The sequence below is a fragment of the Streptomyces sp. NBC_00440 genome (genome assembly GCF_036014215.1).
Taxonomy (GTDB): Bacteria; Actinomycetota; Actinomycetes; order Streptomycetales; family Streptomycetaceae; genus Streptomyces.
Genome location: NZ_CP107921.1, coordinates 1,608,654 through 1,723,430, shown reverse-complemented (window position 1 = coordinate 1,723,430; position 114,777 = coordinate 1,608,654). Strand labels below are relative to the sequence as shown.

98 protein-coding genes and 1 pseudogene (2 of these 99 running past the window's edge) are annotated in these 114,777 nt (G+C 70.4%); 55 read left to right on the top strand and 44 right to left on the bottom strand.

Going from position 1 to position 114,777, the window contains the following annotated elements; translation table 11 throughout:
* The 3 genes from OHB13_RS07755 to OHB13_RS07745 form a co-directional block, all read right to left on the bottom strand.
* Window positions 1-927, bottom strand: the 5' portion of a protein-coding gene (locus OHB13_RS07755; RefSeq protein ID WP_266858049.1) for a branched-chain amino acid ABC transporter substrate-binding protein. The gene continues 303 nt to the left of window position 1, outside the view; only the first 927 of its 1,230 coding nucleotides appear in the window; the start codon lies at window positions 925-927; its stop codon lies beyond the left edge, outside the window.
* 503 nt (window positions 928-1,430) lie between these two features.
* A complete protein-coding gene (locus OHB13_RS07750; RefSeq protein ID WP_266858050.1) occupies window positions 1,431-1,904 on the bottom strand; it encodes a PaaI family thioesterase in 474 nt (157 codons plus the stop codon).
* A gap of 90 nt (window positions 1,905-1,994) precedes the next feature.
* Window positions 1,995-4,274, bottom strand: a complete 2,280-nt coding sequence (locus tag OHB13_RS07745; RefSeq protein ID WP_328376468.1) for an FdhF/YdeP family oxidoreductase — start codon at window positions 4,272-4,274, stop codon at window positions 1,995-1,997.
* 123 nt (window positions 4,275-4,397) lie between these two features.
* Here OHB13_RS07745 and polA point away from each other — a divergent pair, with 123 nt between their 5' ends.
* The 4 genes and pseudogenes from polA (at window position 4,398) to OHB13_RS07725 (ending at window position 9,932) form a co-directional block, all read left to right on the top strand.
* Window positions 4,398-7,109, top strand: a complete 2,712-nt coding sequence (gene polA / locus OHB13_RS07740) for a DNA polymerase I (protein WP_328376467.1) — start codon at window positions 4,398-4,400, stop codon at window positions 7,107-7,109.
* Window positions 7,110-7,294: 185 nt separating this feature from the next.
* Window positions 7,295-8,389 (top strand): annotated as a pseudogene (locus OHB13_RS07735) (lytic transglycosylase domain-containing protein); the annotation flags it as partial.
* Between the two features lie 333 nt (window positions 8,390-8,722).
* Window positions 8,723-8,863, top strand: coding sequence for an SPW_0924 family protein (locus tag OHB13_RS07730; RefSeq protein WP_266858054.1), 141 nt, complete (start codon window positions 8,723-8,725; stop codon window positions 8,861-8,863).
* Window positions 8,864-8,933: 70 nt separating this feature from the next.
* On the top strand, window positions 8,934-9,932 hold the full coding sequence (locus OHB13_RS07725) for a DUF3068 domain-containing protein (protein WP_266858055.1): 999 nt from the start codon (window positions 8,934-8,936) through the stop codon (window positions 9,930-9,932).
* Between the two features lie 97 nt (window positions 9,933-10,029).
* Here OHB13_RS07725 and OHB13_RS07720 read toward each other — a convergent pair whose 3' ends face one another.
* Window positions 10,030-12,663 (bottom strand): ATP-dependent RNA helicase, encoded by a 2,634-nt coding sequence (locus OHB13_RS07720; protein ID WP_328376464.1) that lies wholly within the window; start codon window positions 12,661-12,663, stop codon window positions 10,030-10,032.
* Between the two features lie 4 nt (window positions 12,664-12,667).
* A complete protein-coding gene (locus OHB13_RS07715; protein ID WP_266858059.1) occupies window positions 12,668-13,507 on the bottom strand; it encodes a class I SAM-dependent methyltransferase in 840 nt (279 codons plus the stop codon).
* Between the two features lie 408 nt (window positions 13,508-13,915).
* On the opposite strand from OHB13_RS07715, the gene rpsA reads away from it, so the two are divergent.
* The 5 genes from rpsA (at window position 13,916) to OHB13_RS07690 (ending at window position 18,410) form a co-directional block, all read left to right on the top strand.
* The gene (rpsA, locus tag OHB13_RS07710; protein ID WP_266858061.1) at window positions 13,916-15,430 is read left to right on the top strand and encodes a 30S ribosomal protein S1; all 1,515 of its coding nucleotides are present in this window, start codon (window positions 13,916-13,918) and stop codon (window positions 15,428-15,430) included.
* A 167-nt stretch (window positions 15,431-15,597) separates the two neighbouring features.
* On the top strand, window positions 15,598-16,536 hold the full coding sequence (locus tag OHB13_RS07705) for a PAC2 family protein (RefSeq protein ID WP_266858063.1): 939 nt from the start codon (window positions 15,598-15,600) through the stop codon (window positions 16,534-16,536).
* 45 nt (window positions 16,537-16,581) lie between these two features.
* Window positions 16,582-17,181: a dephospho-CoA kinase gene (gene coaE, locus OHB13_RS07700; protein ID WP_266858065.1), complete on the top strand. Its 600-nt coding sequence runs from the start codon at window positions 16,582-16,584 to the stop codon at window positions 17,179-17,181.
* A gap of 100 nt (window positions 17,182-17,281) precedes the next feature.
* On the top strand, window positions 17,282-17,650 hold the full coding sequence (locus tag OHB13_RS07695; RefSeq protein WP_164267220.1) for a tetratricopeptide repeat protein: 369 nt from the start codon (window positions 17,282-17,284) through the stop codon (window positions 17,648-17,650).
* Between the two features lie 58 nt (window positions 17,651-17,708).
* Window positions 17,709-18,410 carry a class I SAM-dependent methyltransferase gene (locus OHB13_RS07690; protein ID WP_328376460.1) on the top strand — a complete coding sequence of 234 codons (702 nt, stop codon included), beginning with the start codon at window positions 17,709-17,711 and terminating at the stop codon, window positions 18,408-18,410.
* A 119-nt stretch (window positions 18,411-18,529) separates the two neighbouring features.
* Here the strand turns inward: OHB13_RS07690 and OHB13_RS07685 are convergent, their stop codons facing one another.
* Together OHB13_RS07685 and OHB13_RS07680 are read right to left on the bottom strand one after the other, a co-directional pair.
* Entirely contained in the window at window positions 18,530-18,865 is a 336-nt protein-coding gene (locus OHB13_RS07685; RefSeq protein WP_266858070.1) for a hypothetical protein, read from the bottom strand.
* 97 nt (window positions 18,866-18,962) lie between these two features.
* A complete protein-coding gene (locus tag OHB13_RS07680; protein WP_328376457.1) occupies window positions 18,963-19,361 on the bottom strand; it encodes a RidA family protein in 399 nt (132 codons plus the stop codon).
* 152 nt (window positions 19,362-19,513) lie between these two features.
* Between OHB13_RS07680 and OHB13_RS07675 the strand changes: the two genes are divergently transcribed.
* The 5 genes from OHB13_RS07675 to OHB13_RS07655 all read left to right on the top strand — a co-directional run bounded on the left by OHB13_RS07675 (window position 19,514) and on the right by OHB13_RS07655 (window position 27,862).
* Window positions 19,514-21,022, top strand: coding sequence for a carboxylesterase/lipase family protein (locus OHB13_RS07675; RefSeq protein ID WP_443062933.1), 1,509 nt, complete (start codon window positions 19,514-19,516; stop codon window positions 21,020-21,022).
* Window positions 21,023-21,137: 115 nt separating this feature from the next.
* Complete coding sequence (locus OHB13_RS07670; RefSeq protein WP_443062932.1) at window positions 21,138-24,104, top strand: DEAD/DEAH box helicase; 2,967 nt, start codon at window positions 21,138-21,140, stop codon at window positions 24,102-24,104.
* Window positions 24,101-25,267, top strand: coding sequence for an SWIM zinc finger family protein (locus OHB13_RS07665; RefSeq protein ID WP_328376454.1), 1,167 nt, complete (start codon window positions 24,101-24,103; stop codon window positions 25,265-25,267). Before OHB13_RS07670 ends, OHB13_RS07665 begins: the two co-directional genes overlap by 4 nt.
* Before the next feature lie 80 nt (window positions 25,268-25,347).
* Window positions 25,348-25,773: a hypothetical protein gene (locus tag OHB13_RS07660; RefSeq protein ID WP_328376453.1), complete on the top strand. Its 426-nt coding sequence runs from the start codon at window positions 25,348-25,350 to the stop codon at window positions 25,771-25,773.
* A 7-nt stretch (window positions 25,774-25,780) separates the two neighbouring features.
* Entirely contained in the window at window positions 25,781-27,862 is a 2,082-nt protein-coding gene (locus OHB13_RS07655; protein WP_328376452.1) for a tetratricopeptide repeat protein, read from the top strand.
* On the opposite strand, the gene OHB13_RS07650 is transcribed toward OHB13_RS07655, so the two are convergent.
* The 8 genes from OHB13_RS07650 to OHB13_RS07615 all read right to left on the bottom strand — a co-directional run bounded on the left by OHB13_RS07650 (window position 27,852) and on the right by OHB13_RS07615 (window position 39,240).
* Entirely contained in the window at window positions 27,852-29,708 is a 1,857-nt protein-coding gene (locus tag OHB13_RS07650; RefSeq protein WP_328376450.1) for a hypothetical protein, read from the bottom strand. The two genes, OHB13_RS07655 and OHB13_RS07650, sit on opposite strands and share 11 nt — an antisense overlap.
* A 118-nt stretch (window positions 29,709-29,826) precedes the next feature.
* Window positions 29,827-31,776, bottom strand: coding sequence for a cellulase family glycosylhydrolase (locus OHB13_RS07645; RefSeq protein WP_328376449.1), 1,950 nt, complete (start codon window positions 31,774-31,776; stop codon window positions 29,827-29,829).
* 18 nt (window positions 31,777-31,794) lie between these two features.
* Window positions 31,795-32,790 carry a LacI family DNA-binding transcriptional regulator gene (locus tag OHB13_RS07640; protein ID WP_328376448.1) on the bottom strand — a complete coding sequence of 332 codons (996 nt, stop codon included), beginning with the start codon at window positions 32,788-32,790 and terminating at the stop codon, window positions 31,795-31,797.
* Complete coding sequence (locus OHB13_RS07635; RefSeq protein WP_266858090.1) at window positions 32,787-33,614, bottom strand: carbohydrate ABC transporter permease; 828 nt, start codon at window positions 33,612-33,614, stop codon at window positions 32,787-32,789. The genes OHB13_RS07640 and OHB13_RS07635 overlap by 4 nt, the downstream gene beginning before the upstream one ends.
* Window positions 33,615-33,638: 24 nt before the next feature.
* Window positions 33,639-34,565 carry a carbohydrate ABC transporter permease gene (locus OHB13_RS07630; protein ID WP_328376446.1) on the bottom strand — a complete coding sequence of 309 codons (927 nt, stop codon included), beginning with the start codon at window positions 34,563-34,565 and terminating at the stop codon, window positions 33,639-33,641.
* Between the two features lie 12 nt (window positions 34,566-34,577).
* Window positions 34,578-35,870: an ABC transporter substrate-binding protein gene (locus OHB13_RS07625; RefSeq protein WP_328376444.1), complete on the bottom strand. Its 1,293-nt coding sequence runs from the start codon at window positions 35,868-35,870 to the stop codon at window positions 34,578-34,580.
* Window positions 35,871-36,107: 237 nt separating this feature from the next.
* Entirely contained in the window at window positions 36,108-38,276 is a 2,169-nt protein-coding gene (helR, locus tag OHB13_RS07620; protein ID WP_328376442.1) for an RNA polymerase recycling motor ATPase HelR, read from the bottom strand.
* Window positions 38,277-38,706: 430 nt separating this feature from the next.
* On the bottom strand, window positions 38,707-39,240 hold the full coding sequence (locus OHB13_RS07615) for a hypothetical protein (protein ID WP_266858096.1): 534 nt from the start codon (window positions 39,238-39,240) through the stop codon (window positions 38,707-38,709).
* 60 nt (window positions 39,241-39,300) lie between these two features.
* Here OHB13_RS07615 and OHB13_RS07610 point away from each other — a divergent pair, with 60 nt between their 5' ends.
* Entirely contained in the window at window positions 39,301-41,436 is a 2,136-nt protein-coding gene (locus OHB13_RS07610; RefSeq protein ID WP_328376440.1) for a tetratricopeptide repeat protein, read from the top strand.
* A gap of 25 nt (window positions 41,437-41,461) precedes the next feature.
* On the opposite strand, the gene OHB13_RS07605 is transcribed toward OHB13_RS07610, so the two are convergent.
* The gene (locus OHB13_RS07605) at window positions 41,462-43,138 is read right to left on the bottom strand and encodes a translation initiation factor 2 (RefSeq protein ID WP_328376439.1); all 1,677 of its coding nucleotides are present in this window, start codon (window positions 43,136-43,138) and stop codon (window positions 41,462-41,464) included.
* A gap of 323 nt (window positions 43,139-43,461) precedes the next feature.
* Between OHB13_RS07605 and OHB13_RS07600 the strand changes: the two genes are divergently transcribed.
* Window positions 43,462-44,205 (top strand): DUF7873 family protein, encoded by a 744-nt coding sequence (locus tag OHB13_RS07600; RefSeq protein WP_328376437.1) that lies wholly within the window; start codon window positions 43,462-43,464, stop codon window positions 44,203-44,205.
* A 396-nt stretch (window positions 44,206-44,601) separates the two neighbouring features.
* Here OHB13_RS07600 and OHB13_RS07595 read toward each other — a convergent pair whose 3' ends face one another.
* Window positions 44,602-44,988, bottom strand: coding sequence for a nuclear transport factor 2 family protein (locus tag OHB13_RS07595; protein WP_328376435.1), 387 nt, complete (start codon window positions 44,986-44,988; stop codon window positions 44,602-44,604).
* Between the two features lie 39 nt (window positions 44,989-45,027).
* Between OHB13_RS07595 and OHB13_RS07590 the strand changes: the two genes are divergently transcribed.
* Window positions 45,028-45,669, top strand: a complete 642-nt coding sequence (locus tag OHB13_RS07590; RefSeq protein ID WP_328376433.1) for a uridine kinase — start codon at window positions 45,028-45,030, stop codon at window positions 45,667-45,669.
* A gap of 111 nt (window positions 45,670-45,780) precedes the next feature.
* Here the strand turns inward: OHB13_RS07590 and OHB13_RS07585 are convergent, their stop codons facing one another.
* Window positions 45,781-47,229: a WGR domain-containing protein gene (locus tag OHB13_RS07585; RefSeq protein WP_266858108.1), complete on the bottom strand. Its 1,449-nt coding sequence runs from the start codon at window positions 47,227-47,229 to the stop codon at window positions 45,781-45,783.
* Window positions 47,230-47,441: 212 nt separating this feature from the next.
* Here OHB13_RS07585 and OHB13_RS07580 point away from each other — a divergent pair, with 212 nt between their 5' ends.
* Window positions 47,442-47,804 (top strand): cupin domain-containing protein, encoded by a 363-nt coding sequence (locus OHB13_RS07580; protein WP_266858110.1) that lies wholly within the window; start codon window positions 47,442-47,444, stop codon window positions 47,802-47,804.
* 196 nt (window positions 47,805-48,000) lie between these two features.
* On the opposite strand, the gene OHB13_RS07575 is transcribed toward OHB13_RS07580, so the two are convergent.
* Window positions 48,001-48,552: a methylated-DNA--[protein]-cysteine S-methyltransferase gene (locus tag OHB13_RS07575; RefSeq protein ID WP_328376430.1), complete on the bottom strand. Its 552-nt coding sequence runs from the start codon at window positions 48,550-48,552 to the stop codon at window positions 48,001-48,003.
* Window positions 48,553-48,636: 84 nt separating this feature from the next.
* On the opposite strand from OHB13_RS07575, the gene uvrB reads away from it, so the two are divergent.
* The 4 genes from uvrB (at window position 48,637) to OHB13_RS07555 (ending at window position 55,028) form a co-directional block, all read left to right on the top strand.
* Complete coding sequence (uvrB, locus tag OHB13_RS07570) at window positions 48,637-50,769, top strand: excinuclease ABC subunit UvrB (RefSeq protein ID WP_328376428.1); 2,133 nt, start codon at window positions 48,637-48,639, stop codon at window positions 50,767-50,769.
* A 283-nt stretch (window positions 50,770-51,052) separates the two neighbouring features.
* Window positions 51,053-51,619: a TerD family protein gene (locus tag OHB13_RS07565; RefSeq protein ID WP_266861166.1), complete on the top strand. Its 567-nt coding sequence runs from the start codon at window positions 51,053-51,055 to the stop codon at window positions 51,617-51,619.
* Between the two features lie 150 nt (window positions 51,620-51,769).
* Window positions 51,770-53,746 carry a TerD family protein gene (locus tag OHB13_RS07560; RefSeq protein WP_328376426.1) on the top strand — a complete coding sequence of 659 codons (1,977 nt, stop codon included), beginning with the start codon at window positions 51,770-51,772 and terminating at the stop codon, window positions 53,744-53,746.
* 292 nt (window positions 53,747-54,038) lie between these two features.
* Window positions 54,039-55,028 (top strand): TerC/Alx family metal homeostasis membrane protein, encoded by a 990-nt coding sequence (locus OHB13_RS07555; protein ID WP_266858117.1) that lies wholly within the window; start codon window positions 54,039-54,041, stop codon window positions 55,026-55,028.
* A 54-nt stretch (window positions 55,029-55,082) separates the two neighbouring features.
* On the opposite strand, the gene OHB13_RS07550 is transcribed toward OHB13_RS07555, so the two are convergent.
* Window positions 55,083-55,739 (bottom strand): MBL fold metallo-hydrolase, encoded by a 657-nt coding sequence (locus OHB13_RS07550; protein ID WP_266858118.1) that lies wholly within the window; start codon window positions 55,737-55,739, stop codon window positions 55,083-55,085.
* A 76-nt stretch (window positions 55,740-55,815) separates the two neighbouring features.
* Window positions 55,816-56,439, bottom strand: coding sequence for a maleylpyruvate isomerase family mycothiol-dependent enzyme (locus OHB13_RS07545; RefSeq protein WP_328376422.1), 624 nt, complete (start codon window positions 56,437-56,439; stop codon window positions 55,816-55,818).
* A gap of 188 nt (window positions 56,440-56,627) precedes the next feature.
* Between OHB13_RS07545 and uvrA the strand changes: the two genes are divergently transcribed.
* Window positions 56,628-59,633 (top strand): excinuclease ABC subunit UvrA, encoded by a 3,006-nt coding sequence (gene uvrA, locus OHB13_RS07540; RefSeq protein ID WP_328376420.1) that lies wholly within the window; start codon window positions 56,628-56,630, stop codon window positions 59,631-59,633.
* A 139-nt stretch (window positions 59,634-59,772) separates the two neighbouring features.
* Window positions 59,773-60,615 (top strand): alpha/beta fold hydrolase, encoded by an 843-nt coding sequence (locus OHB13_RS07535; RefSeq protein ID WP_328376418.1) that lies wholly within the window; start codon window positions 59,773-59,775, stop codon window positions 60,613-60,615.
* A 129-nt stretch (window positions 60,616-60,744) separates the two neighbouring features.
* Here the strand turns inward: OHB13_RS07535 and OHB13_RS07530 are convergent, their stop codons facing one another.
* Window positions 60,745-61,662 carry a carbohydrate kinase family protein gene (locus OHB13_RS07530; RefSeq protein WP_266858122.1) on the bottom strand — a complete coding sequence of 306 codons (918 nt, stop codon included), beginning with the start codon at window positions 61,660-61,662 and terminating at the stop codon, window positions 60,745-60,747.
* A gap of 123 nt (window positions 61,663-61,785) precedes the next feature.
* Here OHB13_RS07530 and OHB13_RS07525 point away from each other — a divergent pair, with 123 nt between their 5' ends.
* The 11 genes from OHB13_RS07525 (at window position 61,786) to pgi (ending at window position 73,232) form a co-directional block, all read left to right on the top strand.
* Window positions 61,786-62,211, top strand: coding sequence for a Rieske (2Fe-2S) protein (locus tag OHB13_RS07525; RefSeq protein ID WP_328376416.1), 426 nt, complete (start codon window positions 61,786-61,788; stop codon window positions 62,209-62,211).
* Between the two features lie 53 nt (window positions 62,212-62,264).
* On the top strand, window positions 62,265-64,256 hold the full coding sequence (gene uvrC / locus OHB13_RS07520; RefSeq protein ID WP_328376414.1) for an excinuclease ABC subunit UvrC: 1,992 nt from the start codon (window positions 62,265-62,267) through the stop codon (window positions 64,254-64,256).
* Window positions 64,249-65,193, top strand: coding sequence for an RNase adapter RapZ (gene rapZ / locus OHB13_RS07515; RefSeq protein WP_266858125.1), 945 nt, complete (start codon window positions 64,249-64,251; stop codon window positions 65,191-65,193). The genes uvrC and rapZ overlap by 8 nt, the downstream gene beginning before the upstream one ends.
* Complete coding sequence (locus OHB13_RS07510; RefSeq protein ID WP_266858126.1) at window positions 65,190-66,218, top strand: gluconeogenesis factor YvcK family protein; 1,029 nt, start codon at window positions 65,190-65,192, stop codon at window positions 66,216-66,218. Before rapZ ends, OHB13_RS07510 begins: the two co-directional genes overlap by 4 nt.
* Entirely contained in the window at window positions 66,209-67,198 is a 990-nt protein-coding gene (gene whiA, locus OHB13_RS07505) for a DNA-binding protein WhiA (protein WP_266858127.1), read from the top strand. The genes OHB13_RS07510 and whiA overlap by 10 nt, the downstream gene beginning before the upstream one ends.
* Before the next feature lie 286 nt (window positions 67,199-67,484).
* A complete protein-coding gene (gap, locus tag OHB13_RS07500; protein WP_266858128.1) occupies window positions 67,485-68,489 on the top strand; it encodes a type I glyceraldehyde-3-phosphate dehydrogenase in 1,005 nt (334 codons plus the stop codon).
* 107 nt (window positions 68,490-68,596) lie between these two features.
* On the top strand, window positions 68,597-69,808 hold the full coding sequence (locus OHB13_RS07495) for a phosphoglycerate kinase (protein WP_328376411.1): 1,212 nt from the start codon (window positions 68,597-68,599) through the stop codon (window positions 69,806-69,808).
* A gap of 7 nt (window positions 69,809-69,815) precedes the next feature.
* Window positions 69,816-70,601, top strand: coding sequence for a triose-phosphate isomerase (tpiA, locus tag OHB13_RS07490; RefSeq protein ID WP_328376409.1), 786 nt, complete (start codon window positions 69,816-69,818; stop codon window positions 70,599-70,601).
* 105 nt (window positions 70,602-70,706) lie between these two features.
* Window positions 70,707-70,943 (top strand): preprotein translocase subunit SecG, encoded by a 237-nt coding sequence (gene secG / locus OHB13_RS07485; protein WP_266858131.1) that lies wholly within the window; start codon window positions 70,707-70,709, stop codon window positions 70,941-70,943.
* A gap of 133 nt (window positions 70,944-71,076) precedes the next feature.
* A complete protein-coding gene (locus tag OHB13_RS07480) occupies window positions 71,077-71,412 on the top strand; it encodes an RNA polymerase-binding protein RbpA (protein ID WP_164263395.1) in 336 nt (111 codons plus the stop codon).
* A 164-nt stretch (window positions 71,413-71,576) separates the two neighbouring features.
* Window positions 71,577-73,232, top strand: a complete 1,656-nt coding sequence (gene pgi, locus OHB13_RS07475) for a glucose-6-phosphate isomerase (protein ID WP_328380235.1) — start codon at window positions 71,577-71,579, stop codon at window positions 73,230-73,232.
* Window positions 73,233-73,320: 88 nt separating this feature from the next.
* Here pgi and pgl read toward each other — a convergent pair whose 3' ends face one another.
* Genes pgl through tkt form a run of 5 tightly spaced genes read right to left on the bottom strand, consistent with a single transcriptional unit; the run spans window position 73,321 to window position 79,894 of the window.
* Window positions 73,321-74,103, bottom strand: coding sequence for a 6-phosphogluconolactonase (gene pgl / locus OHB13_RS07470; RefSeq protein WP_328376407.1), 783 nt, complete (start codon window positions 74,101-74,103; stop codon window positions 73,321-73,323).
* Window positions 74,100-75,128, bottom strand: coding sequence for a glucose-6-phosphate dehydrogenase assembly protein OpcA (opcA, locus tag OHB13_RS07465; protein WP_266858136.1), 1,029 nt, complete (start codon window positions 75,126-75,128; stop codon window positions 74,100-74,102). Before opcA ends, pgl begins: the two co-directional genes overlap by 4 nt.
* Entirely contained in the window at window positions 75,125-76,648 is a 1,524-nt protein-coding gene (gene zwf, locus OHB13_RS07460; RefSeq protein WP_328376405.1) for a glucose-6-phosphate dehydrogenase, read from the bottom strand. The genes opcA and zwf overlap by 4 nt, the downstream gene beginning before the upstream one ends.
* Window positions 76,649-76,652: 4 nt before the next feature.
* The gene (gene tal / locus OHB13_RS07455) at window positions 76,653-77,771 is read right to left on the bottom strand and encodes a transaldolase (protein WP_266858140.1); all 1,119 of its coding nucleotides are present in this window, start codon (window positions 77,769-77,771) and stop codon (window positions 76,653-76,655) included.
* A gap of 35 nt (window positions 77,772-77,806) precedes the next feature.
* Window positions 77,807-79,894 (bottom strand): transketolase, encoded by a 2,088-nt coding sequence (gene tkt, locus OHB13_RS07450; protein ID WP_328376403.1) that lies wholly within the window; start codon window positions 79,892-79,894, stop codon window positions 77,807-77,809.
* A 337-nt stretch (window positions 79,895-80,231) separates the two neighbouring features.
* On the opposite strand from tkt, the gene OHB13_RS07445 reads away from it, so the two are divergent.
* From OHB13_RS07445 to OHB13_RS07435, 3 genes are all read left to right on the top strand, one after another.
* The gene (locus OHB13_RS07445) at window positions 80,232-81,179 is read left to right on the top strand and encodes a heme o synthase (RefSeq protein WP_328376401.1); all 948 of its coding nucleotides are present in this window, start codon (window positions 80,232-80,234) and stop codon (window positions 81,177-81,179) included.
* Between the two features lie 131 nt (window positions 81,180-81,310).
* Window positions 81,311-81,661: a hypothetical protein gene (locus tag OHB13_RS07440; protein WP_266858146.1), complete on the top strand. Its 351-nt coding sequence runs from the start codon at window positions 81,311-81,313 to the stop codon at window positions 81,659-81,661.
* A 79-nt stretch (window positions 81,662-81,740) separates the two neighbouring features.
* Entirely contained in the window at window positions 81,741-82,835 is a 1,095-nt protein-coding gene (locus tag OHB13_RS07435) for an amidohydrolase family protein (protein ID WP_328376400.1), read from the top strand.
* Between the two features lie 6 nt (window positions 82,836-82,841).
* On the opposite strand, the gene OHB13_RS07430 is transcribed toward OHB13_RS07435, so the two are convergent.
* Genes OHB13_RS07430 through OHB13_RS07420 form a run of 3 tightly spaced genes read right to left on the bottom strand, consistent with a single transcriptional unit; the run spans window position 82,842 to window position 85,582 of the window.
* Window positions 82,842-83,840, bottom strand: coding sequence for a COX15/CtaA family protein (locus OHB13_RS07430; protein ID WP_266858150.1), 999 nt, complete (start codon window positions 83,838-83,840; stop codon window positions 82,842-82,844).
* A 51-nt stretch (window positions 83,841-83,891) separates the two neighbouring features.
* On the bottom strand, window positions 83,892-84,659 hold the full coding sequence (locus OHB13_RS07425) for an ABC transporter permease (RefSeq protein ID WP_328376397.1): 768 nt from the start codon (window positions 84,657-84,659) through the stop codon (window positions 83,892-83,894).
* The gene (locus tag OHB13_RS07420; RefSeq protein ID WP_328376394.1) at window positions 84,656-85,582 is read right to left on the bottom strand and encodes an ABC transporter ATP-binding protein; all 927 of its coding nucleotides are present in this window, start codon (window positions 85,580-85,582) and stop codon (window positions 84,656-84,658) included. The genes OHB13_RS07425 and OHB13_RS07420 overlap by 4 nt, the downstream gene beginning before the upstream one ends.
* A 165-nt stretch (window positions 85,583-85,747) precedes the next feature.
* Between OHB13_RS07420 and OHB13_RS07415 the strand changes: the two genes are divergently transcribed.
* The 9 genes from OHB13_RS07415 (at window position 85,748) to OHB13_RS07375 (ending at window position 93,957) form a co-directional block, all read left to right on the top strand.
* Window positions 85,748-86,494, top strand: coding sequence for a helix-turn-helix transcriptional regulator (locus OHB13_RS07415; protein ID WP_328376393.1), 747 nt, complete (start codon window positions 85,748-85,750; stop codon window positions 86,492-86,494).
* A complete protein-coding gene (gene sufB, locus OHB13_RS07410; protein ID WP_164263422.1) occupies window positions 86,491-87,912 on the top strand; it encodes a Fe-S cluster assembly protein SufB in 1,422 nt (473 codons plus the stop codon). Before OHB13_RS07415 ends, sufB begins: the two co-directional genes overlap by 4 nt.
* A gap of 59 nt (window positions 87,913-87,971) precedes the next feature.
* Window positions 87,972-89,153 carry a Fe-S cluster assembly protein SufD gene (sufD, locus tag OHB13_RS07405; RefSeq protein WP_328376391.1) on the top strand — a complete coding sequence of 394 codons (1,182 nt, stop codon included), beginning with the start codon at window positions 87,972-87,974 and terminating at the stop codon, window positions 89,151-89,153.
* Window positions 89,153-89,473: a bifunctional 3-phenylpropionate/cinnamic acid dioxygenase ferredoxin subunit gene (locus OHB13_RS07400; RefSeq protein ID WP_266858160.1), complete on the top strand. Its 321-nt coding sequence runs from the start codon at window positions 89,153-89,155 to the stop codon at window positions 89,471-89,473. The genes sufD and OHB13_RS07400 overlap by 1 nt, the downstream gene beginning before the upstream one ends.
* Before the next feature lie 7 nt (window positions 89,474-89,480).
* Window positions 89,481-90,245 carry a Fe-S cluster assembly ATPase SufC gene (sufC, locus tag OHB13_RS07395; RefSeq protein WP_266858162.1) on the top strand — a complete coding sequence of 255 codons (765 nt, stop codon included), beginning with the start codon at window positions 89,481-89,483 and terminating at the stop codon, window positions 90,243-90,245.
* Entirely contained in the window at window positions 90,242-91,498 is a 1,257-nt protein-coding gene (locus OHB13_RS07390) for a cysteine desulfurase (protein WP_328376390.1), read from the top strand. The genes sufC and OHB13_RS07390 overlap by 4 nt, the downstream gene beginning before the upstream one ends.
* Window positions 91,499-91,573: 75 nt before the next feature.
* Window positions 91,574-92,029, top strand: a complete 456-nt coding sequence (gene sufU / locus OHB13_RS07385) for a Fe-S cluster assembly sulfur transfer protein SufU (protein WP_266858166.1) — start codon at window positions 91,574-91,576, stop codon at window positions 92,027-92,029.
* Window positions 92,026-92,364 carry a metal-sulfur cluster assembly factor gene (locus OHB13_RS07380; protein ID WP_164263434.1) on the top strand — a complete coding sequence of 113 codons (339 nt, stop codon included), beginning with the start codon at window positions 92,026-92,028 and terminating at the stop codon, window positions 92,362-92,364. The genes sufU and OHB13_RS07380 overlap by 4 nt, the downstream gene beginning before the upstream one ends.
* A gap of 255 nt (window positions 92,365-92,619) precedes the next feature.
* Entirely contained in the window at window positions 92,620-93,957 is a 1,338-nt protein-coding gene (locus tag OHB13_RS07375; protein WP_328380234.1) for a hypothetical protein, read from the top strand.
* Here OHB13_RS07375 and OHB13_RS07370 read toward each other — a convergent pair.
* On the bottom strand, window positions 93,941-94,957 hold the full coding sequence (locus OHB13_RS07370) for a DUF7847 domain-containing protein (RefSeq protein WP_328376387.1): 1,017 nt from the start codon (window positions 94,955-94,957) through the stop codon (window positions 93,941-93,943). The genes OHB13_RS07375 and OHB13_RS07370 overlap by 17 nt on opposite strands.
* An 11-nt stretch (window positions 94,958-94,968) precedes the next feature.
* On the opposite strand from OHB13_RS07370, the gene OHB13_RS38720 reads away from it, so the two are divergent.
* Both OHB13_RS38720 and OHB13_RS07360 read left to right on the top strand, forming a co-directional pair.
* Window positions 94,969-95,508, top strand: a complete 540-nt coding sequence (locus tag OHB13_RS38720; RefSeq protein ID WP_443062931.1) for a DMT family transporter — start codon at window positions 94,969-94,971, stop codon at window positions 95,506-95,508.
* Entirely contained in the window at window positions 95,508-96,095 is a 588-nt protein-coding gene (locus tag OHB13_RS07360) for a TetR/AcrR family transcriptional regulator (RefSeq protein ID WP_328376385.1), read from the top strand. Before OHB13_RS38720 ends, OHB13_RS07360 begins: the two co-directional genes overlap by 1 nt.
* On the opposite strand, the gene OHB13_RS07355 is transcribed toward OHB13_RS07360, so the two are convergent.
* Window positions 96,085-96,957 (bottom strand): winged helix-turn-helix transcriptional regulator, encoded by an 873-nt coding sequence (locus tag OHB13_RS07355; RefSeq protein ID WP_328376384.1) that lies wholly within the window; start codon window positions 96,955-96,957, stop codon window positions 96,085-96,087. The genes OHB13_RS07360 and OHB13_RS07355 overlap by 11 nt on opposite strands.
* A 159-nt stretch (window positions 96,958-97,116) precedes the next feature.
* Between OHB13_RS07355 and dapD the strand changes: the two genes are divergently transcribed.
* The gene (gene dapD, locus OHB13_RS07350; RefSeq protein ID WP_328376382.1) at window positions 97,117-98,115 is read left to right on the top strand and encodes a 2,3,4,5-tetrahydropyridine-2,6-dicarboxylate N-succinyltransferase; all 999 of its coding nucleotides are present in this window, start codon (window positions 97,117-97,119) and stop codon (window positions 98,113-98,115) included.
* Window positions 98,116-98,145: 30 nt separating this feature from the next.
* On the opposite strand, the gene dapA is transcribed toward dapD, so the two are convergent.
* The 4 genes from dapA to OHB13_RS07330 all read right to left on the bottom strand — a co-directional run bounded on the left by dapA (window position 98,146) and on the right by OHB13_RS07330 (window position 102,829).
* Entirely contained in the window at window positions 98,146-99,039 is an 894-nt protein-coding gene (gene dapA / locus OHB13_RS07345) for a 4-hydroxy-tetrahydrodipicolinate synthase (RefSeq protein WP_328376381.1), read from the bottom strand.
* A 131-nt stretch (window positions 99,040-99,170) separates the two neighbouring features.
* Window positions 99,171-99,767 carry a COG4315 family predicted lipoprotein gene (locus OHB13_RS07340; RefSeq protein ID WP_328376379.1) on the bottom strand — a complete coding sequence of 199 codons (597 nt, stop codon included), beginning with the start codon at window positions 99,765-99,767 and terminating at the stop codon, window positions 99,171-99,173.
* A 154-nt stretch (window positions 99,768-99,921) separates the two neighbouring features.
* Window positions 99,922-100,830 carry a signal peptidase I gene (gene lepB, locus OHB13_RS07335; RefSeq protein WP_406072333.1) on the bottom strand — a complete coding sequence of 303 codons (909 nt, stop codon included), beginning with the start codon at window positions 100,828-100,830 and terminating at the stop codon, window positions 99,922-99,924.
* A gap of 154 nt (window positions 100,831-100,984) precedes the next feature.
* Complete coding sequence (locus OHB13_RS07330) at window positions 100,985-102,829, bottom strand: endonuclease/exonuclease/phosphatase family protein (protein ID WP_328376376.1); 1,845 nt, start codon at window positions 102,827-102,829, stop codon at window positions 100,985-100,987.
* 236 nt (window positions 102,830-103,065) lie between these two features.
* Here OHB13_RS07330 and OHB13_RS07325 point away from each other — a divergent pair, with 236 nt between their 5' ends.
* Complete coding sequence (locus OHB13_RS07325) at window positions 103,066-104,556, top strand: hypothetical protein (protein ID WP_328376375.1); 1,491 nt, start codon at window positions 103,066-103,068, stop codon at window positions 104,554-104,556.
* Window positions 104,557-104,679: 123 nt separating this feature from the next.
* On the opposite strand, the gene OHB13_RS07320 is transcribed toward OHB13_RS07325, so the two are convergent.
* Complete coding sequence (locus OHB13_RS07320) at window positions 104,680-105,450, bottom strand: SDR family NAD(P)-dependent oxidoreductase (protein ID WP_266858188.1); 771 nt, start codon at window positions 105,448-105,450, stop codon at window positions 104,680-104,682.
* A gap of 105 nt (window positions 105,451-105,555) precedes the next feature.
* On the opposite strand from OHB13_RS07320, the gene OHB13_RS07315 reads away from it, so the two are divergent.
* The 3 genes from OHB13_RS07315 to OHB13_RS07305 all read left to right on the top strand — a co-directional run bounded on the left by OHB13_RS07315 (window position 105,556) and on the right by OHB13_RS07305 (window position 106,923).
* Window positions 105,556-105,786 carry a CarD family transcriptional regulator gene (locus OHB13_RS07315; protein ID WP_266858190.1) on the top strand — a complete coding sequence of 77 codons (231 nt, stop codon included), beginning with the start codon at window positions 105,556-105,558 and terminating at the stop codon, window positions 105,784-105,786.
* A gap of 238 nt (window positions 105,787-106,024) precedes the next feature.
* Entirely contained in the window at window positions 106,025-106,612 is a 588-nt protein-coding gene (locus OHB13_RS07310; RefSeq protein WP_266858192.1) for a TetR/AcrR family transcriptional regulator, read from the top strand.
* Complete coding sequence (locus OHB13_RS07305) at window positions 106,609-106,923, top strand: DUF6011 domain-containing protein (RefSeq protein WP_328376374.1); 315 nt, start codon at window positions 106,609-106,611, stop codon at window positions 106,921-106,923. Before OHB13_RS07310 ends, OHB13_RS07305 begins: the two co-directional genes overlap by 4 nt.
* 75 nt (window positions 106,924-106,998) lie before the next feature.
* Here the strand turns inward: OHB13_RS07305 and OHB13_RS07300 are convergent, their stop codons facing one another.
* Both OHB13_RS07300 and OHB13_RS07295 read right to left on the bottom strand, forming a co-directional pair.
* On the bottom strand, window positions 106,999-107,154 hold the full coding sequence (locus tag OHB13_RS07300) for a hypothetical protein (RefSeq protein ID WP_266858196.1): 156 nt from the start codon (window positions 107,152-107,154) through the stop codon (window positions 106,999-107,001).
* Between the two features lie 122 nt (window positions 107,155-107,276).
* A complete protein-coding gene (locus OHB13_RS07295) occupies window positions 107,277-107,999 on the bottom strand; it encodes a winged helix-turn-helix transcriptional regulator (RefSeq protein WP_328376373.1) in 723 nt (240 codons plus the stop codon).
* 88 nt (window positions 108,000-108,087) lie between these two features.
* On the opposite strand from OHB13_RS07295, the gene OHB13_RS07290 reads away from it, so the two are divergent.
* Window positions 108,088-109,299, top strand: a complete 1,212-nt coding sequence (locus OHB13_RS07290; protein ID WP_328376372.1) for a pyridoxal phosphate-dependent aminotransferase — start codon at window positions 108,088-108,090, stop codon at window positions 109,297-109,299.
* A gap of 21 nt (window positions 109,300-109,320) precedes the next feature.
* Here the strand turns inward: OHB13_RS07290 and OHB13_RS07285 are convergent, their stop codons facing one another.
* From OHB13_RS07285 to OHB13_RS07265, 5 genes are all read right to left on the bottom strand, one after another.
* Complete coding sequence (locus tag OHB13_RS07285) at window positions 109,321-110,544, bottom strand: TerD family protein (protein ID WP_328376371.1); 1,224 nt, start codon at window positions 110,542-110,544, stop codon at window positions 109,321-109,323.
* 134 nt (window positions 110,545-110,678) lie between these two features.
* Window positions 110,679-111,677 carry a zinc-dependent alcohol dehydrogenase family protein gene (locus OHB13_RS07280; protein ID WP_266858203.1) on the bottom strand — a complete coding sequence of 333 codons (999 nt, stop codon included), beginning with the start codon at window positions 111,675-111,677 and terminating at the stop codon, window positions 110,679-110,681.
* Window positions 111,674-112,531 (bottom strand): carbohydrate ABC transporter permease, encoded by an 858-nt coding sequence (locus tag OHB13_RS07275; protein ID WP_266858205.1) that lies wholly within the window; start codon window positions 112,529-112,531, stop codon window positions 111,674-111,676. The genes OHB13_RS07280 and OHB13_RS07275 overlap by 4 nt, the downstream gene beginning before the upstream one ends.
* Window positions 112,528-113,481 (bottom strand): carbohydrate ABC transporter permease, encoded by a 954-nt coding sequence (locus OHB13_RS07270; RefSeq protein ID WP_266858207.1) that lies wholly within the window; start codon window positions 113,479-113,481, stop codon window positions 112,528-112,530. Before OHB13_RS07270 ends, OHB13_RS07275 begins: the two co-directional genes overlap by 4 nt.
* Window positions 113,478-114,777: the 3' portion of an ABC transporter substrate-binding protein gene (locus OHB13_RS07265; RefSeq protein ID WP_266858209.1), read on the bottom strand. The gene runs 68 nt beyond the window's last position; the window shows 1,300 of its 1,368 coding nt (coding positions 69-1,368); the start codon falls outside the window, past its right edge — the gene reads right to left on this strand; it ends in the stop codon at window positions 113,478-113,480. The genes OHB13_RS07270 and OHB13_RS07265 overlap by 4 nt, the downstream gene beginning before the upstream one ends.

Here is a 114,777-nt window from a genome sequence, read left to right as displayed (position 1 = left end):
GTCCTTGGCGGCGGGGAGGGACTCGACGGGGACGCCGACGGAGGTGGCGAGGTCGCCCTCGGCCGCCTTGCCCGCGGTCTTGATGTAGGTGGGTGAGAACATGCCGTCGCCGCCCATGAGCGGGATGTGGGCGCCGGCGTCCTTGAGCTGCTTGGTGATGATCTGGGACTCGTCGTACTGGCCGCCGTAGTAGAGGATGTCGGCGCCGGAGTTCTTGATCTTGGTGACGAGGGTGGAGAAGTCCTTGTCCCCGGTGTTGACGTGGTCCTGGCCGGCAAGCTTGCCGCCCGCCTTCAGGAAGTTGGCCTTGAAGAGCTTGGCGAGACCGGCGCCGTAGGTCTGCTTGTCGTCGACGACGAAGACCTTCTTCTTCTTGAGCGTCTGCCCGGCGTACTGCGCGGCGAAGCCGCCCTGGAGGGCGTCCGTGGTCGCGGTGCGGAAGTACGTCTTGTACGGGCGGACCTTCTTGGTCTGCCAGTTCTTGCCCTGGGTGAGCTCGGGGGCGGTGTTCGCCGGCGATATCTCGACCAGGTTGGCGGTGGCGAAGACCTGCTGCATGGTCTGTGCGACACCGGAGTTGAGCGGTCCGACGACGCCCAGGACGTTGTTGTCCGCGACCAGCGCGGAGGCGTTCTGCTGGCCGGTCGGCGGCAGGGCCTTGTCGTCGAGCGCCTTGATGCTGAACTTCACGCCGGGCACGGTGTTGTTCTTGTTCGCGTCATCGATGGCGACCTTGACGCCGCCCTGGATGCCGAGGCCGGTGGCGGAGTTCGCTCCGGTGAGCGGCGCGTCGACGCCGATGACGACCTCGGTCTTGCCGCCGCTGCTGCCCTTGCTGTCCTTGTTGTCGCGCGATCCACAAGCGGTGAGTGTGAGTGCGCCTGTGGTCAGCACGGTGGTGAGTATGAGCAACGAACGCTGTCGCACGATGAATCCTCTCCCTGGCGCCGCCGCCTCTGCTGAGGCGCCGTAGGTCTCGCCGGGCCGTACTGGATTGGTGCAGGGCCGTGCTGCAGACGCGCCCGGCGGCGCGGTGACTGGGCGTGACTCTAAGCGCAGGTGACGGAAGTGCGGACCATCGAAGGTCAGGATGTGACTGTCTTGTTATGACCGGAGCGGCGAACGGTAGGCGCACTGCGGACAGTTGGGAGAAATGCGGTCACCATGTATCTGCCCGGGATGTGAGAACGTGCAGTTCCGCTAAGGGGCTTGAGGCAATCATGGTGCTGTCGGCGGGTGCGCGGTGCAGGTGTCGCAAAGCCGCCGCCGGGCGGGCCGGCGGCGGGGTGCGGGGGCACCGCGGAATCTCTCATTCATTGCGGTTTTGTTACGCAGCGTGACATGGAAGTGTGACGGCCGGTGTTCTGCGTGACGGATACGGCCGCTGGGGCGTGTCCGCGACGTCGCCCGGTCGCGGAGAGCGGGTGGGGTCAGCCCGCGGAGCCGTCGGGGGCGGCGTCGCGCAGAAGGCAGGTGAGCCGGGCCGTGCAGACCCGCTTGTCCTGTTCGTCGGTGATGACGATCTCGTACGTCGCGGTGGACCGGCCGCGGTGGACCGGGGTGGCCACCCCGGTGACCAGCCCGCTGCGGGCGCCGCGGTGATGCGTGCAGTTGAGGTCGACGCCGACGGCGAGTTTGGAGGGGCCGCCGTGCAGCATCGAGCCGACGGAGCCGAGGGTCTCGGCGAGTACGGCGGACGCGCCGCCGTGCAGCAGGCCGTACGGCTGGGTGTTGCCCTCGACCGGCATGGTGCCGACGACGCGGTCGGCGGCGGCCTCGATGATCCGGACGCCCATCCGCTCGCCGAGATGGCCTGCGGAGAACAGCGCGGGCAGGTCGACGCCGAGCTCGGCGTACTCGTCGATGACCTCTTGAGGGAACTTCACGGTGGTCTGCTCGCCCATGGTGGTCCGGCTCCGATCGTCGTGGCGGCTGCTGCGCCGGCTTCCGGCAGCGGACCGCTGGCGGGCCCGCCCGGTGGCTTAAGCGAACGCTTAGGCCGTGGCGGATTGTTCCAGACGGACCACCAGGGACTTGCTCGTGGGGGTGTTGCTGACGTCGGCGGTCGCGTCCAGCGGGACCAGGACGTTCGTCTCCGGGTAGTACGCGGCGGCGCAGCCTCGGGTGGTCGGGTAGTGCACCACCCGGAAGCCGGGGGCGCGCCGCTCGACGCCGTCCTTCCACTCGCTGACCAGGTCGGCGTACGAGCCCTCGGCGAAGCCGAGCTCGCGGGCGTCGTCCGGGTTGACCAGGACGATGCGGCGGCCGCCCTTGATGCCGCGGTAGCGGTCGTCGAGGCCGTAGATCGTGGTGTTGTACTGGTCGTGCGAGCGCATGGTCTGCAGCAGCAGCCGCCCCTCGGGGAGCTCCGGGTGCTCGACGGGCGCTGCGGTGAAGTTCGCCTTGCCGGTGGCCGTGGGGAAGCGGCGCTCGTCACGCGGGGCGTGCGGGAGGGCGAAGCCGCCGGGTGCGGCGATGCGGGTGTTGAAGTCCTCGAAGCCCGGCACGACGCGCGAGATCCGGTCCCGGATCGTGGCGTAGTCCTTCTCGAACTCCTCCCAGCCGATGGCGGATTCGGCACCGAGGACCGCGCGCGCCATCCGGGCGACGATGGCCGGCTCGGAGAGGAGCCGCGAGCCCGCGGGGGCGAGGTTGCCCCGCGAGGCATGGACGAGGCCCATGGAGTCCTCGACGGTGACGAACTGCTTCCCGCCCGCCTGGACGTCCTTGTCGGTGCGCCCGAGGGTGGGGAGGATCAGGGCGCGGCTGCCGGTGACGGCGTGCGAGCGGTTCAGCTTGGTCGACACGTGCACGGTGAGGGAGGCGCGGCGCATGGCTGCCTCGGTGACGTCGGTGTCGGGCGTCGCACCCACGAAGTTCCCGCCCATGGCGAAGAAGACCTTGGCCTTGCCGTCGCGCAGCGCCTCGATGGCGCGGACGACGTCGAAGCCGTGGTGGCGGGGCGAGGTGATCCCGAATTCCTTGTCCAGGGCGTCGAGGAACGCGGGATCGGGCCGCTCGAAGATGCCCATCGTGCGGTCGCCCTGGACGTTGGAGTGCCCGCGTACCGGGCAGACACCGGCGCCGGTGCGGCCGATGTTCCCGCGCAGCAGCAGGAAGTTGACCACTTCGCGGATGGTCGGCACCGAGTGCTTGTGCTGGGTCAGGCCCATGGCCCAGCAGACGATGGTCCGCTTGGAGGCGAGGACCATCGCGAGGGCCTGCTCGATGTCCGTGCGGGAGAGGCCGGTGGCGGTGAGTGTCGCGTCCCAGTCGGCGGCGCGTGCGGCGGCTGCGAACTCCTCGTATCCGTGGGTGTGTTCGCGTATGAACAGCTCGTCGGTCGCGCCCTCGGTCTCGATGATCAGTTTGTTCAGGAGGCGGAAGAGCGCCTGGTCGCCGCCGATGCGGATCTGCAGGAAGAGGTCGGTGAGGGCCGCCCCCCTGAGCATGCCCTGCGGGGTCTGCGGGTTCTTGAAGCGCGCAAGGCCGGCCTCGGGCAGCGGGTTCACGGAGATGATCTTCGCGCCCGCGGCCTTGGCCTTCTCCAGCGCGGAGAGCATGCGCGGGTGGTTGGTGCCCGGGTTCTGCCCGGCGACGATGATCAGGTCCGCCTGGTGCATGTCGTCGAGGGAGACGCTGCCCTTGCCGATGCCGATCGTCTCCGAGAGCGCCGATCCGGACGACTCGTGGCACATGTTGGAGCAGTCGGGCAGGTTGTTCGTGCCGTAGGCGCGGGCGAAGAGCTGGAGCAGGAACGCGGCTTCGTTGCTGGTGCGGCCCGAGGTGTAGAAGAGCGCCTCGTCGGGGGAGTCCAGCGCCCGCAGCTCCTCGGCGATGACCTCGAAGGCACGCTCCCAGCTGACCGGCTCGTACCGGTCGCCGCCCTCCGGCAGGAGCATCGGCTCGGTGATCCGGCCCTGCTGTCCCAGCCAGTAGCCGCTGCGCGACGCGAGATCGGCGACGGGGTGCTCGGCGAAGAACGCGGGCGTGACCCGGCGCAGCGTCGCCTCCTCGGCGACGGCCTTGGCGCCGTTCTCGCAGAATTCCGCGGTGTGCCGTTTGTCGCCCTCGGGCCAGGCGCAGCCGGGGCAGTCGAAGCCGCCCTTCTGATTGACCTTGAGAAGGGTCCTCGCGGTCCGCACCACGCCCATCTGCTGCTGGGCGATCTGCAGGGTGTGGCCGATGGCGGGCAGCCCGGCGGCGGCATGATGCGGGGCCGTGACCTGCGGCGCGTCCTGAACCGGGTCACCTGTGGGCGGCTTGGCAGCCATGGCGCTCTCCTTCGAGCGGGCGGATCGGCGTACAGCCCCGATCCTGTCACGCGCCACTGACAGCCGTTCCGGTGAGGTGTGCGGAGGTCTGGATTGTCAGTGCTCCGTGGCAGGATCGGACCCGTGGCAAAGACAGCATCGAAGCAGACCGCAGACACCCGCCCCCGCCTGCTCCTCATGGACGGGCACTCTCTGGCGTACCGGGCGTTCTTCGCGCTGCCCGCGGAGAACTTCACGACCGCGAGCGGTCAGACGACGAATGCCGTCTACGGCTTCGCGTCGATGCTGGCGAACACGCTGCGTGATGAGGCGCCCACCCACTTCGCGGTGGCTTTCGACGTCTCCCGCAAGACCTGGCGCGCGGACGAGTTCCCCGAGTACAAGGCGAACCGCTCCAAGACCCCCGACGAGTTCAAGGGCCAGGTCGAGCTGATCGGCGAAGTGCTGGACACGATGCGGGTGGACCGCTTCGCGATCGAGGGCTTCGAGGCGGACGACGTCATCGCGACGCTCGCCACCCAGGCCGAGGCGGCCGGCTTCGAGGTACTGATCGTCACCGGTGACCGGGACTCCTTCCAGCTGATCAGCGACCACGTCACCGTGCTGTACCCGACCAAGGGCGTCTCCGAGCTCACCCGCTTCACACCGGAGAAGGTCGAGGAGAAGTACGGCCTGACCCCGCAGCAGTACCCGGACTTCGCGGCGCTGCGCGGCGACCCGTCGGACAACCTTCCGGGTATCCCCGGCGTCGGCGAGAAGACGGCCGCGAAGTGGATCAACCAGTTCGGTTCGTTCGCCGAGCTGGTGGAGCGTGCCGACGAGGTCAAGGGCAAGGCCGGGCAGAATTTCCGCGATCACCTGGATGCGGTGCGGCTCAACCGCCGGCTCACCGAGATGGTCCGCGATGTCGAGCTGCCGAAGGGCCCGGCGGACCTGGAGCGCGCCGCGTACGACCGGGAGGCGTTCGCGCACGTGCTGGATGTGCTGGAGATCCGGAACCCGAGCCTGCGCGAGCGGCTGCTGGCCGTCGACCCGGGTGCGGCGGACGAAGCGGACCAGGCTCCGGCCGCCGGAGTCGAGCTGGACGGCTCCGTGCTGGCCTCCGGGGAGCTGGCACCCTGGCTGGCCGAGCACGGCGGGCAGCCGCTCGGCATGGCCACCGTCGAGAGCTGGGCGCTGGGCACCGGCAGTGTCCGCGAGATCGCGCTCGCCGCGGCGGACGGGCCCGCCGCCTGGTTCGACACCACCCAGCTGGACGAGGCCGACGAGCAGGCCTTCGCCGCCTGGATCGCGGACCCGGAGAGCCCGAAGGTCATGCACAACGCGAAGAACGCGATGCGGGTCTTCCCCGAGCACGGCTGGAGCGTCGAGGGCGTCGCGATGGACACCGCGCTCGCCGCCTATCTGGTGAAGCCCGGCCGGCGCTCCTTCGCGTTGGAGCCACTGGCCGTGGAGTACCTGGGCCGGGAGCTCGCCCCGGCGGCCTCCGCCGACGGCCAGCTCGCCTTCGGTACGGATGAGCAGGCCGAGGCCGAGTCCCTGATGACCCAGGCCCGCGCGGTGCTCGACCTCGGCGACGCGTTCGGCGAGCGGCTCCAGGAGGTCGGCGCCACCGGACTGCTGCACGATGTGGAGCTGCCGACGTCGATCCTGCTGGCCCGGCTGGAACGGCACGGCATCGCCGCCGACCGCGCCCATCTGGAGGGAATGGAGCAGCAGTTCGCCGGTGCGGTGCAGCAGGCCGTGAAGGAGGCGCATGCGGCGGTCGGGCACGAGTTCAACCTCGGCTCGCCCAAGCAGCTGCAGGAGGTCTTCTTCACCGAGCTCGGTCTGCCCAAGACGAAGAAGACCAAGACCGGGTACACGACGGACGCGGACGCGCTGGCCTGGCTGGCCGCGCAGACCGAGCACGACCTGCCGGTGATCATGCTGCGCCACCGGGAGCAGGCCAAGCTGCGGGTGACCGTCGAGGGCCTGATCAAGATGGTGGCCGCGGACGGCCGGATCCACACCACTTTCAACCAGACGGTGGCGGCGACGGGCCGGCTGTCGTCCACCGACCCCAACCTGCAGAACATCCCGGTGCGTACGGACGAGGGCCGGGCCATCCGCCGCGGCTTCGTCGTCGGCGAGGGGTACGAATCGCTGATGACCGCCGACTACAGCCAGATCGAACTGCGGGTGATGGCGCATCTGTCGGAGGACGCCGGGCTGATCGAGGCGTTCACCTCGGGCGAGGACCTGCACACCACGGTCGCCTCACAGGTGTTCGGGGTGGAGAAGTCCGCCGTCGACCCGGAGATGCGGCGCAAGATCAAGGCGATGTCGTACGGACTCGCCTACGGGCTCTCGGCGTTCGGCCTCTCCCAGCAGCTGAACATCGAGGCCGGCGAGGCGCGCGGGCTGATGGACACCTTCTTCGAGCGGTTCGGCGGGGTGCGGGACTATCTGCAGCGCGTCGTCGAGGAGGCCCGCGCCACCGGGTACACCCAGACGATGCTGGGCCGCCGCCGCTATCTGCCCGATCTCAACAGCGACAACCGCCAGCGCCGTGAGATGGCCGAGCGGATGGCGCTCAACGCCCCCATCCAGGGCACCGCGGCGGACATCGTCAAGGTCGCGATGCTGAAGGTGGACCGGGCACTGACCGGGGCCGGGCTGGCCTCGCGGATGCTGCTCCAGGTGCACGACGAAATCGTGCTGGAGATCGCCTCCGGCGAGCGCAAGCAGGTGGAGGAGATCCTCCGCAGGGAGATGGCGGCCGCGGCACAACTGCGGGCCCCGCTCGATGTGTCGGTGGGTGTCGGCGCGGACTGGGAGTCGGCCGCACACTGACCCCGGCCCGGCCCGGGGTGCGGGCTCCGGGCTGCGCACCGCGGCAGGAAGACGCCCGGCGGCCCGGAGCTGAAGAAACGGTGAAAAGCGATCAGTGGCCGGTGTTGCGAGGGCGGTAGTTGTCGTAATGTCACCGGAGTCCCGCGCTGGGGGGCGCGATCAGTCGACGGGGAGGAACCACACCTATGGCACCGCACTTCAGCAGCCGGTTGCGCAAGGGGGCGACGGCGACCACGGTGGCCGCGCTGGCGGTGGCGGCGATGACCGCTTCGCAGGCGCCGGACGCCATGGGCAGCCAGTCCCCGGACAACAGCAGGCAGGCCGCTGACGCGACGCCACCGTCCGGTACCCCGGTGAGCGGCGACTCCCCGTACTTCACCGACCTTCCCCCGCTGAACACCCCCGCCAAGCCGGCAACTCCCGTCACCACTCCGGCCGGAGCTGACGCGGCGGGCATACCGGCTTCGGTGCTGGCCGCCTATCGGAAGGCGGAGCAGACCGTCGCGGGCACCGACCCCGGCTGCCATCTGCCGTGGGAGCTGCTCGCGGCGATCGGCAAGGTCGAGTCGGGCCAGGCGCGCGGCGGGCGGGTGGACTCCGGGGGCACCACACTCAGCCCGATCCTCGGCCCCGTGCTCAACGGCGCGGGCTTCGCCAACATCTCCGACACCGACAACGGGAAGTACGACGGCGACACGACGCACGACCGCGCGGTCGGCCCGATGCAGTTCATCCCGTCCACCTGGGCCACCTGGGGTCAGGACGGGAACGGCGACGGCAAGAAGGACCCCAACAACGTCTTCGACGCGTCGCTCGCCACCGGCCGCTACCTCTGCGCCGACGGCCGCGACGTCTCCGGGCAGCACGATCTCGACCAGGCGATCCTGGGCTACAACCACTCGCAGGAGTATCTGAGTACGGTCCTGTCCTGGTTCGAGTTCTACAAGAAGGGCACCCACGACGTCCCGGACGGCACCGGCGTGCTGCCCGCCGGTACCGGACCCGACGGCCAGGGGTACGGCGGAGGAGACCACGGCGACGCACCCCGTGCGGGCGACAGTCCCTCCCGTCCCGGCTCGACGCCGTCCCCGTTCCCGTCCAAGGCGCCCAGGCCCAGCCCCAAGCCGACGAAGACCGGCGCCGGGACGATCGCACCTGCGCCGGGCCCCAGCAAGAGCGGCAAGCCCTCGGCATCCCCGAGCCCTTCGGGCAGCCCGAGCGGTTCGCCCTCGCCGAGCGGCTCCGGCTGCCCGACCCCCTCGCCGTCGCCGTCGGACAGCGCGAGCCCGAGCCCCTCGCCGTCCCCCTCCGGCTCGGCCAGTCCCTCACCGTCGCCCACGCCGTCCCCGTCCGGCAGCGCGAGCGGTTCGCCGTCGCCGTCCCCGAGCAGGAGCGGCAGCCCGGCTCCCTGCGCCACCGGCTGACCCAGGTCCGTCCAGCCGTCCGAGTCACCGAGCCCGGCCGTGCACCGAAACCGGTGTGCGGCCGGGCTCCGTCGTGCCCGCCCGCATCCGGCCCGGACAACAGGTCGGCGCAACGTGTTCTCATCTCGCCGCCGCATTGCTACGGTGCCCCATCCCTGACGATGCATCAGATCCCGTAGGAGGCCGTGCATGCGCGCCCTCGTAGCCGCCGCCATCGGGCTGGCCGTGGCCTTCGCCCTCGTCCTCACGATCACGGCGGTCGGTTCACCCACCGGCAAGACCTCGCCCAAACCGTTGCTCACCACCGTCCCCGGCCCCAAGAGCCAGTAAGGCCGAGAGCCAGGCACCAAGAGCCGGGCCCAAGAGTCAGTAGGCCCCAAGACCCAGTAGGAGGACGGCCATGCGCCGTAAAGCCAGTCTGGTGCTGCTCGCCTTCGCGGTCTTCTGCGCCGCCATGTCCCCGCTGATGCGCTGGTACGCCTTCCCCCGGCTGGCGAAGATCCCGGCCAACCAGTACCAGGAGGAAGTCCTGCAGGCGAAGCCCGCGACCCTCCTCGACTACGGCACCATGCAGGCCAAGAAGGTCCCCGAGGTCACCATCGTGCAGACGCTCCGGGGCAATGTCGCGGAATCCAACCGCATCGAGCAGAGCGCCGGACGTGATGTCGTCGTCTGGGACTCGCTGTCCTATGTCGCCGGACCCGACGGCAAGATGGTCTCCGAGATCCCCGAGCGGTACATCTTCGACGCGCACACCCAGGCACCGGTCCACGCGACCGGCGAGATGGTCGACGGCGACCCGGTCAGCCGGACGGGCATCGAGTTCAAGTGGCCGTTCCTCACCCAGAAGCGCGACTACGAGTACTTCGACGCCCAGACCCACACCTCGGCCCCCATCCACTACCGGGGCACGGTGAAGTTCCACGGCCTCGACGTGTACTACTTCGAGGAGACCATCCCCTGGACCAAGGTGTCGATGCCGAAGAAGATGCCGGTCAAGGGCATCACCCCGGAGTCCGTCGCGAAGACCGGCACCACCCGCTGGTACTCCACCAAGCGGATGTTCTGGGTGGACCCCGTCACCGGTGCCCCCGTCAACGGCGAGGAGATCCACAAGGAAGAGCTGCGCGGCGGCACCCTGCTGGGCGGCCGGGCCAAGGTCACCGCGTTCGCCGGGGACGTGAAGATGCGCCCGGACTACGTCAACTACACAGTCAACCTGGTCAAGTCGAACCGGCTGCTCGTGCTGCTGCTTACCTCGTACCTGCCCTGGGGCTTCCTGGGCCTCGGCATCTGCCTGCTCGCGCTGGCGCTCTGGCTGGAGGCGCGCAGCCGCCGGCCGGGGGAGCCCGACCGGCCGGACGCCCGGCTGCCCGACCCGGAACCGGTCATCGTCTGATCCGTAACACCACGAGAACACCATGAGGTCGTGAGCGCTGAACCGGCGGCAGCCCGGCCGGAGGCGGGCCGGAGCGCGGTCTGCTTCCGGTTCTGGCCTACCCCCGGTTCTGGCGGGCCTTCGTGTACCGCGTCGGCGCCGCATCCGAAGGGTCCTCCGGCCATGGGTGCCGGGGATAGCGCCCGCGCAGTTCCGCCCGCACCGACCGGTAGCCCTCCCGCCAGAACGACGCCAGATCGGCCGTCACGGCGGCGGGACGCCCGGCCGGAGAGAGCAGATGGACCAGGACCGGCACCCCCGCTACCGCAGGCGTCTCGGCGAGGCCGAACATCTCCTGGAGCTTCACCGCGAGCACCGGCTGCGGGCCGCCGTAGTCCAGCCGGATCCGGGACCCGCTCGGCACCTCGTACCGCTCGGGCGCCAGCTCGTCCAGCCGCGCCGCCTCGCCGGTCGCCCAGGGCAGCAGCCTGCCGAGCGCCTGCCCGGCCTCGGTCCGTGCCAGGTCGCTCCGCCGCCGCGCCCTGGACAGTTCGGGCTCCAGCCACTCGTCGGTCCGCGCCAGCAGCGCCTCGTCCGACACGTCCGGCCAGCCGCCGCCCACCTCCCGGTGCAGAAAGGCGAGGCGCTGCCGCAACTCCCGTGCGTGCGGGGTCCAGCGCAGCAGCCCGAGCCCCTCGCGCCGCAGCCCGTCGAGCAGTGCTTCCCGTACGAGGGCGGGCGGCGGGCTCTTCAGCGGCCGTACCGCCAGCTCGACCGCGCCCAGCCGTTCCACACGCCGGGCCAGTACCTCACCGTCCGCCCAGCGGACCTCGTCGGCGGTGCTGAGCAGATGCCCCGCCGCAAGCCGTGCGGTGTCCTCGTCGACGACGGCGGCCAGCCGTACCCGCGCCGACGCGGCGGTCGCCGGACGGTCGGCCACCGCGACCGCGATCCACGGCGCACTGCGCAGCCGCGACCCGGCCGCCGTCTCCGCCCCGGTCCCCGACACCATCAGGAACGCGCCCTCACCCCTGGCCCGTGCCACCCGCTCGGGGAAGGCGAGGGCGGCCACCAGACCCGCCACCACGTCGTCGCTGTCATGACCGCTGCCACCGTCATGGCCGCCGTCACGGGCTCCGTCCCGCGCGCCCCGTCCCGTACGACCGCTGCCACCGCCATGACGGCTGTCACCGGCTGCTCCGTCCCGCGCGCCCCGTCCTGTCCGTGCGCCGTCCACCCCCGACGCCAGCCTGCGGACCTCCTGGCGCCAGCGGCCCGCATAGCCGTCGCCCCCCGCGCGTGCGGCGCGCCAGGCGGCGGTGAGATCGTCCCCGTAATCCCGGGGCGGCTCCTCGCTGAGCAGCGCCACCACCTCCGCCGCCCGGCGTGCGCCGACTTCGCGTGCACCGTCGAGGAGCGCCCGCGCGAGCCGGGGGTGCAGCCCGAGCCGTGCCATCCGTACGCCCCGGCCGGTGGCCCGGCCGTCCCCGTCCACCGCGCCGATCGCGGCCAGCACCTCGCGCGCCGCGCCCATCGCCCCGGCGGGCGGCGGGTCGAGCAGGGCGAGGCCCCCGGCCGACGGATCGCCCCAGCAGGCCGCCTGGAGGGCGAACGCGGCCAGATCGGCGACCTTGATCTCGGGCGAGGGGAAGCGGGTGAGCCGGGTGTCCTCGGCCTCCGTCCAGCAGCGGTAGACGGTGCCCGGCGCCTCCCGGCCCGCCCGTCCCGCGCGCTGCCGGGACGCGGCCTGCGAGACCCGTACGGTCGTGAGCGCGCTCAGCCCGCGCGCATGGTCGGTGCGCGGCTCGCGTGCCAGCCCGGCGTCCACCACCACCCGTACCCCCGGCACGGTCAGCGACGACTCGGCCACCGACGTCGCGAGCACCACCCGGCGGCCGGCCGATCCCGCGAGCACGGCGTCCTGCACGGCGGCGGGCGCACGCCCGTGCACCTGGAGCACCTCCACGCCGAGATCCGACAACGGCCCGGTCAACTGCCCCGCCACCCTGGTGATTTCACCGACCCCCGGCAGGAAGCAGAGCACATCGCCGGTCCGCTCGGCCAGCGCCCTCCGGACGACCGAGGCGACATGCGTGAGCAGGGCGGGATCCACCCGCATTCCGTGCGGCGGCCGCACGGGCCCGGCGGGCGGCGCCCACACCGTCTCCACCGGGTGGGACACGCCGTGCGCCTCCACCACGGGGGCGTCGCCGAGCAGCCGCGCCCACCCCTCGGCGTCGGTCGTCGCGGACGCCGCCAGCAGACGCAGCTCAGGGCGGAGCGCGGCCCGCACATCGAGGAGGAAGGCAGCGACGGTGTCCGCGTCGAGGTGGCGTTCGTGGCATTCGTCGAGCATGACCACGTCCACCCCGGCCAGCTCCTGGTCGCGCTGGAGCCGCTGGAGCAGAACGCCGGTGGTGACGACCTCCACCACGGTGTCCGGTCCCACGGTCCGCTCGCCGCGCACGGTGAATCCGACCCGCCCGCCGACCTGCTCGCCCAGCAGCCACGCCATCCGCCGCGCGGCGGCCCGTGCGGCGATCCGGCGCGGCTCGGCGACGATCACCTTCCGCACCGGGCCGTTCCCGGCCGCACCACCGACGAGCCCCGCCAGCACCAGCGGCACCAGCGTGGTCTTGCCGGTGCCGGGCGGCGCGCACAGCACGGCGGCGCCGTGCGCGTCGAGGGCCCGTTCAAGGGCGGGCACGGCGGTACGGACGGGAAGCACGTCGAGCGCGCCGGTACGGATCACCCGGTCAGTCTCGTACGTCGTCCCGTACGCAGACGAAAATCGCCGAGCCCGGAATGAGCTTCCCCCGCAGCGGGGACCAGCCGCCCCACTCCGACGTGTTCCACTCAGGCCACTGCGGCTCGACCAGATCAGCCAGCCGGAACCCGCCCGCCAGCACGTCCCGCACCCGGTCACCGAGGGTGCGGTGGTGCTCGACGTACACCGCGTTCCCCCGCTCGTCCTGCTCGACGTACGGGGTGCGGTCGAAGTAGGAGGACGTGACCGTCAGGCCCTCGGGGCCCGGCTCGTCGGGGAAGGCCCAGCGGATCGGGTGGGTGACCGAGAAGACCCAGCGCCCGCCGGGCCGCAGCACCCGGTGCACCTCGCGGAACACCTTCACCGGGTCCGCGACGAAGGGCACGGCGCCGTAAGCGGAACAGGCCAGGTCGAAGGAGCCGTCGCGGAACGGCAGGACCGAGGCGTCCGCCGCCACCAGCGGGACCTCGGCCACGCCGGGCCGGTTCTCACCGATCCGCAGCGCGTGCTGGAGCTGCCGGTGGGAGACGTCGAGGGCCACCGGGCGTGCGCCCTGGGCGGCCAGCCAGCGCGAGCACTGGGCGGCCCCGGCGCCGATCTCCAGGACGTCGAGTCCCTTCAGTCCCTCGGCCGGGCCCAGCAGCTCGGCCTCCACCTCGTCGAGGCCCTCGGGCCCCCAGACGAAGCGGTCGTCGCCCAGGAAGGAGCCGTGCTCGGTCTGGTACTCGTCGGCGTTGCGGTCCCACCAGCCCCGGTTGGCCCGGCTGCTCTCGGTGTCCCCGGCGTCACGGCGTGTCGCCTCGGGCTCGTTCTCGTACTCTTCGCTCATCGTGCCAGTCTGTATCGTCGGTTCCGGTGGCAGTCGTCGCGGTGGTCGTGACGGCACCGGAGGAAACGGCGCCGGGCCGGTGTCGGGGCCGATGTGGCCTCGTACAACAGAAGTTGTGCCGGGATTGGTGCGATCCGCCCTGGGTGTGCGCCTTCGCGCATTGACCGTGTCCGGCCGTCCCCGTATGCTACAAGTTGCGCTGCGAGCCTGCGCTCCTCAGACCTAGCAGGCTGCGCTTGCATCTGTTGCATGTCCCCTCGGTTATCGAGGCGCCACCGATGTGTTCGGCAACGAACACGGAATACCGGATCGGCGCTTCCTGGGCTGTCCGGCGTCTGCAGAGGCGATACGGGCTCCCGGCGTAGCAGTACCTACGACTTCAATGTCCGTACCGGAGCCCTTTCCCACATGACGAGCAGCACCGAGACCACCGCCACCACGCCGCAGGTTGCGGTCAACGACATCGGCGACGCGGACGCGTTCCTCGCGGCGATCGACGAGACGATCAAGTACTTCAACGATGGCGACATCGTTGACGGCGTCATCGTCAAGGTTGACCGGGACGAGGTTCTCCTCGACATCGGTTACAAGACCGAAGGCGTCATTCCGAGCCGCGAGCTCTCGATCAAGCACGACGTCGACCCCAATGAGGTCGTCAAGGTCGGCGACGAGATCGAGGCCCTGGTTCTCCAGAAGGAGGACAAGGAAGGCCGCCTGATCCTCTCGAAGAAGCGCGCTCAGTACGAGCGTGCCTGGGGCACCATCGAGAAGATCAAGGAAGAAGACGGGATCGTCACCGGCACCGTCATCGAGGTCGTCAAGGGTGGTCTCATCCTCGACATCGGCCTCCGTGGCTTCCTGCCGGCCTCCCTGGTCGAGATGCGTCGTGTCCGCGACCTCCAGCCCTACGTGGGCAAGGAGCTTGAGGCCAAGATCATCGAGCTGGACAAGAACCGCAACAACGTGGTCCTGTCCCGCCGTGCCTGGCTTGAGCAGACCCAGTCCGAGGTGCGCCAGACGTTCCTCACGACCCTGCAGAAGGGTCAGGTCCGCTCCGGCGTCGTCTCCTCGATCGTCAACTTCGGTGCCTTCGTGGACCTGGGTGGCGTCGACGGTCTCGTGCACGTCTCCGAGCTCTCCTGGAAGCACATCGACCACCCCTCCGAGGTTGTCGAGGTCGGCCAGGAAGTCACCGTCGAGGTTCTCGACGTGGACATGGACCGCGAGCGTGTCTCCCTGTCGCTCAAGGCGACGCAGGAAGACCCGTGGCAGCAGTTCGCCCGTACGCACCAGATCGGTCAGGTCGTCCCGGGCAAGGTCACGAAGCTCGTTCCGTTCGGTGCGTTCGTGCGCGTCGACGAGGGCATCGAGGGCCTGGTCCACATCTCCGAGCTGGCCGAGCGCCACGTGGAGATCCCGGAGCAGGTCGTCCAGGTCAACGACGAGATCTTCGTCAAGGTCATCGACATCGACCTTGAGCGCCGCCGCATCAGCCTCTCGCTGAAGCAGGCCAACGAGTCCTTCGGCTCGGACCCGGCCTCGGTCGAGTTCGACCCGACGCTGTACGGCATGGCCGCGTCGTACGACGACCAGGGGAACTACATCTACCCCGAGGGCTTCGACCCCGAGACCAACGACTGGCTTGAGGGCTTCGACACCCAGCGCGAGGCCTGGGAAGGCCAGTACGCCGAGGCGCAGGCGCGCTTCGAGCAGCACCAGGCCCAGGTCATCAAGTCCCGCGAGGCCGACGAGGCCGCTGCTGCCGAGGGTGCTGCCGCTCCGGCCGCGACCAGCGGTGGCAACGCCGGTGCGGGTGCATCGGGCGGTTCGTACTCCTCGGAGTCGGACGACAACTCCGGCGCCCTGGCGTCGGACGAGGCCCTGGCCGCCCTGCGCGAGAAGCTGGCCGGTGGCCAGAGCTGACGCTCAGGTCCCAGCTGGTGAATAGCTGAAGTCGAGGCCCGCTCCCTCCGGGGGGCGGGCCTCGCTCATGTCCTGGGGCAGGTGGTTGCCTGTGAAGACGTGGCTGCGGGGAATGCGCGGGCCGTACGGGACGTTCTCCCCGGTGAACACGAGGAGGAGCGGTAATCGTGCTTGATCCGCAAGATTTGTACGCATGGGAGCCGAAGGGCCTGGCAGTCGTCGATGTGGCGCTCGCGCAGGAGTCGGCCGGACTTGTCATGCTCTATCACTTCGACGGGTACATCGACGCGGGCGAGACCGGCGACCAGATCGTCGAGGGTCTGCTGGACACGCTGCCCCACCAGGTGGTTGCCAGTTTCGACCACGACCGGCTCGTGGACTACCGCGCACGCCGCCCCCTGCTGACCTTCAAGCGCGACCAGTGGACGGACTACGAGACCCCGACGCTCGACGTGCGCCTGGTCCAGGACGCCACGGGCGCGCCCTTCCTGCTGCTCTCGGGCCCCGAGCCCGATGTCGAGTGGGAGCGGTTCGCGGCCGCGGTCGAGCAGATCGTCGACCGGCTCGGCGTCCGTATCTCGGTGAACTTCCACGGAATCCCGATGGGCGTCCCGCACACCCGCCCGGTCGGGATCACCCCGCACGGCAACCGCACGGACCTGATGCCCGGCCACAAGTCGCCGTTCGAAGAGGCGCAGGTGCCCGGCAGCGCGGAGTCGCTGGTGGAGTTCCGGCTCGCGCAGTCGGGGCACGACGTGCTCGGTGTCGCCGCCCATGTGCCGCACTACGTCGCCCGGTCCTCGTATCCGGATGCGGCGCTGACTGCCCTTGAGGCCGTCACCGCGGCGACCGGTCTCGTACTGCCGAGCGTCGCGCACGCCCTGCGTACCGAGGCGCAGCGCACCCAGGACGAGATCGAGCGCCAGATCGGTGAGGGCGACGAGGAACTGACCGCCCTGGTCCAGGGACTTGAGCACCAGTACGACGCGCTGGCCGGATCGGAGACCCGGGGCAATCTGGTCGCCGAGGCGGTCGAACTGCCGTCGGCGGACGAGATCGGCCGCGAATTCGAACGGTTCCTCGCGGAGCGGGAGGGCGACGTCTGAGGCCCCGGCGGAAGGCAACGGCGTACAGGGCCTAGGCTCCTGGCCATGCTGAAAGTGGGATTGACCGGTGGAATCGGCGCCGGCAAGAGCGAAGTGTCCCGGCTGTTTGTCAGTTACGGAGCGGTGCTGATCGACGCCGACCGGATCGCCCGTGAGGTGGTCGAACCGGGAACTCCGGGTCTTGCGGCCGTGGTCGAGGCGTTCGGCGAGTCCGTTCTCGCCGGGGACGGCAGCCTGGACCGGCCCGCGCTCGGCGCGATCGTCTTTGCCGACCCGGACCGCCTGGCGACGCTCAACTCGATCGTCCACCCGCTCGTCGGAGCCCGCTCCGCCGAGCTGGAGGGCCTGGCGCAGGCGGATTCGGTCGTCATCCACGACGTACCGCTGCTGACCGAGAACGGCCTCGCCCCGCTCTACGACCTGGTGGTCGTGGTGGACGCGGCGCCGGAAACGCAGCTGGACCGGCTGGTACGGCTGCGCGGAATGCAGGAGTCCGAGGCACGTGCCCGGATGGCCGCCCAGGCCACCAGGGAGCAGCGCCGCGAGATCGCCGACATCCTGATCGACAATGACGGCCCGCTGGACGCCCTGGAACCGCAGGTGCGCTCGGTCTGGGAGCGGCTGACGGAGCGGGCCGGGGGCTGACCGCCCCACCGGCCTGTCCCACCGGACCGGCAGTGGTCAGGGCAGCCACAGCCACAGCAACCACAGCAGCCTCAGCTACGACGGAGAAAGGCCAGCACCGATGTCCCACAGCAACCCCGAGACCCACGTCATCGACTACCGCGCGGCCGAACAGCTGCTGGACGCCCGTGATCCGCGTGGTGCCGTGAAGCTGCTGGACGAGGTCATCGCGGCTCACCCGGAGAACACCGCGGCACGCCTGCTGCGCGCCAGGGCGTTCTTCGCCGCCGCGCAACTCCGTCCGGCCGAGCTGGAGTTCCAGCTGGTCCTGGAGCGTGAGCCGGACAACGCCTTCGCGCACTTCGCCCTGGCCCGCACCTTCGAGCGGGCCGGCCGCCCCGAACAGGCCAGGCGTCACTTCAGGCTGGCCGCTGCGCTCGACCCGCAGCCCGAGTATCTGCGGGCCGCGCGGTTCGACTCCGAGGACTGACCCGGGAGTTCGGGACGGCGGCGGGAACGACGGCCGGGGCACGTTCGTTCTGTACGGCATGAGCGTCAGGATGCGCGAGGGGTACGAAGGCACGGGGCCGGGAGCGAGGACGCCCGACGGGTGTTCCGTCGAGCTGTACAAGCGGCTGCCGGTCGGAGACGAACCGGATGTCGTGGCCGCTGCGGTCCCGGCCGGAGCGAGCGTCCTCGAACTGGGCAGCGGGGCGGGCCGGGTCACCCGTCCGCTGGCCGAACGGGGCTTCACGATCACCGCGGTGGACGAGTCACCCGGAATGCTGGAACAGATCGCGGGCGTCGACGGCGTCCGCACGGTCTGCAGCCCGATCGAGAAGCTGGACACCGGCGAGACCTACGACGTGGTGCTGCTGGCGTCGTTTCTGGTGCACGCGGGAGACCCGCGGGTACGCGAGGGGCTGCTGCGCACCTGCCGGCGCCATGTGAAGGACGACGGCTGTGTGCTGGTGCAGCGCGAGGGCCTGGACTGGCACGCGGACGTTCCGAGGGAGCGGCGCAACAGCGCGGGCGGGATCGTGCGCATCAAGTCCGCGACCCCGGTCGGTGACGGCGTCGACGCGATGCTCTGCGAGTACGTCTACCCCGACGCGACCTGGACGCAGACCTTCCTGTCGCGTCCGCTGAGCCGCGAGGAGTTCGAGCGGCACCTGGGGGAGGCCGGGCTCGTCGTGGACAGATATCTGACGGACGACGGCACCTGGGTCCGGGCGCTGCCCGCACAGTGAACACCCGATGCCCGGGGTACGGGCGGCCGCCGGTGGCGAACACTGTGACCCGCGGAGCGCCCCTCTCGGTGGACCAGGGTGTCCCGGTGGGCCGGGGCGTATCAGTGGACCCCGGTGCCTCAGTGGACCAGGGTATAGCTGCGCCAGGCCACGAGCGGTGGTGTCACCGTGTTCGTCATCGTGGTCGCGTTGTACATCGACGGCTTTCCGGTGCAGCCGGCGCCCGGGTACAGCCACATGTCGATCAGGGTGTTGTTGGCGACGGCCGCGGCGCCCCCGCGCGGCAGCGGGTGGCAGCCGGTCACGGACGGATTCGAGACGGTGACGACCTTCGAATCCGGCGTGGTGTACGAGATCGTGCCGACCGCCGAGCGGTTGAGACCGGAACACCCGGCCACGGCGAACGGCAGGAGCACTGCGCCGGCGATGAAGCCGAGGCGCCGGTGATCGGACATGCGCGGTCCCGTCTGTACGGAGAGTCACTGGTGGGAGCCAGCCTGCCCGCTTCCGGACTCCTCGGCATCCGGTGCTGGGCCGCGCGGGGGACGGTGCTCAGTCCACGACGGCGGTCGCGGTGATCTCGACCAGCTGGCCCGTGTACCCGAGGCAGCTGACGCCCAGCAGGGTCGAGGTGTGCGGCCCCGAGCTGAGGCCCGAGGCCTGTACGGCCTGCCAGACGCCGGACAGGACTGCCGGAGTGTCGCCCACGACGTACACGGTGCTGGCGACGACCTGCGAGAGATCGCTCCCGATCGCCCGCAGCGCCTCGTCCAGATTGGCGAGGACCTGTCCGGTCTGCACCACCGGATCTCCGGGACCGACCAGCTCTCCCGTCGCGTCGAGCGGTACCGAACCTGCCATGAAGGCGAGCCGCTGCCCGGCTTCGACCACCGCCGCATGTGCGTAGCCGGGAGGTGGGAAGAGTGTCGGAACCGTGGTGTGCCGGGCCATCAGGACCGCCTTTCACCCGGCATGAGGAGCCGGGATCTTTACGGGAAGATCGCGGCACGGTATCAGGGGGGAGGCGCCCGGCGCCGCTCCTTTTCCGGCGCCGCTCCCTGCTCCGGCCGACTCCGCCGGGCGGGCCGCGCGCCGGTGAACGCATGTTTCCGATCGAGCCGTTGGGGCCCGAATTGAAGAGTGGAGATCTGAACCAGATGGAACCGGTGTGCATGACGCGGCAGGGTGCCGTCCGCGGTCGGATGGACGACGCAGGAGTGGCGTCCTTCCTCGGAATCCCTTACGCGGCGCCGCCGTTCGGACCGCGCCGGTTCCGTGCGCCGGCGCCGCCCGCACCGTGGCAGGGCGTACGGGAAGCCCATGCCCACGGTCCGACCGCGCCCAGAGCGCCGTACGCGCCCCCCTTCGACGCGCTCATCCCCGAGGAACTCGGCAAGGACGGCGAGGACTGCCTCAACCTCAGTGTCTGGACGCCCGAGCCGGGGCCCAACGGCGGGCTCCCGGTCATGGTGTGGCTGCACGGAGGGGCGTTCTCGAACGGCTCGGGGTCGGCTCCCGCCTACGACGGCAGGGCGTTCGCCCGCGACGGTGTGGTCTGCGTGACGGTCAACTACCGGCTGGGCACCGACGGCTTCCTGAGCCTGGAGGGCGCGCCCGACAACCGCGGGCTGCTCGACCAGATCGCGGCCCTGGAGTGGGTGCGCGAGAACATCGCGTCCTTCGGCGGCTCGCCGGACCGGGTCACGGTCTTCGGGGAGTCGGCCGGCGCGATGAGTATCGGTGTGCTGCTCGGGATGGAGCCGGCACGCGGGCTGTTCCGGCGGGCCGTTCTGCAGAGCGGGGGCGCACATCACTTCCTGCGCCCCCGCTCCGCCCAGCTGATCGCCGCACATCTCGCCGAGCGGCTCGGCGTCGCCGCGACCGCCGAGGAGTTCGCCGCCCTGCCGCTCGCGACGCTGCTCGGCGCACAGGCCGAGCTGCGCGCGGAGATCGGGCGCCGTCCCGATCCGGAGCTGTGGGGGGACGCCGCGTTCAATGCGATGCCCTTCGAGCCGGTCGCTCCCGGGCTCGCTCTCCCGGGCCCGGACTGCGGTGTCGAGCTGCTCGTCGGCAGCAACCGGGAGGAGAACCGCCTCTTCATGGTGCCGACCGGACGGATGGACACGATCACGGACGAGCGGTTGCGGCTGGCGGCGACGGCGTACGGCCTCGACCCGGACCGGGCCCTCGCCGTCTACCGCGCGGGCCGCGGGCAGGCGAGCGCGGGCGAACTGCTCGACGCGGTGGCGACCGACTGGTTCTACCGGATTCCCGCCCTCCGCCTGGCCGAGGCCGTGCCCGGTACGCATGTCTACGAATTCGCCTGGCGCTCACCGCAGTTCGACGGCGGACTCGGCGCCTGCCACGCGTCCGAGCTGGGCTTCGTCTTCGACAATCTGCGCGATCCCACCTATCTCCCGATGCTCGGGAGCCACCCGCCCCAGGCGCTGGCGGACACGGTGCACAGTGCCTGGGTGGCCTTCGCGGAGACCGGGGACCCGGGGTGGCCGTCGTACGGACCCGACCGCACCACGATGATCTTCGCCGACGAGTCCGGCCCCGTCGACGATCCACGCCCGGCGGAGCGGGCCCTGTGGGAAGGGGTGCGCTGAGCCGCTTCGGAGTTCGCCGAGAGGTTGCCCCCGCACCTGCCGCACGCCAGGGCCAGGCCGTCGGAATCCACTGTCGGACCCGGCTGTCAGACCCCGCACCTACACTCGCAGAGAGATGGGAACCACGGCGGAAAGGCAGGTGAGCGGGGTGCGGCGGACAGCGGAGACGCAGGGGACGAGCGGGGCCGGACCCATGGCGCTCACCCGGCAGGCCGTGGTCTTCCTGCCTGCCGCCCTGCCCCGCGAGGGCCGGTTCGCCTTCTGGGACCCGGCGGCGCCCCAGCCACCGGCCGCCGGACCCGACGAGCTCGTCGTCGTACGGCGGCACGGTGCGGCGGCCCGTCGCAGTACCGTGTCCGCCGTTCTGCTGCCCCTCACCGAGGCGCTGCCGCTGCTGGCCGCCGCCCGGCACTCCCCGGTCGCCCACCCCGCCGCCCGCTGCTGGGGCGCGGCGGCGCTGCACGCCCTGCAACTGGCCGCGCGCGGGCGGTTCCTGCCAGGACTGACCGCGGATGACCATGACGCCTGGCGGGCCGGACCGCTCGACGCGGAGGATGTCGCACATCTGCGCGCGGTGGCCGCCGCCATGCCGCCCGAGGCGTACGCCGTGCCGTTTCCCGGCCGCACGCCCCTGGAGCTCCCCGAGCCCGAAGGGCTGATCCGGTCGTTCTACGACGCCGTCGCCGACGCCCTGCCGCGCACCCCGGCCGCACCGCACGCGGCCGGGTCCGCCTACGCCGCCCGCGCACCGCAGCGGCTGCCGGGGCTGCGCGAGTGGGCGGCCGAGGTGGCGGCCGGGGCGGACGCGGGCGTACAGGTCTCGCTCCGGCTCGACCTCTCCGGTTACGAGCTGTTCGACCGGGCCGACGACGTGGCCGCGCCTGCGGACGGCGCCCCTGCGGGCAGCGCCTTTGCGGACGGTGCCCCGGCGGACGGCGCCGACGGTGACACCGGAGCAGCCGGTCATGTCGCGGCACGGGAGCGGCGGGCCGCCGCGGCCGTCGTCCAGGTGCACAGCCTCGCCGACCCGACGCTGGTGGCCGACGCGGGACGGCTCTGGGCCGGTGACGGCGACGAGCACTTCGGGCCGCGGGTGCGGATCGACGCCGTACTGGCGCTGCGGCGCGCAGCGCGGGTCTGGCCCCCGCTGACCGGGCTCCTGGAGCGGCCGGTGCCCGACGTACTGCCGCTGTCCGAGGACGAGTTGTACGAACTGCTCGGCCCCGCGGCCGCACGGCTCGCCGCGGCGGGCGTGGCCGTGCACTGGCCGAGGGACCTGGTCCGGTCGCTGTCCGCGGCCGCGGTCGTCAGACCGGCACCCGGCTCGGCCACGGACGGCACCGCGTTCTTCGACGCGGAACAGCTCTTCTCCTTCAGCTGGCAGCTGGCCATCGGCGACGACCGGCTGACCGAATCGGAGATGGACCTCCTGGCCGAGGCGCACCGCCCGATCGTGCGGCTGCGCGACCAGTGGGTCGTCATCGATCCGGCCCTCGTGCGGAAGGCACGCAAGCGGGAGCTGGGGCTCCTCGCACCGGTGGACGCGCTCTCGGTGGCACTGACCGGCAGCGCCGACGTGGACGGTGAGCAGGTCGATGCGGTCCCGGTCGGCGCGCTCGCGGCCCTGCACTCCAGACTCACGTCGGACACGGCGCCGCTGCCGCAGCCCGCGGGACTTGAGGCCACGCTCCGCGACTACCAGCTGCGCGGGCTCGGCTGGCTGGATCTGATGACCTCGCTCGGCCTCGGCGGCTGCCTCGCCGACGACATGGGCCTCGGCAAGACGATCACGCTCATCGCCCTCCATCTGCACCGCGCCCGGCCCGAACCCACGCTGGTGGTCTGCCCCGCCTCACTGCTCGGCAACTGGCAGCGCGAGATCCACCGCTTCGCCCCGGGCGTGCCCGTACGCCGCTTCCACGGCACGGACCGCTCGCTGACCGGCACCGAGGGCGGCTTCGTCCTGACGACGTACGGCACGATGCGCACCAGCGCCGCCGAACTGGCCGGGCACCCCTGGGGCATGGTCGTCGCCGACGAGGCACAGCACATCAAGAACCCCAACGCGGCGACGGCGAAAGCCCTGCGCACCATCCCGGCCCCGGCGCGGGTCGCGCTCACCGGCACACCCGTGGAGAACAACCTGTCCGAACTGTGGGCGCTCCTCGACTGGACGACCCCCGGGCTCCTCGGCCCGCTCAAGACGTTCCGCGCCCGCCACGCGAGGATCGTCGAGAACGGCGAGGAGGACGGCGCGGTCGAGCGGCTGGCCCGGCTTGTCAGACCGTTCCTCCTGCGCCGCAAGAAGTCCGACCCGGGCATCGCCCCCGAGCTGCCGCCCAAGACGGAGACCGACCACCCCGTCCCGCTCACCAGGGAGCAGGCATCGCTCTACCAGGCGGTCGTCCGCGAGTCGATGGCGGTCATCGAAGCCGGCGAGGGCCTCGGCCGGCGCGCCCAGATCATGAAGCTGCTCACCGCGCTCAAGCAGATCTGCAACCACCCGGCGCAGTATCTGAAGGAGGGCCCCTCCCGCCTCGCCGGACGCTCGGGCAAGCTCGCCCTCCTCGACGAACTCCTCGACACCATCCTCGCGGAGGGTGGATCCGGCGGCGCCGTCCTGGTCTTCACCCAGTACGTGGCGATGGCCCGGCTGCTCTCCGAACACCTCACCGCACGCGGCATCCCCTCACAACTCCTGCACGGCGGAACGCCCGTGGCCCGGCGCGAGGAGATGGTGGACCGCTTCCAGGCCGGCGAGTGCCCGGTCTTCCTGCTCTCCCTCAAGGCGGCCGGGACCGGGCTGAACCTCACCCGAGCCGGTCATGTCATCCACTACGACCGCTGGTGGAACCCGGCCGTCGAGGAACAGGCCACGGACCGTGCGTACCGCATCGGCCAGACCCAGCCCGTGCAGGTCCACCGGCTGATCACGGAAGGCACCGTGGAGGACCGGATCGCCGAGATGCTGACGGCCAAGCGTGCGCTGGCCGACGCGGTGCTCGGCTCCGGTGAGAGCGCCCTCACCGAGCTGGGCGACGCGGAACTCGCCGACCTGGTGTCCTTGCGGAGGGCCTCATGAGCAGCTGGTGGGGGAACGCCTGGGTGGCCGCCCTGGAGGCGCTGTCGCTCGACGCGGGCCGCCTCGAACGGGGCAGGAGTTATGCGGACGGCGGCCATGTCGCCGCGGTGAACGTCGCACCGGGCCGCATCCTCGCCTATGTGCAGGGAAGCCGCCCGCGCCCCTACCGGGCGGAACTGCGGCTGCGTACGCTCTCCGGCGCCGACTGGGACCACTTCCTGGAAGCGGCCGCGGCCCAGCCCGGCCATATCGCCGCGCTGCTCGACAAGGACATGCCCCACTCGCTGGTCGACGCGGCGGCCGAGGCCGGTGTCGCCCTGCTCCCGGCGCCGGGCGATCTCGTCCCGTCCTGCACCTGCCCGGACAGCGGCCGCCCCTGCAAGCACGCCGCAGCCCTCTGCTACGAGACGGCCCGGCTCCTCGACGCAGACCCGTTCGTCCTGCTCCTGATGCGCGGCAGGGGCGAGCGTGAACTCCTCGACGAACTGGCCCGGCGCAGCGCGGCCCACTCGGCACGGGAGCAGCCCCCCGCACCGCCCGTCCCCGGAGTCCCCGCCCGGGAGGCCCTCGCCCCGCGATTCCTGCCACCCCTGCCCCCGCCGCTGCCCGTCGGGCCGTACCCCGGGCGTCCGCCCGCCTATCCCGAGGCGCCCGGGGCCCCCGACCCCTCGGCCCTCGACGACCTCGCCACCGACGCCGCGGCGCGCGCCCACACGCTGCTCACCACCGGGGCCGACCCCGTCAGCGGCCTCACCCCCTGGCAGGACGCGGTCCGGCTGGCAGCGGCCCGCCCCACCGCCGGGCTGACCGCCACCACCCGCACGCTCTACCGCAGACTCGCGTCGGCCACCGGCCGCACCCCCACCGACCTGGCGCGGGCGGTGGCCGCCTGGCGGCAGGGCGGCGCCGAAGGCCTGGCCGTCCTCGAAACCCCGTGGGATCCGCCCGCCGGCCCCTTCGACCGGGCCCGTCCCGCGCTGGCCGCCGCCGGGCTGCCGCGCTTCCAGCCCTCGCGCAACCGGCTGACCGTGCCCGGCGGCGCGCTCCAGCTCCGCTTCGGCCGGGACGGTCGCTGGTACGCGTACGAATCCGACCCGGGCCGGGACGACTGGTGGCCCCGCGACACTCCGCACCCCGACCCGGTGGAGGCGCTCCGGCGCTAATCTTGAAGAGCGGTATGCGAACAGGATCCACGACCCGGCTCGCACGACCCGACGCAGACGATCCGAATCAAGGGGGCACGGTGGACGCGGAGTTGACGGCGCTGGTGACGGCGGGGGCGACCACGCTCGTACAGCAGATGGCGACCGACGCATGGGCGCGCACGCGCGACCGGGTGGCTGCCTTCCTGGCCCGCCGCGGCAATGTGGACCCCGCCGCGGTCTCCGCCGAACTGGACGCCTCCCGCGCCGAGTTGGCGACCGCCCGGGAGGACGGCGACGAGGAGGCCGCCGCCGATGTGCAGGGGGAGTGGCGGCTGCGGATGCGCCGTGCGCTGCTGGCCGATCCTGACGCCGCAGCGGAACTGCGCGAGCTCATCGATGAGTTGGCGCCACCCTTGCCCGTTCAGCGCACCGGCGACGTCTATAACAGCTTCAGCGGCGGCAGCCAGTACGGGATGATGATCCAGGCCGGGAACATCGAGAATCTGCACCCCGGCCAGGGCTGAGGGCCTTGTGCGCAACGACATCAGCGGTACGGTCCACGGCCCCACTGTGCAGGCGGAGCGGATCGGCAGTGTGAGCTTCCAGCAGGCCCCGGCGCCGTTCCTGGTGCCGGGCGCCCCGGTGCCCCGCGCGCTGCCGTCGCCTCCCCGGCACTTCACCGACCGGCGGCGCGAACTGGACGAACTGGAAGCCTTGTTGGCGCAGGACATTGACGCGCCCAAGGTCGTCGTCCTGTGCGGCTCCGGGGGCATCGGCAAGTCCGCGACCGTGCTGCACTGGGCGACCGGCCTCGCGCGGCGCTACGACGGCGGGCAGCTGCACGTGGATCTGCGAGGCGAGTCCACGGCCACCGCGCTCAGCCCCTCGGTCGTACTGGTGCGCTTCCTGCACGCCCTCGGGATGGACCCGCGATGGGTTCCGGCGGACGAGGGCGCCCAGGCCGAGCGGTTCCGCACCCTCACCGCGGGACGCAGACTTCTGATCGTCCTCGACAACGCGCACTCCGTACCCCAGGTGCTGCCCCTGCTGAGCGCCGCACCCGGCTCTCTCACTCTGATCACCAGCCGCAGGAGACTGCCCAAGCTCTTACGTGAGAAGGGCGCCCACCACATCGAACTCGGCCCGCTGGAGCCACCGGACGCCGAGCTGCTGCTGACCCGTATCGCACACGGCCGTGACGCCGCCGGGGTGCGGGCCGTCGCCGAGCGCTGCGCGGGGCACCCGCTCGCGCTCTGCATGGCCGGGGAACGGGTAGCCGTCAGACCGCATCTGTCCTGGCAACGGCTGGAGTCCGACATGGCACAACACCAGGAACCCGCCGCGGAGCACGGCCCGGCGGACCCTGTCCCCGGTATCGCGGACGCCTCCTACGCGGATCTGTCACCGGAAGCGGCCAGGCTCTACCGTCTCGCCGGACTGCGGCCCTGGCCCTCGGTCACCGTCGCCGCGGCGGCCAAGCTCACGGACGTACCGAAACCCCGTGCGGCGGAGCTGCTGGAAGAGCTCGCCGACATCCATCTGCTGCAGGAGACGGCGCCGGGCCGCTACCGCTTCCACGACCTGATCCGGGCCCACGCCGAACAGCGCGCGCTGCACGAGGAAGGTCCGGCCCGCTCGGCGGCGGCCGTCCGCCGGCTCCTCCTGCACCATCTGGACACGGCAGTGGCCGCGGACGCCTGTGTGATCCCCGGGCGCTGGCATCTGGGCCCCGCCTACCCCCGGATCACCGCCGCCCCGCCCGCGTACGCATCGCCCGCCGAGGCGCTCGACCGGCTGGCGGCGGAGCGGGAGAATCTGGCGGAGGCGGTGCGGACGGCCGCGGAGTACGGGCACGACGACCTCACCTGGCAGCTGTGCGAGGCGTTGTGGGGCCTGTATCTGCGGATGGGGTTCCACCAGGAGTGGAAGGCCACCCACCGGCTCGGGGTGGAAGCGGCGGGCCGTACTCCGCAGACACCTGAGGCAGCCGGGCGGATGCACACCCAACTGGGCTTCGCCCACCTCGGGTTGTCCGAATTCGCGGAAGCCGAGGAGGAGTTCCGGGCGGCGGCAGCGGCCGACAGCGCCTGCGGTCATACGCGCGGTGAGTCCACGGCCAGGGAGTCGCTGGGGCTGCTGCGGCTGCGCCAGGGCCGGTACGAGGAGGCGGAGAGCAGCTTCGCCCTGGCCCGCGAGGCGGCCGGGCAGGTCGGTGACGCACGGGCCCTCGCGCTCCTCGACCACCACATCGGCCGGGCACTCGCAGGACAGGGCCGGTTCGCCGAGGCCACCGCGCAGCTGGAAGCGGCTCGCGAGCGGCTCCGGTCCCTTCCCGACCCGTACAACGAGGCACGCGTCCTGATGAGCCTCGGTGAGACGGCGCTCACCGCGGGTGATCCGGCGGGGGCCGAGCGGTGGCTGGCCGACGCGGCGCAGCGGATGGCCGCCGAGGACGCGGTCGTCCAGCAGGCCGCCATCGCGGAACTGCGGGCGAAGGCGGCAGCAGTACCGGAGCGCGCGAAGGCATTCCTCCGTGAGGCCCTGGCTCTCCACGAGCGAACGGGAGCGCCGGGGGCGGCGCAGGTCCGGGCGGAGCTGGACGCTATGGAGTGAGCGTCACCCGCACCTGATGCCGGGCGGTCCCGGTGATCACGGTCAGGTGGCCGGGGTGATCCCCGGCGATGAGGTCGCCGATGACGTGGCCGCTCTCCAGCCAGGCGTGCAGCGCGGAGGCGTACACCGCCGGATCGGGGCCCGGTCCGGTCCCGGTGGGAGCCCCGGTGAGTGTGAGCAGGGTCCCGTCGGCCGTGCGGACCAGACAGCTGTCGCGCCCGGTCACGGCCACCGCCATCGCCGCGCACCTGAACCGTTGCGACACAGCGGTGGCCCATGCGACGGCCGGGCCGGGCGCCCAGGCGCCGGTCCCGTCACCGGCGCCGTCGGCCGGGTCGTCCGGGCCGTGACTCAGTACAAGATCGGCGAGCGCGATCCGGCTCGGGTCGGGGGTCTTGTCGGGCACCACGGTGTGCGCGTCACCAGAGGCATCCGGCTCCGGATCGGCCGCCGGCTCCGCGTAACGGGTGACGGAGACCTCCCGGTCGCCCAGCATCCGGGTCACCACCCGCAGCGGGGACAGGACCCGGGCGGGCCCGGAATCCGGCGCCGGCAGCCGGTCCAGCAGCGCGGGCCACGGCGGTTCGTCCCGCCGCAGCAGCCGGTAGAAGGTCCGCCGCAGCAGCGTGCCCGACTCACCGGGTGCCGCTGTGGTCTGCGCGGTGACCGCGTCGTGCCGGCCGGGGAACCACCCGTCGAGCAGGCCCTCGATCTGCGGGCGCGGCGGCTTGTACGGGCGCAGGTGCGGCGCGGTCCGGCCCAGCGCCGCCACCGGCGAAGCGGGGTCCAGATCCTCGTGGGGGAAGGCGCCGAGAAGGACGGGCCGGCCGATGGCCGCCGCGTAGAACGTGACCGACCCGTGGTCGCCGATGACGGCGTCGGATGCGACAAGCGCCTGGCGCCAGGGCCCGAGCGGCGGGATGACGGTGAGTCCGGCGTCCCGCGCCCGCCTGAGCCACCGGTCTATCTGACCCGGTCCGTGGCCGTGCCAGATATTGGGGTGGAGAACCGCGCATATCCGGTACTCGTCCACAGGCAGACTGCCCGTCAGCTCACGCAGCAGCCACGGGAAGCTCTCCTGTGCGAAGAGCGAGTGCGGGCCCCAGGTGGAGTTGAGGACCACCAGCCGCTGTCCGGGAGTGACGCCGAGCCTGCGGCGGAAGGACTCGCGCGAGGGCAGGGCCGCCAGGATCCGGTCGAAGCAGGGGTCCCCGGCCAGTACGGCGGTCGGCACGGCCTCGGGGCATGAGAGGCGGAGCCGTTCGAGCTGTTCGGGGTGGGAGAGGACCGTGGCGGCGGCCAGCGGTACGCCCTCGTGGAGCAGCCACTCGGGCGCGAGCCCGAAGACCGGGACGGACGGGGGCGCGGTGGTCCGGGCTTCCCTCCTGCCCGCGCACTCCGCCGGTTCGTCCTCTGCCCGTCCGCCTTCCGCCCGTCCGCCTTCCGCCAGTCCGGTGTCCGGTGTCCGGTGTCCGGTGTCCGGTGTGGCCAGCCTCTTATTGTATCCAACCCCGTGCGAAAGGATGGCCAATCTCCCCTGGAACGCGTCCAGTTCGCCGCCATAACTCGCGCTGACCACCAGATCGAAATCGGTCTCCCGCGCCTGCTCCCAGGGCAGTACCGGCAGCCCCGCCCGCGCGAGCAGATCCGCCACTCCACCCAGAAAGGGGGAGGACCCGGTGCAGGTGGCCAGCGACTGTACGTCCAGGTCGCCGTCGAACAGCGGCAGCACGTCCAGCAGTCGGGTCGCGGAGGTCACGTTGTGCACGACGAACAGCACACGCCGGGCCCCGGTCCGTGTCACCCACTGTTCCGCATCCCGCCCCACCGGCACCCGCAGCCACATCCCGCCACCCTAACGGCCTCCGTCACTGCGGGCGGGAGAGGACGTAACACCGGCCGTTGTCCCTGGTTGTCCGGTTGCCCGTCCTTCTCCGGCCGGCCGGACCGCACCTGCTTCGGACTCAGCCCGGGACATCGGACTGCCGCAGTTCGAGAACCTGGACCCCGTACGGCTCCAGCGTGACCTCCGGCGACTCCACCCCCGTACCGAGTCCGAAGAACCTGCCCCCGCCCGGCCGCACGGTCAGCGTGTCCTGCGACTGGCTGACCAGCCAGACGAAGCGCCGGCCGTCCTCGTGGACCAGCACATCGGCGCTCACATACGGGGTGTCCACCGTCACCGGACGCGCCACCCCCGCGACCTCCGCCAGGGCCTCGTACAGCCGGTGCGTCTGCTCCGGGTTGACGCGCGGGGTGCGGGCGGCCATGTGCTCCAGCGGATAGGTGGCCAGCACCGTCCGGCCCGCCCCCGTCTCGTTCACCAGCAGCGCCGGCCGGCCGTGCGCGTCGGTCGCCACCACGCGCGCGCCCACCGGCACGACCGGCAGGTAGGCGATGCTGTCCTCGTTGCCCGCGACCGGGAAGCGCAGCGTCTCGCCGGCCTTCAGCGGGCCGAAGTCCTCGGTGAAGGTCAGGTCGATGACGGTGTCCTCGACCGGCTCGGCGACCCCGCACGACAGTTGGTGCTCCACGCCGAACAGCCCGTCCAGGTCGTGGAACCACGGCCCGCGGGTCGCCGGGTGCTCGCCCGAGCAGAACGACAGGTAGACGGTCGCCCCCTCGCGGGCCCTCCGCTCCAGGTCCCGCCGGGTCCGGGTCGTCAGTTGGCGGGTCGAGGGCAGCAGATACAGCTGGACGTCCTCGGCGAGCCCGTCCGCCTCCCGGGTGAACCCGACCGGCAGATCGGCGCCGTGCGCCGCGACGTACCCCTGCTGGAGCGAGGAGAAGATCAGCGGGCGGTCCGCCGGCCTGCTGTACGGGTAGCCGCGCTCCAGGAACGCCGGGACGACCAGCGCGGCCCCCGTGTCCGACCGCCGGCACCGGGCGAAGTCGACCTGGCCGAGCACCGTGGCGAAGGCGGAGAGTTCCCGCAGCGGCTCCTTCGCGCGCCCCGCGCTGTCCGTGATGCCGAAGTGCATCTCGAAGGGGTGGTGGTCGTACGGTGACTGGTCCCACAGGTCGTCGTAGTCGGTGTTGTTCCAGGCGATCCAGCCCGTCGCCCCGCCCAGCAGCGAATTGTGCAGCGTCTGGCGGTAGTACACCCCCGCGTTGCGCGCCGACACGGTGTCCGTGGAGAGGCCGAACTCCTCAAGCACCACCGGCTGCCCCGTGACCGACGCCAGTTCGCACTCGAAGGCCGCCCGGTAGTGCTGGCGCACCGCGTCGGTGTCCGAGCGGTAGACATGCGGGCCGACGAAGTCGACGTACTCGGCGGTCTCGCGCAGCGAGAATCCGTTGTCGCGCCCGGTCACCTCCTGGCCCCAGGCGCCGTCGCCGAGCGAGACGGGCTGAGTGCCGCCGGCCGCCCGCACCGCGTTGCACATCGACTGCGCCCACGCCGTCACCACATCCGACGACGGCGGGTCGACCTGGTAGATCCGCCCGTACCCCGGCATCTCATTGGTGATCAGCCACCCCGTGACGGCGGCGTGGTCCTTGAAGCGCCGGGTCATCTCGCTCGCGAACCAGGCCTGCCGGCCGACCATCCACACGTCCTCGTAGAGATCGCGTCCCGCACGCCACACCGGGTCCCAGTTCTCACCGGACATATGGCCGACGATGAAAGTGGGGACCGTACCCATCCCGTACTCGCTGTGCGCGTCCAGGAAGTCCCGGAAGCGGTCGCACAGTTCCTCGTCGATCCGGTGCGGCTCGGGGTGGAAGTCCGGCCAGTAGAAGAACGAGCGGGTCATGTTGAGCCCGTGCTCGCGCAGCACGGCGAGCTCCTCGCGCACCACACCGGGGTCGTAGTTGCGCCACATCAGGGGGCCGCCGGTGCGGGACCAGAAGTTGGCGCCGAGCCAGGGCAGAACGGCCGGGTCGTGGGCGAGCTGGGCGCTGTGGCGCTGCATGTGAAGTGCTCCAGAAAATCAGACGGGACCGGTCGACTCGCGTACGACGAGCCGGGGTTGTCCGGTGAGGGGTTCAGGGGGTACGTCCTCGCCGCACTGCGCGAGCAGTGCCCGGGCGGCAGCCGCGCCGGCCCGCTGGACGTACTGGTCGACCGTGGTCAGCCGGGGGTGGATCCAGCTGCCGACCGGCAGGTTGTCATAGCCGACGACGGACAGTTCCGCGGGCACGGAGAGCCCCGCGCGCTGCGCCGTGCCGATGCCGCAGACCGCCATCGAGTCGTTGGCGAAGACGATGGCGGTGGGCCGCGGGTCGAGGGCGAGCAGCTGCTCGGTGGCGGAAGTGGCTGCCGCCTCGGTGAAGTCCGTGTGGAGCACCGCGACCGGGACCAGGCCCGCCCCGGCCAGGGTCTCCTCGAAGACCCGCTGCCGGAAGCGCGTGTGCAGCAGCCCCGTCGGCCCGGTCACATAGGCGATGCGCCGGTGTCCCAGATCCAGCAGATGGCGGACCGCCTCGCTGACTCCGCTGCCGTGCGCCGTGCCCAGCAGGACCGCGGGCAGCCCGAGCCGTTCGAGCAGCGGCGGGCGCGGGTCGTCGGCCCGGTGCTCGGTCAGCACGGCCCCGTCGACCCGGCCCTCGGCGGCGAGGCGTTCGTACAGCGCGGTCTCCTCGCGCACATCGCCGGTCAGATGCAGCAGCAGCCCGTACCCGCGCGGCGACAGCTCGCTCTCCAGCCCGGTGATCAGCTCGGAGAAGTGCAGGTCGGTGCCGAGAACGTCGGTGGGGCGGCGTACGACCATCGCGACCGTGTGCGTACGGGCCCTGCGCAGCGCGCTCGCCGACGCGCTCGGCGACCAGCCGAGCCGCCCGGCCGTCTCCAGGACGCGGCGCCGGGTCGGCTCGGAGATCCGGCCGGTGTTGTTGAAGACCTTGGACACGGCCGCCGTGGAGACCCCGGCCTGCGCGGCGACGTCCTTGATCGTGGGCCGGGAGCCGGCCGCCGGAGCCGGGCTCACATCTTCACCGCGCCGCTGACCAGGGCCTGTTGCATTCGCTTCTGCAGCAACGTGTACATGATCCAGACCGGGACGAGGGTGAGGATCGTGCCGGCCGTGAGGATGCCGTAGTCGGTGCCGATCTGCGATTTGAGGGTGGGCAGAGCGACCTGGATGGTCCGCAGGTCCGGGTCCGGGCCGATGATGATCAGCGAGTACAGGTACTCGTTCCAGAAGGTCAGGAAGTTCAGCAGCAGCACCGTCGCGATGCCCGGCATACACATCGGGGTGTAGATGTGCCGCAGTACGCCGAAGGTCGACGCGCCGTCGATCCGGGCGGCCTCCTCCATCTCCGGCGGGATGGTCCGCATGAACTGGATGAGGATCACCACCGACAGCGGCATCGCGGTGGCCGGCAGGAACAGCACCATGAACAGCCGGGTGTGGAAGAGCCCGGTGGCAGCGGAGAGCAGGAAGGTGGGGAAGAGGGCGGCGAAGGTGGGGATGAGGAAGCCGAGCGAGAAGATCCGCTCGATGGCGGCGCCGGCCCGGCCCCGCGCGCGGGCCAGCGCGAACGCCGCGGGTATGGCGAGCCCCAGCGTCAGGGCCAGCGAGAACACCGTGACGATCCCGGAGTTGAGGATCGCCATCCCCAGATCGGCGCTCTCGAACGCGGTACGGAAGTTCCCGAACCCGAACGACGTCGGAGGGGCGAGCGGGTGGGCGAAGATGGCCTCGTTGGACTTGAACGCCGACGCCAGGAAGTAGTACAGCGGGACGGCGAGCAGGACGGCGTACGCCCACACCAGAATGTGCGCGGGGAGCCAGGACTTTCTGAACTTCATGGTGGCCATGGGGTCGGGCTCCGATCAGTAACTCTGGCGGAAGACGCGGCGGATGGCGAGCAGCCCGGCGAGCCCCGCGAGGAAGAGGACCACACCGACGGCCTGGCTGTAGCCGAGGTCGCTCTCCATGAAGGCCTTCTCGTAGACGAGGAAGGACAGCGTGGTCGAGGAGTTGGCGGGGCCGCCCTGGGTCAGCAGCAGCACCTGCTGCGCGGAGCCGAAGAGCGTCCAGAGGAACTGGAGCATCGTGACGACACCGACGTACTCCTTGATGACCGGGAAGTGGATGCGCCACATGGCGCGCCAGTGCCCGGCCCCGTCCAGCTGCGCCGCCTCGCCGATCTCCTCGGGCACGCTGTCGAGCCGCGCGGCGAAGAGGACGGCGGTGAACCCGATTCCGGCCCAGACGTCCAGGGCGATCAGGCAGTAGAGCGCGGTGTCGGGATTGGCGAGCCAGGCGTCGGTCACCGATCCGAGGCCGACGGACTTCAGGGCGCCGTTGACCAGGCCGTCCGGGGAGAGTGCGGCGTAGAAGACCATGGCCTTGGCCGGGGTGGAGATGAGCCCGGGGACGAACAGCAGATAGCGGATCACCTTGTGGCCCGGCGGCTTCTGGGCGACGTAGTACCCGACCATGTAGGCGCAGACGATCATCACCGGAAGCGCGATGACCATCTGGAGACCGGTGTTGCGCACGGCCTGCCAGAAGACCGGATCGTCGAAGAGCGCCTGGAAGTTGCCCGCCCCGGCGAAGGACGTCGGCTGGAGCATGCCGGGCCAGTGCAGGGCGGCGATCACGAAGATCGCGACCATCGGCCCGACCATGAAGACCAGATACCAGACGAGGGCGGGCAGCGCGAGGATCGTGGTGCGCGGACCGCGCCGCTCGCGCCGCGCGGCGGGTGGGACGGCCTGCCGGGAGGCGGGCCTGACGGACGAGGTCATCGTCATGGGGTTGCCTCCTCAGGCGTTGCGGTACGCGCCCTGGAGCGCGGAGAGAATACGGCGGGAGCTGACGCCCGGGGTGAAGGCGGTGCTGGTGGCCTGGATCATCGGCTGGACGGCCGACGGCGGTACGTAGAGGTCGGGCAGCACCACCTGGCTGACGCTGCTGCCCAGTTGCTGTGCCTTGGCGACCAGCGGGAACGTGTCGCTCAGGGTGTCCGTCCGTACCGCCATGTCCCGGCCGCCCTCCGATACGAACCGGCTGACGACCTCCGGCCGGTACATGAAGCGGACGAACTTCTCGACGGTCTCGATCTTCCTGGTGCCGTTGGGGCTGACCCAGAAACCGGAGACGGTGAAGGTCCGCAGGATGGTCGGCTTGTCGTGCACAGCGCCGGGAGGCAGCGGCCAGCCGCCGACATCCGTCTGGCTGGCAACGTTGTCAGGAACGCGGGCGAGCGCGGAGGACATCGCCGACTGCATGGCGGCCGCCCCGGTGTTGAACTGCGTCGTCATCGAGTCGGTGGTGAGCCCCTGGGCCTTGTCGGTGAAGACACCGGCGTCCCGCAGCTCGACGAAGTACTCGATGCCTTCCCGTGCGCCCTTGATCCCGCTGAAGTCGCCGGTGGCGTAGAGCTTCTTGGCCTGGTCGGCGGTCAGGAAGGACTGGATGATCTGGGCGAGGAGCTTCTGCCCCGTCCAGTCGTTGCCGCCGATGGTGACGGGGGCGGTGCCCTTCGCGCGGAGTTTCCTGGCCGCGGCGATCAGCGCGTCCCCGGTGAGCGGGATGTCCTCGACGCCTGCCTTCCGCATCAGGCCGCGGTTGAAGGCGACGGGCCAGTTGCTCGCGATGTACGGGAGGGCGCGGAGCCGGCCCTTCTCGTCGGTCCACTCGGCGAGCGCGGCGGGCAGGATGCGCTTGCGCAGGTCCCAGTCGTCGAGATAGCCGCTGACGGTCACCGTGGCGCCGAGTTCGGTCCAGGAAACGGTCTTGTCGTAGAGGTTGACCATGACGACGTCGGCCTCTTTGTGCGCCAGCCGCGACGTCTCGTAGACCTGTCCCAACTCGTCCCCGTTGATCAGGGTCTTGACCTTGAGTCCCGGGTTCTCCTTGCGAAACATGTCGAGCACGGCCCGGAAGGTCGCGGAGCCGGGCGCGGTGCCGCCCAGCGAACTGTGGACGACCAGGGTGTCGGGGTCGGACTCGTCCCCTCCGAGCATCCCGCACCCGGAAAGACCGGGCACGGCGACACCGGCGGCGACGGCCGCACCCGCGGAGATGAACCCACGGCGATTCAGCATGGAACGCACGGCGTGCGGCCTCCTACGGGGGAGCAGGGGAGTGGGCACCCGGCAGGTGGTTAATCGATACACCTTCGAGGTGGGAGCACCGTACGAGGCAGCGGGGGAGTGGTCAACCCCCCGTTGCACATGGTGAACCGGGGTGGTGGGGACGGGCGAAATCGGGTGTTCGTCCCGCCGGTGCAGAGCATTCGTCCGGCCGGGGCGAGGTGTTCGTGCGGCCGGTGCGAGGGAGACGGGCCGGTGTCAGGGGCTGGTGAGGATGACCAGTTGCCGGGTGGCCCGGGTCATCGCGACATAGCGGTCGACAGCTCCTTCGATGCCCTCACCGAACGTCTCCGGGTCGATCAGGACGACCAGGTCGAATTCGAGGCCCTTCGACAGCTCCGGGGTCAGCGACCGGACACGGGACGTCGACCGGAACGCGGGATCGCCGATGACGCACGCGATTCCCTCGGCCTGTGCGGCGAGCCAGGTGTCGAGGACCGCTGCCAGATCCGCGGCGGATCCGTGTACTACGGGGACCCCGGTGCTGCGGATGGAGGCCGGGACGTTGGCGTCCGGGAGCGCGGCCCGGATGACCGGCTCGGCTTCCGTCATGATTTCTTCCGGCGTCCGGTAGTTGACGCTCAGGGAGGCCAGGCTGATCCGGTCGAGCCCGACCCGTTCGAGCCGTTCCCGCCACGGCTCCGTGAACCCGTGCCTGGCCTGGGCGCGGTCCCCGACGACGGTGAAGCTCCGGGACGGGCACCGGAGCAGCAGCATCTGCCACTCCGCGTCGGTCAGCTCCTGCGCCTCGTCCACGACGACATGTGCGAACGGTCCTGCGAGCAGGTCCGGTTCGGCGCCGGGCCGTGCGGTCTCGTCGACCAGGCTGTCCTTGATGTCCTGTCCGCGCAGCATCGTCAGCACACCTTCACCGTCGTCGTCCGCGTCGAGCAGGGTGTCGACGACCATGGCCATCTGCTCGCGTTCGGCGGCGACGGCGGCGTTGTGCCGGTGCTCGCGCCGTGACGCCTCCGGGTCGCCGAGCCGCTGCCGTGCCGCGTCCAGGAGCGGCAGGTCGGACACCGTCCAGGCCTGGGCGTCCGCGCGCTGCAGCCGCCGGACGTCGTCGGGGCCGAGCCAGGGGGCGCACATCCGCAGATAGGCGGGCACCGACCACAGGTCTCCGACGATGTCAGCCGCTTCGAGCAGTGGCCATGCGCGGTCGAAGGCGGTGAGCAGCTCGCGGTCCTGCGGCAGCGACTTGCGGAGCAGTTCGGCCGGTACATCGCCGTCGTCGTGCTGGTCGGTCCTGACCACCTTGTCCGCCAGGATCGTGAGCAGCTCCTCCCGGACCTGGTCGCGCGCCTCGTTGTGCGGAGTGCCCGGTTCCGCTGCTTCGAACGCGACGGCCCAGTCGTCGGCGCTCAGCCAGATGTCGGACCAGTGGGTCGTGACCGTCATGCCCTTGGCGGGCGGCTCCTCGTAGAACCTGACGGCCGTCTCGACCGCCCCGACCAGGTCCGCGGACGACTTCAGGAGGGCCACGCCCGGGTCGGTCTCGGTCCCTGCCGCGGCCCCCTCGGCGACGAGGTCCCGCAGCGTGCAGGTCTGCACGCCCTCCTCTCCGAGGCTGGGGAGGACGTCGGCGACGTACCCCAGGTACGGCTGGTGCGGACCGACGAACAGCACGCCGCCCCGGTGATGACCGAGGTGGGGGTCGGAGTAGAGGAGGTAGGCGGAGCGATGCAGAGCGACGACGGTCTTTCCGGTACCCGGGCCGCCGTCGACGACGAGCGCGCCGCGGGATCCCGCGCGGATGATGGCGTCCTGATCGGCCTGGATGGTGCTGAGTACGTCTCGCATCCGTGGCGACCGATGGGCGCCCAGGCCGGCGATGAAGGCGGACTGGTCGTCGAGCGCGGCATGGCCGGCAAACCCGTCCGAGGTGAACACCTCGTCCCAGTAGTCGCTGATGAGACCGTCCGTCCAGCGATATCTGCGGCGGCTCGCCAGGCCCATCGGGTTGGCGTGGGTGGCTCCGAAGAACGGCTCGGCCGCGGGGGAGCGCCAGTCGAGCAGCAGCCGGCGGCCCGCGCTGTCCTTGAGGCCGAGGCGTCCGACGTACACCGGGTCGGCGCTGTCGGCGCCGACCATGTGCCCGAGGCAGAGATCCAGGCCGAAACGGCGCAGTGTGCGCAATCGGGCGGTCAGCCGGTGGATCTCCATGTCCCGGTCCATCGCCTGCCGGCCGATGCCGCCGGGCGCCCTGCGCTCGGCATCGAGGCGGGCGGAGAGCTCGGCGATCGACTGGTCGAGGCACTCCGAGATGGCCGCGAAGTGCTGCTCATCGCCGGAGATCAGTGCCGGGTCGGCCTTGGGGGAGAGACGGTCGGGGAGATCGAACGCTCTGGTGGGCAGAGGGTTCACGTCGCTGGTTCCGATCTGTTGGGTCCGATCCGAGGTGGCTCGCGGCCGTTGCGCGCGTCCTTGCCGTCCTTGTGCTCAGCCCGCGCTCAGCACGCGCGCAGCACGGCTTCTGGACCGGTGTGACGAAGTGGGCGGGCTTGGCGGCCATCACTGCGGGCATCACTGCGGGCATGGCGGCGGCGCATTTCGCGACCGGCGCTTGTGTTTCTGTTTCCTTTTCCTTTTCTGTTTCCGTGGATTCCGGCCTCGGCCGACGATTCTGCGGTACGACCGGGGCCTTGCCGCAAGCCCCCCAGTGCGCTATAAATTAAAAGTGGCAAGGAGTGGGTAACCCTCCTTGCCTTTTGTTTTGCCTCCCGCCGTCCGCTCGGGAGAGGCTCAGCCTCCCGAGCGGGGCGTGGCCCCCGGCGTCACGGGCGTGGCCCCGGCGTCACAATGACTTCGACCAGTCGGTCAGAGTGGTGAAGTCCCTCTCCCGCAAGCCGTGTCGGGGGGCTATCCGCAGGAGGAGCGACGGCGCGTCATGGTGTGTCGTGACATGAGCCGTGTCCAGGTCCGTGATCATGTCGTCCACCCAGGCGAAGGGGCGGCCCGCGGCCCACTCCAGGAGTGGGCGGGTCTTCCAGTAGAGCCCGTCGGGATCCGTCGCGAAGAGCTCGGGCCATTCGATGACCGGAAGGGCGCGCGGCAGGCCGATGGCCGGGGCGATCATCTCGTTCGCCTCGTGCATCCAGGTGGTCGCCCACACGAGTTCGAAGGGGAGGGCGGTGAGGCGGGCGCCGTGCTCCGGATGGAGCCGCACGCACAGGCCGCGCCGGTGGGCCCGGGAACCCGGTGTCTGGCGCGCGAGCCAGTTCGCCGGGTGGAAGCGGTGGGCCGTGTATCCGCGCAGGCGGGCGAGCCGGGCGGAGTACGGGTTGAGGGGGCCATCCACGTCGATCAGCAGCAGCGGGCGATCCGTCATGGCCCATTACTTCCCCTGGCGGAGCACCCCAATGTCAGTGGTACTGCATAGAGTTGACACGTGGTCGAAGAGACGCGGAACAGCGTGAGCGGGCAGGCCCGAGTGGGGACGGTCGTGCAGGCCGGAAGCGTGGGGGAGGTCCACTTTCATCAGAGTGCGGATACAGGTCCTGAGATCACCGCGTTCCAGCTGCCGCCCGGCGCGGCGCACTTCGTCGACCGGGACACCGAACAGGCCTCTGTGGCCAGGGTGGTTCAGGAACACAGAGGAACGGGCCGAGCCGTCGGCGGAGTTGCTGCGGAGCGGCCGCTCGTCGTAGCGGTCCATGGGCTGCGCGGCGTCGGTAAGACAGCGCTCGGGGTGCGGCTCGCGCGGGGGCTGGCCGAGGAATTTCCTGATGCCCTGCGGTTCGTCGACCTCGACGACCACCGCCGGGACGGCGGCGTCGAGACAGCCGAGGTCCTGGGAGAGCTGCTCCGCTCGCTGGGCGTGCGGCCGGACTGGGTGGAACCGGCGTACGCCGGGCGCCGTCGGCAGTACTGGGCCCGCACTCAGGGCAGACGCCTGGTCCTCGTGGTCGACAACGTCAGGTTCGGGCTTGAGCTGGAGCAGCTGATGCCCGCATCGGCGGACTCCGTCGTGATCGCCATCGGCCAGGGCCGGCTGGACGACCTGAAGGGCGGCGCCGATCTGGAGATTCCGCTGGGCCCGCTCGGAGACGAGCACGCGGCGCAGCTGCTGCGCGCCATCGCCGACGATCCGCGCTTCTCCACCGAACCCGCGGCAGCCGAGGCCCTGGCCAGGGCGTGCGGCGGCCTGCCCGCCGCGCTGGAGGTCGCGGGCGAGTGGCTGCGCAAGCACCGCAGGAGGACACTGATGCGGCTGGTCGCTCAGCTGACCGACGAGCTGGCGGAGAGGGGCCTCCCCTTGGTCGAAGCTGTCTGGGACGCGGCATACGGAGACCTCGGACCGGATGCCGCCCGGCTGTACCGGCTGCTCGCGGTGCACCCCGGCCCGTATCTCCTGCCGGAGGCTGTTACCGCACTGTTCGGCGAGGGCGCGGACGCCGCCGATGACGCTCTGGAAGAGCTGGAGCGGGCCAGTCTGCTGCTGTCAGGGCGGGGCGGCCGCCCGGCGATGCACGATCTGCTCCGGGCCCATGCAGTGCGCTGCGCACGGCGTCACGGCGGGGAGACCGAGGCCGCTGAGGCACGCGGGCGGGTGATCCGCTGGTATCTGCGCCAGGCCCAGCGGGCGGACGCGCTGGCCGCCGGACCGCGCATGAAGTTCGCCGACGCGATGCCCGCCGTCGAGGGAGCACCGGATGTGGAGTTCGCGGCGGGCAAGCTGGGCGCCCTGCGGTGGCTGGAGGGCGAGCACCTCGCACTGTACGGATGCGTCCGTGCGGCCTACGCGTACGGCATGGACACCGAGGCCTGGGCGCTCTGCGAACCCTTGTGGACGCATTTTCTCGACCATGCGCACTACGGCGAGGTGACCGAGGCCTTCCGCACGGGCCGGGACGCCGCCCAGCGTGCGGGGCACATCGCCGCCCTGGTGCGGATGCGCTGCCAACTGGCCCGCCCGCTGTGGGAACAGAAGCGGTACGAGGAGGCGGAGACCGAGGTGGGGCTCGCAGTGGGCGGCGCCCGGCTGCTCGGCGGAGCCCCGGCGGACGGCGAGCTGAAACTGTGGGCGTCCGCGCTGGAGTTCCGCGGCCGGGCCCGCTCCGAACAGGGGGACTGGGCGAGCGCCGTACCGGACTTCGAGGAGTCCCGGCAGATCCACACCCGGATCGGCAACCCCTACGGGGTACTGCTCCAGACCCACCTGCTGGGCCAGGCCGCCGCGGCTCTGGGCGAACCGGACCGGGCGGCAACGCTGTTGGCACGCGCCCACGAGATGGCCCGGGAGCAGGAGCGCGAACGGATGACCGCCAGGACCGGCTTCGAGCTGGGCCGGGTGCTGCAGGGGCTCGCCCGCCGGGAGGAGGCCGCCGCACTCTACGCGGCCGCTCTGGACGGGGCCCGTGAGCGTGGCTCCGGGCGGGACGAGGTGCGGGTCCTGGAGGCGCTCGGCTCGTTGGCGGCGGACTGCGGCGACGAGGAGGCGGCCTCGGCGCACCGGGCGTCGGCCCGGGCGATCCGCGAACGGGAGGGCGGTCTCCCGGACACCGGCGCGGGCGGCCCGTCCTGATCCGCACGTGCCTGATGCGTGGCGGCTACAGCTCGTGCGCGGCCTCGTCGTCGGCGGCGGGAGCCAGATGTGCACGGTACGTCCGGCCCGCCACTTCGCAGTGCAGGGTGACCGGAGCGCCGGGTTGCGGGTTGTCGGGGTACGGATTGTCGGTGAGCCAGGCGTGCACACCGGAGAGAACGGCGGCCGGATCGGTCCGTACGACCGTCCCTTCGTCGGAGGATCCCTCGACGCGGACGGTGAGCAGAGGAGTCTGCGCCCTGCGGAGCAGCCAGCGGGAGCCGGAGAGTTCGACGGCGGCGGTACGGCGCCCCGGGTGGTCCGCGAGCGTATGTGCGGTCCAGCCGGCTGCCGTCCAGGTGACGGAGTGCGGCGCGGTCCGGTCGGGCCGGGTACGGCGGCGGAAGAGCAGTGCCGCGCTCTGGGACAGGGGGGCGGTGGCGCGTTCCAGTTCCACCGCGAGGTGATGGGCCGGGAGTTCGGCGGGGGCGGGACGGCGTTCGATACGGATCTCCGCCCCGTGGATCTCCGTTTGCACGGCGAAGGCTGTCGGGGTGCTCGGGGCAGGAGCGGGCGGCGGAAGAGGGCGGGCGCTGATAGCGGCCGTCGGGGGAGCGATGGCCAACAGCGCGTAGAGCTCGGTACGCAGTCGGTCCAGGGCCCTGCCCTGTTCGGCGAAGGCCGGTGCGGCCAGGGCGCGGACCGCTTGCGGCGAGTGGGCTGCCAGCGCCGGTTCCAGGTCTGCCGCCGTGTCCAGGACCGTTACCCGGGAGAGGAGTTCGGCCATCGGTGTGCCGGGGATGAGTTCGCTGCCGCCGTCGCATCCCGCTGCCATCGGGATGCCGAGGGCCGCCGCGTACAGCGCAGTCGAGCCGTGGTCGGTGATGACGCCGTCGGCCGCCACGAGGACCGAGGCCCACTCCTCGTACGGCCGCGGCAGGAGCAGCCCTGACGCGAGAGCGGGGGAGAGGGCCTGCCGCAGGTCGTACGAGCCCGTCCTGCTGTGCTCGTTCGGATGCACGATCAGCGCCAACTGGTAGGCGTCGCAGTCAAGATGCTCGGCCAGCTCGGTGGGCAGATCGGGCCGCCGCTCCAGCAGGGACTCCGGTCCCCAGGTCGAGGTGAGGGCGATGAGCCTGCGGTCTCCGGTCCCGAGAGAGGCGCGATAGGCGTCACGGCGCGGAAGCGATGCGAGCATACGGTCCAGTACGGGGTCTCCGACCACGCTCGCGCGGGCGGCGGCCGCCGGGCAGCCGGCCGCGAGCCGTGCGACCTGGCCGGGGTGGGCGAGCCCGTGCAGATCAGCAAGGGGCCGGCCGTCGCGCAGCAGCCACGCCGGATCGAGCCCGGAGGCCGAATCGGCGGATCCTTCCCCGGCGAGCGACTTGTTGAAGCCCGCTCCGTGCGGGAGCAGGGCGAGCGGTCCGGTGAGCAGGTCCAGATCGCCTTTGGGGCTGGCGGCGACAATCAGGTCGTACGGCTGCCGCAGGGCCTCCGCCCAGGGGACGGTGCGCGCATCCGCGGCCTCGATCGCGGCGAGTGCGTCGACCCCGAAGTCAGAGCCCGGGACCAGAGTGAACCGGCGGCGGCCGATCCGGTTGTCACCGGCGAAGACCGGCGCTACGTCGAGAAGCCGGTGCAGGGCGGTTGCCGAACGCGCCGCGAAGAGGACCGACTTCTGACGGTTTCCCGATCCGTTCATCCGGCTGCTGCCCGCTGCCTGCTGCCTGCTGCCTGCTGCCTGCTGCCTGCTGCCTGCTGCCTGCTGCCCGCTGCCCGCTGCCCGCTGCCCGCTGCCCGCTGCCCGCTGCCCGCTATTGGATTGTTCATCCTAGTCCGCGGGGTACTGCCAGATATGGCGTTTTTGCCATTCTCTGGTGTAGGTGATGGCTTGGGCAGTGGCATGCCGAGATCCTACCGGGGGTGCCACTGCCGTTCCTCTCCCCCTGAACTGCGGCAGCCCCCCTGAACTCCGGCAGCAATAATCCCTGGATCTACGGGAGTTGTCGCTGATACGTTCCATCCGTGGCGAAACTCAATCAGATCATCGCAGTCGAAAAGGGAATCAAGTCAAAGTCCCACCAGGACCTCACCGCGACCCAGCAGGGACTGCAGAAGCCGGTCCTGCTGTCGGGAATTTCCCGCACCTACCAGCCGAAGGACGAGGAGGGCGAGCAGTTGCCGCCCGAGTCCACGCGGGTACAGGTGCAGGCCGAGGACGTGCTGCGGGACACCGCCGCCACCCTGACCAGGCTCTTCGATGTCACCGCCACCAAGGACTGGGCGAACTGCTCCGCCCGCGCCGATGTGAAGGTCGACGGACGCGTGCTGCTCACCGCCGTGCCGGTCTCCTATCTGCTTTTCCTGGAGAAACAGCTCACCGATCTCCATTCCTTCGCACGGAAGCTGCCGATTCTCGACGCATCCGAATTCTGGGTGCAGGACCCGTCGACCGACGCATGGAAGACCGAGCCGGTGCGCACGGTCCGTACGAGGAAAGTGCCCCGCAACCACGTCAAGGCCGAGGCGACCGAAAACCATCCGGCGCAGGTCGAGGTGTATTACGAGGATGTGCCGGTCGGTTACTGGACCACAGTGAAGTTCTCCGGTGCGCTGCCCGCCCGCCGGGTCAATGAGCTGGTGGGCCGGATCGAGAAGCTTCAGCAGGCGGTGAAGTTCGCACGCGAGGACGCGAACAGCGCCGACGTCACCGACGAGCACGTGGGCGATGCGGTATTCGGCTACCTCTTCGGGGACGGGCAGGGGTAGCGTCACAGACTCCCCGGCCGCCTCAGTGCGGCCCGGGGTGCGCGAGGAGCGCAAGCTGAAACTGAAGTTCGTCGTGATGCAGCGGCATGAGCCGCGTCCCATCTCAGACTCTCGCTCCAGACTCAGCATTCGCCGCTCATCGCCGGTCCGACCGGGCACGGGCTTGGTCGTCGGTTGCCGGTTCGACCCCGGCCCGCCCCTCTCCCTGGGGCGGTAGCTCAATGGCAGAGCGCGACGACGTAACAGCTGACCTGTGCCCTCAAGCGAGCCGGCGTGTGCAGTGGGGCGGCATCATCAGGGCCCGGGGGTTGGACATACCTCCGGGCCCGCTCCATGCCACCGTGCTGGCTTCCCGCTGCCCCCACTGTTCCCCTCTCCGTTCCCCGTCCCCCTCCTCTACTCCTCCTCGCCGCGCTCTTCGACGGCAAGGACCGTTCCGTACGCGCCGAAGCCCGCGATCACCAGGCCGTCCCGGAACGTCAGCACCTCATAGACCCGCCCTCCGATCTGGTTCCGATAGTCGATCACGAGCGAGTCCACCCCCGCCCGCACGTCCATGACGTCGAAGTGCAGATCGGGGATACGGGCGAGCCCCGTCCGCCAGTACGCCCGCAGCTCGTCCTTGCCACGAACCGTTCCTGACGCGTCACCGTTGAAGTGCTCGATCATCGGCGAACTGAAGGTCACGTCCTCGTGGTAGTGCGCGAGAATGCGCTCCAAGTCGTGCGAGTTCCAGTCCTCCCGCCACTCCGCGGCGAACTTCTGCGCGAATTCCAGATCCATACGGCCGATCGTAGAGGCCGGTTCGGTGATGATGAACGGGTGCGACTCGAAGCGATCTCCTGGGAACGGCTGACCGACGCTCTGGCCCGGAGCGCCGACGAACTGAAGGCCGCGGACGGCGGTCCCTGGCCCAAGATCGCGGTGGACGGTGCGCCCGCCGCCCCCACCGGAGAGCTGGCGACCGCGATCGCCGAGGGGCTGCGGGCCCGCGGCCGGTCCGTCCATGTGGTCAGTACGCAGGGCTTCCTGCGCCCGGCCTCACTCCGGTACGAGTACGGGAAACGTGACCCCGACACGTACTACAGCGATTGGTTCGACACCGGCGCGCTCTGGCGTGAGGTCTTCGGCCCCCTGGAGGCGGGCGGCAGCGGACGCGTGCTGCCCGACCTCTGGGACCCGGTGACCGACCGCGCCACACGCAGTCCGTATCAGCGGCTGCCGGACGGCGGGGTGCTCATCGTGCAGGGGCCGTTGCTGTTCGGACACTGGTTTCCCTTCGACCTGAGCGTTCATCTGCGGCTCTCGGCGGGCGCACTCCAGCGCCGCACCGGTACGGACGAGCAGTGGACGCTGTCCGCCTTCCAGCGGTACGAGGAAGAGGTCGCTCCCGCGGAGACCGCGGATGTGGTCGTACGGGCGGATCACCCCGGCCATCTCGCCTGGAGCGGGCCACCGGCCTGAGCCGGAAAGCCTCACCAGGTACGGAAGGCCCTGGCCATGAAGGCACCTGGACATGAGGGCACTTGGCTACGAAGGTCATCCTGGCTACGCAGATCCCTGCACGCGAGGTCCCTAGACCAGGCGCTTTATCTCGCCCCGCACCCGGTAGAAGCCGCCCGACGAGGAGTGCAGGGCGTCCACCACATAACGCGCGCCCGGCTGCCGTATCCCCCGGGGGAACTGCACGTGCCAGGTCGGCTCATAGCCGTCCGACACCACCTGGACCCGCAGCCGGCCCCCGACCTGGACGCACTCCACGACGATCCCGGCGCCCGGGGCGGGGAGCGCGCTCACCGTGGCCACGTCCGCCGTCGGAGTGTAGGTGGGCAGCGCCGCGGCCTGCTTGACATCCACGGCGACCGGCAGGCTTCCGCCCTGCGCCGCGGTGATCGCCGCCTCACTCGCGTCGATGCAGGCCAGCGAGCCGTCGGTGGTCACGACATAGAGCTTCTCGTCGTGGTACTGCATGGAGAGCGCCGAACCGCCGCCCGTTCCCAGCTTCCACAGCCGGGTGCCGTCCGAGGTGAAGCAGTAGACCGACGAGGCCAGGTCGCCCGCGAAGACATACTCACCGTCGGCGGATGTCGCACACGAGTACACGGCCGCGTCGCACTGGTACCGCGCTTCGCTCCGGCCGGTCGCCTTGGAGAGCCGCTCGACCACCTGACGGCCGGTGCCCGCGTACACCGACGTCTCCTCCTGCCAGCCGAAGAGCACGCCGCCGAAGGTGTCCGTGTGCCACAACTCGCCGCTGCCGTCGGCCGCGTACGCCGTCACGCCGTGCGTGTGCCCGTGGTAGACCGCGTGGTCGTCGGCCCGCACCATCCAGGCGTTGTTGCCCTTGGAACGGCGCGACCACTGGAACTCGTCCTCGTGGTCGATGACGGTGAGACCGCCGTTGTGGTCCGACACGTTCAGCACGCCCTCGTGGATGTCCAGCCAGAAGATGTCCACGTCCTCCGCGATCTCGTAGGCGGCGAACGGCACCTTGGACGACAGGTCGTACACCTTGCCGTCGTCGCAGCCCGCGTAGATCCAGAAGTCGTCGGCGACCAGGCACTTGACCCCGTCGGGCAGCGAGAAGCGCGCCAGCACTTCGCCGTCGTGGCCCAGCGTGTACACATCGCCGCGCTGATTGCCCACCCAGCAGTGGTCCTCGTCGATATGGATCCCGAACGCCGAAGTGCCGGTACGGAAGCGCCAGAGGACGGGCGCCGTGGCCCGGGCTGTCGAGGGGGCGGAGGTCACCTGACGGCGGGTCACCGCCCGCGCCGCCCGCTGCCCCTGCACCGCGGGGGCGTACCCCTTCCGGACCTTCTCGCCCACCTTCTTCGCCGCGGCCGCCTGTGCCTTGGCCGCGGTGGGGAAGGTCGAGACCTGGCGCTGGCCGTCCGCACCGATCCGGCCGTACCGCACAGCCACCGTCGTCCCGTTCACGGTCACTTCGTAGAACTTGTGCGCTCCGGCGCCCTCCTGGGACAGCTCCAGATATGTCGTCACTCCCGACCCGCCAGTGGCCACAGCACACCCCTCCCCATGGACCGGCCCGACCGGCCTGTCCAACTGATTCCAAGCTAGACGCGACCACTGACAATCGGCCGCGCACGCCCGGTGAGGCTCCCGCCGGAACGGGAAGGTGATGGCCCAGCAGAACGGGAAGGTGATGGTCCAGCCGGCACGGCCCGTGGACACCGGATTCATCCAGGCCGGCCCGGTCGCTAAGGTTGCCCGCCATGACGACAAGTGATCAGACACCGCCCTCCTTCGCCGTGCACATACCGGATGCCGAACTGGAGCCCGAGCCGCTCGACCCCGCGCAGATCGTGTCCGGAGACCCCGTGGTCACCGGCAAGGTCCTGTGGGAGTCCGCGGACGGCACACAGCTGCGCGGTATCTGGCAGATCACGCCCGGAGTGGTGACCGACACCGAGGCCAACGAACTGTTCGTGGTCGTCAGCGGGCGTGCGACCGTCGCGGTCGAGGGCGGCGAGACGCTGCGGATCGGCCCCGGCGACGCGTGTGTGCTGCGGGAGGGCGACCGCACGACCTGGACCGTCCACGAGACGCTGCGCAAGGCGTACCACATCAGCCTCTGAGGCATCTGAGGCCTTTGAGACATCTGAAGCCTCTGAAGGTACTGACCACGGGCCCGCCGGCCGCCGTGGCCCCGGGGCGCCCAGCGCGCCTGGCCGGGGCCGCGCAGGCCGCGGCCGTCGAGGAACACCCAGAACAGACGACGGTCGGACCAGAACAGACGACGGTCGTAACAGACGACCTCAGTACGGGCGACGCTCAGAACAGGGGCTGCGGCAGCACGCCCTCCAGCGCCAGGAGCTGCCGCTTCGTCTCCGTGCCACCGCCGAATCCGCCCAGACCGCCGTCGCTCTCCACCACCCGGTGACAGGGCACGACGACGGGGAGTGGGTTCGATGCCATCGCGACGCCCACCGCCTGCGCGGCCGCCGGCTGTCCCACCCGGCGGGCGAGGTCGCCGTACCCGACGACCGACCCGTACGGCACCCCGTCCGCCAGTTCGCGCAGCACCCGGCGGTTGAACCCGGCGGTCAGTGTCCAGTCCAGTGGCAGCGTGAAGGTGCGCAGGTCACCGTCGAAGTAGGCAGCCAGCTGGCGTATGGGCTCCGCCAGCCGCGGCGATTCCGGCGCTTCGACCGGCGCGGCAGCGAACCGTGCGGTCAGCTGCTCCAGCGCCCTGCGGCGCACCGCGGGAACGGCATGGAACATGACGCTCACCAGCCCCCTGCTGGTCGCGGCCAGCAGCAGCGGACCGATGTCGCTGGCGACCGTGGTCCACTCGATCTCGACGACCTGCGTTCCGTTCTCCACGCCCCCACCGTACGGCGGCCCACCGACAGCGCGGCCGGGCGGCGGACGGACCCGGTTGTCAGTGGGTGGTCGTACGGTGGTTGCATGCGGCCCGTTTCCAAGATCGAACGCACGGTGGCGCCTTTCGAGGTCGTCAGTCCCTACCAGCCCAGCGGTGACCAGCCGACGGCCATCGCTGACCTCGAAAAGCGTATCCGTGCAGGTGAGAAGGATGTCGTCCTGCTCGGTGCGACCGGCACAGGCAAGTCGGCGACCACCGCCTGGATGATCGAGAAGCTTCAGCGCCCCACGCTGGTGATGGCGCCGAACAAGACGCTCGCCGCCCAGCTGGCGAACGAGTTCCGCGAGTTGCTCCCCAACAACGCCGTCGAGTACTTCGTCTCGTACTACGACTACTACCAGCCCGAGGCGTACGTACCGCAGTCCGATACGTACATCGAGAAGGACTCCTCGATCAACGAGGAGGTCGAGCGCCTGCGCCACTCCGCGACGAACTCGCTGCTGACCCGCCGCGACGTGGTCGTGGTCGCCTCGGTCTCCTGCATCTACGGCCTCGGCACGCCGCAGGAGTACGTGGACCGGATGGTGTCCCTCAAGGTCGGCGAGGAGCTGGACCGGGACGAGCTGCTGCGCCGGTTTGTCGACATCCAGTACACGCGCAATGACGTTGCGTTCACCCGGGGCACCTTCCGGGTACGGGGCGACACCATCGAGATCTTCCCGGTGTACGAGGAGCTCGCCGTCCGGATCGAGATGTTCGGCGACGAGATCGAGGCGCTCTCCACGCTGCACCCGCTCACCGGCGAGATCATCAGCGAGGACGAGTCCCTCTACATCTTCCCGGCGACCCACTACGTGGCGGGCCCGGAGCGCATGGAGAAGGCGGTCAACGGCATCGAGAAGGAGCTGGAGGAGCGGCTCGCGGAGCTGGACAAGCAGGGCAAGATGCTGGAGTCCCAGCGGCTGCGCATGCGCACCACCTACGACCTGGAGATGTTGCGCCAGATCGGCAGCTGCTCCGGTGTCGAGAACTACTCGATGCACTTCGACGGCCGCGACCCCGGCACGGCACCCAACACCCTCATCGACTACTTCCCGGAGGACTTCCTGCTCGTCCTGGACGAGTCGCATGTCACCGTTCCGCAGATCGGCGCGATGTACGAGGGCGACGCCTCCCGCAAGCGCACCCTGGTCGACCACGGCTTCCGGCTGCCGTCCGCCCTGGACAACAGGCCGCTGAAGTGGGAGGAGTTCCAGAAGCGCATCGGGCAGACCGTCTACCTCTCCGCCACACCGGGAAAGTACGAACTCTCCCGGGGCGACGGCTTCGTGGAGCAGATCATCCGCCCCACCGGGCTCGTCGACCCCGAGGTCGTCGTCAAGCCCACCGAGGGACAGATCGACGACCTGGTCCACGAGATCCGTACGCGTACCGAGAAGGACGAGCGGGTCCTGGTCACCACGCTCACCAAGAAGATGGCCGAAGACCTGACCGACTACTTCCTCAACCTGGGCATCCAGGTGCGCTATCTGCACAGTGATGTGGACACGCTGCGCCGTATCGAGCTGCTGCGCGAGCTGCGGGCGGGGGAGTACGACGTGCTGGTCGGCATCAACCTGCTGCGTGAGGGGCTCGACCTCCCCGAGGTGTCGCTGGTCGCCATCCTCGACGCCGACAAGGAAGGCTTCCTCCGGTCGGGCACGTCGCTGATCCAGACGATCGGCCGTGCGGCGCGGAATGTCTCCGGGCAGGTCCACATGTACGCGGACCGGGTCACCCCGGCGATGGAGAAGGCCATCGAGGAGACCAACCGCCGCCGCGAGAAGCAGGTCGCGTACAACAAGGAGCGCGGGCTCGACCCGCAGCCGCTGCGTAAGAAGATCAACGACATCGTCGCGACGATCGCGCGCGAGGAGGTCGACACCGAGCAGCTGCTCGGCACGGGTTACCGCAAGGCGAAGGACGGGAAGCAGCCGCAGGCCCCGGTGCCCGCGCTGGGCGGTGCGGCAGTCAAGGGCGGCAAGAGCGCGAAGGGGGCGAGGAAGGTCCCGACCGACCGCCCCGCCGAGGAACTGGCCGGGATCATCGAGGAGATGACCGAGCGGATGCGCGCCGCCGCAGCGGACCTGCAGTTCGAGGTGGCCGCCCGGCTCCGTGACGAAGTCGGTGAGCTGAAGAAGGAGTTGCGCCAGATGAAGGAGGGCGGGCTGGCCTGACCCGCCCGGCCTGACCCAGCCGACCCTGCTGTCGCAGAACGACTGGTGCAGGAGCGATCGCAGGAGCGGCTCCTGACAGAACCGCTACTGCCAGAAGTGCTGCTGCCGGAACAGCTCTTGCCAGAACGGCTCTTGCCAGGACGACTGTTGCAAGAGCGACACAAAAACGCCCCGGCCCTCCTGCGGTGTCCGCGCGACTGCGTAGGGTGCGGGGAAAACGTGGGGAAACAGGAAGAAGGGACAGCGCGTGACGGCCAATTTTGCCAAGGGCCCTGGCGTCAATCTGACCAAGGGGCAGGCCATCAGCCTGCAGAAGAACGACGGGGGCACCCTGACGGCGGTGCGGATGGGACTCGGCTGGCAGGCGGCACCGCGCCGTGGGCTGTTCGGTTCCCGCACCCGGGAGATCGACCTCGACGCATCGGCGGTGTTGTTCGCCGACAAGCAGCCCGTGGACGTGGTGTTCTTCCGCCACCTCGTCAGCGACGACGGCTCGGTGAAGCACACCGGTGACAACCTGGTCGGCGGCGCGGGCCAGGGCGGCGACGACGAGGCGATCCTCGTCGATCTCGCCCGGGTCCCGGTCCACATCGACCAGATCGTCTTCACGGTGAACTCGTTCACCGGTCAGACGTTCCAGGAGGTGCAGAACGCCTTCTGCCGCATCGTCGACGAGACCAACGGCGAAGAGCTCGCCCGCTACACGCTCGACGGCGGCGGCCAGTTCACGGCCCAGATCATGGCGAAGGTGCACCGTTCGGGCGGTGGCTGGCAGATGACGGCCATCGGCAACCCGGCCAACGGCCGCACGTTCCAGGACCTGATGCCGGCGATCCTGCCGCACCTGTAGGCGCCACCACCCGGCCGGTCACCACCACCCGGCTCTCTCCGAGAGTGCGCGAGCAGTTCCCGGCAGCACGAGGCTGCCGGGAACTGGCTGTTCCGGCCGGCGGAACCGCAAGCTGACGACCGAGTGCAACGCGACGAGGGGACACGCGCGATGACGGCCGAGCTGGTCCGGGGGCAGAACCATCCCCTGCCCGTGGCCCGACTGGAAATCCGGGTGTCGGCAGGGAAGCCGGTCCTGGCCGGTGCCACGCTCAGCGACGAGCAGGGCCGGGTCCGCGGCGCGGAGTGGGTGGCCCATCCCGGATCTCCGCAGCTGCCCGGCCTCGAAGTGTCCCGGCAGGCGGCGGCGGACCACCGGCTCGCGGTGGACCTGGAAGCACTGCCGGAGGCCGTGCACCGGGTGAACGTCCTGCTGGCTCTGCCCACCGGCCCCGGCGGCCCCAGCTCGTTCGCCTCCGTCGCCGCACCCTTCACCGCTGTCACCGGGCCGGCCGGTGCGGAGGTCGTCAGCTACACCATCACCGGACTGGGCGCCGAGTCGGCAGTCGTCGCCCTGGAGCTCTACCGCAGACAGGGAGCCTGGAAGGTCCGTGCCGTCGGCCAGGGGTACGCGGGCGGCCTTGCCGATCTGCTCGGTGACCAGGGGCTGCCGGGCGCCCGGGACCTCGCGGACGCGATCCAGGCCGCAGCCGTCGGCAGCGCGGCCCGCTCGGTGGCCCCGCCGTGCACCGCGCAGGCCCCGCCGCATACCGTGCCGGGCGGCGATGTGCGTCCCGGCCCGGGCTTCGGTGACCGTCCCGAGGAACGTGCCACCACCCCCGTGCCACAGTCCCCGCGACCGGTGCCGGGCGAGGGACCGGGCGTTCCCGGAGCCGGCGGGCGCCCCGAGGGCGGCCCGGTCGACTACACGCATCCGCGCCGGCAGCGCGCCGCGCCTCCGACGCCGCCCCCGGCTGTGCCCGGCCCCCGGCCCGGCGAGCAGCACCGGCCCGTCGCGGGCGACGCCACCGGCTGGTCCATGGAGGAGCGTCTGTACAACCAGGTCCGGGGCATGTTCGAGGACCTATCCCGGGCGGCCGCCGCGTACCGCAGCGCTGTCGATTTCGCCGACTCGCGTCTGGAACGCGAGATCGACGAGGCGCTCTCCGACCCGCGCAGCCGTACCGGTTCCGCAGGTGCCGAAGCCCGGAGACAGGCGCAGGAGAAGCGGGACGGGCTGGCAGCTCGGGCACGAGAGGTGCTCGACCGGGACCTCGACCAGCTCGTCGCCGAGTCCGAGGTGGTCGAGCCGGCCCTGGCCCCGGCCTTCGCCCGCTGGGACCACCCCGTCTGGCACGGGTACCGCGTCCCGGCCGAGGCTCCGCTCGCGCTGCGCGCCGGTGATCTGCACCTTCCGGTCCGTCCCGGGCTGCGCATCCCGATGCTGGTGCGGCTGCCACTTGAGCGCGGCCTCTGGGTCGACAGCGGCCGTACCGGATCCGGGGCGGAGCTGGACTCCGCCGGGCTGCGCACCCGCGCCATGGACACCGCCGTCGCCCACGCCGCTCGCCTGCTCGCCGTCCACCCGGCGGGGGAGTTCACCGTGCAGGTGATCGATCCGGCGGGCTCGGGCGCAGGACCGCTGGCTCCGCTGACCGCCTCCGGAGTGCTCGACGCACCGCCGGCGACCGGCGCGCAGGGGGTGGCTGCCGTACTGGCGCGCCTGGTGCAGCGGGTGGATCTGGTGCGGATGGCGGTGCGCGGAGGTGCGGCCGACTCCCTCCCGCCGGATCTGGACCCGGCGGAGCAGCTGCTGATCGTCAACGACTTCCCGCACGGTTTCGATGACCGCGCCCTCACACACCTGCGCTACCTGGCCGACGAGGGGCCCTCCGTCGGTGTCCATCTGCTGATGGTCGCCGACCGGGAGGACGCACGGGAGTACGGTCCGGTGCTCGACCCGCTATGGCGTTCGCTGCTGCGCATCACCCCGGTCCCGGACGACCACATAGCCGACCCCTGGGTCGGGCATGCCTGGACGTACGAACCGTCGCTGCCGCCACCGGGCAGTGAGGTGCTGCGGAACGTGCTCGACCAGGTCGCCGCGGCCCGCCGAGTCTGGCCCCGACCGGTTCCCCCAGCCCCTTGAGGTGCCTTCAGGCCCTTCCGGTCCTCCCGGATCGCTGCCGTCTCCGTACCTCTCTGCACTCTTGACCTGCGTGCTTGGATTATTCTTTACCAAGCTCTTTACCTTCCCTTGGTGTTCCCTGTACTGTTCTTGGTGCGGAGGGGAGTACTCCCCAAGTGCGGCGCACCCGTCAGTACGGACCTGTCAGGTCCCGGGGCGCCGGCCCGATGAGCCGGTCCGTCCGGCGCGGGTGGAAGAGACCTCCGGCAGCGACGACGCTGATCAAGTAGCCGTAGCAAACGCCGGAGGCGTAATGGACGTGTCACTGACCCTGTGGGCCCTGACCATTCTTGGCCTGGGCGCCCTGATCGCGGCCGACTTCGTGATCGGTCGCAAGCCCCATGACGTATCGGTCAAGGAGGCCGGTGTCTGGACCGTGGTCTGGATCGCCCTGGCCGCGCTCTTCGGCCTCGGCCTGCTGCTCTTCGGCGGCGGCCAGGCGTCCGGCGAGTTCTTCGCGGGCTTCATCACCGAGAAGTCGCTGAGCGTCGACAACCTCTTCGTCTTCATCCTGATCATGGCGAAGTTCTCGGTGCCGTCCCACCTGCAGCAGCGGGTGCTGCTGTTCGGTGTCCTGATAGCCCTGGTGCTGCGTGCGGTCTTCATCGCGGCGGGCGCGGCGATCATCGCCGGCTTCTCGTGGGTCTTCTTCCTCTTCGGTGCGTTCCTGATCTACACCGCCTGGAAGCTCATCAAGGAAGCGCGTTCGGGCGACGAGGAAGAGGAGTTCGAGGAGAACCGCCTCCTCAAGTCGGTCGAGCGGCGTTTCGGCGTGGCCGACCGCTACCACGGCACCAAGCTCTTCATCCAGCAGAACGGCAAGCGGATCATGACGCCGCTGATGGTCGTGATGCTCGCCATCGGCACCACCGACGTGCTGTTCGCGATGGACTCGATCCCCGCGATCTTCGGCCTCACCAAGGACCCGTACATCGTCTTCACGGCCAACGCCTTCGCCCTCATGGGGCTGCGCCAGCTGTACTTCCTCATAGGCGGCCTGCTGAAGAAGCTGGTGCACCTCAGCTACGGGCTGTCGGTCATCCTCGGCTTCATCGGCGTCAAGTTGCTGCTGCACGCGCTGCACGAGTCCGGGGTGCCCGTCCCGGAGATCTCCATCCCCGTCTCGCTGGCGGTCATCTGCGGCGTGCTGATCGTCACCACGGTCACCAGCCTCCTCGCCAGCAGGAAGCAAGCGGCAGCGGAGGCGGCCGGGGCGTCGGACAAGGACGGCATCGACGCCTGACGGCCGGTCGGCCCAGGGAGAAAAAGGGGGCAGGTCTACGGGTACGCCCGCGGCTCACCAGCCGCGGGCGCGCCACTCCGCGAGGTGTGGGCGCTCATTGCCCAGCGTGGTGTCGTGCCCGTGCCCCGGGTAGACCCAGCTCTCGTCGGACAGCCGGTCGAAGAGCTTCTCCTCGACACCGTCGAGCAGGCTGGTGAAGGCCTTCGGGTCGTCGAAGGTGTTCCCGACCCCGCCGGGGAAGAGGCAGTCGCCGGTGAAGACATGCGGGTGGCCGTGCGGGTCGTCGTAGATGAGTGCGATCGAGCCCGGGGTGTGGCCGATCAGCCGGCGGGCGCTGAGCTCGACCCGGCCCACCCAGATCCTGTCACCGTCCTCCACGGGGACGTCGGTGGCGACCGGGATGCCCCCGACGTCGTACCGCCCCGCGTAGGTGCGGGCGCCCGTCGCGTCCACCACGTCCTGCAAGGACTGCCAGTGGTCGCCGTGGCGGTGTGTGGTGACCACGGAGGCGATCGAGTCGTCCCCGATCAGTTGCAGCAGCGTCTCGGTGTCGTTGGCCGCGTCGATCAGCAGCTGCTCTCCGGACTCCCGGCAGCGCAGCAGATACGCGTTGTTGTTCATCGGGCCCACCGCGACCTTGGAGATCATCAGAGCTGTCAGCTCGTGTACGTCCGCCGGGCCGCCGACCTTCACCACTCCGCTGTACGTCATGGTGCCGAGTCTAGAGCGGCAGACCGGGCCGGGGGGCGGGGGTGTTCGGTACGAAGTGCTGGTTCGGTACGGAGTACTAGAGCGACGGCAGTACCGGCAGCGCGCCGCCGCCGGGGACCGCCAGCCCCTTGCCGTCGCCGCGGCCCGACAGCCAGCCCAGCAGCGCCGTGGCGGGTCCTTCGACACCGGCCACCGCGGGATCGCCGGAGAAGCGGTCCCGCAGGAAGCCGATCTCCCGCCGGGTGAACTCCGCGGGAAGATCCGCCAGCTCGTAGCCGATGCCGAGATCGACGTGGTGCAGCTCGATCTCGGCCCACCGCCGGAAGGGGACGCGGGCGGCCGTGTCCGTGACGCCGTTGCGGAGGGTCACGGTGCGGGACCAGTCCGCGGGAAGTGCCGCGCGCTCACGGAGCCGGGCCGCGCTCTCGCGCAGGTCGGTCAGCTGTACGGCGAGCGGGCGGTGCGCGTCGCGCTCGATGTCGGCGTCGCGGGCCTCGGCGGATGCGTACATCGGCAGACCGGCGAGAACATTTCCGATCGCGTCGGCGTTACGTGAGAGATGGGCGAGGACATGACCGCGGGACCAGCCGGGGAGCCGTGACGGTTCCGCGGCCGTGGCGTTGTCCAGTCCGGCAGCCGCGGCCAGGAGCCGTTCGGTCGCCTCGTCCAGGGATTCCAGGTCGCGCACGTGATCGATCATGCGGCTGACGATAGGCCCCTCCACTCCTTCGGGTGAAGCTCTTTACCGATGGCCGTAATTCGAATGCGCGTGCTATAGGCTCGTGAGAGACATCCAACAAGCCATCTTCAGACATCGCTGAGGCGCCCCCCATACCCTGGGGAGGGGGCTCCGCCCCTGCTTCTTCTCTCAGAAAGGTGCGGACCGGCGTGGCCGACCGTCTCATCGTTCGTGGCGCTCGCGAGCACAATCTCAAGAACGTCTCGATCGACCTCCCGCGTGACTCCCTGATCGTCTTCACCGGGCTCTCCGGATCGGGAAAGTCCTCCCTCGCGTTCGACACGATCTTCGCCGAGGGGCAGCGCCGCTATGTCGAGTCGCTCTCCTCGTACGCCCGGCAGTTCCTCGGGCAGATGGACAAGCCCGATGTGGACTTCATCGAGGGGCTGTCCCCCGCTGTCTCCATCGACCAGAAGTCGACCTCGCGCAACCCGCGCTCGACGGTCGGCACCATCACCGAGGTCTACGACTACCTGCGTCTGCTCTTCGCGCGCATCGGCAAGCCGCACTGCCCCCAGTGCGGCCGGCCCATCTCGCGGCAGTCCCCGCAGGCCATCGTCGACAAGGTCCTCGAACTGCCGGAGGGCAGCCGCTTCCAGGTGCTCTCGCCGCTCGTGCGGGAGCGCAAGGGCGAATTCGTCGACCTCTTCTCCGACCTCCAGACCAAGGGGTACAGCCGTGCCCGGGTGGACGGCGAGACGATCCAGCTCTCCGAGCCGCCCAAGCTGAAGAAGCAGGAGAAGCACACCATCGAGGTGGTCATCGACCGCCTCACGGTCAAGGACAGCGCCAAGCGTCGCCTCACCGACTCGGTGGAGACCGCGCTCGGGCTGGCCGGCGGCATGGTCATCCTGGACTTCGTCGATCTGCCCGCGGACGACCCCGAGCGTGAGCGGATGTACTCCGAGCACCTCTACTGCGCGTACGACGACCTGTCCTTCGAAGAGCTGGAGCCGCGCTCCTTCTCGTTCAACTCGCCCTTCGGCGCCTGCCCCGACTGCACCGGCATCGGGACGCGCATGGAGGTCGACCCCGAGCTGCTCGTCCCGGACGAGGACAAGTCACTCGACGAGGGCGCGATCTCGCCGTGGTCGCACGGCCACACCAAGGAGTACTTCGCACGGCTGGTCGGTGCGCTCTCCGAAGAGCTCGGATTCCGGACGGACATCCCCTGGGCCGGGCTGCCGCAGCGCGCCAAGAAGGCCCTGCTGAACGGCCACAAGACCCAGATCGAGGTCCGCTACCGCAACCGGTACGGGCGGGAGCGCGCCTACACGACCTCCTTCGAAGGCGTGGTGCCCTTCGTCAAGCGGCGGCACTCGGAGGCCGAGAGCGACTCCAGCAGGGAGCGCTTCGAGGGCTATATGCGCGAGGTGCCCTGCCCGACCTGTGAGGGCACCCGGCTGAAGCCGATCGTCCTCGCGGTCACCGTGATGGAGAAGTCCATCGCCGAGGTCGCCGCGATGTCGATCAGTGAGTGCGCGGACTTCCTGGGCCGGCTGAAGCTCAACGCCCGCGACAAGAAGATCGCCGAGCGGGTGCTCAAGGAGGTCAACGAACGGCTGAAGTTCCTGGTCGACGTCGGTCTCGACTACCTCTCGCTCAACCGCGCGGCGGGCACGCTCTCCGGCGGCGAGGCGCAGCGCATCAGGCTGGCGACGCAGATCGGTTCCGGTCTGGTCGGTGTGCTGTACGTGCTGGACGAGCCGTCCATCGGCCTGCACCAGCGCGACAACCACCGTCTCATCGAGACGCTCATCCGGCTGCGCGACATGGGCAACACCTTGATCGTCGTCGAACACGACGAGGACACCATCAAGGTCGCCGACTGGGTCGTGGACATCGGCCCCGGCGCGGGTGAGCACGGCGGCAAGGTCGTGCACTCCGGGTCGCTGAAGGACCTGCTCACCAACAAGGAGTCCCTGACCGGCCAGTACCTGGCGGGCAAGAAGGCCATCCCGATCCCGGACGTGCGCAGGCCCGTGGACCCGGGGCGGCGGCTGACGGTGCACGGTGCCCGGGAGAACAACCTCCAGGACATCGACGTGCCCTTCCCGCTCGGGGTGCTGACCGCGGTCACCGGTGTCTCGGGATCCGGCAAGTCGACCCTGGTCAACGACATCCTCTACACGCACCTGGCGCGTGAGCTCAACGGCGCGCGTACGGTGCCCGGCCGGCACACCCGGGTCGACGGCGACGACCTGGTCGACAAGGTCGTTCACGTCGACCAGTCGCCCATCGGCCGTACTCCCCGGTCCAACCCGGCGACGTACACCGGTGTCTTCGACCATGTGCGCAGGCTCTTCGCCGAGACGATGGAGGCCAAGGTCCGGGGGTACCTGCCGGGGCGCTTCTCCTTCAACGTCAAGGGCGGCCGCTGCGAGAACTGCTCGGGCGACGGCACGATCAAGATCGAGATGAACTTCCTGCCGGATGTGTACGTCCCGTGCGAGGTCTGCCACGGCGCGCGCTACAACCGGGAGACCCTTGAGGTCCACTACAAGGGCAAGTCCATCGCCGAGGTCCTGGACATGCCGATCGAAGAGGGCCTGGACTTCTTCGAGGCCGTCCCGACCATCGCGCGTCATCTGCGCACGCTCAACGAGGTGGGCCTCGGCTACGTCAGGCTCGGGCAGTCCGCGCCGACGCTGTCGGGCGGCGAGGCACAGCGGGTGAAGCTGGCGAGCGAGCTCCAGAAGCGCTCCACCGGCCGCACCGTCTATGTCCTGGACGAGCCGACGACGGGCCTCCACTTCGAGGACATCAGCAAGCTGATCAACGTGCTGTCGGGCCTGGTCGACAAGGGGAACACGGTGATCGTCATCGAGCACAACCTGGATGTCGTCAAGACGGCGGACTGGGTCATCGACATGGGGCCCGAGGGCGGCAACGGCGGAGGCCTGGTCATCGCGGAGGGCACCCCGGAGCAGGTCGCGGGGGTCCCGGCCAGCCACACCGGGAAGTTCCTCCGGGACATCCTGGACTCCGACCGGATCAGCGACGCGACTCCGGTCAGCAAGGCGCCGGCGAAGAAGGCCGCAGCGAAGGGGGCCGCAGTGAAGAAGACAGCGGCCAAGAAGCCGGCAGCGGAGAAGGCAGCGCCGAAGAAGGCGGCCGCGAAGAAGACGACGCGTACACGCCGCGCCTCGTCGTGACTGTGCTGTCGATGCGGCGCAGTCCGTGCTGTGCTGTCCGAACCGGGCTGTCCGCGCGGTGCTTGTCCGCGCGGTGTTGTCCGTGACTCCGGCGGTGACGGGGGGCCGGCGCCCCTGACGGATGGGGGAGCGTGAGGCCTTGACGGAGGTACGGACCGACGACGGCGCACGGCTCTGGGCCGTGCGCCGGGGCCAGGGTCAGCCCGTGGTGTTCTGCCACGGCGGCCCCGGCCTGTGGGACACCCTGCAGGACGTGGCCGACCTGCTGCCCGGGTACGCCGTGCACCGCTGGGACCAGCGGGGCTGCGGCCGCTCGGGCCCGTCCGACGGCCCGTACACGGTGGCCCGCTCGGTCGCCGACCTCGAAGCAGTCCGCCGCCACTTCGACCTGGACCGGATGGCGCTGCTCGGCCACTCCTGGGGTGCTCAGCTGGCCCTGTGCTACGCGCTGGAGCATCCCGACCGGGTCGGCGCACTCGTCTATGTCTCCGGCACCGGCATCGATCCGGTGGACACCTGGTATCCCGAGTTCGTCCGCGCGTTCCGCCGGGGCCTGGAAGAGGCACCGGCACCCCGGGGGGAGCTGGACGACCGCAGCAGTGTCGTACTGCGCTGGTCGGTGGAGTTCCAGGACCGGACCCGCGCGCACCGGCTCGCGGAGCGGATGGCCACCCCCTGGTACGGGGTCAACCTGGCCGCCAACGACACCATCAACGCGGAGAACCGATGGAGCTGGGGCACCCCCGCCCTGCGCGGACGCTGTGCGGAGCTGGACATCCCGGTACTGATCGTGGACGGGGACCGCGACCTCCGCCCCCGCTCGGCCGTGGACTCCCTGGCGAGCGCCCTGCCGCGGGCCGAGCGGGTCGTCCTGCGCGGTGCCGGGCACCTTCCCTGGGCCGAGGACCCGGCAGGCTTCCGGTCGGCGGTGACCGCCTTCCTGCTGAGGCAGCCGGGCCTGGCCCCTCCTGATCCGGCCTGATCCGGCCTGATCCGAACGACCTGACTCCAACGACTCCGGCCCGATCCCAACGACTCCGGCCCGGTCCTCACCCGAGCCCTCACGCGGGCCCCGGCCCCCACGCGAGCCCTGGTCCGAGGGTGCGAGTCCCTAGGTCAGCTCCCGCGCGTACGGCGGCTGGGCCCCCGTACGTGAGCAGGTCACCGCGGCCGCCCGGGCCGCGAAGCCCAGGACCTGGGCCCAGTCGTCGCCGGACAGCGCACCCGTCGCCGCGGCCGACAGGGCGTCCCGCTCCGCGAGGCTGTGCAGCAGCGCGGCGTTGACCGTGTCACCCGCGCCGATCGTGTCCACCACATCGACCGCCGCACCGGGGACCGCGTACTCGCCTCCCGCCCTGGTCCGTACGGTCAGGCCGTCGCCGCCGTGCGTGACCACCACCGCCTGCGGCCCCGCGGCCAGCCACTCCTCCGGGGTGCCGCCGAGCCACTGGGCGTCCTCCTCCGACAGCTTCAGGAGGGTGACATCGGGCAGCCAGCCCCGGAACCGTTTCCGGTAGGCGTCCCCGTCCTGGATCAGCCCCGCCCTGATGTTCGGGTCGAGCAGGGTGAACACCCCGCGCGCCGATTCCCGCCGCAGCAGCGCCTCGTACGCACTCGCACCCGGTTCGAGGACCAGCGAACAGGTGCCCAGCGACAACGCCCGCACCTCGGCGGGCAGTTGCTCCGGGAGTTGGAAGAGCCGGTCCGCGCTGCCCTCGGCGTAGAAGCCGTATCCCGCGGAACCGTCGTCGCTCAGCGCCGCCACCGCGAGCGTCGTCGGCTCCGGTCCGCGCTGCACCAGCGAGAGGTCCACCCCGGCCGCCCGCAGCCCGCCGAGCAGCGCCTCGCCGAAGCCGTCGGTGGACACCCGCGAGCAGAAGCCCACCCGGGCACCGAGCCGCCCCAGGGCGACCGCCGTGTTGTAGGGCCCGCCGCCCAGCCGTGGCAGCAGTGCGGGCAGCGGCTCACCGGGCGCGGCGGCGTTCTGCGGCACCAGGTCGATCAGGGACTCTCCGGCGACGGTGATCACGGATCCCGAACGTAGCCGAAGTTCCCGGGCCCGTAAACGCCGCGAACACCCCGTGCGATGGCGGAGATCTCCACCGGTATGGTCGGTTCCGTCGCTGATGCCTGCTGAACAGTGGAGCCTCCCATGTCCGGTCTGCCCCCCGCTCGTCGTTCCGTCCTCATGGGGGCCGCCCTGGCGGGCGCCGCGGGGCTCGGGCTCACCGCCTGCTCCGGCGGGGGCAGTGGCACCTCGTCCGGGCCGGACAAGCCCGTCGACCTCGGCGCGGCGGACGCCGTGCCGGTCGGGGGAGTGAAGTACTACCGGGACCAGTTCCTGCTCGTGAGCCGGCCGAGCGCCGACGAGTACAAGGCGCTCTGGTCGCGGTGCACCCACCAGAACTGCCCCCTGCAGAAGATCGAGGGCAAGGTCGGCATCTGCCCCTGCCACGGCAGCCGCTTCGACGTCACGACGGGCAAGGTGCTGCAGGGCCCCGCCAGCCGCCCGCTCGCCGACGTACCGGTCAAGGTGGTGGGCGGAAAGCTGATCGCGGGCCCCGACAAGAAGGCCTGACGCCCGCCCGCGGCGACTCCGCGCTGTCAGTCACCGCCAGTAGGGTGGGAGACATGGCAGACCCCTCCAGTTACCGCCCCAAGCCGGGACAGATCCCCGACTCCCCGGGGGTCTACAAATTCCGCGACGAGCACCACCGGGTGATCTACGTCGGGAAGGCGAAGAGCCTGCGCCCGCGCCTGTCCTCGTACTTCCAGGACCTGGCCCATCTCCACCCGCGCACCCGGACGATGGTCACCACGGCGGCCTCCGTGGAGTGGACGGTGGTCGCCACCGAGGTCGAGGCGCTCCAGCTCGAATACTCCTGGATCAAGGAATTCGACCCCCGTTTCAACGTCAAGTACCGCGACGACAAGAGCTATCCGTCCCTCGCGGTGACGATGAACGAGGAGTTCCCGCGGGTGCAGGTGATGCGCGGCCCCAAGAAGAAGGGCGTGCGCTACTTCGGTCCCTACGGCCACGCCTGGGCCATCCGCGAGACCGTCGACCTGATGCTCCGCGTCTTCCCCGTACGCACCTGCTCCGCCGGGGTGTTCAAACGCTCCGCGCAGATCGGCCGCCCCTGCCTCCTCGGCTACATCGGCAAGTGCTCGGCGCCCTGCGTCGGCCGCGTCACCCCCGAGGAACACCGCGAACTCGCCGAGGAGTTCTGCGACTTCATGGCCGGCCGCACCGGCACGTACATACGCCGCATCGAGCAGGAGATGCGGGACGCGGCGGAGGAGATGGAGTACGAGAGGGCGGCCAGGCTCCGCGACGACATAGAGGCGCTCAAGCGCGCCCTGGAGAAGAACGCGGTCGTCTTCAACGACGCCACCGACGCCGACCTGATCGCGGTCGCCGAGGACGAGCTGGAGGCCGCCGTCCAGATCTTCCACGTCCGGGGCGGCCGGGTCCGCGGCCAGCGCGGCTGGGTGACCGACAAGGTCGAGGCCGTGGACACCTCCGGCCTCGTGGGGCATGCGCTCCAGCAGCTGTACGGCGAGGAGAAGGGCGAGGGCGTGCCCAAGGAGGTGCTGGTCCCGGCCCTCCCGGAGCAGGCCGAAGCCGTCACCCAGTGGCTCGCGGACCGCCGCGGTTCGCATGTCTCGCTGCGCATCCCGCAGCGTGGCGACAAGAAGGACCTGATGGCGACCGTCCAGCGCAATGCCCAGCAGGCACTGGTGCTGCACAAGACGAAGCGCGCCTCCGACCTCACCACCCGCTCCCGGGCCCTGGAGGAGATCGCCGCCGCGCTCGGCCTGGACAGCGCGCCGCTGCGGATCGAGTGCTACGACATCTCGCACCTCCAGGGCGACGACGTGGTGGCGTCGATGGTGGTCTTCGAGGACGGTCTGGTCCGCAAGGGGGAGTACCGCCGCTTCCAGATCAAGGGCTTCGAGGGGCAGGACGACGTCCGGTCCATGCACGAGGTGCTCACCCGGCGCTTCCGGCGGTACCTCCAGGAGAAGGAGCGGACGGGGGAGTGGACCGAGGAGCAGGCCGCCGGGGCTGTCGAGGACGACGGCCGTCCCAAGCGGTTCGCGTACCCGCCCCAGCTGGTGGTGGTCGACGGCGGCCGGCCCCAGGTGGCGGCGGCGAAGCGCGCTCTCGACGAGCTGGGCATCGACGATGTCGCGGTCTGCGGTCTCGCCAAGCGGCTGGAGGAGGTCTGGCTGCCCGATGACGACGACCCGGTTGTCCTGCCCCGGTCCAGCGAGGGGCTCTACCTCCTCCAGCGGGTGCGTGACGAAGCCCACCGTTTTGCCATCACCTATCAGCGCGCCAAGCGGGCCAAGCGCTTCAAGGCGGGGCCGCTCGACTCCGTCGCCGGTCTGGGCGAAACCAGGAAACAGGCCCTGATCAAGCACTTCGGCTCCGTCAAGAAGCTGAAACAGGCCACAATCGAGCAGATCTGCGAAGTGCCCGGGATAGGCCGCAGGACGGCCGAGTCGGTGGCCGCGGCGCTCGCACAGGCGGCCCCGGCCGCCCCTGCCGTGAACACGGCAACAGGAGAGATCATTGAAGACGACGGGGAAGACGACGGGGGCGACACACATGAGTGATGAGCAGGAACGGGACGGAGCAGACGTGAGTACGGGCAGTGCGGGCACGGGCACACCGGCCGAGACCGCGGAAGCAGCCATTCCGGAGCTGGTGATCATCTCCGGAATGAGCGGCGCCGGGCGTTCCACCGCGGCGAAGTGCCTGGAGGACCTGGGCTGGTTCGTCGTCGACAACCTCCCGCCCGCGCTGATCCCCACCATGGTCGAGCTCGGCGCCCGCTCACAGGGCAACGTGGCCCGTATCGCCGTGGTCGTCGACGTACGCGGCCGCCGGTTCTTCGACAACCTGCGCCAGTCCCTCGCGGACCTGGCCGCCAAGCAGGTCACCCGGCGGATCGTCTTCCTGGAGTCGTCCGACGACGCGCTGGTGCGCCGCTTCGAATCGGTCCGCAGACCGCACCCCCTCCAGGGGGACGGCCGGATCACCGACGGCATCGCCGCCGAACGCGACCTGCTGCGCGAGCTGCGCGGTGACGCCGACCTGGTGATCGACACCTCCAGCCTCAACGTGCACGAACTGCGGGCCAAGATGGACGCCCAGTTCGCCGGCGACGAGGAGCCCGAGCTCCGGGCGACGGTGATGTCCTTCGGATACAAGTACGGACTCCCGGTCGACGCGGACCTCGTCGTCGACTGCCGGTTCCTGCCCAACCCGCACTGGGTCCCCGAGCTGCGCCCCTTCACCGGCCTCAACGAGGAGGTGTCCGCGTACGTCTTCAACCAGCCGGGCGCCAAGGAGTTCCTCAACCAGTACAGCGAGCTGCTCCAGATCATCGCCACCGGCTACCGGCGCGAGGGCAAGCGCTACGTGACCATCGCCGTCGGCTGTACCGGCGGCAAGCACCGCTCCGTGGCGATGTCCGAGAAGCTCGCCGCCCGGCTGGCGTCGGAAGGGATCGAGACGGTGCTGGTCCATCGCGACATGGGGCGCGAGTGACAGGGCGCAGCACCGCCAAGCTGCGGCGCGTACGGCTGGTACCGGGCCGGATCAGGCGCGGCACCCAGCCGAAGGTCGTCGCACTGGGCGGCGGGATGGGGCTCTCCGCCTCGCTCGCCGCGCTGCGCCGCATCACCGGGGACCTGACCGCCGTGGTGACCGTCGCCGACGACGGCGGCTCCAGCGGCCGGCTCCGCGAGGAGCTGGGCGTGCTGCCGCCCGGCGATCTGCGCAAGGCGCTCGCCGCGCTCTGCGGGGACGACGACTGGGGGCAGACCTGGGCCCGCGTGATCCAGCACCGCTTCCAGTCCAAGGGCGAGCTGCACGAGCACGCGGTCGGCAATCTGCTGATCGTCGCCCTGTGGGAGCAGCTCGGCGACCATGTGCAGGCCCTTGACCTGGTCGGCAGGCTGCTCGGCGCGCACGGCAGGGTGCTGCCGATGTCCGCGGTGCCGCTGGAGCTCCAGGCGCTGGTCCGCGGCCACGACCCGGCCCGCCCGGACGACGTCGACACGGTCCGCGGCCAGGCCACGGTCGCCCTCACGCCGGGTGAGGTGCAGTCCGTGCACCTGGTGCCGAACGACCCGCCGGCCGTCCCGGAGGCCGTCGCCGCGGTCCTCGACGCGGACTGGGTGGTGCTCGGTCCCGGCTCCTGGTTCTCCTCCGTGATCCCGCACCTGCTGGTGCCCGAACTGCTCGACGCGCTCGTCGAGACGAAGGCGCGCAAGGTGCTCTCGCTCAATCTCGCGCCGCAACCCGGTGAAACCGATGGCTTCTCACCGCAGCGTCATTTGGAGGTTTTGGCCCGACACGCCCCTAAACTCGCCCTGGACGTGGTGCTTGCCGACGAGGCCGCCGTGCCCGACCGCGCGAGTCTCGCCGAAGCCGCCAAAGGGCTCGGTGCGGCGGTCGAGCTGGCGCCCGTGGCCTCGCCCGACGGCTCCCCTACCCACGACAGGGAGCTGCTGGCCGCCGCGTACGACCGTATTTTTCGGATGCATGGAAGGATCGGCCCATGGCGATGACGGCAGCGGTGAAGGACGAAGTCTCCCGGCTCCCCGTCACCCGGACCTGCTGCAGGAAGGCGGAGGTTTCGGCGATTCTTCGGTTCGCCGGCGGGCTGCACCTGGTGAGCGGGCGGATTGTGATCGAGGCGGAGCTGGACACCGCCATGGCGGCGCGCAGGCTCAAGCGGGACATCCTGGAGATCTTCGGGCACAACTCCGAACTGATCGTGATGGCCCCCGGCGGGCTGCGCAGAGGCAGCCGCTACGTCGTACGGGTCGTGGCGGGCGGCGATCAGCTGGCACGCCAGACCGGCCTGGTGGACGGCCGCGGCCGCCCCATCCGCGGTCTGCCCCCGCAGGTGGTCTCGGGGGCCACCTGTGACGCCGAGGCGGCCTGGCGCGGCGCCTTCCTGGCACACGGCTCGCTCACCGAGCCCGGCCGCTCCTCCTCCCTGGAGGTGACCTGCCCCGGGCCCGAGGCCGCGCTGGCCCTGGTGGGCGCGGCGCGCAGGCTGCAGATCGCGTCCAAGGCCCGTGAGGTCCGCGGTGTGGACCGGGTCGTCGTCCGGGACGGGGACGCCATCGGCGCCCTGCTCACCCGGCTCGGCGCGCACGAGTCCGTCCTGGCGTGGGAGGAGCGGCGGATGCGCCGCGAGGTCCGCGCCACCGCCAACCGCCTCGCCAACTTCGACGACGCCAACCTCCGCCGCTCGGCACGGGCCGCGGTCGCCGCCGGGGCCAGGGTGGGCCGTGCGCTGGAGATCCTCGCCGACGAGGTGCCCGAGCACCTCGCGGCGGCCGGCCGGCTGCGGATGGAGCACAAGCAGGCGTCGCTGGAGGAACTGGGCGCGCTCGCCGACCCGCCGCTCACCAAGGACGCCGTCGCGGGCCGGATCCGCCGGCTGCTCGCCATGGCCGACAAGCGGGCACAGGATCTGGGCATTCCCGGTACGGAGTCCACGCTGTCGGAGGAGATGGACGACAGCCTCGTCGGCTGAACCGCCCGGCCCGGCGGAAGCCCCCGCTGTATTCCCGATTCCTGATGTCGCATTCCGGAAGAGTCCAACGCGTCGGTGCCGGTGCCCATATGGGTACCGGCACCGACGTATGAGCCAGTGAATGTACTGGTGGGTAGGGGTGTCCGTACCGGATGTCAAATTCCGTACGGTCCTGTTCGATATGACCCTGGGGGCTTTCGAGAGGTAGGGTCGGAGGCGGTCGGGGACATCCCATACATCTCGCCGTGGCGTCGAAACCCGGCGTACCAACGAGGAGATCGAGTTCGTGACGATCCGCGTAGGCATCAACGGCTTTGGCCGCATCGGTCGTAACTACTTCCGCGCGCTGCTGGAGCAGGGTGCTGACATCGAGATCGTGGCTGTCAACGACCTGGGTGACACCGCGACCACCGCGCATCTGCTGAAGTACGACACGATTCTGGGCCGTCTCAAGGCCGAGGTCACGCACACCGCAGACACCATCACCGTTGACGGCCACACCATCAAGGTGCTGTCCGAGCGCAACCCGGCCGACATCCCCTGGGGTCAGCTGGGCGTCGACATCGTGATCGAGTCGACCGGCTTCTTCACGAAGAAGGCCGATGCCGAGAAGCACATCGCCGGCGGCGCCAAGAAGGTCCTCATCTCGGCTCCGGCCAAGGGCGAGGACATCACCATCGTGATGGGCGTCAACCAGGACAAGTACGACGCGGCCAAGCACAACGTCATCTCCAACGCCTCCTGCACCACCAACTGTGTGGCGCCGATGGCCAAGGTTCTCCTGGAGAACTTCGGCATCGTCAAGGGCATGATGACGACGGTCCACGCGTACACCAACGACCAGCGCATCCTGGACTACCCGCACTCGGACCTGCGCCGCGCCCGCGCCGCCGCCGAGAACATCATTCCGACCACCACGGGTGCCGCCAAGGCCACCGCGCTGGTCATCCCGGAGCTTGAGGGCAAGCTCGACGGCATCGCGATGCGCGTCCCGGTCCCGACCGGCTCCGTGACCGACCTGGTCATCGAGCTGGAGCGCGAGGTGACCAAGGACGAGGTCAACGCCGCGTTCCAGAAGGCCTCCGAGGGCCAGCTCAAGGGCCTCCTCGACTACACCGAGGACCCGATCGTCTCCTCGGACATCGTCAACTGGCCGGCGTCCTGCACCTTCGACTCCTCCCTGACCATGGTCCAGGGCAAGAGCGTCAAGGTCATCGGCTGGTACGACAACGAGTGGGGCTACTCCAACCGCCTGGTCGACCTGACCGTCTTTGTCGGCAACCAGCTCTGAGCACGGGCCGGTAGGCAACTCGATGTGAGCACGGGGCCCGGACTGCGCGACGAAGCGCGGTCCGGGCCCCGTGGCCTGTCCAGATCGTCCAAGGAGTCCAGGAACCCATGAAGACCATCGACGAACTTCTCGCCGAAGGGGTCGCGGGCAAGCGGGTATTCGTCCGCGCCGACCTCAATGTGCCGCTCTCCGGCACCACCATCACCGACGACGGCCGGATCCGTGCCGTCCAGCCGACGGTGGCCAAGCTCGCGGAGGCCGGCGCCCGTGTCGTCGTCGCCTCGCACCTCGGCCGCCCGAAGGGCGCCCCGGACCCGGCGTTCTCGCTCGCGCCCGCGGCGGCGCGCCTCGGTGAACTCCTCAGCGCCGACGTCGCGTTCGCGACCGACACGGTCGGCGATTCCGCCAAAGCCACCGTCGCCGCTCTCAAGGACGGCCAGGTCGCCGTCATCGAGAACCTCCGCTTCAACGCCGGTGAGACCTCGAAGGACGACGCCGAGCGCGGCGCCTTCGCCGACCGGCTCGCCGAGCTGGCCGATGTCTACGTCGGCGACGGCTTCGGCGCCGTGCACCGCAAGCACGCCTCGGTCTACGACCTCCCGGCCCGCCTGCCGCACGCCGCCGGCTACCTCATCGCCACCGAGGTCGCCGTCCTGAAGAAGCTGACGTCCGACGTCAAGCGCCCGTACGCCGTGGTCCTCGGCGGCGCCAAGGTCTCCGACAAGCTCGGCGTCATCGACCACCTGCTCGACCGGGCCGACCGCATCCTCATCGGCGGCGGCATGGCGTACACCTTCCTCAAGGCCCAGGGCCACGAGGTCGGCAGCTCCCTCCTCCAGGAGGACCAGATCCCGGTGGTCCGCGAATACCTGGAGCGCGCCAAGGCCAAGGGCGTGGAGTTCGTGCTCCCGGTCGACGTCGTGGTCTCCGCGGAGTTCCCCGACCTCAAGGCCAAGGAGCCGACGCACCCCGAAACCGTTCCCGCGGACGCGATCCCGGCCGGGCGGATGGGTCTGGACAACGGCCCCGAGACCAACAAGCTCTACGCATCGAAGCTCGCCGACGCGGCCACCGTCTTCTGGAACGGCCCGATGGGCGTCTTCGAGCACCCCGACTACGCCGACGGCACCCGCGCCGTCGCGCAGGCGCTCCTCGACAGCCAGGCCTTCACGGTCGTCGGAGGCGGTGACTCCGCCGCCGCGGTCCGCATCCTGGGCTTCGACGAGAACAAGTTCGGACACATCTCGACCGGTGGCGGTGCCAGCCTCGAATACCTTGAGGGCAAGACGCTTCCCGGCCTCGCCGCACTGGAGAACTGACAACCTCATGACAAATCAGAGCACCCGCACCCCGCTGATGGCGGGCAACTGGAAGATGAACCTCAACCACCTTGAGGCCATCGCGCACGTCCAGAAGCTCTCCTTCGCGATCACCGACAAGGACTACGACGCCGTCGAGGTAGCGGTCCTGCCGCCCTTCGTGGACCTGCGCTCCGTCCAGACACTCGTCGACGGCGACAAGATCAAGATCAAGTACGGCGCCCAGGACATCTCGGCGCACGACTCCGGCGCGTACACCGGTGAGATCTCCGGGCCGATGCTGGCCAAGCTCAAGTGCGCCTATGTGGCCGTCGGCCACAGCGAGCGCCGCCAGTACCACGCCGAGACCGACGAGATCTGCAACGCCAAGGTCAAGGCCGCCTACAGGCACGGCATCACCCCGATCCTCTGCGTCGGCGAGGGCCTGGACGTCCGCAAGGCCGGCCAGCAGGTCGAGTACACGCTGGGCCAGCTCGACGGCGGTCTCAAGGAGATCCCGGCCGACCAGGCCGAGTCGATCGTGATCGCGTACGAGCCGGTCTGGGCCATCGGCACCGGCGAGGTCGCCACCCCCGAGGACGCCCAGGAGGTCTGCGGGGCGATCCGCGGCCGGCTGGCCGAGCTGTACTCGCAGGAGCTGGCCGACAAGGTCCGCATCCAGTACGGCGGCTCCGTCAAGTCCGGGAACGTGGCCGCGATCATGGCGCAGCCCGATGTGGACGGTGCGCTGATCGGCGGCGCTGCCCTCGACGCCGACGAGTTCGTCAAGATCGTCCGGTTCCGCGACCAGTGAGTATGCGCTAGCGCGGATCCGTCGTACCCTTGCGGGGCCGAGACGGCTGGCAGCAGCCGTCCGGCCCCTTCGTCCGTTTTGAGTTCCGAGGAAGTTGGTCCAGCCGTGATTCTGGGGTTCTCGATCGCCCTGATCGTCTTCAGCCTGCTGCTGATGCTGCTGGTGCTGATGCACAAGGGGAAGGGCGGCGGCCTCTCCGACATGTTCGGTGGCGGTATGCAGTCGTCCGTCGGTGGCTCCTCGGTCGCCGAGCGCAACCTCGACCGCATCACCGTGGTGCTGGCCCTGCTGTGGTTCGCGTGCATCGTCGTACTCGGCCTGCTGATGAAGCTGAAGAACTGACCGTCCGTATCCACGTTCTCTCCGCGTGTTGCCCGCGTTTCGGTGCGGGGGTGTAACTCCAATCACTGGACGCGCGTTGGGCCTTCCGTAGACTGGGGCATCTTCGAGCACCATCACGCAGGGAGTTACGACCGTGGCAAGTGGCAACGCGATCCGGGGAAGCCGGGTCGGAGCGGGGCCGATGGGGGAGGCCGAGCGGGGCGAGTCCGCACCGCGCCTCCGCATCTCCTTCTGGTGCTCGAACGGGCACGAGACGCAGCCGAGCTTCGCCCACGATGCGCAGGTTCCGGAGACCTGGGACTGCCCGCGCTGTGGGTTCCCGGCCGGTCAGGACAGCGACAACCCCCCGGACCCGCCGCGCACCGAGCCGTACAAGACGCACCTCGCCTACGTGCGCGAGCGGCGCAGTGACGAGGACGGCGAGGCGATCCTCGCCGAGGCCCTCGCGAAACTGCGGGGCGAGATCTGACAGCGTGAATTCCGGCCGGAACCCACTCGGGTGTCCGGCCGGACTGCGTAGCGGCCACTGCCCATAGCCGGGAGCGCTGGTCGCGACGCTCGTGCGCCGGATCAATTAGGTTGGACGGAGCGGGGCAGGTACGCAGGTACGAGAAGAATGGACTGATGTCCGAGATGAACGCAGAAGGCCGTACCAGGCTCAACCAGATGCCCGAGTGGACAGCTCTGGGCAAGCACCGGGAGCAGCTGGGCGACACGCGTCTGCGGGAGCTGTTCGACAGGGATCCGGAGCGAGGGCGCACCTACACCCTCCGGGCGGGCGACCTGTATCTCGACTACTCCAAGCACCTGGTGACCGGCGAGACGCTCGGCCTGCTGCGCGAGCTGGCCGACGCCGCCGGGGTGGCCGGGCTGCGTGACGCGATGTTCCGCGGCGAGAAGATCAACACCACTGAGGACCGCGCGGTGCTGCACACCGCGCTCCGCGCCCCGCGCGGCGCGGTGGTCGAGGTGGACGGCGAGAACGTGGTGCCCGCCGTGCACGCCGTGCTCGACAAGATGGCGGCCTTCTCCGACAAGGTCAGGTCGGGGGAGTGGACCGGCCACACCGGCAAGCGCATCAGGACCGTCGTCAACATCGGCATCGGCGGCTCGGACCTGGGCCCCGCGATGGCGTACGAGGCGCTGCGCTCCTTCACCGACCGCAACCTCCAGTTCCGCTTCGTCTCGAACGTCGACGGGGCCGATCTGCACGAGGCCGTAAGGGACTTGGACCCGGCGGAGACGCTTTTCATCATCGCCTCCAAGACCTTCACCACCATCGAGACCATCACCAACGCGACCTCCGCGCGCAACTGGCTGCTGACGAATCTGAGGGCCGATCAGGACGCGGTGGCCAAGCACTTCGTGGCGCTGTCGACGAACGCGGAGAAGGTCGCGGACTTCGGTATCGACACGGCCAACATGTTCGAGTTCTGGGACTGGGTCGGCGGGCGGTACTCGTACGACTCGGCGATCGGCCTCTCGCTGATGATCGCGATCGGCCCGGAGCGCTTCCGGGAGATGCTCGACGGTTTCCACCAGATCGACGAGCACTTCCGCACCGCGCCGGCCGAGGAGAACATCCCGCTCCTGCTGGGCCTGCTGGGCGTCTGGTACGGCGCGTTCTTCGACGCCCAGTCGCACGCGGTCCTGCCGTACTCGCACTACCTCTCCAAGTTCACCGCGTACCTCCAGCAGCTGGACATGGAGTCCAACGGCAAGTCCGTCGACCGTGACGGCAATCCGGTCGACTGGCAGACGGGGCCCGTGGTCTGGGGGACGCCGGGCACCAACGGCCAGCACGCGTACTACCAGTTGCTGCACCAGGGCACCAAGGTCGTCCCGGCGGACTTCATCGGCTTCGCCAAGCCCGTCGACGACCTGACGGCGGGTCTGGAAGGCCAGCACGACCTCCTGATGGCGAACTTCATCGCCCAGACCCAGGCCCTGGCCTTCGGCAAGACACCCGACGAGGTACGGGCCGAGGGCGTCGCCGAGGAGCTGGTCCCGCACAAGACGTTCCGCGGCAACCACCCGACGTCCACGATCCTCGCCGATGCGCTCACCCCGTCGGTCCTGGGCCAGCTGATCGCGCTCTACGAGCACAAGGTCTTCGTCCAGGGCGCGATCTGGAACATCGACTCCTTCGACCAGTGGGGCGTCGAGCTCGGCAAGGTGCTCGCCAAGAAGATCGAGTCCGTCATCACCGGCGGCAAGGGCGGCGCTGACCTGGACAGCTCCACCGCCACGCTGGTCGACACCTACCGCGCGCTGCGGGCCAAGCAGTAGCAGCGCGGTACGGACACAGCAGGACCGGCCCGCACCCCCTCGGCAGGGAGTGCGGGCCGGTCCTGTTCCGTACGGCGGCCGGCCGGTGTCAGGCGGTGGCCGGCGCGTAGAGCTGCGGCGGCAGCTGCGAAGCGGCCGCCGTGTCGAGGAGCCACAGCGTCCTGCTGCGGCCCCGGGCGCCCGCTGCCGGGGCCTGGACCTCACCGGCCCCGGAGAGGGCGAGAGCCGCGGCCCCCGCCTTGTCCTCGCCCGCCGCGAGCAGCCACACCTCACGTGCGGCCCGGATCGCGGGCAGCGTCAGCGACAGCCGCACCGGCGGCGGCTTGGGCGCACCGTGCACGCCCACGACGGTGCGTACGGTCTCCCGTACGGCCGGGAGCTCGGGGAAGAGCGAGGCCACATGCGCGTCCGGGCCCACCCCCAGCATCAGCACGTCGAACGACGGCACGTCGCCGTGGTCCTCAGGACCCGCCGCCGCGGCCAGCTCCGCCGCGTACGAAGCGGCGGCCGCCTCCACGTCGCTGCCGTACGGGCCGTCCGAAGCGGCCATGGCGTGCACCCGCTCGGGGGCCACGTCCACCGAGTCGAGCAGCGCGGCCCGCGCCTGGGTGACGTTCCGCTCGGGGTCGCCCTCCGGCAGGAAGCGCTCGTCGCCCCACCACAGGTCGATCCGCGACCAGTCGACGGCGTCCCGCGCGGGCGCCTCGGCGAGGGCCGCGAGCAGCCCGTTGCCGTTGCGCCCGCCGGTGAGCACCACCGAAGCGGAGCCGCGGGCGGCCTGGGCGTCCACGATCTTCGTGATCAGCCGGGCCGCCGCGGCCTGGGCCATCAGCTCCTTGTCGCGGTGGACGACGAGCTGCGGCGCACTCACTTCGACGCCGCCTTCTTTGCGGGTGCCTTCTTCGCGGCGGCGGCCTTCTCGGGCTTCTCCGCCCCCTCGGCCGTGTCCCCGCCATCCTGCTTCGGCGCGGGGGTGACCAGCCGGTCCACGCCGTACTTCAGCGAGGCCGCGTAGGTGTCGTCCGGGTCCAGCCTGCGCAGCTCCTCGGCGAGCAGCTCCGAGGTCTCCCGGCGCTTCAGCGCCACCGCGCGGTCCGGCTGGCCCTCCATGCAGAGCGTGGCCAGCGAACCGTCGGGGCGGTCCAGCACGATCTCGCCGTGGTCCGTCTGCATCCGTACGGCCGTGAGACCGGGTCCGGACGAGATGGAACGGGTCACCGGTACGTCGAGCCGGTCGGCGAGCCACATCGCGAGCAGCTCACAGCTCGGATTGAACTCCTCGCCCTCCACCTCGGCGCCCTTCACCCGGCTCGGCACCTGGTCCAGCGCCGCGGCGAGCATCGAACGCCAGGGGGTGATGCGCGACCATGCCAGGTCCGTGTCGCCCGGGGTGTAGGCGGCGGCGCGGCCCGAGAGCTCGGCGATGGGCTGCTCGGCGGCGTACGAGTCGGTGACACGGCGCTGGCCGAGCGCACCGAGCGGGTCCTTCGCCGGGTCGAGCGGCGCGTTCACCGGCCACCAGACCACCACGGGGGCGTCCGGCAGCAGCAGCGGCAGCACCACCGACTGGGCGTGGTGCAGCACCTCGCCGTACATCCGCAGGACGACGGTCTCGCCGCTGCCCGCGTCCGTACCGACCCGGATCTCCGCGTCGAGCCGGGCCGCGGCCCGGTCGCGCGGGGAGCGGGAGACCCGCTTGACGACCACGAGGGTGCGCGAGGGGTGCTCGCGCGACGCGTCGTTGGCCGCCTTGAGCGCGTCGTAGGCGTTCTCCTCGTCGGTCACGATGACGAGGGTCAGCACCATGCCGACGGCGGGGGTGCCGACGGCGCGGCGCCCCTCCACCAGTGCCTTGTTGACCTTGCTGGCTGTGGTTTCCGTCAGATCGATTTTCATGGCCGACGCCAGCTCCGTCCTTCTCGTGCGAGCATTTCGTCCGCCTCGGCCGGTCCCCAGGTGCCCGACTCGTACTGCGCGGGCTTTCCGTGGCTGTCCCAGTACTGCTCGATCGGGTCGAGGATCCGCCAGGACTGCTCGACCTCCTCCAGGCGCGGGAAGAGGTTCGAGTCGCCGAGCAGCACATCGAGGATGAGCCGCTCGTACGCCTCCGGGCTGGACTCGGTGAAGGACTCGCCGTACGCGAAGTCCATCGACACGTCCCGGATCTCCATCGAGGTGCCGGGCACCTTGGAGCCGAACCGCATCGTGATGCCCTCGTCGGGCTGGACGCGGATGACGATCGCGTTCTGGCCCAGCTCCTCCGTCGCCGTGTGGTCGAACGGGGAGTGCGGGGCGCGCTGGAAGACCACGGCGATCTCGGTGACGCGGCGGCCCAGGCGCTTGCCGGTGCGGAGGTAGAAGGGGACGCCCGCCCAGCGGCGGTTGTCGATCTCCAGCCGCACCGCGGCGTAGGTGTCGGTCGTCGACTTGGGGTCGATGCCGTCTTCCTGGAGGTAGCCGACGGCCTGCTCGCCGCCCTGCCAGCCCGCGGCGTACTGGCCGCGCACGGTCTCCTTGCCGAGGTCCTTGGGCAGCCTGACGGCGCCCAGCACCTTGGTCTTCTCGGCCACCAGCGCATGGGCGTCGAAGGAGGCGGGCTCCTCCATCGCGGTCAGCGCGAGCAGCTGGAGCAGGTGGTTCTGGATGACGTCACGGGCGGCGCCGATGCCGTCGTAGTACCCGGCCCGGCCGCCGATGCCGATGTCCTCGGCCATGGTGATCTGGACGTGGTCGACGTACGACCGGTTCCAGATCGGCTCGAAGAGGGTGTTGGCGAAGCGGAGCGCCAGGATGTTCTGGACGGTCTCCTTGCCGAGGTAGTGGTCGATCCGGAAGACCTCGTTCGGCGGAAAGACCTCGTGCACGACCTTGTTGAGCTCCTGGGCGCTCTTCAGGTCGTGGCCGAACGGCTTCTCGATGACCGCGCGGCGCCAGGAGCCGTTCCGCTGGTCGGCGAGACCGTGCTTCTTGAGCTGCTGGACGACCTTGGGGAAGAACTTGGGCGGGACCGACAGGTAGAAGGCGAAGTTGCCTCCGGTGCCCTGCTGCTTGTCCAGCTCCTCGATCGTCGACTTGAGGGTGGCGAACGCCGCGTCGTCGTCGAAGTCGCCCTGGACGAAGCGCATCCCCTGGATGAGCTGCTGCCAGACCTCCTCGCGGAACGGCGTCCTGGCGTGCTCCTTGACCGAGTCGTGGACCACCTGGGCGAAGTCCTCGTCCTCCCAGTCGCGGCGCGCGAACCCGATGAGCGAGAAGCCCGGCGGGAGCAGGCCGCGATTGGCCAGGTCGTAGACAGCGGGCATCAGCTTTTTACGGGACAAATCACCCGTGACGCCAAAAATGACCAGGCCCGACGGCCCCGCGATACGCGGGAGCCGTCGGTCCGCAGCGTCACGCAGCGGGTTGCTGCTTGACAAGGTTTCAGCCCTTCGCAGGGGCGAGGCGTTCGAGCTCTGCCTCAGTGGACTTGAGCAGGTCGTTCCAGGAGGTCGCGAACTTCTCGACACCCTCGTCCTCCAGGACCTGTACGACATCGTCGTACGAGATCCCGAGCTTCTCCACGGCATCGAGCTCGGCGCGGGCCTGCTCGTAGGTGCCGGAAACCGCGTTGCCGGTGATCTCGCCATGGTCGGCGGTGGCGTCGAGCGTCGCCTCCGGCATGGTGTTCACCGTGTTGGGCGCGACCAGGTCCACGACGTACATCGTGTCGCGGTACGCCGGGTCCTTGACGCCGGTCGACGCCCACAGCGGACGCTGCTTGTTGGCGTGCGCCTTGTCGAGGGCGGCCCAGCGGTCGGAGGAGAAGACCTCCTCGTACGCCTGGTAGGCGAGCCGCGCGTTGGCCACGGCGGCCTTGCCCTTGAGGGCCTTGGCCTCGTCGGTGCCCAGGGCGTCCAGCCGCTTGTCGATCTCGGTGTCCACGCGGGACACGAAGAAGGAGGCGACCGAGTGGATCTTGGAGAGGTCCAGGCCGGCGGCCTTGGCCTTCTCCAGGCCCGCCAGGTAGGCGTCCATGACCGCGAGGTAACGCTCCAGCGAGAAGATCAGCGTGACGTTGACGCTGATGCCCCGGCCGATGGTCTCGGTGATGGCCGGCAGGCCGGCCTTGGTCGCCGGGATCTTGATGAGCGTGTTCGGGCGGTCCACCAGCCAGGCGAGCTGCTTGGCCTCGGCGACCGTGGCCGTGGTGTGGTGGGCGAGACGCGGGTCGACCTCGATGGAGACCCGGCCGTCCTGGCCGTCCGTCGCGTCGAAGACCGGGCGCAGGATGTCGGCGGCGTCACGGACGTCCGCCGTCGTGATCATGCGGATGGCCTCCTCGACGGTGACCTTCCGGGCCGCGAGGTCGGTGAGCTGCTGGTCGTAGCCGTCGCCCTGCGAGATCGCCTTCTGGAAGATCGACGGGTTGGTGGTGACACCCACCACGTGCTGCTGGTCGATCAGTTCGGCGAGGTTGCCGGATGTGATGCGCTTGCGCGAAAGGTCGTCGAGCCAGATCGCGACGCCTTCGTCGGAGAGGCGCTTGAGTGCGTCTGTCATGGGAATTGCATCTCCTACTTGTTCGTATATAAGCGTCAGCGCGCTGCGGCTTCGAGCGATTCCCTGGCGGCTTGGGCGACGGCCTCGGCGGTGAAGCCGAACTCGCGGAAGAGGACCTTGCCGTCGGCGGACGCACCGTAGTGCTCCAGCGACACGATCCGGCCCGCGTCACCGACGAAGCGGTGCCAGGTCAGACCGATACCGGCCTCGACGGCCACCCGCGCCTTGACGGCCGGCGGCAGCACCGAGTCGCGGTACGCCTGGTCCTGCTCCTCGAACCATTCGACGCACGGCATCGAGACCACCCGGGTCGGAACGCCGGCGGCCTGGAGCTGCTCACGCGCCTCGACGGCCAGCTGGACCTCGGAGCCGGTGCCGATCAGGACGACCTCGGGCGCGCCGCCCTCGGCGTCGAACAGCACGTAACCGCCCTTGGCCACACCGTCGTTCGCCTCGTACACCGGCACACCCTGGCGGGTGAGCGCGAAGCCGTGCGGGGCTCCCTTGCCGAACACCTTGGTGTAGCGCTGGAGGACCTCGCGCCAGGCGATGACCGTCTCGTTGGCGTCCGCCGGGCGGATCAGGTTCAGGCCCGGGATGGCGCGCAGGGCGGCCAGGTGCTCCACCGGCTGGTGGGTCGGGCCGTCCTCGCCGACGCCGACCGAGTCGTGCGTCCACACATAGGTGACCGGCAGGTGCATCAGCGCGGAGAGCCGTACGGCGTTGCGCATGTAGTCGGAGAACACCAGGAAGGTGCCGCCGTAGATGCGGGTGTTGCCGTGCAGCGCGATGCCGTTCATCTCCGCGGCCATGGCGTGCTCGCGGATACCGAAGTGGACCGTGCGGCCGTACGGGTCGGCGCCCGGCAGCGGGTTCCCCTCGGGCAGGAAGGACGACGTCTTGTCGATCGTCGTGTTGTTCGACCCGGCGAGGTCGGCCGAGCCGCCCCACAGCTCCGGGATGACCGCGCCCAGCGCTTCGAGCGCCTTGCCGGAGGCGGCGCGGGTGGCGATGGAGGCGCCGGTCTCGAACGCGGGCAGCTCCTTCGTCCAGCCCTCGGGCAGCTCGCCCGCCCTGACCCGGTCGAACCGGGCGGCGTGCTCCGGGTTGGCGGTGCGCCAGGCGGCGAAGCCCTTCTCCCAGACGGCCCTGGCCTCACGGCCGCGGTCCAGCAGGGCGCGGGTGTGCGCCAGGACCTCGTCCGACACGTCGAAGGACTTCTCCGGGTCGAAGCCGAGGATCTTCTTGGTCGCGGCGACCTCTTCGTCGCCGAGCGCCGAGCCGTGCGCCGCGCCGGTGTTCTGGGCGTGCGGGGCCGGCCAGGCGATGATCGAGCGCATCGCGATGAACGACGGGCGCCCGGTCTCGGCCTTGGCGGCCTGGAGCGCCGCGTACAGGGCGGCCGGGTCGAGGTCGCCGTTCGCCTTCGGCGCCACACGCTGGACGTGCCAGCCGTACGCCTCGTAGCGCGCGCAGGTGTCCTCGGACACCGCGGTCTCGGTGTCGCCCTCGATCGAGATGTGGTTGTCGTCCCACAGCAGCACGAGGTTGCCGAGCTTCTGGTGGCCGGCGAGCGAGGACGCCTCGGACGAGATGCCCTCCTGGAGGCAGCCGTCGCCGGCGATCGCGTAGATGAAGTGGTCGAACGGGGAGGTGCCGGGGGCAGCCTCCGGGTCGAAGAGACCGCGCTCGTACCGGGCGGCCATGGCCATGCCCACGGCGTTGGCGACACCCTGGCCCAGCGGGCCTGTGGTGGTCTCCACGCCGGTGGTGTGTCCGTACTCCGGGTGCCCCGGGGTCTTGGAGCCCCACGTACGGAACGCTTCGAGGTCTGCCAGCTCCAGGCCGAATCCGGCCAGGTAGAGCTGGGTGTAGAGGGTCAGCGAGGAGTGACCGGCCGAGAGGACGAACCGGTCACGACCGGTCCACTCGGGGTCCGCCGGGTCGTGCCGCATCACCTTCTGGAAGAGGGTGTACGCGGCCGGGGCCAGGCTCATGGCCGTACCGGGATGGCCGTTGCCGACCTTCTGTACGGCGTCCGCGGCCAGCACGCGGGCGGTGTCGACGGCCCGCTGGTCCAATTCGGTCCACGCGAGTTCAGTGGTGGTCGGCTTGGTACTCACCCTGGGTCAGGGCTCCTCTCCACATATGTAATCCCGGTTACGTTCGGTGCACCGGGCGTTGTCGAGCCTACCCCCGTAGCAACGCCCCTTTTTTCGAGTTCCCGCCGGTGGCAGACAGACACTTCCCAGGGTGCGGGCGCGGCCGCCGATCCGCCCGTCGAAGAGCGCACGTCCGCTCGTAAGAGCCCCCCTTTCCACCCCGAACTACAGGCCCAACACGACCGCACCCCCGGGGATGGCGACGTATGGGCAACGTCTAGAGTGGCGTGGTACGCGCAAGTCTTTACCGGCCCTTCACGGTCGGAACTTGCTGGGAAATTCTCTGTCAGGGGTGTACGTGACGGCCGTCGAGTCCCGACCCGCAGGGGTCGTCCTGACTCCCAGCCCGGGGGCCCATCGGCCATTCGGGGCCCGTGTCAAGGGTTTTGTGGCGCTGACCAAGCCGCGGATCATCGAACTGCTGCTGATCACCACCGTTCCGGTGATGTTCCTCGCCAAGCAGGGCGTGCCCAATCTGTGGCTCGTCCTGGCGACCTGCTTCGGCGGATATCTCTCCGCCGGCGGCGCCAACGCGTTCAACATGTTCATCGACCGCGACATCGACGCGCTGATGGACCGCACGTCGCAGCGTCCGCTGGTCACCGGCATGGTCTCGCCGCGTGAGTGCCTGGTCTTCGCCTTCGCGCTGGCCACCGTCTCCACGCTCTGGTTCGGGCTGCTCGTCAACTGGTTCTCGGCGGCGCTCTCGCTGGGCGCGCTCCTCTTCTACGTCGTCGTCTACACGATGATCCTCAAGCGCCGCACCTCGCAGAACATCGTCTGGGGCGGCATCGCGGGCTGTATGCCGGTGCTCATCGGCTGGTCCTCGGTCACGGACTCGATGTCGTGGGCCCCGGTCATCCTCTTCCTGGTGATGTTCTTCTGGACGCCGCCCCACTACTGGCCGCTGTCGATGCGGGTCAAGGACGACTACGCCCGCGTCGGGGTCCCGATGCTGCCGGTGATCGCCACCAACCAGGTCGTGGCCAAGCAGATCGTCATCTACAGCTGGGCGATGGTCGTCGTCTCGCTGCTGCTGACCCCGCTCGGCTACACGGGCTGGTTCTACACGGTGGTGGCCGTGCTGGCCGGCGCCTTCTGGCTGCGGGAGGCGCACGCGCTGCGGAACCGGGCCAAGAGCGGGGTGACGGGCCCCAAGCTCAAGGAGATGCGGCTCTTCCACTGGTCCATCACCTATGTCTCGCTGCTCTTCGTGGCGGTCGCGGTGGACCCCTTCCTGCGGTAGGCCCCGCGTTGTCCCGCGGCACGGACGCTCGTCCGGTCCGCTCCGGTACTTCCCGATATGGGCAGGTGCAGTGGTTCACGCCACTGCACCTGCCCATGTCGCGTCCCACTACCCGCTAGTAGCATGCGGCCATGGCAGATACGCAGGTTGACGAGAAGCGGGACGCCCGAGCCGACCGGAAGACGGCCAGGCTCGCCCGGCAGATCCAGGCCTTCGGCCGGGAGCACGGCGGCGCCGAGGCGCAGCTCGCGTACATCGGTGAACGCGGCGCCCGCATCGTGCTGGTCGGCGAGGACGGCGGCTGGGGAGACCTGGTGGCACCGTCGTACGCCATGGCGCAGAGCGCGACCGAGCAGGCGGGGGTCACCGTCCACGAGTCCTTCGACGGCGATCTCGCCGCCAAGGTCCGCACCGGCCCGTACGAGTGGAAGCGGATGGCCGGTATCCAGCTCGGCGGCTCCCGGGCCGGCGCAGACCGCTGAGGGCAGCGGCCGAGGCCAACACCTGGGGGCGGGTTTCCGCGTTAGGGCTGGAGGAGAACAGCCCGAAGCGGAGGCCCGGATGATCGAGACACCCTGCCTGGTGGACCAGTACTGCCACGGCGTGCTCCGCACCGAACTCGGCCTCGGGACCTTCGAGGCGCACCTCGGCAGCACCCCCGGGCCGCCCGCCCCCGGCACCACCTTCTTCGACACCCAGACCGGCTTCGCCGTACGCCGCTGGTGCCCGCCGCTGCTCGGCCTCGAACCGCACTGCGCCCCGGCGCGCTACCTCGCCCGCCGCCGGGAACTCGGCGTGCCGGAGGTGGGCAGACGGCTGCTGCGCTCCAGCGGCATCAGCACCTATCTGGTGGACACCGGGCTGCCGGGCGATCTCACGGGTCCCGCCGAGATGGCATCAGCCGGCGACGCCGACGCCCACGAGATCGTCCGCCTCGAACTCCTCGCCGAGCAGGTCGCCGACACCTCGGGCACCGTCGACTCCTTCCTCGCGAATCTCGCCGAGGCGGTGCACGGAGCGGCCGGCTCCGCCGTGGCCTTCAGCTCGGTGGCCCCGGTACGGCACGGACTCGCCCTGGCGCCCGACCCGCCGGGCGCCGGCGAGGTGCGCGGCGCCGCGGGGCGCTGGCTCGCGGACCGACAGGTCGGCGGCAGCCTCACCGATCCGGTGCTGCTGCGCCATCTGCTGTGGAACGCCGTCGCGTCCGGCCGCCCGCTCCAGCTGCACATCGGGGCGGGCGACCCGCTGCTGCTGACGGACCTCATCGTCGCCGCGACCGGACTCGGCACCGATCTGGTGCTGCTGCACGGCTATCCGTACCACCGGCAGGCCGCGCAGCTGGCGAGCGTCCACCCGCATGTGTACGCAGACCTGGGCCCGGCCCTGGCGCACACGGGGGCGCGGGCCGCTGTCGTGCTCGCGGAGATCCTGGAGCTGGCGCCGTTCGGGAAGCTGCTGTTCTCCAGCGGCGCCCGGGGGCTTCCCGAGCTGCATGTGGTGCGTGCGCGGGTGTTCCGGGAAGCGCTGGCCCGGACGCTGGGCGGCTGGGTCGAGGACGGCGCCTGGTCGCACACCGACGCGACACGGGTCGCCGGAATGATCGCGGCAGGCAACGCGCGCCGCGTCTACGGCCTCGAAGGGGCGGACTGCCAGTGAAGCCGTCTAGACGGCGGTGAGCGCCGAGTTCTCCGACTGCGCGGGGATCTCCGCACCGGACAGCGGCCGCTCGCGGAGCGAGAGCAGCACCCGCAGTACACCGATCCACACCAGCGACGCGCCGAACATGTGCAGCCCGACCAGGACCTCGGGGGTGTGGGTGAAGTACTGGACGTAGCCGATCACGCCCTGGCCCATCAGGATCAGGAAGAGATCGCGGGCCCGGTGCAGCGGTCCGACAGGCGCGTCCACCGCCTTCAGTACGAACCAGAGCGCCGCGGTGAGCGCCACCACGACCCAGGCGAAGTCGGCGTGCAGCTGCGCGATCATCGCCCAGTCGACCGGGATGCGCTCCACCTCGCTGGTGTCGCCCGCGTGCCGCCCCGCTCCCGAGACGACCGTACCGACCGCGATCAGCCCGGCCGACGCCACGACGAGCAGCCAGGTCAGCTGGACGACCGCCCTGCCCACCAGGGGACGGGGTGCGCCGTCGCCCTCACGGACCCGCTGCCAGGTCACCACGGCGACCGTGAGCAGCGCGGTGGCCAGCAGGAAGTGCAGGGCCACGGTGTACGGGTTCAGGCCGACCAGCACCACGATGCCGCCCAGCACGGCGTTGCCCATGACCACCCAGAACTGGGCCCAGCCGAGCCGGGTCACCGAGCGCCGCCACGGCTTCTCCGAGCGGGCGGCGATGATCGTCCAGCCGACCGCCGCGCACAGGACGTACGTCAGCATCCGGTTGGAGAACTCGATGGCTCCGTGGAAGCCCATCGCGCTGGTCGTGGTGAGGCTCTGGTCGGTGCACTTGGGCCAGGTCGGGCAGCCGAGGCCGGAACCCGTGAGCCGCACTGCCCCGCCAGCGACGATGATGATCACAGCCAGCACGACGGCCGAGAGCGCCGCGCGCTGCACGGTCCGGGGGCCCGGAGTCCAGCGGTCGGCGATGAAGGCGAGTGGATTGCGCACGGCGCCAACGGCTTCGGCGCGGGTCAGTTTCGGCACGGGGACATCGTAGGCCGGGCGCTTGTGCGTACTTTCACGAGGGGGCGCTTTCTACTCCCATCGGAAGTACCGGGCGGCCGCGCCCAGTCCGAGCACCGCCCACACCGCGACGATCCCCAGATCGCCCCACGGCATCGAAGCGCCGTGCTGCAGGACGTCCCGCAGGCCGTCGGAGAGCGCCGAGACCGGCAGCAGCTCCAGTACGGACCTGACGCCGGCGGGGAACTTGTCCATCGGCACGATCACCCCGCCGCCGACGAGCAGCAGCAGGAAGACGAGGTTGGCCGCGGCCAGCGTGGCCTCCGCCTTGAGCGTTCCCGCCATCAGCAGGCCCAGGCCCGAGAAGGCGGCCGTACCGAGGACGAGCAGCAGCAGGACGGCGAACGGATTGCCGTGCGGCGACCAGCCGAGCAGCAGCGCGATCACGGTCAGCAGGACGATCTGAAGGACCTCGGTGACGATCACGGCCAGCGTCTTGGAGGCCATCAGCGCCCAGCGGGGGAGCGGTGAGGCGCCGAGCCGCTTGAGCACCCCGTACCTGCGCTCGAAACCGGTCGCGATGGCCTGCCCGGTGAAGGCCGTGGACATCACGGCGAGTGCCAGGATGCCCGGGGCCAGGAAGTCCACGGACTTGCCGGCTCCGGTGTCGACGATGTCGACCGCGGAGAAGAGGACCAGCAGCAGCGACGGGATGATCACGGTCAGCAGCAGCTGCTCACCGTTGCGCAGCAGCATCTTCGTCTCGAAGGCGGTCTGCGCGGTGATCATGCGGGACAGCGGGGCCGCCCCCGGCCGCGGGGTGTACGTACCGGCGCTCATGCGCGCAGCTCCTTGCCGGTCAGTTCCAGGAAGACGTCTTCGAGGGTGTGGCGCTCGACCGAGATGCGGTCCGGCAGCACACCGTGCTGGGCGCACCAGGAGGTGACGGTGGCGAGCAGCTGGGGGTCGACCGTACCGGTGATCCGGTAGGCGCCCGGGGTCAGCTCGGCGGCCGCCGAGCCGTCCGGGAGCGCCTTCAGCAGCGAGCCGACGTCGAGCCCGGGCCGTCCGCCGAAGCGCAGGGTGTTCTCGGCGCCGCCGCGGCAGAGCTGCTCGGGGGTGCCGTGCACGACGGCCCGGCCCGCGTCGATGATCGCCACCTCGTCGGCGAGCTGCTCGGCCTCGTCCATGAAGTGGGTGGTGAGCACCGTCGTCACCCCGTCCGCGCGCAGCTCCCGTACGAGATCCCAGGTGGACCTGCGGGCCTGCGGGTCGAGGCCGGCGGTCGGTTCGTCCAGGAAGATCAGCTCGGGGCGGCCCACGACGGCCATCGCGAGGGCGAGCCGCTGCTGCTGCCCGCCGGAGAGCCTGCGGTACGTCGTGCGGCCGCAGCTCTCCAGGCCGAGCCGCTCGATGAGCGAGTCGACATCGAGGGGGTGCGCGTGCAGTTTCGCCATGTGGCGCAGCATCTCGTCGGCGCGGGCGCCGGAGTAGACGCCGCCGGACTGGAGCATCACCCCGATCCGGGGGCGCAGCCGGGCCGCGTCGGCCACCGGGTCGAGACCCAGGACCCGGACGGTGCCGGCGTCGGCGCGGCGGTAGCCCTCGCAGGTCTCGACGGTGGTGGTCTTGCCTGCGCCGTTGGGCCCGAGTACGGCGGTGACAGTGCCCGTGCCGACCGTGAGGTCCAGGCCGTCCACAGCGGTCTTGGCGCCGTACCGCTTGACGAGGCCGCGTACCTCAACGGCGGGATCTGTACTCATACGGGGGAGTCTACGAAGCGGGCGGGGCGCGGATCGTGCAGGGGCCCGAGGCCATGGGGGAACAGGCATCCGGCCCTGTTTAGGTAGCCCTAAGTGATCGAGGCCACCGCTGGAGTCCCCGATCTTCACTTGTCGCGCACCGGTGAATTACGCAACAATGGCGTTGTGAAAAACGTCGGCGAGGCTCCAGTCCGTGAGACTGCCCAGGAGGAACTCGCGACCGGTGAGCGGTCCACCCGCAACCGGGTCGCGCGCTCCATCCTGGACCACGGCCCGTCCACCGTCACCGAACTGGCAGGACGCCTCGGGCTCACCCCGGCGGCTGTCCGCCGCCATCTCGACGCCCTGGTCACCGACGATGTGGTCGCCGCCCGCGAGCAGCGGGTGTACGGCGCCAGGACCCGGGGCCGTCCCGCCAAGGTCTTCGCGCTGACCGACTGCGGCCGCGACGCCTTCGACCAGTCCTACGACCAGCTCGCCGCCGACGCGCTGCGGTGGATCGCCCGGCGCTCCGGTGACGACGAGGTCATGGCGTTCGCCCGTGACCGGCTCGACACCCAGGCGGAGGCCTACCGCGAGGCCATCGACGCCGCGGCGCCGGAGAACCGCGCCGAGGCTCTGGCCAAGGCGTTGACCGCCGACGGGTACGCTGCTACGGCGCGAAGCGCCCCGGTCGGCGAGCAGCTGTGCCAGCACCACTGCCCGGTGGCCCATGTCGCCGAGCAGTTCCCGCAGCTGTGCGAGGCGGAGACCGAGGTCTTCTCCCGCCTGCTCGGGACCCATGTGCAGCGTCTCGCCACCATCGCCCACGGCGACGGTGTGTGCACGACGTTCATTCCCAAGAACGCCCATCAAGCCCATCAGGTAAACGACTCAGCATCCGCCAGCACGGCCGGGAGGAACCCCGCATGACTCTCCCCACGGAGACTGCCCACCCCGAACTCGAGGGCCTGGGTACGTACGAATTCGGCTGGGCCGACTCCGACGTGGCAGGTGCCGCGGCCAAGCGCGGCCTGTCCGAAGCTGTCGTCCGCGACATCTCGGCGAAGAAGAACGAGCCCGAGTGGATGCTGAAGCTGCGTCTCAAGGGCCTCAAGCTCTTCGGCAAGAAGCCCATGCCGAGCTGGGGCTCCGACCTGTCGGGCATCGACTTCGAGAACATCAAGTACTTCGTACGGTCCACCGAGAAGCAGGCGGAGTCCTGGGAGGACCTGCCGGAGGACATCAAGAAGACGTACGACAAGCTCGGCATCCCGGAGGCGGAGAAGCAGCGCCTCGTCGCGGGTGTCGCCGCCCAGTACGAGTCCGAGGTCGTGTACCACCAGATCAACGAGGAGCTGGAGGCGCAGGGTGTCATCTTCATGGACACCGACACCGCGCTGAAGGAGCACCCGGAGCTCTTCCAGGAGTACTTCGGCACGGTGATCCCGGTCGGCGACAACAAGTTCGCCTCGCTGAACTCGGCCGTGTGGTCCGGCGGTTCGTTCATCTACGTGCCGAAGGGCGTACACGTCGAGATCCCGCTGCAGGCCTACTTCCGCATCAACACGGAGAACATGGGCCAGTTCGAGCGGACGCTGATCATCGTCGACGAGGACGCCTACGTCCACTACGTCGAGGGCTGCACAGCCCCGATCTACTCCTCGGACTCGCTGCACAGCGCCGTCGTCGAGATCATCGTGAAGAAGGGCGGCCGCTGCCGCTACACGACGATCCAGAACTGGTCGAACAACGTCTACAACCTCGTCACCAAGCGTGCCGTGGCGTACGAGGGCGCGACCATGGAGTGGGTCGACGGCAACATCGGCTCCAAGGTGACCATGAAGTACCCGGCCGTCTACCTGATGGGCGAGCACGCCAAGGGCGAGACCCTGTCGATCGCCTTCGCGGGCGAGGGCCAGCACCAGGACGCCGGCGCCAAGATGGTCCACATGGCCCCGAACACCTCCTCCAACATCGTCTCCAAGTCGGTGGCGCGAGGCGGCGGCCGTACCTCCTACCGCGGTCTGATCGAGATCGGCGAGGGCGCCGAGGGCTCCAAGTCCAACGTGCTCTGTGACGCCCTGCTCGTCGACACGGTCTCCCGCTCGGACACCTACCCCTATGTGGACGTCCGCGAGGACGACGTGTCCATGGGCCACGAGGCGACCGTCTCCAAGGTCTCCGACGACCAGCTCTTCTACCTGATGAGCCGCGGTATGACGGAGTTCGAGGCGATGGCCATGATCGTGCGCGGCTTCGTCGAGCCGATCGCCAAGGAGCTCCCCATGGAGTACGCCCTGGAGCTCAACCGGCTGATCGAGCTGCAGATGGAGGGATCGGTCGGCTAGCAGCCGCCCGCCCCTCGCCCGACCCCCGTATCCATCAGAAAGCGAGCACGACGACAGCCATGGCTGAGGCTCAGAACATTCCTGCGGGTTCCACTACCGCCGGGTCCATCGCGGTGGCTGCCGAGTCCACCGTCGCCACCCGGATGAGCGCGCCGCCGTCCTTCGACGTGGCGGACTTCCCGGTCCCGCACGGCCGCGAGGAGGAGTGGCGGTTCACTCCGCTGGAGCGGCTCCGGGGCCTGCACGACGGCACCGCCGTCGCGACCGGCGCCGGCGTCGAGGTCGAGGTGTCCGCCCCCGAGGGCGTGCACGTCGAGACCGTCGGCCGTGACGACGCCCGCATCGGCAAGGCCGGCACCCCGGTGGACCGGGTCGCCGCCCAGGCGTACTCCTCCTTCGAGAAGGCGTCGGTCGTCTCGGTGCCCAGGGAGACCGTGCTCAGCGAGCCGATCCGGATCGCCGTGCGCGGCGTCGGCGGTGTCGCCTACGGCCACCAGGTCATCGAGCTGGGCGCCTTCGCCGAAGCCCTCGTGGTCATCGACCACACCGGTGACGCGGTGCTCGCCGCCAACGTCGACTACATCCTGGGCGACGGCGCGAAGCTGACCGTCGTCTCCGTCCAGGACTGGGAGCCCGGCGCCGTCCACGTGGCGCAGCACAACGCGCTGGTGGGCAGGGACGCCTCGCTCAAGTCGGTCGTGGTCACCTTCGGCGGCGACGTCGTACGCCTCCACCCGCGCGTGCAGTACGCGGGCCCCGGCGGCGATGCCGAGCTCCTCGGGCTCTACTTCACCGACCACGGCCAGCACCAGGAGCACCGCCTCCTCGTCGACCACAACGCGCCGCACTGCCGGTCGAACGTGGCCTACAAGGGCGCGCTCCAGGGCCAGGACGCGCACGCCGTCTGGATCGGCGACGTCCTGATCAGGGCCGCCGCCGAGGGCACCGACTCGTACGAGCTGAACCGCAACCTCGTCCTCACCGACGGCGCGCGGGTCGACTCGGTCCCGAACCTGGAGATCGAGACCGGCGAGATCGCCGGCGCGGGCCACGCGTCGGCCACCGGCCGCTTCGACGACTCGCAGCTCTTCTACCTCCAGTCGCGCGGTATCCCGGAGGCCGAGGCCCGCCGTCTGGTGGTCCGCGGCTTCTTCGCCGAGCTGGTCCAGCAGATCGGTCTGCCGGACGTCGAGGAGCGCCTGCTCGACAAGATCGACGCCGAGCTGCAGGCAGCAGTCTGATGGCCGCCTTCGTCAGAGCCTGTGCGCTGAGCGAGCTGGAGGACGACACCCCGAAGCGGGTGGAGATCGACGGCACGCCGGTGTCCGTGGTCCGTACGGAAGGGGAGGTGTTCGCGATCAACGACATCTGCTCGCACGCGAACGTCTCCCTCTCCGAGGGCGAGGTCGAGGACTGCACCATCGAGTGTTGGCTGCACGGTTCCAGCTTCGACCTCCGCACCGGCAAGCCGTCCGGCCTTCCCGCGACGCGCCCCGTCCCCGTTTACCCCGTAAAGATCGAAGGGGACGATGTGCTCGTCTCCGTATCCCAGGAGTCCTGAGTCACCCATGGCAACGCTTGAAATCCGCGACCTGCACGTCTCCGTCGAAACCGAGAACGGTACGAAGGAGATCCTCAAGGGCGTCGACCTGACCGTGAAGCAGGGCGAGACCCACGCCATCATGGGCCCGAACGGCTCCGGCAAGTCGACGCTGGCGTACTCCCTCGCGGGGCACCCCAAGTACACGATCACCAGCGGCACCGTCACCCTCGACGGTGAGGACGTGCTGGAGATGACCGTCGACGAGCGGGCCCGCGCCGGCGTCTTCCTCGCCATGCAGTACCCGGTCGAGGTCCCCGGCGTCTCCGTCTCCAACTTCCTGCGTACGTCGGCCACCGCCATCCGCGGCGAGGCGCCGAAGCTCCGTACCTGGGTGAAGGAGGTCAAGACGGCCATGGAGACCCTCCAGATGGACCCGGCCTTCGCCGAGCGCAACGTCAACGAGGGCTTCTCCGGCGGTGAGAAGAAGCGCCACGAGATCCTCCAGCTGGAGCTGCTCAAGCCGAAGATCGCGATCCTCGACGAGACGGACTCCGGTCTGGACGTCGACGCGCTGCGCCAGGTCTCCGACGGCGTCAACCGCGTCCGTGAGGGCGGCGAGGTCGGCACCCTGCTGATCACCCACTACACGCGCATCCTGCGCTACATCAAGCCCGACTTCGTGCACGTCTTCGCGAACGGCCGGATCGCCGAGTCCGGCGGCCCGGAGCTCGCCGACAAGCTGGAGAACGAGGGCTACGAGGCATACACGAAGGGTGGCGCAACAGCGTGACACAGCTGCCGGGCCTCCTGGACACCGACGCGATCCGCAAGGACTTCCCCCTGCTGGATCGTGTGGTCCACGACGGGAAGAAGATCGTCTACCTGGACAACGCGGCGACCTCGCAGAAGCCGCGCCAGGTACTCGACGCGCTGAACGAGTACTACGAGCAGCACAACGCCAACGTCCACCGCGGCGTGCACGTGCTCGCGGAGGAGGCCACGGCGCTGTACGAGGGCGCCCGCGACAAGGTCGCCGCCTTCATCAACGCGCCGAGCCGCGACGAGGTGATCTTCACCAAGAACGCCTCCGAGTCGCTCAACCTCGTGGCCAACATGCTCGGCTGGGCCGACGAGCCCTACCGGGTCGACCACGAGACCGAGATCGTCATCACGGAGATGGAGCACCACTCCAACATCGTGCCGTGGCAGCTGCTCTCGCAGCGCACCGGCGCGAAGCTGAAGTGGTTCGGCCTCACCGACGACGGCCGCCTCGACCTGTCCAACGTCGAGGAGATCATCACCGAGAAGACGAAGATCGTCTCCTTCACGCTGGTCTCCAACCTGATGGGCACGGTCAACCCGGTCGAGGCGATCATCCGGCGCGCCCAGGAGGTCGGTGCGCTGGTCTGCATCGACGCCTCCCAGGCCGCACCGCACATGGTGCTCGACGTGCAGGCGCTGCAGGCCGACTTCGTGGCCTTCACCGGCCACAAGATGGTCGGCCCGACCGGGATCGGCGTCCTCTGGGGCCGTCAGGAGCTCCTGGAGGACCTCCCGCCGTTCCTCGGCGGCGGCGAGATGATCGAGACCGTGTCGATGCACTCCTCGACCTACGCCCCCGCGCCGCACAAGTTCGAGGCGGGTACGCCCCCGATCGCCCAGGCCGTCGGCCTCGGAGCGGCCGTGGACTACCTCTCGTCGATCGGCATGGACAAGATCGCCGCGCATGAGCACGCGCTCACCGAGTACGCGATGAAGCGTCTCGCCGACATCCCGGACCTGCGGTTCATCGGACCGTCCACGGCCCTGGACCGCGGCGCGACCATCTCCTTCACGCTCGGTGACATCCACCCGCACGATGTGGGCCAGGTCCTCGACGAGGAGGGCATCGCGGTCCGGGTCGGCCACCACTGCGCACGGCCGGTCTGCCTGCGGTACGGAATTCCTGCGACCACGCGAGCGTCGTTCTATCTGTACTCCACGCCCGAAGAGGTCGACGCACTGGCTGACGGGCTGGAGCACGTACGGAATTTCTTCGGCTAAGGCCTTTTCGTTTGGACCGTGCCGGGCCGGACAGGGCCGGCTACACCGACGAGGACATCGGGTAGGGACTGGATCGTGAAGCTGGATTCGATGTACCAGGAAGTGATCCTGGACCACTACAAGCACCCGCACGGGCGCGGTCTCCGTGACGGCGACGCCGAGGTGCACCACGTCAATCCGACGTGCGGCGACGAGATCACGCTGCGTGTGCGGTACGAGGGCGACCGCATCGCGGACGTGTCGTACGAGGGCCAGGGCTGCTCCATCAGCCAGGCCAGCGCGTCCGTGATGAACGAACTGCTGGTCGGCAAGGAGCTGGGCGACGCCCAGAAGATCCAGTCGACCTTCCTGGAGCTGATGCAGTCCAGGGGGCAGATCGAGCCGGACGACGCGATGGAGGAGGTACTGGAGGACGCCGTCGCGTTCGCCGGTGTCTCGAAGTACCCGGCGCGCGTCAAGTGCGCGCTGCTGAGCTGGATGGCGTGGAAGGACGCGACGGCGCAGGCGCTGTCCGAAGGGAAGACCGCATGAGTGACAACGAGACCGCCACGATGAAGCCGGCCTCCGAGGAGGAGGTCCGCGAGGCGCTGTACGACGTCGTCGACCCCGAGCTGGGGATCGACGTGGTCAACCTGGGCCTGATCTACGGCATCCACGTGGACGACGCCAACATCGCCACGCTGGACATGACGCTGACGTCCGCGGCCTGCCCGCTGACCGATGTCATCGAGGACCAGGCGAAGTCGGCCACCGAGGGCATCGTCAACGAGCTGAAGATCAACTGGGTCTGGATGCCGCCGTGGGGACCGGACAAGATCACCGACGACGGCCGCGAGCAGCTGCGCGCGCTCGGCTTCAACGTCTGACGGCGCTGCCCCCAACAGCCCTCCCCGTACTGCCGATACGGCCCCGGTGCTCCGCGCACCGGGGCCGTATTGTGCTGTTCGCGTTCCGTACGTACGGTGTGCGCGCCCCGTTGGCGCGGAGACCGGAGCCTTCTCGTCGACGACACCCCCACCGCCATCCCCCACGACGAGAGGGTCCCCGTGCAGATCTCTGCCATCCTGTTCCGCCGCTCGTTCCGTCCGAGGACCGGCATAGTGGCCGCGGCCGCGGGCGGACTGTTCTCCCTGGTCCTCACCGGCGCCAACGCCCCCGCGCACGCGGCGAGTTACGGAACGCCCACGCTCTCCCTCTCGGCCGGCTACCTCTCCGGCGCGGTCGGTGCCACCGGTGACCCGGCCGTCACCGTCACCGTGGGGCAGAGCGGTGCGGACGCCTCGGCGCTCACCGTGGCCGCTTCGGCCAGTTCCAAGTCCTCCGTCGCCGGGACCGGCGATGTCTCCGTCACGGGCAGCGGCGCCACCCGCCGGGTCACGGTCGGCGCCCGCGCACAGGGCTACACCGACCTCACTATCGAGGTCACCGGCCTCGGTGGCAAGACCGCCACCAAGACCCTGCACTACGCCGCGTCCGCCGCGGTCCAGCACAGCGCGGACACCCGCTACTTCACCGGCTCCTCCGACGCCTCCGCCGCCGTCTCCGTCGGCGGCGGCTATGTGGTGGTGGCCGACGACGAGTCCAACACCCTGCGGCTGTACGACGGTTCGACGTCCGGGGCGCCCGTGCGGACCTGGGACTTCAGCGACGAGCTCGGGGTCAAGAAGGAGATCGACATCGAGGCCGCGGCCCGGGTCGGCGACACGGTCTACTGGACGGGCTCGCTGGGCAACAACAAGGACGGCGAGTACAAGCCCGACCGCAACCGGATCTTCACCACCGAGGTCACCGGTTCGGGAGCCGCCACCCAGCTGTCCTTCGGCGGCTCGTACGCGAAGCTCCGTGACGACCTGGTCGCCTGGGACAAGGCCAACGGCGACCGTTACGGATTCGCCGCCGGCACCGAGGACGGCCAGGTCCCCAAGCAGATCGACGGATTCAACATCGAGGGGCTGGAGTTCGCGCCCGGTTCGTCCAGCACGGCCTACCTCGGCTTCCGCGCGCCCCTGGTGCCGCCGAAGAACGGCGGCAAGGCGCTCATCGTGCCGGTCACCAACATGGACAAGGTGGTCACCGGCACGAAGGCCGTCTTCGGCACACCGATCGAGCTGGACCTCGGGGGGCTCTCCATCCGGGACATCCGCAAGAACGCGGCCGGTCAGTATCTGATCGTCGCCGGTTCGTGGGCGGCCGACGACAACTCCGATCCGTACGCCCTCTACTCCTGGGACGGTGTCGCCGGGCACGCCCCCGTGGAGCGGGCCGACCTGCCGACCAGCGACCCGGGCGGCTGGGAGGCCGTGGTGGACGTCCCCGACCTGAACGCGGCCGGGGCGCGCGCCCAGCTGATCACCGACGACGGATCGGCCGACCTCTACGGGGACGGCACGGAGGCGAAGGACCTCACCCACGACGAGTGGAAGAAGTCCCGCGCCACCTGGTTCACCGTGGGGAAGTGACGTTCGGCGGCTGCTGCCCGGCGGGCTCTGCGGCCGCCGCCTCGATGAGCACCGGGCCCAGCTCCTCCCGGCGCATCCGGCGGTCGACGTAGAGCAGTCCCGTCACCAGCTGAGGGAACGTCACCGACACGATCTGGCTGAGCGTCTGGCCCAGCAGGGTGATCGCCAGATAGCTGGTGAGACCGGCCACCAGCTGGGCCGCGCTCGGGTCGGACGCGGTGTCCAGGGGAAGCCTCAGGCTGTGGAACATCCCCAGGGTGGTGAAGGGGAGCTGGATGAAGGAGCCCGCGATGGAGCCGAGCACCAGGGCCAGCAGCGAGATGCCGCAGACCCGCCACCAGGCGCCCCGCACCAGCCGGACCGATCGGCGCAGTGCGCCGATCGGCCCCTGGCGCTCGAAGACCACGGCGGCCGGTGCCAGGCTGAAAAGCACCCACAGCCATACGCCCAGCGGCAGCAGGACCAGCCCGCCGAGCACGCCCACCACCACCGCCACGGCGATGCTGTGCGCACCGACCGTCGCGACGACGACGGCGACCACTGCCCCCGCGACCAGCAGCAGCGGCACGAGGGTGATCAGCCCGCTCAGCAGCACGGTGCCCAGCACCGGAAGCACCCGCGACCAGGCCCGCCGCCAGACGGCCCGGAAGGATGCCGGCCGGCCGAGCACCGCTTCCTGCAGCACGCTCGCACTGGTCGCGTAGACCATGGCGGTGCAGACCATGGTCAGCAGCGCGGTGCCGAGCAGCACCCCGGCGAACCCCAGCACCACGGGACCGGCCTGGCCCCAGGTGACGTCGGACGCCTCGGGTGCGTGGACGATGCCGTGGATCCGGTCGGAGAGCGACGCGTAGAGGACCGCGAGCGCCGCCGCGATGACCGCGGCGGCGCCGCCGTACACCACCGCTGCCACGCCGAACAGCTGCTTCCAGTAGCGGCCGGCCGTGGATATCGCGCCGTTGAGGATGTCGCTGAGCTGCAACGGCTGCAGGGGTATCACGCCCGGCTTGGGTGCCTGGGGCGGCAGTGGGGCGCCCCAGCCCGGCGGCCCCCACCCCGCAGGCCCCCCGTGCGGCGTACTTCCGTACGCGCCTGCCCACCCCGAGTCCTGTGCCACTGCTCGCTCCGTTCCCTGTCTGTCGACCGTCCGGTGCCGGCCGTCCGGATTTCCGTACCGGATTCCGCCGGACGGCACACCGTAGCCCGTCGCTGATGTGTACGGTCGTACACATGCCCTATGTACTGCTTGCCGCGGCCATCGCCGCAGAGGTCGGCGGGACCACCGCCATGAAATACAGCGACGGATTCAGCCGGTTGTGGCCCTCGCTGGCGACGGCGGCCGGCTATGTGCTCGCCTTCGTCCTGCTCGCCCAGGTGCTCAAGTCCCTTTCGGTGGGCACCGCTTACGCGATCTGGGCCGGCACCGGCACCGCCGCCATCGCGGCCATCGGCATGGTCTTCCTGGGGGAGTCGCCGAGCGTGGCGAAGCTCGCCGGTATCGCCCTGGTCATCGGCGGGGTCGTCCTGCTCAATCTGGGCGGCTCGCACTGATGGGCCGGCGCTACGACCCGGACCGCCGGGACCGGATCATCGACGCCGCGATCCGGGTCGTCGGCGACCAGGGCATCGCAGGGCTGAGCCACCGCTCGGTCGCGGCGGAGGCCGATGTGCCGCTCGGCTCGACGACGTACCACTTCGCCACGCTCGACGAACTGCTGATCGCCGCGTTGCGGAAGGTCAGCGACGATCCGCAGTCCGCGGGCACGGGGTGGGCGACGGCGCTCGCCGGGCCGGGCGGAGGGCTGGCCGAGCGGCTCACGGCGCTGCTCGGGGGGCTCGTCGCGGAGGACCGGAGCCGGGTGCGGCTGGAGTACGAGTTGTATCTCGCCGCACTGCGCCGTGAGGCCCTGCGGCCCGTCGCGGCGGAGTGGCTGGACGCTTTCGTGGAGGTCGTCCGGGCCCATGTCGGCGGGGACGCCGCCACGGCCCGCGCGCTGGTGGCCCTGATCGACGGGCTGCTGATCCAACTCCTGCTGACCGGGCGGGCGTTCGATCCGGATGAGGTACGGGAGGGGCTGCTCCGGATCATCGGGGGCCGGGACGTCCCGGGCGCCGGAGCCCCCGGCGTCAGCGGCTGACCGCGGCGAGTGCCGCCCGCACGCTGTCCTCGATGTCCGTGACCGGGTACAGCGCCTCGCGGACGGTCCGGTCCCGGTCCACCACCAGCGTCAGCCGCTTCAGTCTGCTGACCCCCGCCGTGCGGAAGGTGGGCAGCCGCAGTGCGGCCGCCAGCTCCAGGCCCGCGTCGGAGAGCAGCGGGAAGTGCAGCCGCTCCTTCTCGGCGAACGCCCGCTGCTCGTCGGGGCGCTGGGTGGAGACCCCGTGCACGGTCGCCCCGGCGGCGGTGAACTCCGCCAGCCGGTCGCGGTACGTGCACGACTCCAGGGTGCAGCCTGAGGCCCCGGGGATCCCGGCCCAGCCGGGCGGGTAGGAGGCGCGCTCCGCGTAGGCGGCGGGGAAGCAGTACAGGACGGTGTGCGCGGCGGCCGGGTCGACCGGGTCCAGCAGGCGCCCGTCCGGACCGGTGAGCCGCAGCTCGGGTACGCGCGTGCCGATCAGGCCGCGCACCCGCTCGGCCTCCTTCGATGTCTCACCGGCCGTCGCCATCGTCTCTCCCTCTCCCAGTACCCAGGTGTCCCCCCAGTCCTGGAGGGCGATCAGCACCGGAAGCAGGGCGCTGCCCCGCGGGGTGAGCCGGTACTCGTATCTGACCGGGCGCTCCTGGTACGGCTCGCGCCTCAGCACCCCCGCGTCCACCAGCAGGCGCAGCCGCTCCGTCAGTACCTTGCGGGACATCCCCAGCTCCCGCTGGAGCGCGTCGAAGCGGTGCACCCCGCGCGCGGTGTCCCGCACGATCAGCAGGGTCCACCAGTCGCCCACGACGTCCAGGGCCTGGGCGATCGCGCAGTCGGCGTCGTCCAGACGGGTGCGCTGTGTCATGGACCCCTCCGTCCCGGTCTCCGCCGTCCCGGTCCCCGTCGTTCTTCCCCGTGTGCGGGCTCATGGTGCCACAGTGAGTTCCCGGCGGGAACTCGGTGGAGACGGCCGACCGCTGAGACCGGTTCGCCGGTGCGGCGCCCGGCCGGTTAGGTTTTGGTCATGACCGACACGCTCTCGCAGACCCCTGCCCGCTCCACCGGCGCCGTGGCCGCCGGACTCGCCACGATCGCCGCCGACGGCACCGTTCTCGACACCTGGTTCCCCGCGCCCGGACTCACCACTGAGCCCGGCCCCGCGGGCACCGAGCGGCTCTCCGCCGAGCGCGCCGCGGAGCTGCTGGGCGAGGCCGCCCCGAAGGCCGTGGGATCCGACCCGCGCCGTGGCGTCGAGGTCGTCGCCGTCCGCACGGTCATCGCCTCGCTCGACGACAAGCCGCTGGACACGCACGACGTGTATCTCCGGCTGCACCTGCTCTCGCACCGGCTGGTCCAGCCGCACGGCCAGAGCCTGGACGGGATGTTCGGCCTGCTCGCCAACGTCGCCTGGACCTCGCTCGGCCCGGTCGCCGTGGACGACATCGAGAAGGTGCGGCTGAACGCCCGCGCCGAGGGCCTGCACCTCCAGGTCACCTCGATCGACAAGTTCCCGCGGATGACGGACTACGTGGCGCCCAAGGGCGTCCGGATCGCCGACGCCGACCGGGTCCGCCTCGGCGCGCACCTCGCCGACGGCACGACCGTCATGCACGAGGGCTTCGTCAACTTCAACGCGGGCACGCTCGGCACCTCCATGGTCGAGGGCCGGATCTCCGCGGGCGTCGTGGTCGGCAACGGCTCCGACGTCGGCGGCGGCGCCTCCACCATGGGCACCCTCTCCGGCGGCGGCAACGTCCGTATCACCATCGGGGAGCGCTGCCTGGTCGGCGCCGAGGCGGGCGTCGGGATCGCGCTCGGCGACGAGTGCGTCGTCGAGGCCGGGCTGTACGTCACCGCGGGCACCCGGATCACGATGCCCGACGGGCAGGTCGTCAAGGCCCGCGAGCTCTCCGGCGCCTCGAACATCCTCTTCCGCCGCAACTCGGTCACCGGCACGGTGGAGGCCCGTCCGAACAACGCCGTCTGGGGCGGCCTCAACGAGATCCTGCACAGCCACAACTGAGGCTGCCCCGCCCGCCGTCCGGTGCCGGTCTCACCCGGCGGCGGGCAGCTCCGCATACGCCCTGCGCAGCCCGTCGACCGCATCGCGGCCGGCGGGCCGCAGCGGTTCACGGACCGGTCCGGACGGAAGCCCGGCCGCGCCGAGCAGGGCCTTCGTGGTCACCGTGCCCGGCAGGCCGGACGCCATCATCAGCTCCACCAGCGGGGTGTTGAGCCGGTTGAGCCGCGCGGCCTCGGCGGGATCCGGCGCGTCGTACGCGTCGAGCACCGCCCGCAGCTGCCGCGGGGCCACGTTCGCGACCGTACTGACGAAGCCCGATCCGCCGACCGCGTACAGCGGCAGGTTCAGTTCCTCGCAGCCGGAGTAGTAGGCGAGCCCGGTACGGGAGATGACCTTGGTGGAGCCCAGCAGGTCGTAGGCGCAGTCCTTCACGGCTGCGATGCGCGGGTGCCCGGACAGCCTCAGCAGTGCCCCGGTCCCGATCCGGGTACCGGTGCGGCCGGGGATGTCGTAGAGCATCACCGGCAGGCCGGTGGCGTCGGCGACCGTACGGAAGTGGGCTTCGACGGCGTCCTGCGGAGGGCGGCTGTAGTACGGCGTCACCACCAGGAGGCCGTCCGCGCCCGCGCTCTCGGCCGACCGGGCCAGCTCGACGGTGTGCCGGGTCGAGGCGCTGCCCACCCCCGCCACGATGTGGGCCCGGTCGCCGACAGCCTCCACGACCGCCCGTACCAGCGCGGTCTTCTCGGCATCGGTGGTGGTCGGGGACTCTCCGGTGGTGCCGCTGAGGACGAGCCCGTCACACCCCGCACCGACCAGATGGACGGCGAGCCGCTGCGCGCCCTCCAGGTCGAGCTCACCGGCAGCGGTGAACGGCGTGATCATTGCGCAGAGCGCACGCCCGAAGGGCGGTGAAGGGGTCATGACGGCAGTCTCGCCTCAGCGGAGAGTGAAGGTCCACTTAGTTCTGCTTCGGGTGAATGCGAAGCATGCCTGAACAGTGCCTGCCGGTGCCCAGGTCTGCGCACCGGATCGTGCGCGGGGTCAGCGGCCGGTCAGTAGCCCGAGCCGGTGCTGGCGCTGCTCGAAGCCGAACTGCTGCTCGACGGTGAGCTGCTGGACTTCGGTGCGGCGGCGGTGATCTTCTTGCCGTCGGGACCCACGACGTACCACTTGGCGCCGAACTGGGTGAGGCCCTGGCCATTGAGATCACCGGGATTGCGGTCGCCCAGGTACGTGTAGAGCGGGTGGCCCTTGTAGGTGACCTGCTTGGCGCCCCCGCTCCGGACCGACGTGCTGAGCAGCTTGGACTGCACCCCGCTCTCCGCGGTCGGCGTGTTCGTGACCAACAGCGGCGGCCACGCCTTGGCGCAGGCGCCCATGCAGGTCGACTTGCTGGTCTTGTCCGCCTCGAAGAGGTAGAGCGTCCGGCCCTTCCCGGTGACCAGGATCTTGCCCAGCGGGGTCTTCTTGACCATGACCGTCCTCAGAGCGGTCGTGGCCGACGGGCTGCTCGACGCCGTCATGCTGCTGGAGGGCGAGGATCCGGCCCCCGGGTCCTGGGACTTCGATCCGCTGGAACAACCGCTCACCGCCGCGGCGAAAAGGCCAACCGCAGCTACGGCGGCCGCTGTACTGATGCTGCTCCTCATGGAGGCTCCTCCGGTCGGCCGCCGGGCGGCGGCGCGCTGGTGGCCGGCCCGGAGCGGGCCGCCGGATCCACTCGACCGCGAGTCCGGGCCGCGGGCCACCCGGAAGAGCCGTCCGGAGTACAGCCCCCGGAGGCCGGGCGACCGCCGCCGGCCGCTACGAAGCGTCCGGAGCGTCAGCCCGGCGGGTCTGCTGAGGGGCGCGCCTGCGCCTGCGCCAGAGCACCAGCGGCACGGCGCCCATCAGGCCGGCCGCGGCGGGGGCCGAGGCCGCGGCCGCGCTGAGGCCGGACTGGCTGAAGGTGGCGGGGACCGGCAGGTTGTTCAGCCGGTTGAGCGGCCAGGCGATGACCTCGGCGCGCCCCACGACGTCCTTCACCGGGACGGAGCCGCCGCCCTTCTCGTCCTGGTGGTAGCGGGAGTCGGCCGAGTACTGCCGGTGGTCGCCCATGACCCAGATGTGGTTCTTGGGCACCTTGATCTTGAACTGGCCCTGCGGGTCCGTGCTGCACGGGGTGTTGCCGGGGAAGACGTACGGCTCCTTCAGAGCCTTGCCGTTCACCATCACCGGGCCCGTGCCCTTGCACTCCACGGTGTCGCCGCCGACCCCGATGACCCGCTTGATCAGATCCCGCTCATTGGCGGACGGCATCAGCCCGATGTAGCTCAGCCCCTTCTGGACCGGGTTGGGCTTGCTGACCGGCTCGTCCGCCAGCCAGCCGTCCGGGTCGTGGAAGACGACGACCTCGCCGCGGTGCGGCTCCGCGCCGAACCACGGGGTCAGCTTGTCCACCAGCACACGGTCGCCGGTCTGCAGCGTGTTCTGCATGGAGTCCGACGGGATGGAGAACGCCTGCAGCAGGAACGTTTTGATCAGCAGCGCGAGCACCAGCGCGATGACGACGAGCAGCGGCAGCTCCTTCCAGAAGGAACGCTGCGGGCTCCTGGTGGTGCTGCCGTGCCCCGAGTCCCGCGCGTCCGACGCGTCGCTCTCCTGGCCTGACTCCGTGCCGACCGTCACATCCCCCACCCTCACTGCGTCCGGGAGCTGGATAATTCCACCCAGATCTTCGCACGCATCCCGCTCCGCCCGGATCACGCCCTTATCCCGGGCACATCCAGGACCGGCGGGCGGGGGTGTGTGTGGTACGGCACCCCGCCGGGAGCCGGTCACGCCCGGCGGGGGTGCCGTCCGGCCGGTCGATGTCCGGCCGGACGTACTACGGCCGGAAGCGCAGCACGCTCGGGTCGTGGTCGCTGTTCTGGTCGGCGAACTCGGCGTTGATGTGGACGATGTCCAGCTGGTACTTCCGCACCGACGGGCTCACCAGGATCTGGTCCAGGATCTGCGAGTTTCCCTCGTACACATAGGAGTAGCGCTCGTTCGCAGGCAGCGAGTACGCCGTCGCCGACAGCGCCTTCCCGCCGGTGAGGATCTTCGCGGTGCCGGAGAACTCGAAGTCGTTGAGGTCGCCGAGCACCACGACCTCGGCGTCCGGCTGCACCGAACGGATCTTCCTCACGAACGTGTTCACGGCCTTGGCCTGCTCGTGCCGGGCCGTCTCCGAGCTGCGCGCCGGGGGCTGGTACTGCGAGTCGATCGCCTGGTCGCCGCCCTTCGACGCGAAGTGGTTGGCGACCAGGAAGACCTTCCTGCCGCGGAACGTGAACTCCCCGGCGAGCGGCTTGCGGCTGTCCTTCCAGGCGGGGTTGGCCGGGTCGACACGGCCGGGGGAGTAGGTCAGCGCGGCCTTGCCGTGCTGGGAGACGACGCCGGTGGCGCTGGTGGCGGTGCCACCCGCGCGGTCGGTGAAGCCGACGCGGTCCGGGTTGTAGAGGAAGCCCTGGCGGATGTTGCCGCCGGGCTCTCCGCCGTCCGCCTGGTCCACCGGGTCGATGGAGCGCCACTGATAGCGGGGGCCGCCCGCCGCGACGATCGCGTCGATGAACTTGCCGACCGTGACATCGGCCGCGACCACACCGTCGTTCTTGGCGCCGTCGTTGTCCTGGATCTCCTCGATGGCCACGATGTCGGGCGACGAGAGATGGTCCACGACCCCGGCCGCCAGCTTGTCGAACTTGCTCTGCGGGTCCGTCGGATCCAGGTTCTCCACGTTGTACGTGGCGACGGCCAGCTCGTCCTTCTGCTGCTTACGGGTGACCTCAGGCTTGGTCCGGCCCTTCTTCACGGTGCCCAGCTGCCGGGCGGCCACGGTGTACGTACCGGCGAACTGGTTGTAGTCCAGGGGGCCTTCGGTCGTACCGCTCAGCGAGTCACCGACATTCGCCACCGGGAACGCCCCGGCGGTGGCGGGGGCCAGTGACTGGACCATCAGCCGGCCGGTGTTCTGCGAGGTGTACCCGTTGTAGAGGGTGCCGCCGCGCGGGGTCGGGCGCTCGTCCGGCTTCACGGTGACCCACAGCTCCCCGTAGGTGTCGGTCGCGCCGGTGACCCGTGAGGTGCCGATCCGGACGTTCATGCCCTCCAGGGACTCGTAGCGGTCGAGGGCGTATTTGTCCGGCCGCAGGGTGAGGCCGTTGATGCTGCCGCCCGCCGCCTTGTCGCCCGCGGGGGCGAAAGTGCCGGGCACATCACGGGAGTTGATGACCGTCGCGGCGGGCAGCGTGTTGCCCGACGAGACGACGGTCACGGCCGGCTTGCCGATCTCGGTGACCGACTGGTTCCCGGAGGCGGCGCCGCCGGGTATGTACTCGTCGACCGTGCCGGACACCGTGACCGAGTCGCCCACGGCGACCGTCGGCGCCGAGCTGGTGAAGACGAAGACCCCCTCGCTGGTCGCGGGGTCGGCGTCCGGGTGCGGGTCCTGGAACCAGAAGCCCTTGGAACCGGACGTCCGCACACCCGTCACGATGCCGGGCACACCGGTCACCGCCTTCCCGGCCAGCGGGGAGAGGCGGGTGCTGCCCTGGATGTCGTGGATCCTGACCTCGGCCGCACCGGCCGACGCGGGGGTGACGGCGAGCAGACCGGCGGCCAGCGCGGCCGTCACCACGGCGGTGACGGCCGCCGGCTTTGCGATGGGGAAAGCGGGAAGAGCGCGCATCTACAGAACTCCGGAGGTGAGGGTGGAGTGGACCGTGGGGCTACGTTCTACGTTCTACGCGCGTCAATCTCTTGGGTGGGAAGGGGAGTTGTCAAGGGTCCACCGGTGGCCGGAGGCTGACGGGTACATGAACCAGGTGGCATGGGTCGAAATGCGTCTACGCTGGGTCGCCCGAACCGTATGCCAGAAGACCGCGCCCTCTCGCCGGTCGGTCTCAGCCCCGAGGAGAACCACCGATGTCCGGAGACCGCCCCACCCTGCCGCCGGTGCGGCTGAACTCCGAAGCGGAACTCGCACGTGACGCGCTGGCCGCACCCCTCCTCACGCGGGCCGTCCGGCTGGCGCGCTGGGCCGGGCCCGGCACGCGCGTCGGTGCGGGGGGCGAGCTGGTCGACGAGCAGCTGCCCGCGGCGGCGGCGGAGCTCGGTCTCGGCGCGGACGAGGACGGCGCTGCCCTGGCGAGCGAGGCGTGGCGGCTCGCAGTCGACACCGGGCTCGTGGACATCGTGGACGCGGAGGACGGCCAGGACGCCGAGGACGGCGAGAGCGGCGAGGACGCCGAGGGCGGGGCGGCCCCCGGCGAGAACCTGGCGCTGATCACGTCGGGCAGCCCCCAGGAGATCCTGGCGCTCTGGCTGGACGGCCTGGAGACCGTGCACGCCGACGCCATCGCCCCGCAGTTCGACGACTTCGCCGACCTGGTGGGCGACGACGGCGAGATCGACTTCGGGAAGCTGGAGTGGGACCCCGAGGCGGAGGCGGAGTTCCTCGACGGCGTGCTGGGCAACCTCTATCTGCTCACCGTGACGGAGACCGGCGCCCAGGACGCCCCGGTGCCGCTCCCCGCGCTGGCCGCCTCGATGATCGTTCCCGACGACATGGGTGAGCCGACGGACGACGTACTGGAGCAGGTGTCGGAGGCGATGATGCGCCTGGACGACCAGTTCAGCCTGCTCGAACCGATCGGCCTGGTCGAGTACCACCCGGTCGACGAGGCCCTGATGGCCGAAGAGGCGGAGTACGCGGAGGGACAGGGTGGCCCGGAACGGCCGGTGGACGACGAGGACGTCTCCCGGTACGGCATGGTGCGGCTCACCCCGCTCGGTCTGTACGGGATCCGGGCCCGGATGCTGGACGCGGGCGTCGACGCCCCCGCCGTCGGCGAGCTCGCGGACAAGGACGCGGGCGCCCTGCTCGACGCCCTGGTGAACTTCCCCGAGGGCGCCGCACGCGCCGAGACCGTGCTCTGGCTGGGCGGCCGTGAACCGGCCGCCGCCGCGAAGGAGTTGCTGTCCGCCGCACGGGGCGTGGACCGGGGCGCGCCGCTGCGCAGGCTGCACTGCCAGCAGGCGCTCTCGCTGGTGGCCGACGACGCGGCGGAGCACGAGGTCCGCGAGGTGCTCGACGACGCGCAGCTCGGCGGGCTCGCCCGGGTCTGGCTCGCCGAGCGGGGTGCGGCCGATGTGCCCGCGCCGCCGGAGTCGATGATCTTCTGGCTGGCGATCGACACGCTGGCCGCGCAGCTGGACGCGGACGGTGAGGTCGAGGAGCTGCAGGGGCTCGTGGAGGGGCTGACCGGACAGCACAGCGGCTTCTTCGAGGCGGCCTGGCGGGTGGAGCACCCGGCGACGGCCGAGGTGCTGGAGGCGATGGGGCAGCTGCACCCGGACCGCAAGGCGGCGAAGGACGCCCGCAAGGCGGCCTTCAAGGCCCGTTCGCGGGCCTGAGGGCGGATGCGCGGGCCCGGGGGCGGAACGCCGGGCCTGAGAGCAGACGGCTGGGTCTGGGCGCGGACGGCCGGGCCCGATCCGAACGAGAGACCCTGGGCTTGAGGGGCGCCGCCCGGTCCCTCAAGTCCGCAGGTACGACGCCCCGTTGAGGTCGAGCACGGTGCCCGACGACCACTCCGCGGCCGGTGAGGCCAGCCACAGCACCGCGGCCGCGATCTCGTCGGGGGACGCCACCCGGCCGAACGGCGACTGCGCCCGGATCGCCTCGCCCTCGGCGCCGCTCAGCCGGTCCGCCACCCGCTCCGTCTCGAAGAAGCCGGGGGCGACCGAGGCGACCCCGATCCCGTACGGAGCGAGGGAGACGGCGAGCGACTGGCCGAGCGCGTGCACGGCCGCCTTGGTCGCGCCGTACGCCGGGTGGTCGGGCTCGCCGCGGAACGCCCCGCGCGAGCCGATGTTCACGATCCGGCCGCCGTTGCCCGCGTCGATCATGCGGCGCCCGGCGAGATGGCTGATCTGCGCGGTGGCGAGCAGATTGACGGCGACGTGCTGCTGCCAGACAGCCACCCACTCCTCGTACGGAGTCCCGGGCAGCGAGTGGGGGCCGCGCATCACGGCGGCGTTGTTCACCAGTACGTCGATGCCGCCGAGGCCGTCTGCCGCGCGCCCGGCGACCTCGGCGGCCACCGCCGGGTCCGAGAGGTCGCCGCCGACCAGGACGTGGCCGGAGCCCGGGAGCGCCGCGAGCGTGTGCCGGGCGTCGTCCTCCCTGGTCCCGTAGTGCACCGCCACCAGGTCCCCGTTGGCGGCGAAAGCGTGGGCGGCGGCGCGGCCCAGGCCGCGGGAGGCACCTGTGATGAGGACGCGACGGCCGGTTGCTGGGAATTCCATCCCCTGATCATCGCAGGCGGAATCCACCCGCGGAAACCTTGCCCCAGGGCCGTGCGGCGGGACAGACATGGCGTGAGGAGGTCTCGCGGGCGCATACTGAAGCCAATGACTAAGTCAGCCGGATCCCGGCGCCACCTGCCCTCCAGTCCCTTCAACCGCCCGGCCCAAGCCGCCGCACCCATCGAGATCTTCGATATCGGCGACCGTGTTTCGCATGATCAGTTCGGGCTCGGAAGAGTCATCGGAATCGAGGGCGACAATGACGCTGTGCTCATCGACTTCTCCGGGCGTCAGGGGAGGATCCTCAGCCCTTACGCCAAGCTGACCAAGCTCTGAGTCCGGCGAGGACAGGTCAGCCAGGCCGGGCGGGTAAGCCGGGCCAGTCAGTGAACGGCCGCCGGACCTCGGGTACGAGGGCGGCGTGAGGTGACCCGGTGGGATGCCGGGTCACCGTTCCGTATGGGGTCCGTGTGGGGCCACCGGGGCGGAGCATCCCGGTGTGGCGGGCGACATTGACGCCGGTGCCGACGATCGCGACGATGAAGCAGGCAGTGGCGATCGCAAGGAGCATCTGATGCCGAAGCCGATGCGGGCCGATGCGCGCCGCAATTACGAACGTCTCCTGAAGGAGGCGGCCCTGGCTTTCGCCGAGCGCGGGGTGGACGCATCGCTGGACGACATCGCGAAGCGCGCGGGCGTCGGCTCGGGCACGCTCTACCGCCACTTCCCCACGCGGCAGGACCTCCTCGAAGGGGTCTACGTCGACAGCATCGACGAACTCGCCGACCAGGCCGTCGAATTCGGTGCGTCGGCACGGGCGCCGGGCGAGGCGCTGGCCGACTGGCTGCAGAAGCTGGCGGAGCAGATGATCCACCTCCGCGGCCTCAAGACGCTGCTCGGAGCGGCGATGGCCGACGGCAGTACGCCGGTGATCTCGGACTGCAGCGGCCGGCTCATGGACGCGGCGGCCGACCTGCTCACGGCCGCGCAGAAGGCCGGTGCGGCGCGCGCGGACCTGGAGACCGCCGAGGTGCTGCGGCTCACGCACGCGGTGGCCACGGCGGCCGAGCTCGGTGCGGGCGGGCCGCCCGACGTGCGCCGCTATCTGTCGCTGATGATCGAGGGGATCGGCGGCGGGGACCCGCGGGCGATGTCCCGGTGAGCCGGACCGGCCCCGTGGACGGCGTCACCGGGGAACCGCCGGCCCTGCCCGGGGTCACGGCCGGAGCGGGAGAGGGGACGGGGACGGCGGACGGGGCCGGACCGGAGGACAGGAGCCGGACGGTGCTGTGCCGGATGTGCGGCAGGCCGCTGACGGGTCTGGCCTCACGGCGCACCGGACTCGGCCCGGCCTGTGACGCGAAACTGCACCCGGCGGGACCGGACATCCGGACCCGCAGGCACGGGGTCGACCAGGATCCGATTCCCGGCCTGGACGGTACGTCGAGCGGCGACGCCCGGGGCGACGGCTGACCGGCCGGAGCTGTGCGGCGAGGTCGGTGCGGCTGGAGCTGAGCGGCAGGATTCGAACGGCTGGACCGGCCGGTCCTAGGCCGCGGGCTCGATGCCGCCCTGTATCGCGGCGGCCCACTCCAGCAGCAGGATCTCGTAGTCCTCCGAAGGCCACTCGCCGTCCGTCTTCTGGGCATCGACGAGCCTGCGGATGGCGTCGTTGGCCTGGGAGGCGGAAGGGGTGGTGGGCATACGAACAAGGCTACGGCCTGCCACTGACAGTTAACCCTCATCTGCGCGTGGTATCGGTCACGTGTTCCGGGAAAGGACGTGTTGTCCGTCACTGGTACCGGCCGGTAAGGCGTTCGGCGGCCTTAACGGGCCTTTACGGGGACGGAGTTCGGGCCCGCGGGGTTGCCTCCCGGTGGTGCGACGCGGGTCACCTCGGCGCCTCCGCGTGTCCCGGCCGGTACTTCGTGCGGCGCGCCGTGCTGAGCACCGGCCGGCAGGGTTTCGAGCTTCGCGCGGCCGTCCCGGATCGCGTGGTCGAGCGGGAGGCCGCCGTCGCTGACGGCGATGCAGGTGTCGGCGTCCAGGGTGAGCCGGACACCCGGGTGCTCGGCGGGGCCGTCGCCGTAGAGCGGCTCGCCGCCGTCGGTGCGGACATGGAACACGCCCTCGTCCATCCGGACCTCGACCACGCCGGGGCCGAGCCCGGCCAGGTGCCGGGCCAGGGGAATGGCGAACCAGTGTGCACGCAGGGCGTCCGTCGGCCGCCGCTCGGCCAGTGCGGGGCTTCCCCAGTCGGCCAGCGCGGTGAGAACGGGCAGCAGTGCGGCCCCCCGCGCCGTCAGCTCGTACACGGAGGCGGGTGCGGGCGGCGGCAGCCTGCGCCGGGTCGCAAGACCCTCACGCTCCATGTCCTTGAGCCGTGAGGCCAGCACGTCGGTGCTCACGCCCGGCAGGTCGGCGTGGAGGTCGGTGTAGCGGCGCGGGCCCGCCAGGAGTTCGCGGACGATCAGCAGGGTCCAGCGGTCTCCGACGGCGTCGAGCGCGCGGGCGGCGGCGCAGTACTGGTCGTAACTTCGGCGTGGCATGTACCGCAGTCTAGACAGAAAGTTGGACTTTCCAAGCTGCTACTTGGTAAAACCAAGTGAAGCAAGTGAGACCTGGGAGGGCCACGGCATGGAGTTCCGCCAGTCGAACAAATTGAGTGAGGTCTGCTACGAGATCCGGGGCCCGGTGATCGAGCAGGCCAACGCACTGGAGGAAGCCGGGCACAGTGTGCTGCGCCTGAACACCGGTAACCCGGCGCTCTTCGGTTTCGAGGCGCCGGAGGAGATCGTCCAGGACATGATCAGGATGCTGCCCCAGGCGCACGGCTACACGGACTCGCGGGGCATTCTCTCGGCGCGGCGCGCCGTGGCCCAGCGCTACCAGGCGCTCGGGCTGCCCGATGTCACCGTCGATGACGTCTTTCTCGGCAACGGGGTCTCCGAACTCATCTCGATGGCGGTCCAGGCGCTCCTGGAGGACGGGGACGAGATTCTCATCCCGGCGCCCGACTTCCCGCTCTGGACGGCCGTCACCACGCTGGCCGGCGGGCGCGCGGTGCACTATCTGTGCGACGAGTCGGCGGACTGGTACCCGGACCTCGACGACATGGCCTCGAAGATCACCGACCGGACCAAGGCGGTGGTGATCATCAACCCCAACAACCCCACCGGTGCGGTGTATCCGCGCGAGATCGTCGAGGGCGTCCTCGATCTCGCCCGCCGCCACGGCCTGATGGTCTTCGCCGACGAGATCTACGACCAGATCGTCTACGACGACGCCGTCCACCACTCGGCCGCCGCCCTCGCACCCGATCTGGTCGTCCTCACCTTCAGCGGTCTGTCCAAGTCGTACCGTGTCGCGGGCTTCCGGTCCGGCTGGCTGGTCGTCACCGGGCCCAAGCAGCACGCGAAGAGCTACCTGGAGGGGCTGATGATGCTCGCCTCCATGCGGCTGTGCGCCAACGCCCCTGCCCAGTACGCCATTCAGGCCGCGCTGGGCGGCCGCCAGTCCATCAGGGATCTGACGGCGCCGGGCGGCCGCCTGCACGAGCAGCGCGACAGGGCGTGGGAGAAGCTCAACGAGATCCCGGGCGTCTCCTGTGTGAAGCCGAAGGGCGCGCTCTACGCGTTCCCCCGGCTCGACCCGAAGGTCCACCGGATCCACGACGACGAGAAGTTCGTCCTGGACCTGCTGCTCCGCGAGAAGATCCAGGTGGTGCAGGGCACCGGCTTCAACTGGCCGCGCCCCGACCACTTCCGGATCCTGACGCTGCCGCACGCCGACGACCTGGACGCGGCGATCAGCCGGATCGGCCGCTTCCTGGCCGGCTACCGCCAGTGACGCAGGTGCGGGGCCCCGCCGCTACAGGGCCTTCGCCGCGGGCTTGACCATGCCCCGGACCGTGCGGGACTTCACGAAGTCGCCCACCGCCGTCATCTCCCACTCGCCCGAGAACTGCCTGATCAGCTTGGCCATCAGTACCCCCGTCTGCGGCTCGGCGCCGGTCAGGTCGAACCGCACCAGCTCCTCCCCGCTCGCCGCGTCGATCAGCCTGCAGTACGCCTTGGTCACCTCGGTGAACTTCTGGCCGGTGAAGGAGTTGACCGTGAAGAACAGGGCGGTGGCCTCGGCGGGGACCCGGCCGAGGTCGACCACGATCACCTCGTCGTCGCCCGCGCCCTCGCCCGTGAGGTTGTCGCCGGAGTGCTTGACCGCGCCGTCGAGGATCGAGAGCTTGCCGAAGTAGCAGCTGTCGATGTGGTCGCGCTGCGGGCCGAAGGCCATGACCGAGGCGTCGAGATCGATGTCCTTGCCACGGACGGCGGGCTCCCAGCCGAGGCCCATCTTCACCCGGGACAGCAGCGGCTTGCCGCCCTTGACCAGCGAGACCGTCTGGTTCTTCCGGAGGCTGACCCGGCCCTTGTCCAGATTGATCCGCCCGGTGCCGGCAGGCGGGGCCGGGGGCGCGGCGGGGGGTGCCGGCGGGGCAGCGACGGCGACCCCGGGATCCACCGGCGGCGCGGCCGGCATCGGCGGGGCCGCCGGGGCCGCGGCGGGTGCCGGTGCGGCCGCCGGCGCGGCCGGCTCCTCGACCGACACACCGAAGTCCGTCGCGATACCGGCCAGGCCGTTCGCATACCCCTGGCCCACGGCGCGCACCTTCCACGCGCCGTTGCGGAGGTAGATCTCCACGATCACCAGCGCGGTCTCGGTGCCGAGCCGGGGCGGGGTGAAGGACGCCAGGACGCTGCCGTCGTCGGCCGAGCGGACGGTGGCCGTCGGCTCGATGCCCTGGAACGTCTGGCCCGCCGCGTCCGGGCTCGCGGTGATCACGATCTTTTCGATGCCCGCGGGGACGGCCGCCGTGTCCACCACGATCGCGTCCGGCGCCGAACCGCCGCCTGAGCGGTGGCCGACGCCGGGGCCCGACGGCTGGTTGTAGAAGATGAAGTCGTCGTCCGAGCGCACCTTGCCGTCGGCGGTGAGCAGCAGGCCCGACACGTCGAGCCGCACCGGAGCCGCCACATCCACCGCGACGCGGGAGATCGGGAGCGGGATGTTCGAGCCTGGGGTCATTACGGTCATGTCCGGAGGAACGAGCGGCAGGGCTTTACGGTTCCTTGAATCTTTCCCGGCTCTCCGACGGCCGTCCCGGCCCGCGGCCGCCCCCTGCCTCTGCCCCTGTCTCTGCCTCCGGCGCCGCTCCCTCCGCCTCCGGGTCACTTCCCCGGCAGCACCACGATCTTCCGGCCGATGCCCGCCTTGAAGCGGTCCAGCGCCGCCGGATAGCTCTCCAGCGGAAGCCGGTCGCTGATGAAGACCGCCGGGTCCAGCACCCCGGCGGCGAACAACTCGGCCGCCCGCTCGTAGCTGTGCAGCACCGCCATCGAACCGGTGATCGTGATCTCCTGGTTGTAGATCCGGTACGGGTCGATCGTCGCCCGGGTCGCGTAGTCGGCGACACCGAACTGCAGATACGTCCCGGCCTTCGCCACCCGCCCCAGACCGTCCTGGATCGCGGCCGCGTTGCCGGTCGCGTCGATGACCACGTCCCAGCCCCGCCCGGCCCGGTCCAGCTCGTCCGCGCCGCCCGCCGCGGCGGAGCAGCCCAGGGCGCGGGCGGTGGTGAGCCGTTCCTCGTTGATGTCGACCATGTCCACACTGGCCGCGCCGGTCCGCTTGGCCAGCTCCAGCATCATCAGCCCCATCGTCCCGGAGCCGTAGATCAGCACATGCGAGCCGAGCCGGCTGTTCAGCACGTCGTAGCCGCGTACCGCGCAGGACAGCGGTTCGATCAGGGCCGCGTCCTCGGTCCGTACGTGGTCGGGCAGTTTCACGCAGTTGGCGGCGGGCGCCACCGCGTACTCGGCGGCGCCGCCCGCGGTGGTCACCCCGATCGCCGCCCACTTCTCGCACATGTTGTTGTGTCCGAGACGGCAGTAGCGGCACTCGAAGCAGTACAGGGACGGGTCCACGGCCACCCGGTCGCCCGCGGCCAGCGAGGTGACATCGGAACCCAGCGCCACGACCGTCCCCGCGAACTCATGGCCGGGCACCACCGGCAGGGTGGGTGCGAACTCGCCCTGGAGGATGTGCAGATCGGTGCCGCACAGCCCGCACGCGGCCACTTCGACGATCACGTCGCGCGGCCCCGGGGTGGGGTCCGGCACCTCCCCGTACCCGACCTTGCCCACGGCTTCGATGATGGCGGCCTTCATTTCACGGCTCCCAGCGAAAGGCCCTGGACCAGCTTGTCCTGGGCGGCGAACCCCGCGGCGAGCACCGGCAGGGAGACGACGAGCGACGCGGCGCACACCTTCGCCAGGAACAGGCCCTGGCTGGTGATGAAGCCGGTCAGGAAGACGGGCGCGGTCTCGGCGACGACGCCCGTGAGCACCCGCGCGAACAGCAGCTCGTTCCAGCTGAAGATGAAGCAGATCAGCGCGGTGGCGGCGATTCCCGGCATGGAGATCGGGGCGACGATCCGGGTGAGGATCACCGGCAGCCTGGCGCCGTCGACCCGCGCCGCCTCGATGACCGCCACCGGCACCTCCGCCAGGAAGGACTGCATCATCCACACCGCGATCGGCAGGTTCATCGAGGTGTAGAGGATGACCAGCATCCAGATGTTGTCGAGCATCCCGGTGTTCTTGGCGAACAGATAGACCGGCAGCAGCCCGGCGACCACCGGGAGCATCTTCGTGGAGAGGAAGAAGAACAGGACGTCGGTCCACTTCTTCACCGGCCGGATCGAGAGCGCGTACGCGGCGGGCAGCGCAAGCACCAGCACACAGAGCGTCGAGACGACCGAGGCCACGGCCGAGTTGGCCAGCGCGGGCCAGGGGCTCGCGCCGCCGCCCGCGCCGAAGAAGTCGCGGTAGCCGTCCAGGGTGAGCGAGGCGGCGAGCGACGGCGGGTTGGTGGCCGCGTCGGTCTCCGCGTGGAAGGAGGTCAGCGCCATCCACGCGATCGGCAGGAAGAAGAGGATCCCGGCGAGCCAGGCCGTCAGGCCCAGCAGTGCGCCCCCGGTACGGGCGGCGCCCCGGGGCGCCGCCGTGTCTGCGGATTTCATGCGCGTGATGCCTCCTCGCTGAAGAGGGACGAGACCACGCGGAGCGCGAAGGTCGCGATGATGATCGTGCCGATGACGACCAGGACCCCGGCGGCGGACGCCAGACCGTTCTCGTGCGCCTGGTAGAAGGCCTGGTAGACGGTGTACGGAAGGTTCGCCGTGCCCAGGCCGCCCGAGGTGATGGTGAAGACGGCGTCGAAGTTCTGCACGATGTAGATCGAGCCGAGCAGCGCGCCCAGTTCCAGATAGCGCCGCAGATGGGGCAGCGTCAGATGGCGAAAGATCTGCCAGCTGCCCGCGCCGTCGATCCGCGCCGCCTCGATCAGCTCCGGTGAGCGGCTCTGCAGCCCGGCCAGCAGGATCAGCATCATGAACGGCGTCCACTGCCAGATCAGCGCCGCCTCGACCGCGAGCAGCGGGGTGTTCGACACCCAGTCGGGCTGCGGCGCGCCTCCGCCGCCCACCCAGTGCAGCAGCCCGTTGAAGAGCCCGTACTCCGGGTTGTAGAGCACATGCTTCCAGAGCAGCGCGGCCGCCACCGGGACCAGCAGGAACGGCGCGATCAGCAGCGTACGGACGAACCCCCGGCCCTTGAAGCGGCGGTCGAGCAGCAGCGCGAGGACGAGCCCGAGCACCAGGCTGACGAGCACCACAGCGACCGTCAGCAGCACCGTGGTGAGGACCGACTTGCGCAGATCCGGGTCGGTGAGCACATCGGAGTAGTTGGCGAAACCGGTGAAGTGCCGGGCCTTCGGATAGAGCGCGTTCCAGTTGAAGAAGGAGATCACCACGGTTGCCACGAAGGGCAGTTGGGTGACCACGATCATGAAGATCAGAGCCGGCAGCAGCGGGGCCCGGGTGGCCCAGGCGCGCAGCCGGCTGCCCGGCGGGGCTGTTGGACCGGGAGGGGACGCCGCGCGGACCGCGGCCGGAGCGGTGGTGGCTGTCATCGTCCCTCGTACTCCTTCGCGATCTTCGCGGCGAGCCGCTGGGATGCGGCGATGGCCGAATCGACGGACTTGCGCCCGGCGATGGCGGCGCTGATCTCCTGGGAGACCTTGGTGCCGAGGTCCGTGAACTCGGGGATGCCGACGAACTGGATTCCGGGCGCGGGGCGCGGCTGGACCCCCGGGTTGCCGGGCTTGGCACTTCTGATGGCGTTGAGCGTGACGTCCCCGAACGCGGCGGACGCCTTGCGGTAGGAGGGGTCGGCGTAGGTGGACGCGCGTTTCCCGGCCGGGGCGTCGGACCAGCCGGTCTCCTTGCCGACGAGCTGCTCGTACTGCTTGCCCGAAGCCCAGGAGATGAACTTCCAGGCCTTGTCCGGGTTGCGGGAGGTCTTCTGGATGCCCCAGGCCCAGGTGTAGAGCCACCCGGAGTTGTCCGTCTTCTCGACCGGCGCGGGTGCGTAGCCGATCTTGCCCTTGACCGGGGACTTGGCCGACTCCAGCGAGCCGGCGGCGGAGGTCGCGTCGTACCACATGGCGGTCTTCGACTGGGTGAGGTCGTTGAGGCACTCGGCGAAGCCGGACTGCGCGGCCCCCGACTCGCCGTGCTGACGCACCAGTTGGACGTAGAAGTTGACGGCCTGCTTGAAGGCGGGGGCGTCGAGCCGGGCCTTCCAGTCCTTGTCGAACCAGGTCCCGCCGAAGGTGTTGACCACGGTGGTCAGCGGCGCGATCAGCTCGCCCCAGCCGGGCAGGCCGCGCAGACAGATGCCCTTCATCCCCGGTTTCGCGCCGTCGGCCTTCGCGGCCAGATCGGCGACCTGCTGCCAGGTGGGGTGGGCGGGCATGGTCAGGTGCTTCTGCGCGAAGACGTCCTTGCGGTACATCAGCATGGACGACTCGCCGTAGAAGGGCTCGCCGTAGAGCTTCTTGTCGTCCCCGGTGAGCGATTGCCGCAGCGCGGGCAGGATGTCCTTCTGGTCGAACGCGGTGTCCTTGGCCGTGTACGGGCCGAGGTCGTGCAGCCAGCCGTTCCTGGCGTAGATCGGGATCTCGTAGTTGCTCAGCGTCGCGACGTCGTACTGGCCCGCCTGGTTGGCGAAGTCCTGGCTGATCTTGTCGCGTACGTCGTTCTCGGGCAGCACGGTGAAGTTCACCTTGATGCCCGTCTCGCGGGTGAAGTGGGCGGCGGTGAGCTTCTGCAACTCTGTCATCTGCGGGTTGTTGACCATCAGCACATTGATCGAGTCCCCGCCGGACCCGCTTCCTCCGGCGCCGGTCCAGCAGCCGGACAGGCTG

What these genes read in the sequence shown, in the direction of transcription:
- OHB13_RS07645 (WP_328376449.1), bottom strand. Translation starts at nt 31,776, where the DNA reads ATGCAGCGCCACAGCGCCCAGCTCGCCCACGACCCGGCCGTTCTGCCC.
- OHB13_RS07325 (WP_328376375.1), top strand. Translation starts at nt 103,066, where the DNA reads ATGTCCGGAGACCGCCCCACCCTGCCGCCGGTGCGGCTGAACTCCGAA.
- OHB13_RS07330 (WP_328376376.1), bottom strand. Translation starts at nt 102,829, where the DNA reads ATGCGCGCTCTTCCCGCTTTCCCCATCGCAAAGCCGGCGGCCGTCACC.
- OHB13_RS07730 (WP_266858054.1), top strand. Translation starts at nt 8,723, where the DNA reads ATGCGCGCCCTCGTAGCCGCCGCCATCGGGCTGGCCGTGGCCTTCGCC.
- sufC (WP_266858162.1), top strand. Translation starts at nt 89,481, where the DNA reads ATGGCAACGCTTGAAATCCGCGACCTGCACGTCTCCGTCGAAACCGAG.
- OHB13_RS07320 (WP_266858188.1), bottom strand. Translation starts at nt 105,450, where the DNA reads ATGGAATTCCCAGCAACCGGCCGTCGCGTCCTCATCACAGGTGCCTCC.
- sufB (WP_164263422.1), top strand. Translation starts at nt 86,491, where the DNA reads ATGACTCTCCCCACGGAGACTGCCCACCCCGAACTCGAGGGCCTGGGT.
- OHB13_RS07545 (WP_328376422.1), bottom strand. Translation starts at nt 56,439, where the DNA reads ATGATCGATCACGTGCGCGACCTGGAATCCCTGGACGAGGCGACCGAA.
- OHB13_RS07725 (WP_266858055.1), top strand. Translation starts at nt 8,934, where the DNA reads ATGCGCCGTAAAGCCAGTCTGGTGCTGCTCGCCTTCGCGGTCTTCTGC.
- OHB13_RS07595 (WP_328376435.1), bottom strand. Translation starts at nt 44,988, where the DNA reads ATGGATCTGGAATTCGCGCAGAAGTTCGCCGCGGAGTGGCGGGAGGAC.
- coaE (WP_266858065.1), top strand. Translation starts at nt 16,582, where the DNA reads ATGCTGAAAGTGGGATTGACCGGTGGAATCGGCGCCGGCAAGAGCGAA.
- OHB13_RS07275 (WP_266858205.1), bottom strand. Translation starts at nt 112,531, where the DNA reads ATGAAATCCGCAGACACGGCGGCGCCCCGGGGCGCCGCCCGTACCGGG.
- OHB13_RS07615 (WP_266858096.1), bottom strand. Translation starts at nt 39,240, where the DNA reads ATGACGGATCGCCCGCTGCTGCTGATCGACGTGGATGGCCCCCTCAAC.
- OHB13_RS07400 (WP_266858160.1), top strand. Translation starts at nt 89,153, where the DNA reads ATGGCCGCCTTCGTCAGAGCCTGTGCGCTGAGCGAGCTGGAGGACGAC.
- OHB13_RS07435 (WP_328376400.1), top strand. Translation starts at nt 81,741, where the DNA reads ATGATCGAGACACCCTGCCTGGTGGACCAGTACTGCCACGGCGTGCTC.
- OHB13_RS07495 (WP_328376411.1), top strand. Translation starts at nt 68,597, where the DNA reads ATGAAGACCATCGACGAACTTCTCGCCGAAGGGGTCGCGGGCAAGCGG.
- OHB13_RS07340 (WP_328376379.1), bottom strand. Translation starts at nt 99,767, where the DNA reads ATGAGGAGCAGCATCAGTACAGCGGCCGCCGTAGCTGCGGTTGGCCTT.
- tpiA (WP_328376409.1), top strand. Translation starts at nt 69,816, where the DNA reads ATGACAAATCAGAGCACCCGCACCCCGCTGATGGCGGGCAACTGGAAG.
- dapD (WP_328376382.1), top strand. Translation starts at nt 97,117, where the DNA reads ATGACCGACACGCTCTCGCAGACCCCTGCCCGCTCCACCGGCGCCGTG.
- OHB13_RS07580 (WP_266858110.1), top strand. Translation starts at nt 47,442, where the DNA reads ATGACGACAAGTGATCAGACACCGCCCTCCTTCGCCGTGCACATACCG.
- OHB13_RS07745 (WP_328376468.1), bottom strand. Translation starts at nt 4,274, where the DNA reads ATGGCTGCCAAGCCGCCCACAGGTGACCCGGTTCAGGACGCGCCGCAG.
- OHB13_RS07750 (WP_266858050.1), bottom strand. Translation starts at nt 1,904, where the DNA reads ATGGGCGAGCAGACCACCGTGAAGTTCCCTCAAGAGGTCATCGACGAG.
- OHB13_RS07650 (WP_328376450.1), bottom strand. Translation starts at nt 29,708, where the DNA reads ATGTGGCTGCGGGTGCCGGTGGGGCGGGATGCGGAACAGTGGGTGACA.
- OHB13_RS07380 (WP_164263434.1), top strand. Translation starts at nt 92,026, where the DNA reads ATGAGTGACAACGAGACCGCCACGATGAAGCCGGCCTCCGAGGAGGAG.
- OHB13_RS07680 (WP_328376457.1), bottom strand. Translation starts at nt 19,361, where the DNA reads ATGGCCCGGCACACCACGGTTCCGACACTCTTCCCACCTCCCGGCTAC.
- whiA (WP_266858127.1), top strand. Translation starts at nt 66,209, where the DNA reads ATGGCGATGACGGCAGCGGTGAAGGACGAAGTCTCCCGGCTCCCCGTC.
- OHB13_RS07605 (WP_328376439.1), bottom strand. Translation starts at nt 43,138, where the DNA reads ATGAACGGATCGGGAAACCGTCAGAAGTCGGTCCTCTTCGCGGCGCGT.
- OHB13_RS07290 (WP_328376372.1), top strand. Translation starts at nt 108,088, where the DNA reads ATGGAGTTCCGCCAGTCGAACAAATTGAGTGAGGTCTGCTACGAGATC.
- OHB13_RS07665 (WP_328376454.1), top strand. Translation starts at nt 24,101, where the DNA reads ATGAGCAGCTGGTGGGGGAACGCCTGGGTGGCCGCCCTGGAGGCGCTG.
- uvrB (WP_328376428.1), top strand. Translation starts at nt 48,637, where the DNA reads ATGCGGCCCGTTTCCAAGATCGAACGCACGGTGGCGCCTTTCGAGGTC.
- OHB13_RS07285 (WP_328376371.1), bottom strand. Translation starts at nt 110,544, where the DNA reads ATGACCGTAATGACCCCAGGCTCGAACATCCCGCTCCCGATCTCCCGC.
- dapA (WP_328376381.1), bottom strand. Translation starts at nt 99,039, where the DNA reads ATGACCCCTTCACCGCCCTTCGGGCGTGCGCTCTGCGCAATGATCACG.
- tal (WP_266858140.1), bottom strand. Translation starts at nt 77,771, where the DNA reads ATGACAGACGCACTCAAGCGCCTCTCCGACGAAGGCGTCGCGATCTGG.
- OHB13_RS07685 (WP_266858070.1), bottom strand. Translation starts at nt 18,865, where the DNA reads ATGTCCGATCACCGGCGCCTCGGCTTCATCGCCGGCGCAGTGCTCCTG.
- OHB13_RS07690 (WP_328376460.1), top strand. Translation starts at nt 17,709, where the DNA reads ATGAGCGTCAGGATGCGCGAGGGGTACGAAGGCACGGGGCCGGGAGCG.
- OHB13_RS07715 (WP_266858059.1), bottom strand. Translation starts at nt 13,507, where the DNA reads ATGAGCGAAGAGTACGAGAACGAGCCCGAGGCGACACGCCGTGACGCC.
- OHB13_RS07555 (WP_266858117.1), top strand. Translation starts at nt 54,039, where the DNA reads ATGGACGTGTCACTGACCCTGTGGGCCCTGACCATTCTTGGCCTGGGC.
- rpsA (WP_266858061.1), top strand. Translation starts at nt 13,916, where the DNA reads ATGACGAGCAGCACCGAGACCACCGCCACCACGCCGCAGGTTGCGGTC.
- OHB13_RS07425 (WP_328376397.1), bottom strand. Translation starts at nt 84,659, where the DNA reads ATGAGCGCCGGTACGTACACCCCGCGGCCGGGGGCGGCCCCGCTGTCC.
- OHB13_RS07560 (WP_328376426.1), top strand. Translation starts at nt 51,770, where the DNA reads ATGACGGCCGAGCTGGTCCGGGGGCAGAACCATCCCCTGCCCGTGGCC.
- opcA (WP_266858136.1), bottom strand. Translation starts at nt 75,128, where the DNA reads ATGAAAATCGATCTGACGGAAACCACAGCCAGCAAGGTCAACAAGGCA.
- OHB13_RS07355 (WP_328376384.1), bottom strand. Translation starts at nt 96,957, where the DNA reads ATGACACAGCGCACCCGTCTGGACGACGCCGACTGCGCGATCGCCCAG.
- rapZ (WP_266858125.1), top strand. Translation starts at nt 64,249, where the DNA reads ATGAGTGATGAGCAGGAACGGGACGGAGCAGACGTGAGTACGGGCAGT.
- sufD (WP_328376391.1), top strand. Translation starts at nt 87,972, where the DNA reads ATGGCTGAGGCTCAGAACATTCCTGCGGGTTCCACTACCGCCGGGTCC.
- OHB13_RS07695 (WP_164267220.1), top strand. Translation starts at nt 17,282, where the DNA reads ATGTCCCACAGCAACCCCGAGACCCACGTCATCGACTACCGCGCGGCC.
- OHB13_RS07300 (WP_266858196.1), bottom strand. Translation starts at nt 107,154, where the DNA reads ATGCCCACCACCCCTTCCGCCTCCCAGGCCAACGACGCCATCCGCAGG.
- OHB13_RS07675 (WP_443062933.1), top strand. Translation starts at nt 19,514, where the DNA reads ATGTTTCCGATCGAGCCGTTGGGGCCCGAATTGAAGAGTGGAGATCTG.
- OHB13_RS07630 (WP_328376446.1), bottom strand. Translation starts at nt 34,565, where the DNA reads ATGACGATGACCTCGTCCGTCAGGCCCGCCTCCCGGCAGGCCGTCCCA.
- pgi (WP_328380235.1), top strand. Translation starts at nt 71,577, where the DNA reads ATGAACGCAGAAGGCCGTACCAGGCTCAACCAGATGCCCGAGTGGACA.
- OHB13_RS07280 (WP_266858203.1), bottom strand. Translation starts at nt 111,677, where the DNA reads ATGAAGGCCGCCATCATCGAAGCCGTGGGCAAGGTCGGGTACGGGGAG.
- OHB13_RS07635 (WP_266858090.1), bottom strand. Translation starts at nt 33,614, where the DNA reads ATGAAGTTCAGAAAGTCCTGGCTCCCCGCGCACATTCTGGTGTGGGCG.
- OHB13_RS07360 (WP_328376385.1), top strand. Translation starts at nt 95,508, where the DNA reads ATGGGCCGGCGCTACGACCCGGACCGCCGGGACCGGATCATCGACGCC.
- OHB13_RS07670 (WP_443062932.1), top strand. Translation starts at nt 21,138, where the DNA reads ATGGGAACCACGGCGGAAAGGCAGGTGAGCGGGGTGCGGCGGACAGCG.
- OHB13_RS07550 (WP_266858118.1), bottom strand. Translation starts at nt 55,739, where the DNA reads ATGACGTACAGCGGAGTGGTGAAGGTCGGCGGCCCGGCGGACGTACAC.
- OHB13_RS07420 (WP_328376394.1), bottom strand. Translation starts at nt 85,582, where the DNA reads ATGAGTACAGATCCCGCCGTTGAGGTACGCGGCCTCGTCAAGCGGTAC.
- OHB13_RS07525 (WP_328376416.1), top strand. Translation starts at nt 61,786, where the DNA reads ATGTCCGGTCTGCCCCCCGCTCGTCGTTCCGTCCTCATGGGGGCCGCC.
- uvrC (WP_328376414.1), top strand. Translation starts at nt 62,265, where the DNA reads ATGGCAGACCCCTCCAGTTACCGCCCCAAGCCGGGACAGATCCCCGAC.
- OHB13_RS07295 (WP_328376373.1), bottom strand. Translation starts at nt 107,999, where the DNA reads ATGCCACGCCGAAGTTACGACCAGTACTGCGCCGCCGCCCGCGCGCTC.
- OHB13_RS07270 (WP_266858207.1), bottom strand. Translation starts at nt 113,481, where the DNA reads ATGACAGCCACCACCGCTCCGGCCGCGGTCCGCGCGGCGTCCCCTCCC.
- OHB13_RS07310 (WP_266858192.1), top strand. Translation starts at nt 106,025, where the DNA reads ATGCCGAAGCCGATGCGGGCCGATGCGCGCCGCAATTACGAACGTCTC.
- OHB13_RS07440 (WP_266858146.1), top strand. Translation starts at nt 81,311, where the DNA reads ATGGCAGATACGCAGGTTGACGAGAAGCGGGACGCCCGAGCCGACCGG.
- OHB13_RS07315 (WP_266858190.1), top strand. Translation starts at nt 105,556, where the DNA reads ATGACTAAGTCAGCCGGATCCCGGCGCCACCTGCCCTCCAGTCCCTTC.